Source organism: Pandoraea communis (assembly GCF_902459745.1).
In the GTDB taxonomy this organism is placed as follows: domain Bacteria; phylum Pseudomonadota; class Gammaproteobacteria; order Burkholderiales; family Burkholderiaceae; genus Pandoraea; species Pandoraea communis.
Genome location: NZ_CABPSJ010000008.1, coordinates 113,915 through 229,257 on the forward strand (window position 1 = coordinate 113,915; position 115,343 = coordinate 229,257).

Genomic DNA, 115,343 nt, shown 5'->3' on the forward strand with positions numbered 1-115,343 from the left:
GAGCGGTCGCAGTCCATCGACAATGGCTGCCATATCCACGTTGAGCGGCGCGTTGGTCGTGTTCGCGGCAATGCCCGATTCGATTTGCGCGATGGCGGTGGCGATATCGCCGGACGCGACCAGAAGCAGTCCGTGAACGAACAGGCGTAACGGGTCGTCTGGATCGTCTTCAGACAAGTGCAGCAGCGGTTCCCACGTCGCCGCGGCCATGGGCATGGTGGTCTCGCTGTACTGCATCAGACCCCATTGAAATCGAGCAACGTGGAGATCGGGCGCTCGCAGGAGCGCTTCCCGAAACGCATCGTTGGCGGCGTCTGTATTGCCGTGCTTTGCCCAGACGGCCGCTGCAAGATGGAACGCACGCGCATCGTGGGGCGCTAATTCGGCCGCTTTTACATAGCACTCAAGCGCCTGCTCGTCTGCATTTTGCTCGCTGGCGGCGATGCCGGCGGCGAGCAGTGCTTCTAGCTTTTCGGGGTCTGACAAGGCGTCGAAGTCAGTCATGAAGACGTGCCGGGTGGAAGTGATTGAGAAAGCGCAAAGGCATGCGGACGAATGTAACACAGGGCGTGGCCCACATGCGCCACGCCTGCATGTGCCGCTGGGCCGTCAGTCTCGAATGACAGTGATGGGCGTCTTGACCCCATCCTGAAAGCGAGTGATCGTTGCCACGGGCGTGCGCAAATCGCCGTGCTCGTCGAACGCGATCTGACCCGATACGCCCTGGAACGACAAGCGGTGAAGCGCATCGACAATCTTGCCCGGCTCGACGGAATCGGCAGCCATCACGGCACGATAGACAGCCATCGCGGCGTCGTAGGCATACGGGCCGTACAGATTGACGGGTTCGCCGAAGCGCGCTTCAAATCGTTTCGCGAACGACTTGCCTCCCGGCATCGCAGAAAGCGAAAGACCGGCATCGGCACACACCACATTGCTCACTAGTGTTTTCCCGGCCAGTTTCGGCAGCATGCCAGTGCAAATGCCGTCGCCACCGGCAAACGCCGTATCGATGGAGAGCTTTTTGAGTTGCTTGAGCACGAGACCCGCCTGCGAGTCCATGCCGCCGAAGAAAATGACCTCCGGGGTCGCGCGCTTGATGCGGGTGAGCTGCGGGGTGAACTCGACCGCCAGCTCCTGCGTGTATTCCCGAGCCACGATCTTGGCCCCGGTACTGCGGGCGTTGTCGACAAACACGTCGGCAATGCCCTGGCCATAGGCCGATCGGTCATCCAGGACAGCAATACGCGAAGCTTTCAGGGTGCCGGTGGCGTAGTGGGCAATCGCTTTGCCGAGGAATCCATCGTTCGGCAGCACGCGAAACGCAGTGCGATAGCCCAGACGTGTGAATTCTGGGTTGGTTGCCGAAGGAGTGACCTGAGCGATGTTGGCCGCGGCGTACAGGCGGGCGGTGGCGACCGAGCTCGACGAGCTCTCATGTCCGACCACGGCGATCACGCGATTGTCGATAAAGCGCTGCGCGACCGATGTGGCGAGCCGCGGGTCAGCGGCGTCGTCCTGGGCGTCGAGCCTGAACTCGATCACTTCCCCCTGAACCTTCGGTTGCTGTGCATTAATTTCTTCGAACGCCAGCCGAATGCCCCGCTCGATTTCCTTGCCCAGATGAGACTGTGGCCCGGTCAGGGATCCTGCGTAGCCGATGGTGACGATCTTGGCCGCCAGCGCTGGGGTGCAGACTGGCAGGGCGAGAATGAGAGCGAGAGCGGCGCGTTGCAACATGGCAAATAACGTGGCGTTGGTGAGAAAGGACCGCCATTCTAGCCAGCGCTCAGGGCATCGAACCCTGCGGCGTTGCGCCTTCAATACGAATTTCCGATAAATCGAAAAAAAATTGTGCCAACCCTAAACCGAACAAAAAAAGCATGGATATATGGCTTGCAGGATTCAATGAATCGCCCCGTCCATGTGGTCGGCGCCGGTTCTCTCATACCGAATATTCTGGAGAAACTGATGACGATGCAAAAGATGGTGACGCCGCAACAGGCGCAGCAAGGGACTGAAGAGGACGCTAGCTTGGTGCAGTATCGTCGTCCGCACGACGAAGGCGAGAACTGGAGCCTCGACCGCGCGCCGCTGCGCCGTGGTGTTTCGCGCTCGGTCATCGTGAACCTGGGCTGCTCGAACTGTACGTGCGTGATGGCGGGCTCGCAGATTCTGCTGGCCGACGGCACGACCAAGGCGGTTGAGTCCTTCGTCGGCGGTGAGAAAGTGCAGACGCTGTCGGGCGTTGCGACGTCGACGGGTCTGGAAATCACCCAACTCGGTGCCACGCGCCGCATTATCGAACTCGACGCCGGTGACGGCGATCCGCTGTACGTCAGCGACGAGCACCTGATGTGGACGCGGGACAATGAGGGTGAGCAATGGTGGGGAACGTATAACTTCCATCAATACTGGTTCGAGACTCAACTGGGCACGGGCACACCGCTTGAACGCTCGCCGCGCATGCTGCGCTGGGATCTGAAGAATGAGCATGCTCATATCGAAGGTTGGAAGCGCGTGCGCCCGACGTTCTGCTACCTTGTCCCGGAAACGCCGCTGTACCACGTGCAGGTCGATCGTGGCGGCAGCTACATCGCCAACGGCTTTGTCATCACGTCGCACTGCACCGACGACATGGTGAAGGGCGTGAACTGGCAGGGCATTGACGTGCCGCAGCGCGAGCTGCCGGAATTCAAGCTGCCGGTCAGCGTCTAATTTCAGGCGCAACGCATCCGTCCTGCGGGACGTGAGCGTGCGGCCGGGCAGACGGTAGATGGCGAGCACTCCCGATGGCGGGAGTGCTCGCCGTTTGTCGTTCTCGCTACGTGTTTCTCGCACAAATGACGATGACGATCCTGCTCGTCGTCGGACAAAAATTAACTCGCCTGTATCCCTAAACAATCGCTGAAATCAATTGATAACTTGCCATCAGGGCAAGTTGTGCGTCGATGTCACACGCGCACGAAGCCCGTCCAACAAACACCGATAACAGGCGACGGACTATGGTAGCGATTGTCAGCGGCAATAACCTCGGCTTGGCGCTCAGCTCGCTCGCAACGCTCGGCAAATGGGGCAGCTACGGGGCAGCTACTTCCGGCAAGAGCGGCGAGCAAGCGTACGTCAACGTTGCCAACGGCAATCTTGTTCTTAGCGATCTCGACGAGCGTCTGGCCGGTGTCGGCCTTAACGTCGCAACGCTGCGAACCTACAACAGTCAGGGCACCCTGAGTAACGGCTGGCGTGTCGGCCCCGCACAACAGGTGTCGCTGTCCGGCAGTCTGTTGATGGCTGGGAGTGCCGTGACGCGCACGGGCGCCGACGGCTCGCAATCGACCTATTACTACGACACGACCAACCGCGTCTATGTCGGCACCGATGGTGACGGCGCCTACGACACGATCTCGTACGACTACGTGAACGGCCAGTTCGTCTGGAAGGACGGCACAACTGGCTTGACCGAACGCTACGACGGAGCGGGCAGCGGCAACCTAATCAGCTCGACCGATACGTCGGGCAACAAGATTTCGTACTTCTATAACGCGGATACCTCCATCGCAAGCGTGCAATCGTTAAACGGCGAAGCCACGTATTTCGATTACACGAACGGCGACCTCACCGGCCTCCGCACGGTTACCACTGGGCTGAACGGCACACTCAATACGACGGCTGTTCGTTATCAATACGACACCAGCCATCGTCTGACGTCGGTGATCGTCGACCTGTCGCCGAACGACAACAGCATCGACGACGGTAACGTCTATCGCACCGACTACACGTACGACGGCGCAAGCACGCGGATTGCTACCGTTACGCAAAGCGACGGCTCGAAGCTAACGCTCAGCTATGTGCAGGTGGGCAGCGAGTTCCGCGTCGCGAGCGTGACCGACGGCTTGGGCGCGACGACGTTATACGCTTACGACATGGCCAACGGCCGCACCACGGTCGTGGATCCGATGGGACAGGCTACGGTATATGCCTACGATGCGACGGGCCAACTGCTGTCGGTGACTGGACCGGCCATCGGCGGGGTCTCGTCAGTACGTCAGTTTCAGTACGACAGTGCGGGCGATCTGACACGTGTCATCGACGAAAACGGCAATGCGATCAAGTTTGAATATGACGCTCAGGGCAATCTGACCCGTCAGACAGACTCGCTCGGGAACTTTATTTCCCGGACGTACGATGCCAACAACCAACTGCTGACGGAGGCCACTGCACTTGGCATCGATGCCCAGACCGGATGGGCGACGTCGACGGCGACGACTCGGTATGTCTACGACGGCTCTGGCCGTAATCAGCAGCGCTTCGTCATCTCACCAGACGGCCGTGTGACGGAGTACGTATACGACGCGCGCGGTCAACGTGTGAGCTCGATTCAGTATCTGAGTGCCACGTATCCAATCGGCAGTCTCGCCGCGGAGACGGCAGTCTCAGAGAGCGATGCTGCGCAGTGGGCGGCCAATCAGGACAAGACGCGCATTTTGCGCACCGACATGACGTACGACATGCGCGGCCAGCTTCAGACGCGCACGACATATCAGCGCACCAATGCGAGCGGCGCAGGCCTGGCGGATGGCACACAGTCGACCGAGCAATATGTGTACGACCAGCACGGTCAGTTGCTCAAGACGGTGAATGCCAACAACGGCACGACACTGTTCGCTTTCGACGGATTGGGACGTCTGATTGCGACCACCGATGCCGCAGGCAACACGACAGCGACGAACTACGACGAAGCGCATAACCGCACGGTGGTGACCTCCGCCAATGGCGTGGCCACGATTTCGACTTACGACCGCGCAGGGCATGTGACGAGCATCACGCAGACGTCGGCGAGCGGCACGGTGTTGGGCCAAACGACGTACGCCTATGATGCCGACGGACGCTTGCTGATGACGCAGGACGCTACGGGCATTCGCCATTGGTACACCTACGACGCGTTGGGCCGCAAGACGGCCGACGTCGATGCCAGCGGTAGCCTGACCGAATATCGGTACGACGCAGCAGGGAATTTGGTTCGCACCATCGGCTACGCGACAGCCATTAACGTGGGTTCGCTGGTCGATGCGTCCGGAGCCCCAACTGGGGCGTCGCTCGACAGCATCCGCCCGGCCGCGACGGCAGCAGACACGACGAGCTGGCGCATTTACGATGCTGACGGCCGCCTCGCGCGCACCGTTAGTGCGACCGGCTCGGTGACCGAGATGCGCTACGACGGGGCATCGCGTCTGGTGGCTACGGTGCAGTACGCCAACCGTGTTGACGTTACGACGTTGGGCGATCATCCAACGGCTGCGGCCGCCACGCCGCCGGCCAATACCGCCGACCGGCTCACGCGCAACTTCTACACGTCAGATAACAAGCTCGAGGCGACGATCGACGCCGACGGCTACATGACGTACTACACGTACGACGCTGCAGGCCGTCAGCGCGAGCGCATTCGCTACAGCACGCCGACCAATCCGGCCAACCGTGCGACAGGCACCATCTATCAACTGGTGCCCTCGTCCAAACCGGCCGACCTGTACTCGGCAACGGTCTACGACGCATCGGGCCGTATCACCGGGGAAATATCGGGCGGCTACCTGACTGAGCGCGTGTACGACGCGCGCGGCAACGTCACGAAGGTGATTCGCTACGCCACGCAGGTGTCCGTGTGGATGACGTTCGATAAGACCATCGACGACCTGCGCCCGGCATCGAGCGCATCCGATCAGGTGGTAACGACCAGCTACGATGCGCTGGATCGCATTACCCGTCAGGTCGACCCGGAAGGCACGGTCACGACCAACGCGTACGACGCGCTGGGCAACCTGATCAATAAGACGCGTGCAGTAGGTACGCCGGACGTGGCCACCTCGCTGGCGCGTTACGACGTACTTGGCCGTCTGGTTTCTGCGCTTTCTGCCGAAGGTGCTGCCCAATTAACGGCTGGCATGACGCAAGACCAGATCGACGCCGTGTGGGCGAAGTACTCGGTTAACTACACCTACGATGCCGCCGGTCGTCGCGTTTCGATGACCGATGCCACCGGGAATCGCACTCGCTATTTCTACGATGGCGACGGCAATCTGACGTTCACCATCAATGCATTGGGTGAGATTTCGGCGCGTGATTACAACGCGCTGGGGCAGCTCACGGCGACGACGGTCTACGCGACGCGTGTCCAGAATCTGCCGGCGCAAGGCGGCGTGATTACCGACGATATCAAGGCAATGCTGCTGTCGCTGAGGAATTCGTCGACAGATACGCGCGTGACCTATGCCTACAACACCGACGGCACGCTCGCTACTGAGACGAATGCCAACGGTGGCACGATCACACACACGTATACCGCGTTTGGCGAAGAATATTCGCGCACGGCATCGAACGGTGCGACGTCGAAAACATGGACGTATGCCTACGACCTCGGTGGCCATCTGATCCAGACTTCGATCGATCAGGCGGGCCTGAATATCACCACGCGGACTGAGTACGATCCGTTTGGTCGTATCTCGCGCACCGTGGACGCCAACGGCAACGCCACGTCGTACCAATACGATGCGCTGGGCCGTCAGATTCAGGTGACCGATGCGTCGGGTGCGACGCGCTCGTCGACTTACGACGCTTTCGACCGCACGCTGACGACGACCGACGCCAACGGTTTTGTCACGCGTTACACCTATGACGATGCGCAGCGCAGCATGACCATGACCACGCCGGATGGCGTGAGCGTGGTGACGACGCACAACCGGCTGGGACTCAAGAACACGGTGATCGACGGTCTCGGGCACCAGACGGTGTACGCGTACGACCACGACGGAAACCTGGCTGCCGTCGACAACGACCTGCAACATACGTCGAACCAATACGACGCGGCGGGTCATCTCATCCAGACGCGCGATACCAACGGTAATGTCGTCACGTATTCGTACGACGGCGCTGGCCGTGCCCTGACACGCACGGTCGACCCGGGTGGTCTGAATCTGGTGACGCGCTATGCGTACGACAGCAAGGGGCAGCAAATTACGGTGACGGACCCGAATGGGACCGTTACGCGCACCGATTACGACAATCGCGGACAGGTCGTCGCGCGCGTGGTCGACGTCGGCGGTCTGAACCTGACGACGTCCTACACCTACGACCAGGCCGGGCAACAGGTCACCGTCACGAGCCCCAACGGCACGACGACGCGTTACGACTACGATGCAGCGGGCCGCCGTGTTGCGGAGACGGTGGACCCGGCAGGGCTGGCGATCGTTCGTCGCTTCACGTACGACGCGAACGGCAATGTACTGACGTCCATCGATGCCAGCGGCAACGTTACGCGCTTCTTCTATAACGAGAAGAATCAAGTCGTCTACACGGTCGATCCGCTCGGTGCAGTGGTGGCGAACACGTACGACGGCGAAGGGAACATCGCTCGTGTCGTGCGCTACGCCACGGCATTGAGCAGCGCCTCGGTCGCTACGGCTGGCTCAAGTGCCGCCACGCTCGCAGGCTTGCTGCAAGCGTCCGCATCCGACATTACCGAGCGCCGCAGCTACGACCCGATGGGCCGTCTTGCCTACTCGGTCGATGGCACCGGTGCGGTCGTGAAGTTCACCTACGACGCCGTGGGCAGAGTCACCGAGCGTCTGTCGTATGCCAACCGTATCGATCCGGCAGCGTGGAACGGCACGAACGCGCCCGCGGTTACGGCCGACGCTGCACACGATCAGGCTGTACGTACCGTCTACGACGTTGTAGGCCGCCCGATCTATGTGATAGATGGCGCGAACACCGTCACCGCGTACAAGTATGACGGCAATGGCAACGTGCGCGAGAAGGTCACGTATGCCAAACCGTTGCCCGCAGGAACTGCGCTCAACGCACAGACACTGGCCGCCGTGACGGCCACCCTTGCCGACCCGGCCCATGACGCGTACCTGCAGACCAACTACGACGCAGCCGACCGGCCACTGCAGACGATCGATGGCGACGGGGCGGTGACGAGGCTGAACTACGACGCCAACGGCAACCTCGTGAAGGAGACACACTTTGCCAATCGCGCGGTGAATGGCACAGTGCAGCCGTCGCCGGGTGATCTGGACACTTTCTACACGTACGACAACGCGAATCGGTTGGTCTATCAGGTGGACGCAGCGGGTGGCGTCGTCCATCTGGTGTATGACGCGGAAGGTCACGTCATCGAGCGGCAAGCGTTTGCGCAGCCGATCGCCCTGACCGGTTTGCCCGCGAGTCAATCTGCAATGGCGGTGTTGGCTCGCCCGGATGCGGCCAACGACCGGACGACACGTTATGTTTTCGATGCCGCAGGTCGCAATACCTTCACCATCGACCCGACGGGTGCGGTGAGCGAAGCCACCTACGACGCCGTGGGGCACGTGATTGCCACGCGCGTTTATGCCAACCGCATTGATCTGACCGGCTTCGATACGAGGAGCGGGGCGACCGGTGTGCGGGCACGCTTGACCCCCGACGCGGCGAACGACCGAATCAGCCACACGACATACGACGTTGCCGGTCATCCGACCTACCAAATCGACTCGCTCGGCTTCGTGACGGCCAGCACCTTCGATGTGTTTGGCCGCGTGACCTCGCGCACGCAATACGCACTTGCTATCCCGGCCAATACCACGTGGACGGCTGCGGGTGTGGCAGCCGCGCTGGTGCTGGTGGGCGATGCCGACCGTGTCACCACGATGACGTACGACGCCGACGGGCGTGTGCTCAGCACGCGCGACGCGTTGGGCTACACCGAGTCGTACACGTACGACGGTGTGGGCAACAAGATCACCTTCACGAACAAGAAGGGCGACGTCTGGCATTACGACTATGACGCCGCCGGCCGTCTGGTCACCGAAACGTCGCCGCAAACCACGGTCACGAACCTGACCCGTGACGGCAACGGCAACCTCGTCGTCGACGCCGCCAACACCGGTGTGGCGAACTTGGTGACGCGTACGACTTACGACGCGCTCGGACGCGTTATTGCACGTACCGAGGCCTATGGCCGTCCGGAAGCGCGCACGACGCGCTACGAGTACGACGCCGTCGGGCATCAGACCAAGACGACGTTCCCGCCAGTCGGCGTCTACGACGCGTCGCGCGACAACCTGCTCGTGAACGGCGAAAACGGCTTGGCCGGCCGTGTCGATAACTGGACCGAGCTGTCGACGCAGACGGTCTATGATGCGCTGGGTAACGCGGTGGCGAACCGCGACGTGGCGGGCAACTGGAGCTACAAGACGTACGACCGTCAGGGCAATGTGCTGCACGACGTCGATGCGCTGGGCTTTGTCACGCAATACTCCCGCGATGCCTATGGCCAGGTGACGCAGCTCACGCGTTTCAACAGTCCCATTGCGGTCGCGAACGGTGCGCATGCACCGACGGCAACTGAGGTTCTCGCTGCGCTGGCGGCATTGCCTCCGGCAGGCGCGGCGAATCGCGTCATTACGACCGTCTACGACCAGTTGGGACGCACCGTACGGGTGACCGAGCCGCAGTCGCTGGTCTACGATTCCAGCGCCAGTGGCACGGCCCAGTACTTCATGGGCGGGCGCACCACACAGAACACCTACAACGCTTTCGGCGATCTGGTGCAGAGCGCGACGCTGCGCAATGCGGTGACCAATCAGTGGACGTCGACGTATCAGTATTACGACCGGCGCGGCCAGCAGGTGGCGACAGTCGATGCCCTCGGTTATCTGACGACGCAGAATTTCGATGCCGTCGGCAACATGACCGTGCATACGGAGTACGCGACGGCACTGGCTAACGGCCAGTGGAACCTGACGGCCTTCGCGCGCCCGACGACTTCGAGCGACGACCGTACGGTGGTGACGGATTACGATTCGGGGAACCGCAAGGTCCGCGAAACCCGTGTCGATGTGCAGTACAGCACGACCAGCGATGGCGGATCGACCCGCGGCAATTTGTCGACGCAGTATCGCTATGACGCCGTCGGCAATCTGACCACGACCATCGCTGCCGATGGCGCAACGTCGTACAACTACTACGATTCGCTCGGCCGACTGATGGCGACGACCGGCCCGACGCGGACCAGCACGGTCGCGGGCACGGCGCTCACACAGCTCAACATCTTCTATCGCGACGCTTATGGCAATGCCGTGATGACGGTGGTGCGCGGCAACGGAGCTGCGTCGGCCAACGACACCCGCTATGTCGATGCCGGCGCGAGCGCATCCGATCGTGTGAGTACGGCCGCGTTCGATGCGCATGGCAAAGTGATTCAGATGACCGATGCCGGCGGATCGGCGCACTACACGTCGTACGACGCGGCGGGGCGTGTAGCCAAGGAATGGCAGGTTGTCACCGGCAACGATGGCGTGCCTCACACCATCTTCACGGCCTATCACTATGACACGCTTGGCCGTCAGACACATATCGTCACGCAGGCCTCCACGTCGGTGGTCTCGGGCGGTGTCGTTACCAACGTGTCGCAGTCGGCTGCCGGGCTGGTCGACACGAGTATGGAGTACAACGCCTTTGGCGAGATGACGCGTCGCGGGATTGGCGGCGGGCGTCAGGAGTACTTCGATTACGACAATGCCGGGCGAGTCTGGCGTACCAACAGTGGTGACGGCACCGACAAAATTTCGGTCTATGACTTGAGCGGTCACGTGACGGCTGAAGTGCGCAGTGCCGGGACGGGCGGCGTCAATTACGACTTGAAGTCTTTCGGCAGCGTCGATCAGGCGATTATGCTGAGCGACGGCCGCCGTACCGATTTGGTCTACGACGCGCTGGGCCGCGTGACGTCTCGTGTGGGGCCGTCGCGTGCCGAATCCACCGGCGGCGTGACGGTGCGCAGTATGGCGACGTACTTCACGACATCGCCTGCAATCTACAGCTTTGGCGAAGACGGTCGTGTGATCTGGAATTCGCCGTCCACAGCCAATTTCTCCTGGAGTCTGGCGCAGCTGGGTAGCGGCGACATCCGCGTCGAGTTCGACTACACCACGGCGACGGTCGTGACGACGAGCGAGGGTAATGAGAGCGGCTCCGGCGAGAGCGGCGGCTCGACGTCGACTGTCGTGCTCAACGGTGTCCCGCGTACCCGTAGTCAGATCTTCTCGAACGAGCAAGCCGGTAACGGCGTGTCGATAAGCTGGCGCGATAGCGACGGTGCCGAAGGTGGCATCGATCGTATCAATGCCGTGCGCGTTTACAAGAAGGATATCAACGGCAACTGGCAACTGGTGATTAACCAGAATCCGGCGCTTCAGACGACCAATCAGATTGAAGTGGGTCTGCCGTCGGACACGGCGACGACTGTGGCGTTGCAAGTGCGCCCGGCAGGTAGCCCAGGGGATACAGGCTGGATTACGCCACCGGGAATCAACTTCGGCGGCGCGTTCCGGTTCGACACCTCCAGTCTGGCGGCGGGCAACTACGAATACCGTGTGCTTACGACCAGCACGCAGGGCACCACGCAGGTGACCAGCACGGGAACGATGAGCGTGAACCTGTCTCAACTGGCCAACCTCTCGTTCCCGATCGGGCCGGGCGTGGCGCAGATGGGGCAGTGGCACTCGTCAGCGAAGGACTTCACCTGGCCGGCTGCGCCGTCGAACGTGGGACAGACTTTCCGCTACCGCGTGGCAGGCAGCGGCGGCGAATGGTCCACCATGCCGATTACGCATCCGTACTCGATCTACACCGATTACGACGGCTTCGACATGTCGTCGCTGGGTGCGGGCACGTACGAGTACGAATTGCTGTGGCAGCGTCAGGGCGATTCGGCCCCGTACGCGCACGCTACAGGCAACATGAGCGTGGTCGGTGAGGTGGCGCCCGTGTGGGTGCCGCCGGTGGGGCTGCCGGTTATTGCCAATGTGTGGGTGGCTTACGACACCGTTGGTGGCACGGCGGTCGACAACAATGAAAGCGGTACGACCGAGATCATTGGCGGGTACAAGGCCAACACAATTCGCTGGACCGTGAATGGCCCGGAAACTACGGTTTTCCGTTATCGCGTTGCGGGTGGAGATTGGCAGACGCTGCCGATCAGCACCTACCCGTATTCGTGGGACGAGAACTCCGGTGCGACGGTGCTGCAGGCCGTGGATATCGGCGGCCTGCCGGTGGGAACGTTCGAATTCGAGATTCTGCGCTCGCCGGTCGGGTCGTCGCTGGGTTCGCATTACACCGGCAATCTGACGGTGTCGCCGACGCCTGCCGGGCATTACGATACGCGCACTGTGGCAATTCAGGTGCCGCGTACCGTCACGCCGGCTGACCCGAGCAACTACCTTACGCGCATTCGTTATAGCCCGCCGGTGGTGACCGGCTACAACGAAGATGGCGTCGAGTTGGGCCTTGGTACGGGCTATCAGCACAGCGGCGTTGGCGTGATTGCCGTGCCTTACACCGCATATCGCGACGTTCCCGTGGTAAGTACGGCGTACCCGCCGAATCCTGACAACTACATCGTTAGCTACAAGCGCGCGGTCTACGGCTATCCGATCGTGATAGGTGTCGACGGAAACGGCGTGCAGATACCGAACGCGCACTATCGGTGGTCGGGTAACGTGATCGTGGCCGATCCCTATCAGGTGCCTTATCAGGTGCCGCGGCAGGAGCAATACACCTACTATGTGTCGGTCGGTGTGGACCCGGCTCGCGACGAAGATGGCAATATCAAGCACGACGAAGACGGCAATGTCATCTACACGCGGTACGTCCAGGAGGCGCGAATTGGAACGCGCACGGTGTACGACACGTACTACAACACGGTCGTGCCGGAGGATCCGAACCATTACCTCCAGCGCAACCCGCTTCCGGTCTACGGTTATCCGGTCGGCTATGTCGACGAGTCGGGCGTCCAGCAGCTTTACGCGAACTATCAGTGGCAGGGCGACAAGGTAGTCGGCATTGGCTACCAGGTCACCAATTGGGTGAAGGAAGCCTATACGGTCACGCCGGACGATCCTTCCAAATACATCACTGGCTACGACTACGGCGCGCCTGTCGTCGTGGGAAACAACGAGGACGGATCGCCGATCTACGGTAAGGGCTACGACATGGTCAACGGCAGGGTGGTCGCCGTTCCTTACACCGTGTACGACACCCAGTACGTTGAGGAGCAATATTGGGTGCCGGGTGTTGCGCCAATGCCGACGGTGTCGGGCACCACGCCAGCCTATATCCCGGGGTACTGGATTCCGGGCACGCCGACGCAATACGGCAACAGCGTGACCACGGGCAGCATCACGAATGTGGTGAGTTTGCCGGGGGCGGGCGGTGCAGTATCGGTGTCGCAGACGGTTGGGCTGAATGGCGGGGCGACGGCTGCGCGTCCGACGGTCAGTCAGACGTACGACCGGTGGGGCAATGTGCTGTCGGTGTCGGACCCGCGTTCGCCGTACTGGGTCACTACGTACAAGTACAACGCTAACAATCAGATGATTGAGCAGCGTCAGCCGGATGCGAACGGTAATGCGTCGTCGGCATCACCTGTCACGCGCTACACGTATGACGCGATGGGGCGCGTGGTGTCGGTGGTCGATGCCAACGGTCATGTCAACGGAACGACTTACGACGCGGCAGGCAATGTGACGCAGGAGTTGCACGCCGATGGCGGCGTGGTGCGTCACTACTACGATGCGTTCGGCCAGCAGGTTCGCATGGTCGATGGCAATGGCAACCCGACGGACTACGCCTACGACAAGCTCGGCCATCTCGTGCAGATGACGATGGGGGCGGTGGGTGTGTACTCGATCAGCGGCTCGACGCTGGTCAATCAGGGTTCGCAGGCGCTTACTCAGTCGTATGGCTACGATCAGGCGGGTCGCAAGCTGTGGCAACGCGACGGCTCGGGCGCGTCGATCACGTACGCGTACGATGCTCGCGGCAACGTGGTGAGAACGACGCAGCCGTCGGGGCAGTCGGTGATCGCGGCGTTCGATTCGCAGAATCGCAAGATCGGTGAAACCGATGGCAATGGACTGACGGCGACGTGGACGTACGACTATTTCGGTCTCTTGCTGGGTCGCACGGATATCGGCGGCGCATCGTACAGCTTCACGTACGACAACGCGCGTCAGTTGATTCGTCAGACCAGTACACGTGGGCAGGACATTAGCTACCAGTACGATGGGGCCGGTCAGAACACGGCCATCATCGACAACGCACTGGCGCGTGTATCCACCTATGCGTACGACCTCGCGGGTAACAAGGTGCGCGAGCGTACGACGCAGGGGGGCGCGGTCTATCAGGACAATCATCTGGCGTATGACGCCTTGGGCCGTCTGCGTGATGTGGCCGATGGGCGAGTGCACATCAGCATCGATTACGACGCGGTGGGCAACCGGACGCACATCACGTCGCACGTGATCAATGCGATGGACCAGAGTCAGGACGAGGACCGCTGGTTCAAGTACGACGCGATGAACCGTCAGATCGTGGTGGATGGCATCAACGCCAATGGTGACATTGGCGTGGGGCAGGGCCACAAGATCACGTACGACAAGAACGGCAATCGTGTGAGCGACACGTATTTCGGCGCGCGCGTGCAGGCCGACCGAGTGTTCGATCACACGGAATGGACGTCGGTGTGGGGCGTGACGGGATCGGACGAAGCGGGGAATCCGATTTACGGATACATCTCGCAGCCGTCGGCGGCATATCGCACGCAATACACAGCGGTCAATGGTCTGACAACTGAAGCGTACGACTACGACAGCAATAACCGCCTGTCGCACGTCTCTCGTGATGGTGTGCTGCTTGACACGCGCTTCTACGACGGCGCGAACCGAGTGGTGCAGACGGGGCCTGCTGGGGCGTTGCCGCAGGAGTACGTCACAGCGCTTAACGGGGCTGCGGGTGGTAATGGCAGCGAGACGCGTCAGAGCACGTACGACCAGAATGGGCGCCTGTTGCACCAGAAGGTGACCAAGAGCGACGGTTCGCCGAAGTACGAGGTCGACTACACGCAGTACGACGGCGCGGGCAATTTGGTCAACTACACCATGACCAATCAGGACGGCGACGGGTACACGAATAACTACACGTACCAAACGCTGGTGATCGACGGCTACAAGGAAGGGACGGTCAACGGCACGAGCACGAAGTTCGACTCAGGCACGACGACGAGTGCCTATGACGTGAACAGCAACCTGATCTCGGTGACGGACAGCACGAAGGCGGAGAACAACCGCACGTTCGTGAACGACGCGCAGGGTCATGTGTTGTATGTGAACCAGGGCGGTCACGCGCAACGTCAGCTCGTGGTAGACGGCGAAGTGCTGGGGCGTTACGGGGACATGATCAACCCGGACGCCCCACAGGACCCGAACACGGGCAATCCGAACTTCATCAACAAGGCGGACTTCAGCTTCGGGTTCCAGCCGATCAACGGCAAGTACCCGACGGGAGCGCCGGGTGCAGTGGCGGTACAGGCGGGCGACACGCTCGAGAGCATCGCGCACTCGGCCTATGGCGACTCGAAGCTGTGGTACCTGATCGCGGAAGCGAACGGGCTGTCGGGCAATTCAGACCTGCGCGTGGGCCAGTCGCTGACGATCCCGAACCGCGTCAGCACAATCCACAACGACAGTAAGACGTTCAAGCCGTACGACCCAAGCCAGGTGATCGGGGATACGACGCCGAACTTGCCGATGCCGGCAGCAGCCGATAGTGGTGGGGGGTGTGGCGGGTTGGGCATGATCGTCATGGTCGTTGTCGCTGTTGTAGCGTCCGTATTCACTGCGGGCGTCGCAGCAATGGGCCTCACCGCAGCCATGAACGCATCGTTCGGAACGATCATGGCGAGCGGGGCGTCGGCAATGTTGGGCGGTGCCACCATAACGGGCGCAGCCACCATGACTACGGTTGAAGCAATCGAAGCCGCTGCAATCGGGGGAGCCGCCGGGTCGTTCGCGAGCCAACTGACAGGGGTGGCAATCGGCGCACAAAACGGCATTAATTTTGGCCAGATTGTAATGAGCGGGCTGAGCGCGGGCGTGGGCTCTGGCGTGGGAGCGGCAATTGGCGGTACCGGGGGCGCGGTCGGGGCGTTGCGTGCTGCGGCGACCAATATTACAGCGCAGGGCATCGGCGTCGTTACTGGTCTGCAATCGAGCTTCAGTTGGACATCGGTGGCCGCAAGTGCTGCGGGTGGCGCAGTTGGAGGGGCATTGAATGCGGGTGGGGCTAACTCGATCTCGCAGTCGATTAATAACGAAATTGGCGGTTTGCTTGGGCGCACGGTTTCGGGCGTGCTGGTTGGGACGGCCGCTGCGGCAACCACGTCAATCCTTCGAGGTGGACGAATTGCGATACAGCAGGTCGCCACGGATGCGTTCGGCAATGCGTTGGGGCAGTCGCTCGGGTCATCGCTTATTCCGGAGAAAACTGAATATAGCGCCCGCGCAGTAATGTCCGGGCCAGGATATAACTTGCCGTCGGTGTTAGCTCCTGATGCGTCCCTATTCAACGTCGATGCGGTATCACAGGCACCCTATAGTGGCAATTCCATCCTGTTCGGGGCGGGAGGCGCATCCGGCGAGCTGGGAGCGTTGACGGCTTCCGCAGCGCGGGACGCACTCGTCGCTCGGGCCGCGCCAGAACCCTACAGCGGCGCGGCTATCGCATTTGGTCCGAACTACGGAGGCGCGCCAGATGTAGATAGTTTGGCACGTGGTGGCCGGTTCGCATACCTGCCGATGGGAGTAGTGGACGGACCGGGGCATGGGGCGGTGCTGATGGCTGGTGGCGACGCCGACGTGATGCTTGGGGCTTGGGATATGGCGAAGCAGCGGGCGGGTGAGTTTGGTCACGCGTCCGTTGAGCTTGGCAAGAGTTTCATCAACGGGCTGAACGCCAACGCGAACGGGTTGCTACAACTTGGGCACTCGGTGGTGGCTGCGGGAGAAGGCTTGGGGATTCTGCCGCCGGGGGCTTCGAGCGGTCCTGTTCCCCAGTTTCCCTTGTTTGATGTAACGCCGAATACCCCGAACCAGATTGCAGCGGGGTTGGGGTTCCTTAGTACAATGCGAGTCGGGGGACCGGAAAATTCCGCTCCTGTGGCCGGAAGGGGGAGTGCTGCTATTGCGACGAATGGTGTTGCTACCACGGTAGCGACTGACGCTGCGGCAAGCCATCCGCTCGCAGGCTGGACACCTGCTCAAGTTGTAGAGCAAGCTAATACTCTTGGATTGAATACGCCGAGAGATTCGTTCACGCTATGGTCAGGTTTGGGACGTAACGGCGTCGCGGATGCTCAGGCATTTGTTCGGACAAATGGGGGAGTGACATTGGAAATGACGCCTGGCGGCAGTTGGCTTGACAGCATGAATTTGTTTGGTGAGTCGTCGCCATTCACTCGTGCCGAAGCTGGACAAATTTGGGGCGAAACGTCTCAATTGGCGGCAGAACAAGCCAGCGGTCAGGTGCGTGCTGTACTTGGCTCAGTTCGTCCGACGAGTGTTTATCAGACAATTGAACTGCCTGCGTTGCAGGTGAACCCGAATGTCACCGGCATTGACTCCATCTATTTAAAACCACGATACAAATTTGGAGGCAATTGAAGTGTTTACTTGGCTAAATAAGCAAGGAGTGCAAAGCGACCGTGGATTTGTTGTTCAATTCACTAGTCGCTTCACCGCAGAATACAGAGAGAATGGCAAGACGATCACGCTTGACATAGAAGATGGGATGAGTGGCGGATTGCCGTGCATTAGTGTCAGCCCTAATGCTTTTGAAAGATGGAGAGACGGTACTGCTGTTTCAAAGAATGAGCAAGATCAGTTGTTCCAGAATCTTAAGGAAGCGATTGAGTTTCAAGGATTGAAATTGGTTATTGAAAAAGGTGAGTCGCCACACGGATATTCACGGTAAGCCGGGGGGGGACCTCAAGAGTCAAGTGCCCCGTTGAGCTAATCCGGACGTTTTCAATTCCTCGGCCATCGCTTCCTCGGGTGTGTCCCAGCCGAGCATCTGACGCGGCCGTCCATTGAACAATTTGGCAATGTCGTTGAGTTGGGTCTGGCTGACGCTTGAGAGATCCATACCCTTTGGTAAGAACTGGCGCAGCAAGCCGTTGCTGTTCTCGTTGCTGCCACGCTGCCAGGGCGCGTGCGGATCGGCAAACCAGATATCGAGATTCAATCGCCTGGACAGTTCGACATGACGGGCCTGTCATTAAATTCGTGTTCGAGGCATAACATGTCGTCATGGAGTGACTATGCCTCGCAAACCGAAAGCCCCACCGGCAGAGCTGCCGACGATCTCCGCCGAGCTGCTTGAGTAGTTCAGCCACAGCCCGATGACGGCCGACGCTATCAACGCCGCATCGCTGGCCTTCAAGAAAGCGTTGATCGGGCGCGCGCTGGGCGGCGAGATGAACCACCATCTCGGCTACCAGCCGGGCGTCGCCAAGCCGCCCAGCGTGACGAAGCAGCGCAACGGCAAAGTTGCCAAGACGGTCCTGACAGACGACAGACCGATCCGCATCGAGGTGCAGCGCGACCGCAACGGCAGCTTCGAGCCACTGTTGATTCCCAAACAAGAACGATGCTTCGCGGGCTTTGACGACAAGATCATCGCCATGTATGCGCGTGGCATGACCGTTCGTGAAATTCAGGGCTTCGTACTGGAACAGTGCGGCACGGAAGTCTCGCCCGAGTTCATCAGCTCGGTCACCGACGAGGTGATGAGTGAAGTCACCGCCTAACCGTCCCGGCCGCTCGACCCGATGTATCCGGTCGTGTTCTTTGACGCGCTGCATGTGACGATTCGCGAGGATGCCGTCGTACGCAATAGGTCGGTGTTTTCTACCACGACGCTGCAAACCTGCGTCATCCACCTGATCCTCATCACGCTCGCTAACGCTCCCGTCGGTGGCGAGGGGCGTCGTACAGCTATACGACGGTGTGCTGTTGGACACGCGTTTCTACGACGGTGCGAACCGGGTGGTGCAGACGGGGCCTGCGGGCGCGTTGCCGCAGGAGTACGTGACGGCGTTGAACGGAGCGGCCGGAGGCAACGGCAGCGAGACACGTCAGAGCACGTACGACCAGAACGGCCGTCTGCTGCATCAGAAGGTCACGAAGAGCGACGGCGCCGCGAAGTACGAGGTGAACTACTCGCAATACGACGGCGCGGGCAACGTCGTGAGTTATTCGATGGCCAATCAGGATGGCGATGGGTACACGAATAACTACACGTACACGATGGCGCGCTTCGACGGGTACAAGGAAGCGCGCGTCGATGGCACCAGCGACAAGTTCGATCCGGGGTCGACGACGAGCGATTACGACGTCAATGGCAATCTGACGTCAGTGACGGACAGCACGAAGCCGGAGAACAATCGGACGTTTGTGAACGACGCGCAGGGTCACGTGCTGTATGTGAATCAGGGCGGGCACACGCAGCGCCAGTTGGTGGTCGATGGCGAGGTGCTGGGTCGCTATGGCGACATGATCAACCCGGACGCACCGCAGGACCCGAACACGGGTAATCCGAGCTTCACCAACAAGGCGGACTTCAGCTTTGGGTTCCAGCCGATCAACGGCAAGTACCCGACGGGTGCGCCGGGCGCGATAGCGGTGCAAGCCGGGGATATGCTGGAGAGTATTGCGCACTCGGCTTATGGCGATTCAAAGCTGTGGTACCTGATTGCAGAAGCGAACGGGTTGTCGGGTAATTCGGATCTTCGTGTGGGACAGTCGCTGACGATCCCGAACCGCGTTAGCACGATCCACAACGACAGCAAGACCTTCAAGCCGTATGACCCGAGTCAGGTGATCGGGGATACCACGCCTAATCTGCCGCTACCGCAGGCCGATAGTGGTGGAGGTTGTGGTGGCTTGGGCACGGTCATCATGATCGCAGTGACGGTGATTGTCGCTGTCTACACGGCGGGTGCAGCGGCATACGCGATGGGCGCCGTGCAAGCGGCTGAAGGGGCAACCGCAGCATCGCTTTCGTTTGGAAGTGCCATGTCAGCCGGGGCCTCTGCGATGCTAGGCGGGACGGCAGTCGGCGGACTCACCGTCACGGGTGCAACGATTGGTGGGCTCTCGGCAGCAGTCGGTGCGGCATCCATCGGGGGCATCGCTGGTTCGTTAGCGGGGCAATTGGCTGGCGTGACGATGGGGGCGCAGAACGGGATCAGCTTCAATCAGCTTGCGCTTAGCGGACTGAGTGCAGCTATCGGAGCTGGTGTTGGCTCTCAAATAGCCGGCGCAAGTATCGGCGCCAGCGCTTTGCGTGCGGCAGCAACCAACGTCGCGCTACAGGGAATCGGGGTCGTTACTGGGCTGCAGCATAGCTTCAATTGGACTTCAGTGGCTGCAAGTGCTGCGGGTGGCGCAGTTGGCGGAGCACTGAATGCGGGCGGAGCTAGCTCAATTTCGCAGTCGATTAATAACGAAATTGGTGGCGTCCTTGGGCGAACGGTTACAGGTGTACTCGTTGGGACGGCTGCGGGGCTGACCACGTCAATCCTTCGTGGTGGACGAGTTGCTATGCAGCAGGTTGCAACGGACGCGTTTGGCAATGCGCTGGCGCAAGGATTGGCGGACAAGGACTGGTACTCGACGGAAAGCATGACCGAGCGAGCTACGACCGGGCTAAACGCGACACTTAGCTACCCAACGGGCGGCGCGGGGTTGTTCGGGCCTCGAGGGAACACGGCGGGGATCGTTGGCGATCCAAGCGTCGACGCATCGCAAATGTTCAATTCGGCCAGTGCTGACGACGGTGCAACGACAGGCATGCGCGATGGTGCCTTCTCGTTCGATGCTATTTCTAGTGGTGTACCGAAGTATGGAGTCAGTGCGACTCTGGCTCAAACGGGGTACACGGATGTTGGGCGAGGTGAGGTGGGTGGGTGGAATAGCAATGACGCTCCCCCCCTCACAGTCGAAATCAATGGCACCAACGCAGACATCCCGGAATCAGCGGGCAGAACACACTCTGCCCCCTACATCGGGGAAGACGCGAACGGTCAGGGCGTCTGGGGCTCATTCCCGCCGACAAACGTAGGCTCCTCTCGTAGTCTGGATCCCGAAGCATTCCAAACTTTCAACGACAGAAGAGTCATTGAAGGCACCTACAACAAGTTCAGCGAAATTGCCCGAGCGATAAGCGAACAGCAATACGGGGAGGCGTGGCGGCACCTCAACTATGAGGCGTCGCCTGCTGCTAGGTCTGTCGTGATGGAGCGAGTGTTCCCGACCCCAAGTCCGCTAGAAGCTCGGCTAAATAAGATTCAAGGATCGCCCGTCGGCTCGGGGATGTCCGTTATTGCTCGGTCTTTGGGCGCAAGTCAGCATACTCAGGATGCTCTGTTGGATGCTGGTGGAGCGGTCGAAGGAATCGCAGGCGGGGCAAATGGCCGTTGCGAGTAGAATCAGAGCGCGAGCCAACCCTGAGACAATGGGGGACGTGGCTGGCGACGGGAGGGTAAGGACGAGTTCCCGCCTTCAGTATATGGGGGCAACACCGGACAAGTATTCCCGAACTGGTCAGGCGGTTGTAGAGCGCATGCGCGTGGATGGGCAAATTATAGGTGATGGGCCTCTCTTGCGAGGTAATCCCAATAATCTTCAACTGGTTGGGCCAGGGGGAACCCTGACTCGTATCGACTCAAAGGTTGATATGGCTCACACAGTTGACGCGGTGAGTTGGTGGAACGAGGTTGGTCGCTTCTATGCGCCGAAAGCGCCAGAAGTGCGCCAATTTATGCTTAGCTCGGAAAATTATGTGTTGCAGCCGAGTTCGATAAATCGTTCGGAGGGGGCAAGGCTTGGTCAAACATATCAATCTCCGGCGGTACCGGACTTCACGAAGCTAAAAAGGTAGGGGTGCGATGAGCAATAAATTGGAGCTTGATGTCTCGACTCATGAGGAGATCAAGGCACTGTGCGCGAAAGGCGATCGTCTCGCGGAGGCGAAAAGCTATGAAGCTGCGATTGCCGAGTACAACAAGGCATGGTCGTTAGTGCCTGATCCAAAGAATGAATGGCAGGCCTCAACTTGGATTCTTGCCGCGATAGCTGACGCGTGCTTTCTGGCCGGTTATAAGACCTCTGCACGCGAAGCTCTTGAGTTTGCGATGACTTGCCCTGAGGCCGTTGGCAACCCCTTCTTGCATTTGCGTCTTGGTCAAGTTCTACTTGATGACGGTGAGGAGGATGTTGCTGCTAATGAGCTGATGCGCGCCTATATGGGGGGAGGGGAGGAGATTTTTGCTTCGGAAGACGCCCGTTATCTTGACTTCGTTAATACCAAAGCCAAGCTTTGACCAGTTCATCAAGTTGCCTCATGCCGACGCCCGCCCTGTGCGGGCGTTGTCGTTTCTGGATTATGCCTCTGGTTGCATGATGTTGCTGACGACATGCTCACCCTGGAGATCGAAGCGCACGAACTGCCGGGTGCCATCCAGGAAGCGCTTCTCGACGGTGCCCCTGCGCGTGCCGACGTCATGACGTGGATCGGTTTGCCGCCCTTGTCATCAGCGAATTGCTACATCTATCGGTGCGGATATTAAAAGCGAATTAAGTTTTCACTAGGAAGACTAGTCATCCGGTGAGGTGGTGAAGAAAAGCCACGGAATTTCTCAAGATGGACGACACATCGCCGATATAAAAAGATCATTCATATGAATCGGAAATTGTATGATTTTTTTAAGAATTTTGATCGGTGCTGTACTGATATTGGTGATTCCTTTCGCTGTTAGCTATGTCGTGCGGCGTGTCAAGAAGTTATTCGTCACATTGTTTGTTTTCTTGGCTCGAATTATTAGACGGGTGGTGGAGCGACACCATATTGCGGGGAAACTGAATCGACTATCAATTCAGGTGGCAAAGTTCTTCTCTGTGCCCAGAATTGTCATAGGGCAGATTGCTTTGACGTTGCTTAGCGCATGGGTCCTCGCGAAATATATCTCCGAAATTGACGTTTTTAACGTGCTTTGGCGGTTGACGCTGCTAGGGCTAATGCCGTTGGCCTGGCTCGCTATCGCACTCTGTGGAAGTCAGAGGGTACTTCGAGCCCTTGAGTGCCCATTTTGCGTCGTAATTCGATGGACGCTCTTGCTAATTTTGCTGTGGATCGCTCATGCACACACCGCCGAGGATCTTTCACTCTTATTTGGCCCGGCCGCGTCTCGCTTGCCGGTGGCATCCGGTCTCGGCGCATTTCTTCGAGCGATTGGGTACTTAGCGCTGCCGACAGCATTCTTGATGGCGTCGAGCCAGATTCTCATGTTCATTGCTTTTGGTACGGTGGCAGGTGGAAAACTGCAGATACTTGGACGAAGCAGGTTCATCGCACCAGTCGTCACTGCCGTGCTACTGCTGACGGTAACAGTATGGAATAGCGCTCAGGTCGTGCTGGTCTCAGCTCCGTTGGAGCGATTGCTTGTTGCTCACGTGGCATTCGAAAACGACATGTTGAGCGAGGAAGTCTGCAACGGAAAGAAATCGAACCGACGTGTCGTATATTTTGAAGCAGATCAGTCCCGTGCTTTTGTTTTTTCATCACCGAAGGCGGGCGAAAGGGCGAGACCCAAAGTGGAATCTTTACGGAAACTCAAGGCTGACGAAATAAAGGCAATGATACCAACGTACGAAGGGGTCATTGCATGTCACTGGCCAGTAACGCCGCCCGAATCTTCTGACGTACAAAAGTCTTAATGTGAGCAAAGGGTAGGTGGTCGAGGGCTGTCTCGCTCGACCACCTGTGCATTCGCTAGATGTTAATCAGCTGTACCCCCAGATATTCGTTTCCTTGTTTGATGCGCTTTTGCTTGAACCCGAGGCTGACCATGCGCAGTCTAAATTTCTGAATGGTCATGGGTTCCATGCCATGCCTGCCAGTGAACCTCGAGTATGCATCGAACGCGTCCTGGGCCGCGACCTTGCCTCTCGCAGAGCGTCTGCACTCCGCATCGATCCACATCCGTACGGAATCGGAACGCTTTCGTGCGTCAGATGTCGCGACTTCAACTTCGGCACATTCGGGTAAGCAACCGGCTTGCAGGTAGTCGAACGCGCCGGCGATAAGCCAGTTCAGGATTCCAGATGCCTCGGTTGCGAGTTTGTCATCCAGATCATTGTCACGAGACTTTCCCGAGAATTTCTGTGTGAACGGGATGACCAAGATACGACGCCACAATGCTTCGTTCTCTCGATCCCAATCCGGCATTTCGTTTGTACTCAACAGCAGTTTCCCGCGTGGCCGGAACGATTCTGTTTCCCCGTAATTGTGGCGGCCGCTGACCTGATCACCACCGGTCAGTTGTTTGAAAAACGGTTCGTCGATACCGCGTCGTCGCTCAGATTCTGTGCAGAACAGTATGCGAGGACGCTGCAACGCCATTAGTGCTGGTGTCGGACCATTTGCGCTTCCTTTGTTCGCGCTCTTCAAGAATGATGGCGACATCTGGCCTGAATACAGTGACCCAACGACGTTTTCGACCGCTCGCGTCAGCGTTCCTTTGCCGTTACTTCCACGTCCGAGCATGAAGAACGCCTTCTGCTCTTTGATCGAACCCGTCATCGAATAGCCAAGTGCAGTGCGAAGAAACCTGCGGAGATCCCGGTCGGGAGCAACACTTTGCAGAAACGCGCCGAACTGCGGACACCGCGCATTACGATCAAATGTCGCGTTAATCGTGCACGAGATCATGTCTGTGGGTTGCCCGGCTCGGAACTCCTTTGTCCGAAGGTCAACGACGCCGTTCGGTACGCCGAGTAGATATGGGTCTTGGTCAAAATCGGATGCCTTTGCGTCCAATTCCGGGAACGCCCGCATATCTGCGAGAATCCGCTGGGCGCCTTGATACGAAGTCATGCGTTTGAGGAGTGTCGTTGCCGTTGAGTTTTTGGCCTGCTCCGCACACTGAACGAGTTCCTCGATTTCTGCCAATACGGCTCGGCAAGCTGCGCGCTTGTCGGTGCTCCAACGATGGCCGACGAAGACTCGACACGATTCGTTCTCAACGATCCTCAACGTTTCGCATAGTTTGGTCGTAACGAACTTGGCGACGTCACTGTCGGACGTTGGGAACCACGAGCGTTCCGGGGCACCGTTCATTTTCCCGTACTGGCTTGCGTAGTAATAGAGGGTTCCGATCGTTCGTTGGCCACCACCATCAAATTTATCCCATGTCGGCCGCTGTATAGCTTCATCGTACTTATCTAGACTGGATTTCGACCATTGATCCCAAATTTCGAAACCAGCTTCAGCGTCCCACGAGTGCAGGGCCATGCCGATGTGGAGCCAGACTGTTCGTTCTTTTGCCGGAATCTGGGATAGAAGGTCACGTACTTCATCGGCACGAGGCATGTCACCCGTCGCGACAGTACTTGGCTTACGACTTTCGCGGACGGAACTGGGAACGTCATTGATTGGGATTTGGCCGCCCAGCGCTTCCACGAGCTCGGAGGCCGACATCGCGTCAGTGTTCGTTTCGCACTTTCTGAGCTGGGTTCGCTGGTTGCGTTTCCAGTTGATGGTGCCTGCCAATCGAAATGCGTGAGCGGCATCTGTCGAGCCCGGATCGGACTTGAGGGCTACTGCGAGCGCCATGGAAAGCGGGCGAAACTCTGATAGTGCGCACTTCACCCTGAAGTACGCGTGGAACCGACGTTCAGATGATTCGACGACGATATCAGGTGTGACCGCAAGAGCCTGCAACGACTTCAACGTGTGTCCTGAATCGCAATCGGCGATGAGATACCGAATGCCCTTGATGTTCTTGAGCTTACGGCCTCGACCATCAGTGCGTTGAGGAACAATCGTGATGGCCGCACCACGTTCGTTGAGCTCAGCAAGTTCGATTGCGGTATCTCTGTTCGCCTCGCGAAAGAACGATTGGGGTTTTACGTTTGAGCCTTTGCGCTCGGGAAATGTCTGAACGGATATGTGCCTGGTGCCGTCGGCCGAACGTTGGGCCACGGTTTTCATGTGCTTGACCATGACCTGGATGTTGCACCCGTGTCGCGTCTTGTTTGATTGCATTTTCTTCTACGATTTTCGAAATTTGGATTGGGGTTATGCGGACGTTTGGTGTAGGAGATGTAAGACAAATCGACGGCTTCGGTTCGTCCCCTCTTCTTTCCCTATGGATATAAGGTCAAAAAAGACGTAACGATCTCCGGCACCCACTAATCTCCTGCACCTCCTACACCCCTGCTGCCCGTCGTGGGAAAGGGGCGAAGACGAGCGGTCACCCAGTTACATTCAGATCGTCGATTGATTGCCCTGCGCGATCGACGTATGTGTTGCGATCATGGCCTTCATCCATGCTAGGACCTCGGCTTCGATAGATCGAACCACTCGGGACGAAGATGAGATCGGTCTTTGGCGTTTGCAAACTTGAATCTTGGCGTAGATCAACGATCGCGAAAGACCAGTAATGCGTTCGACGTTGCTGTGTCGAGGAAATACGATCTCGGTCTGCACGTCGTTGCTCGCTGCGTTTTTAGTCATGTTGTGCTCCAACAGGCAATCGGTGCCCGGTCCGGCATCGGGAGTCCCCCGAAGCACAACCTATTTACTGCTCTGCCAAAGTTTGAAATCCCAGCCATCAGGTTGTGCCGGAACGAGCTCACGTGTGCGACATTACTTCGTCATGAGTTCGAATAGCGGACTGTCGTTGGGCGACCGATCATTCGAGAATTCCCCAACGCAGATGAGGTGTGTCCGCGGTAAAGACATGTCAGATCGATTTTGGCTTACTCAGCGGCGATAGTGCCGCGTATGGCGTGCTAGACGTACGTGCACGTTTTTGGCGTTCGAATCTGCAAAGCAGTGGCGCGATATCTATGATCGTTGGCAGGCGGAAAATACTGAGGCGCGCCATGATGTTCGATTGATCGTCTGCATCCGAAGTCGAACTGCTTGGACTAGGGGGTGAGAAGACCAATCACAATTGCGCACGATCCGCGAGCGGGGTGAGCGCAGCATCCGTCGAATGAACGGACAGCTCTGGCGGTGTACTGCTGATGACGTTGTGCGGTGCGACGTCGCTGAACTCAGAATTCTGGAAGTTGCCCTTTGTGATTTCGGCCGACACGTTGCTGCGATCGTCCCAAGGTTGCACGTCGTCACTTTCTGGCAGAGGCGCATCACGGATTCGATGTGGCTGCGATTGCGGTCTTGTATGACCCATATTCGTCTTACGGATCTCGATCCTAGATTGAACCCATTCGAGAATCTCGGATTGCAACCAAGCAACGATTCGACCTGTCAGCGGAACCGATTGTGGGAATTCACCGATCTTCATCATGGCGTAGATCGACGATCGGGAAAGGCCGGTGATGCGTTCGACGTCAGGACGGCGCAGCAACGCGACCTTGGTCAGGTCTTCATGAATTGAAATCTGATTGTTCATCGTGTGCTCCAGCAGGCAATCGTTGCCTGTTCCGGCATCGGGCAAGGGTCCCGAAGCACAACTTATTTACTGACAACGTTGAAGTTCGAATTCGGAGCTCGCGACCGATCTCGGCAGCGGCGTACGAAACGGGGGAAACGGCAATCCTATTCGCCGGGCCGGATGCCGGCCGCGCAATGATTCGGTGCTGACCGAATTGATCGCGGGGCATGCCCCGATCCCGTGATTCGGCGACGTGACGTTACCGATCACGGCATTGTTCTTGGTGTCCCCAAAGTTGGTGATGAACGTACGTAGGCTCCGGGAAACGAATTCTGGTTCATGACGTGCGCGAGCAACCCGAGCGCTTTTCAGAGTCGTCGATGAATTGGCGTGCATCGTTATCGGCCACAGAAAAATACTAAGCACCGGTGCGTGTGTAGACGTTCAATTTGCGCTCGGCGTCCGGCAGCTGATCCGAACATTGCGGGCACGTTATTTACTAGAGACCAAACTGTTTTGAGGCTGGGCCCGATCTTCCGGGATCTGAGATCATGTGAACTGATGTGACTTCACAGAACAACGATCTGTTGGAACTTCGGCAATTGGTTTGCGGTTGACGCAGCGTCCGCGGACGGCGGCGATCGCCATCGAATGACGGGCTACCGAAGATTTCGAATGTGGTTCAACTTTGTGGTCGAACTGGCGACGTCGTTCAGACGCGAATGGATACGTGCGTGATCGGGTTTGTAGGTGCGATTATTTACTAGGGCTGACGACGTTCGTGATCGCTGCTCGGCTTTGAACTATGTTCGAGCCAGTCGAGATTGCTACCAGCGTGCACCCGCACCTTCAGCAATCTATCATCGGAGGTAGGCTTCGCCCTTGAAGATCGAGCGCATTCGGGGCTGTTCCAACGTTTGGATGTGGGCGGCCGATAGCTTCCGTCATTTCCCGAGTCGTCTATCAACTGGGAAATGCGTGTACAACCATGTCAGTAACAGGACTGTTCGTCATCACTTCCGCTGCATTTATTGATCGGAGCCCCTCGGGTACGGTTCGAGCATCGAAGTTCATTGGTCAGAGGTGGATTGGCGCGCTTCCGGTACCGGCCTCTAAAAATGGCTCGGTATCAATCCAATCTGTCCCCAGATTGTTGGTGCACATGAACAAGCAAAGGCCCTGATGGTCCGATGCTCTCGCCCTCTATGCTTCCGGGCCATCGACGATCAAGTCAACCAGAGAAATCTTGTATTCGTAACTGGCGGTCGAACCGGTGCGCACATCCTCGGTTGTTTTGAATCGGGAGCCTATCGCGATCGGTTCTTCCCCGAATGTAGTAGCCATTCGTTCGTTGACGTCACTTCCGTATCCATAATCAAAGACGCGGTCCAAGGGATCAAAAATGAACGGGTATCGAATCTTGCCTTCTTTGCTGAACCCCATCCACTGCCTTACGACAAGGTTCCAGTTGTCGTCCAATCCACAGTGCAAGACGATGGTGGAGTTAGGATCCTCGTCTTTCCCGTTCATCCATAGAGCAACAACACGTACGATTTTCAAAACGGTCTCCTGCGGGCGGCGCAGCTTTAGGCGGTCTAAAGGAAGGGCTCGTGGGATGACACTATTACATGAATTTCTGTACGTGGCAGGTGAGTGACACTCCACCTGCCCACGACGGGCATGTATTCGACGGCGTCATGGTCGCGGAATGAACCAACACTTGCTGACGTACCGGGTCAGAGGGATCAGAGAGCCTTCCGAACACGTTAGATATGGTTCATTTGCGACCTTCAATATTGCCTTCAAACGAGAGGTGGGATCAGCATACGGGATATCGAACGGGGGAGCGGAGACGTCGCGTCAGATTTAATCGATGCAATTGGCGAGGGCACCGCAACTGATTATTCGGTTCTGTAGTCGGGTCTGCACCACGAATCCCAAGCTTCGTCGAGGCTGGCTGCCTCTCGGACGTCACCAGACAAGTTCTTCGCCAACGCGTAAAGGTTGCTCAGGCGATGGCTCTTTTCCTGATCCGACATCGCTTGCCTTCCCCCCGCGGTGATATGGGATTTGACGGCTTCAAATAGATCATTGGGAACGGTGCTGATATCGATAGAAAACGCCACATCTCCGCTAGGGACAACTACCGGGGGGAGTGCCTGAAGGATTACGCTGTTCAGGGCATTGTCGCGAGTGACGACAACGGGTTCTCCCTGGAACTCGTAGCCATGTTGCACCAGAACGCTAGAGGTGTACCAAATAGATAAATCCGCGGCGCGATTGCGCAAGTATGCCAAGTCGCAAAAATCGAGGGCTTCATTTTTCTTTCTCGGTTGATTCGAAAAAAAAGATTCCAGCAACGGATATGCCGGTTTCTCAGAATCATTCAGGCATCTTTTTTGTTGGATCTTCAATTCAAGCGTCAATGCGGCCAACAACTGGCAACCGGAGAAACGAGGAATGTCATGTTGGAAGAGATTTCGCAGCGTTTCCATCGAACGACCTACATCACTCGAATGAACGCGGCTCAGCACCCTCATTATCAGAATGTAAGGAAATAACAGGCTTATCTGAGATTTGATCGTCTTCTGTCCAGCCGAAAGCATTCTTAGCTGCCTGTCGAGGAACTCGTCGTCGAATTTGAGTCCTCCGGCCTTCATCGGCGCGAGAAACATCATTTCTATCTTCTCCGCCGGATTTGCTCGAAATTTCTCGTTCGATAACCACTGCTCGGTCAGCGCTGGCCAAAGGTTCACAGAATAGTTTCCTCGCGCAAACTCGGCAGGTAGTTGCGGTATCCATTCGTGCGTCCGACTGGCCGCGTTGCTATCCAGCAGTAGTTCGTAAGGGCCCGCACCGCGTGGGACGTTAAGAAATGGCCATGTCAGAACAAAACCCCCATCTGTCTTGAAATGACGTTCCCGATAGGGAATTGCTGCGTTGCAAGCGGTAATCATTGCGCGTACGGTCCTATGTATGTCTCGGCGGTGGTGTGCCAAATTGCTGCAGGGCTCATGGAAATTGACTCATTGTCTCCATCCTGGGACGGTGAAAACGGAGAGGGACGGCAACTGGTTGGCGACAATGCCATGCCCCCCATCAAGCATAAAGGTCATATGGCTTAAAGCTCTGAGAGTTCATGCTGGGCTATCAGATGTGATAGGGGGATCCTGAAGCGAATCGCCGCCGCCACGAAATAAATTCGCAAATGAGGTAGCCTATCGGTAATCAGGGGAGGTCCCGCTGCCATAAGCAGTAATTGAGCTGTGCATTGGGCGCCCCAAAAGAACCGCGCTGCTATCAGCGGGCATTGGACCAGTTCAAGAGTCATCGGGGAAGTCACAATGATTAACGGGGATATCGAACCGACGTCTGCGTCGGGTGAGCCGACACGCGAAGTAAAAATCCAAACGACTGTTTCGATTCGGGTCAATCTGGCCGATTATCAGAACGCGGTGCCCGCGGTTCACGAACTTGCCGTGGTCAATGAAACAGAAAGCACGTTTCGTAACCTTCGACTCACCGCGCTATCTGAGCCTTCGTTTCTTAAGCCGAAGACGTGGCATCTTGATCATCTGGCTGCGGGCCAGACCGTTCGTGTGTCGGACTTAGATATCGCGCTGGATGGACCATTACTGGGGCGCCTGACCGAAGCGGAAAAGGCCGTCCTGAAGTTCGAACTCACGACAACTGATGACGCGTTGGCGATTGTATCTACCAGCGAGCACGTCGTTGAGCTCCTCCCGCGAAACCAGTGGGGCGGTCTTTCCTCACTTCCCGATATGGTCGCGGCGTTCGTGCAACCCAACGAGCCCGCGGTAGACCGCGTTCTCAAGGCTGCGGCTGAAATCCTGCGTAAGGCAGGAAAATCCGGTGCGATCAACGGATACGAAGAGGGGCCTAAGCGCGCCTGGGAGATCGCGGCGGCCATTTGGAATGCCATCGGTGCGATGGGGTTGGACTATGCATTGCCGCCGGCCAGCTTCGAGCGCGAGGGACAGAAAGTTCGAGGCCCAAGCCAAGTCACCGAGTCCGGCCTGGGTACGTGTCTGGATCTGACGCTGTTTGTCTGTGCCGCGCTTGAGCAGGCGGGGTTGAACCCTCTCGTAGTATTCCAAAAAGGTCACGCGTTCCCGGGCGTCTGGCTGAACCCTGAAGAGTTTTCGTCCACCGTCGTCGACGACATCACAGCCCTTCGCAAGCGGGTGAAGCTCAAGGAAATGGTGCTCTTTGAGTCGACATTGCTCGTCCAACGCCCGCTCCCCGCCTTCAGCTTCACGGCCGCAAAAGGCGATGAACATATTGCGGAGGGGGAGGAGGAGAAGTTCGAGCTTGCGATCGACATTCGCCGCGCGCGAATGCAGCGCATCAAGCCGCTTGCCAGTGAAAAGGCTGTTGTCCGTGAGGGCAGCATGCCCGAGACGACAAGTTCTGGAGAACCCGAGTGGGAGGACGCTCCAGAGCTGGCGTGGACAGGTGAATCCAAGGTAGAGGTGAATGACGAGCGTCCGGAAGACCGACTCTCGCGATGGCAGCGCAAGTTGTTGGATCTCTCATTAAGAAACAACCTGCTGAGCTTCAAGTCCGGAAAGAAGTCGGTCAAATTCGATGCGCCCGAGCCCGGTGCGTTGGAAGATGTGTTGGCCGAAGGCCATGCGCTCAAGCTGTTGAGCCGTCCAGATTTAATGGATGGTGACGACCCGAGGAACCAAGCAATACACGAATCCCGGGAAAGAGAGCATGTTCGCCGCGAACACGCACTGGATGCTCTGACGCGCAAAGAAGTTTTTGTCAGCCTTACACCGGAGGAACTCGACGCGCGGTTGGTCGAACTCTATCGCAATTCACGGACGACCTTGCAGGAAAGTGGATCCAACACCCTTTTCCTTGCGCTGGGTTTCCTGTCCTGGACACGCGATTCCAAAGAAGGCAAGAAATATCGCGCTCCCTTGATCTTGTTACCTGTTTCACTTGATCGCCGCAGCGCACGCTCAGGGTTCAGCATCAAGCTTCACGACGACGAGGCACGTTTCAATCCGACGCTGATTCAAATGCTCCGTCAGGATTTCGAACTGGAACTTGGCGTTCGGGATACGGAGTTGCCTCAGGACGAGGCAGGCCTCGATGTGGCAGGTATCTGGAAGACAGTGTCACACGCCGTAAAAGACATTGCGGGATGGGAAGTCGTAGAGGATGTGGTACTCGCGTCTTTCTCGTTTGCCAAGTACTTGATGTGGCGCGATCTAACCGAGCGAACCGAGCAACTGATGCAAAATCCGGTCGTTCGCCACCTTATCGATACACCTCGTGACTCCTACCAGAGCACGGTGGAATTTCCCGACGCCCGGCGTTTGGATGCAGAGCTCCCAGTCAAAGAGACCTTTTGCCCGCTTCCCGCCGATTCGTCACAACTTTCGGCCATCGTTGCAGGAAGCAAGGGCAAAGATTACGTGCTGATCGGGCCGCCCGGCACCGGGAAAAGTCAGACGATTTCAAATCTCATTGCTCAGTTTTTGGCGGAACGCAAGCGGGTCTTGTTCGTGTCAGAGAAGATGGCGGCGCTCGATGTCGTGTATCGCAGACTGGCTGAGGTAGGACTGGGCAATTTCTGCCTGGAACTTCACTCTAGCAAGGCGCGCAAGACAGAGGTCCTTGAGCAACTCCGCACGTCGTGGGATGCGACCGCCGCGCTAGGCCCCGACGACTGGGAGGCTGAGGCCGCACGTCTGGAAACGTTACGTTCCCAGCTAAACGGCTACGTTGAACGGCTTCACGCGCGTCACGCGAACGGTCTGAATGTGTATGACGCTATCGGTCGTGTGGTCGGTGGGCATGGCTTTCCGCTACTCCATCTTTCCTGGCCTGGACCTCAATCGCATGACATCGAAGGTTTGCGCGATCTGAGGCAGACCGCAGAGTTGTTAGATGTGAACGCCAAGGCCATAGGCCAAGCGGGTCTGACGCAAAGCCCGTTGTCCCACGTTGCTCAGACCGAATGGTCGCCGCTGTGGGCTGAGCGCCTTGTGAATGTCTCGGACACCATTCCCGATGTGGCGGCCAGCTTTGAAGCAGCCGCGTTGGCCCTTCAGAATGCTATCGGACTGCCGCCTCTAACGTTGGACGTCCGCGTACGAGAGGGAATGGCACGTTTGGCGTTAGTACTGCCCCGGGCTTCTGGGTATGACTGGCGTTTTGTTCTGCGTCCCGATGCCAAGGCGATTGCCGACAACCTTCGGTCAGCAGCACCTTTGGTCGAGCGATACCGGGCATTGCTCGGTGGGCTGTCTTCGCCTGTGGGCAGTCAGGTGCTGGATGATTTGCGTCTTGGTGTGACCCAACTCGAACGAGACACAGAAATCCGCACTAACCTATCCAAGCCATGGAATGCAGCGCTTCGCGAACGTCTAAATGATGCGATAGCACTGTTGCGTACCCGGCAGGACGAGGTCGATCAGCTTTCGCTGACCTATAAGGACGGCATTCCGTCAAAGACGATCGTCGAGTTGCAAGCTGATCTGAAGGAGCTTCGCGACTCGCAGTGGCCGTTAAGCATGTTCCGCAAGCGCAATCTCATAAAGAAATTGAAAGAGTTGGCGACTGGGGCTGGAGATCCCGATTTCGCGGAAGACATCGAGCATCTGGCGCGTGTTGATCACCTCACCTCGCAGCTCAAGAATTTTGACGATTTGTCGCTCCCCACGGCGAATGCGTGGAGCGGTTTGAAGACCGAAATCGATGTTGCCCGGTCGCTGCAGTCATTCCAGGATGCTCTAGAACTGGTAGGCGAGCGCAAGGCGTGGGAGGACGTTGGACTTGATCCGGTCGGCCGCGGCCAATGTGGCGAGTCTGCACGAGATGATCTGAGCCGAATCAGAGAGTTACGACAGATTGATCAGGTGGTGGCTCGAATGGACCGCCTAGGTGGTGGAACCGCCGGCGTTTGGAATGGTTATCAATCTGATGTCGCAACGGTAAAAGCATATCTGGCGTTCCAGGCTGCTCTGGCCGCCGCGCGAAGCGAAAAGCACTGGGAAGACGACGGCTTCGCGACCATAGAAGCAGGGCGCGCAGGTGCTGGTGCAGCCGACGATCTCAAGAGGATGCGTGAGCTCGTGTCGCTTGGCATGCGCATTCAGGAGTTTGGCGATCTCTCGGGTAAGACGAACGGTCTCTGGAACGGCCTTCAAACGAAGCTCGAAGGCATTGAGCCTGCGCTCCAATTCCTGGATGCGCTGGCCAATTCTTTGACAAGTTTGGCCGCGACTCCAGATGCGCTGGCTCAGGTCAAAGCCCCGATTGCCCTTCTGTTAGGTGACGGCAACGTGCTCCTTGAGCCGGCGGGCCCCGTTGTGGGAGCCGGGCGTGCCTATGCAGCGGCACTTCGGACGTTCGACCTTGCAGTTGAAAAATTTGCGGATGCGAGTGGTATTCCCGCTGTGGAACAGTCATCGCTCCTAACCGCGCTTCCCAATGAAATTTCAGAGCGGGCGCGTCTAGTCGCGAAGGAGTCGAATCGTCTTCGGGATTGGTGTGCCTGGCGCAAAGTCCGTCAGCATGCCTTATCCCTTGGTCTCGCGCCGTTGGTTTCCGGAATTGAGGACGGTACCGTCGCCTTGGGTTCGGTCAAGGAGGTGTTCGAGACTGACTACTGCCGATGGTGGCTGAATGCTGTGGTCGATGCAGATGAGGTGCTGCGAACGTTTGCGTCCGCGGAGCATGAAAAGAGAATTCATGACTTCCGCGAATTGGACCGGAAGTTCACCTCGTTGACTCAGCAATGGGTCAGAGCGCAGTTGTCTGCGGGACTCCCATCTCCCACTAAGGTGACGCATGGTTCTGAATGGGGGCTTCTGCGTTATGAGATGCAGAAGAAGACTCGCCACCTACCGTTGCGTGAGCTCATGTCAAAGGCATCCGATGCGATCTTGCGCCTCACGCCGTGCTTGCTCATGAGCCCGCTTTCCATCGCGCAGTATCTCCCGGCAGATACGGCGGACTTCGATGTCGTAGTGTTCGACGAAGCCTCTCAGATACCCGTCTGGGATGCGATTGGGGCGATGGCACGAGCACGCCAGGTGATCATGGTCGGCGACCCGAAACAGTTGCCGCCCACCAGCTTCTTCGAGCGCGCTGAATCCGACATTGATGACACGGATGTCGAAGTGGAACTAGAGAGCATTCTGGAGGAGTGCATCGGGGCGAATCTGCCCACAATGAAACTGTCTTGGCACTATCGCAGTCGCCATGAAAGCCTCATCGCCTTCTCCAACTATCGTTACTACGATGGCGATCTTGTGACGTTCCCCAGTCCTGTGACGAATGATCGTGCCGTTAGCTTCACCCATGTCGCACAAGGCCAATATGAGCGTGGGGGATCCCGCACGAACAAACCGGAGGCGAAGGCTTTAGTTGCTGACCTCGTTGCACGTCTCAAGTCTAAGGAGTTCCGCGACGGCGGCTTGACCGCCGGTGTGGTGACCTTCAACTCAGAGCAGCAGCGCCTGATCGAGGATTTGTTGGACGAAGCGCGTCGACAGGACCCGTCCATCGAAAGTCATTTTTCTGATACCGCGCTGGAACCTGTGTTCGTGAAGAACCTCGAGAGCGTTCAAGGTGACGAGCGGGACGTCATGTACTTCTCGATCACCTACGGTCCGGGCCTTGATGGGATGATGCCGATGAATTTTGGCCCGATGAACCAGCAAGGTGGAGAGCGTCGCCTTAACGTTGCGATTACACGCGCGCGGCAGGAGTTGCGCGTATTCGGTAGCTTTAAACCCGAGAAGATGGATCTTGCGCGCACACAGGCATTGGGCGTACGGGACCTGAAGCATTTCCTCGAGTTTGCGGAGCGAGGCGCGCGGGCGCTGGGCGAATATGTCGCGGGCAGCATCGGCGACTTTGATAGTCCGTTTGAGAAGGCCGTTTGCACGGCACTTGCTGAACGAGGATGGCAAGTCCATCCACAGGTCGGCGTCTCTGCCTTCCGTATCGACCTTGGCGTGGTCGACCCCGATTCTCCGGGCCGTTACTTGGCTGGCGTTGAGTGTGATGGTGCGACGTACCATCGGTCAGCAACTGCCCGGGATCGTGACGAATTACGTGAGCAGGTCCTCAACGGATTGGGTTGGGACATCGTGCGAATCTGGTCAACGGACTGGTGGGTCGATAGACACGGAACCCTGGACAAGGTTGATGCACGACTGCACCAGTTGCTTGAGGCAAAACGTGCCGAGGAAAGTGCCGTATCGGAAAACATGGCTGCGATTGCTGAAGCGGCGATTGCAGCAGCCAAAGCTGGAGACGTCACGTCATCGGCTACACCTCAAACGAGCGATGCTTTGACGCAGGCTGAAGCGCCGGTGGATGAGCTAGCGGCGGAACCCGTCGTCATGTATGCCAACTCCAGCGCCGTGGCTCAGAGTCCGTCAGGAGAGATATTCGTCGAAGTGGATTTGGCGATGACAGAGCACGCCCCCGATCCGGAGCTGTTCTTCGCCAGCAGTTACGACGAGCGACTGCTTGGCATGATTACCTCGGTCGTTAACGGGGAAGGGCCCGTGCGCGCAGAGGTGTTGGGGCGTCGGATCGCCAGAGCGCATGGGTGGGCGAAGACCGGAGGCCGAATTCTCGGCCGCGTAGTCGATCTGGCCTCCAAGCACTTCGAGACCGAATCGGAGAGTGGTGGGATGTTTGTCTGGCCGAAGGCGTTATCGGATAGGTCGACGCTGAAGTTCAGAGTTCCCGGTCCAGGTGCTGCACGTCAAGTTGATGAGGTCTCGCTTGCCGAACTGAGAGTGCTTGCAGATCGCTTCCGCGCTGAAGGCCATGACGAGGATTCAGCGTTGAGCGCAATGAGTCGCGAACTTGGTCTCTTGCGTTTGCGGGCGGCAAGTCGTGAGCGACTCGTGGAAGCATGGCGGACAGTGTGAGGTTTCTTGCGGGACTTTTCGAAGGGCTTGACCGCATGTGCCGCAAGCTCCGAGTTCGACTGCGGTCGTGACGTACCAAGGTAGACGTCAGATCTCTTCGAAACCGCAGCTCAACTCGGTTTTATTGCTGGATTCCATTGTCGAGGCGCCATCGGAATATCGTCGCGATCTTCCGTTGGTTTCCTGCCTGAACAATGAGAACAACATCAAACGCAACAACGAAACCGCGCTAATCGGGGATTTGGAATGGACTCGTTGGGCATTATTTTGATCGTGATTGGCGTGCTCACCTTCTTCGTTGGAGCATCTGGGTTTGCCGACACACGAAAGGTCGATCGACGATATAAAACGGGATATAAGAACAACGCGCCGGACAGCAGAAATTTCCCCCGGGCTAGGCGGAGGGTGCTCTGGGGTGTCGGGATCGTCATTGTCGGCTTGGCCGTGAACAGCGTGAGCAGAACTCATGACGTTGCACCGCAAGCAGAGTCGACGCCAACGACTAATGTGCCTGTACAAGCCGGCAGCAGCGCGATTGCCTCACGGATTACTGAGACGTCTACCCAGCAGGCCGACACAACGCTAATCCATTCAACAAACAGCGAACTGGCCTCTAACGAGCGAATCGTCACTTCGTCGCTTTCCTCGCCCGCGGAGCTACCGCAAGCGCGCTTGGAACGGCAAGGCGTAGTCACGCCGACGCAAAAATTTATCACGAGCTTTGATTGCGCGCGTGCCGTTTCCGATGATGAAACGGCGATCTGTTCGGACCCTGGGCTGTCAGCCATGGACGTCGAGCTTGGGCGGCTTTATGGCGATGCACAAATGTCGGCGGGAGATCCCGCTTCACTCCGGCAATCTCAACTGGAATGGCTTGCGTCTCGCCGCGCATGTGGAAGCGAGCTTATCTGTTTGCGACGCAAATACGGCGAACGAATTGGTCAGTTCAATGGGTCCATGGGTGTTGCACCGCTAGTCTCCACTGCCCCGGCGATTGAGAAGCCGTAATCGGAGTAATGCCAAAGCAACATCCTTGTCAAACGACTGAGTTCGGAGCGTCGCGTTTGCGCGTATAAAAGAGGATCAGTGTTGGACTATTACGAGATTCTGGGCGTTGCCCGCACGGCGACCCAGTCAGAGATCAAGGCGGCTTATCGGCGTGGCGCAATGCGTTGGCATCCCGACCGAAACCCTGGCAATGAAGAGTATGCTGCCCGGCAGTTCAAGGACCTGGCACATGCATACGCTATTCTTGGCGATTCGGACAAGCGCCGAGCCTATGACGAGACCTTCACGGCGCACAGCGGCAAGCAGACGGAGCCTGAGCAGCAGGATGATGACATCTACATGGAAGAGGCGGCTCGAATCTTCCTTGAGGAGATGACTGAGCTCGCAACGACGTTGGCAGCGGGCGGTCACAATCCAGATGTGATTTTCGGTGCCCTGCTGTCACAGGGATGTCCGGAGTCAGTGGCCAGACGGATCGCCCATATGGCCGCCGGTAACCATCGCAGCAATTCGGATGCTCGAACGAAAGCTGATTCGGCCTCGACTTCCAAGTCATCCCTGTCGATCACATCAGTGTTGATGCAGGGTTTTGCAACGGTGAAGCGGTTAGCGCTCCGACTGACAGTGGTGGTCGTTTGCGTCATGGTTGGCAAGTTCATAATCGGTGTCATGAAGGACGAGTCGACTAGGTCCTATAACCCCGCATCGGTAAGTAGCCAGAGTCTCCAGCAACCTGAGCAGGCCGCACCGATGCTGTCGGCCATTCAGCAGCAGATCCCCGGCTACGACGAGACGACACAGAGCGGGACAATCTTCTACTCGGAAGGGCCGGTCAATGCAGATTGGTGGGGCACCGCCAAGAACTACTTGGGAACGCCGTTCACGATTCGGCTTATGCGCAAGGAGGAGGTTCCGCAGAGTCCGTCGAGGACTCTCTACTTCTTCACTTCGACGCCGAACACTTCTGACAAATTCGAATGCCATGTTTGCCGGCCAATCGTCAGTTTGATGATGGTCGCCCGTGACGAGCAGGGCAGAGAGAAAGTGACCATTCCCCTGACGCCTGTAGACGCGATGGGAGGCTTTGGCAACTACACAATGGCCGATCAACCAACGAAATTTGTCGAGATCGGATCGAACGGCAAGCTCGGCATCCCTTTCTTTGATAGCTATATGGGAATGGGGGAGCGGACTAGCTGGTGGACCATCGTTGCCATTGAGTCGAATGCATTCAGATTACTTGGCCATTTGCCGGATGCGTTTGAACATAGTGGCCGCTTTGACTGCTCCGTGCCCGGTAATTGCGCGAAGTGGGGCGCCAATCTTACGTTTCAGAAGACCGGCAACGCGGAATACTATCCGGTACTCGTCACAAAAAGCGGCTTCGAATACGACGATGACTATGAGATACAGCCGGTCGAGGCTCCATTCGTTCTGAGGTTCGATGGCGCGAAGTACGCCCGCATAGAACCGCCCGCTAGACGGACGCGACCAGACTCGGTGGGAATGGAGTTGGGCTGTTCTGAGCCCAACCAGGCGCAAGGGTGCACGTCTGGCCAGGCCTACTTCGAGGGAAACGAGAAGTTCGCCAAGGCGATGCGGTCGGTGATTGTCTCCAATGACTTGGATCCGAGCCTTATGCCCGGCACTTGGGGCGGACTTGTCGGTGTGCGAATCTCGGGCAACGCATATACGGCGTCGTACGTTTGTCCGAAAGGTAGATGCGAGGATAGCCGCCTCGATTTCCTGTACTTGCCATGGTATCACCGCATCGTCGGTATCTATCGAGGCAAATCGGCGACGGGCGAGGACGTTCGATCGATCATCGGCAATCCCACTGATGAGGAGAGACGAATCCTGTTCGAGCTCACCCCAAGGTCTCAAGCCTGATCGAGACGAGAGCTTCATATGAATGGGGCAAGATGTCTGTGTAGTGTTGAACTATCAATGTGAGAGCCAGCTTGAGAAGTAGGCAGGGGCACGCTCTTGCTGCGGTGAAAATTTAACGTAGGGAGCCGGGCGCTGGCGGCAGGGTACAACGGTGAGCGGGCGGCGGCTAGGCGCTACACGGATCCGCCAATCTGCTCAGTGCAACATTGGCCGAGTACGGCCACGAGCGAAAATTCGTTTGGCCGATTCCAATGTCGGTCAACGGCCGGTCTGAGTCGTTCGCGGCAGTAAGCCTGACCAACCGCATCGATCATCGCCGGAAATTACGCTGGCGACTGCTCGCGTGCATGGCGCGCTCGACGGTTGGAGGGGAGCGTTAATTGGGGCCTCGATCCGATCTGAATTGAGCGGCCCCGCGTGCGATGGTCACGCCAGCACCAACATATCAGCGACATGATGCGCAAATACACGTGACTGCCTTATGGGCTGGTACCATCAACAAAAAATGGGCGGACACCGCCAGGAGATGGAAAGTGCCTTCGCCTGTATTCATCAGTGACGTCGAGGACGTTCTTGGTTTGCGGGGTCTCGAGACGCCCGACCTTGCCCTGCTCCAAGCGACGCACCAGAGCTACCGCGCTCTGCTACTTCAACCTTCGGGGCCAATTTACGCGGACACTCAGCGAATAGGCCATCTAAACCTGACCGCCGCGGCGGCTCAAGCGGACAGCTTCCTTGCGCTGGCTGCGAAGCGCGGCGACCAACTTGTGGTCACGCCGGAGTACTTCCTCCCGGTGACCTCACTGGCGAAGGCAGCGCAAGGCGGCCCCTTTCCCGCAGAGGGCGGACTTTGGGTCCTTGGGTGTGAAAGTATGACCCCCGCGAGGCTCGAGAGCTTCAAAGCTGACTGCGCAGGCCATTGCGACGTCATCTACGAGGAGGACCCAAACCCAGCGGTACAGGGCAACTATTTCGACCCCGTTGCGTACTGCTTCGTCACTCGCGACTCAGCGAGGACGCTCAAGCGAGTCGTTTTGTTCCAGTTCAAGACCGCTCCATCCCGAGACGATCATGGCTTTGAAAACAAACAGTTGCGCTGCGGCCGCGCCATCTACCGATTCCGGGGCAAAGACGGGTACATCAAGCTTTCGACCATCGTCTGCTCTGACGCGCTGAATCTTGGCGAGGACGCTGACGCTACCAGGAAGCTGTCAGACAGAACCATTCTGATCCACATCCAGCTGAATCCGAAGCCGAAGCATACCGACTACCGCAGGTATCGGAATGAGGTATTCCGGCGCAGTTCGGTCACAACCGATTGCGACATCGTGTGCTTGAACTGGGCTCACAACGTCATCCAACATGATTCACCCGACAACGCGCCGCACGCCTGGAAAAACGAGAGCGGCTCAGCTTGGTACGTCCCTGAGCGGCGCTGCTCGGTGAAAGATGACGAGGTGGCCAATAATGAAGCAAAAGGTCTTTATTACACTTGGCACGAGAAGAAGCGTCACGTCCTGCACTTCCACTACGACGAGGCTGTTTTCGCGCTAACCGTCCCAAAGGTTCTGCAGGATGGCCCGGCGGTCCACGACGTGCTTATCGGACCGCAACTTGATACTCGGTTCGCTTGGGACGTTGAAGCCGGTACGTGGCAGGAAAGCACAAGCTGCCCGGAGACCGGGTGGAGCGAAATCACCAACTCGAGCCCAGAAGTCACCGCAGCATTCCAAAGCTTGCAGGACCTCAAGAACCGTCTACATATCGAGCGGGCCATCTCACTTTCATGTGGTCCTCGCAGCATGAAAGAGCAGTGGTATCGCGTTGACAATCTAGACGTGTGCCGCATGCCGGAGTCCGAGGTCGTGGCGCGCGCCACTCTTCAACTTGACCGCGACCCCCTCGCATTGCAGGAACGCCAACAGCGCATCAGCCGCGTAACAGTGCTTGGCCACATCCTTCGGACGGTTCCTTTGCCGGCGCAAATCAAAGACCTCAGTGGTGGCGCAGCGATAGCTTGGTCGCCAAACTCTCCAAACACCAACGTCATCAAGACCGGTGCTCGTCCAGCCCTGGTGGCCTATCTCGGCGAAAACCCACCGATGGACATCGTCAAAAGGATTGGCGAAAACGCGTTCGAGCTTCTGCGACGAGAGAACAAGGAATATAAGGATCGCGTGGCCATCTGCTATCGCACGGTCGATGGCGTCACGAAATTCTTCCACATCAAGCAGCAGACTGACATTACATACGATGGAAGCAGCATGGCGTCCATCGCGGGGGAGCAGTGATATGTCTGAGATGCAAACTGCGCGTGAAGCGCTGAGTAATTTTCTCGTTGAACTTCGAGACGTCGATGATTCGGTTGTGCGCGGTGAGAAGAAGCTCGGCGAGCGGACTTACGCCGTTGCCTACGTCGACTTTGCTGATGAGGTCGTGGAGCGCTCACTGCACCTTCGCGATTTCCAAGAACGCGTCCTTGGTGATGATTTCTTCGACGCTCCGGGCGACCTGAGATGGAACAAGTACCTCTACATCGTCGCCGGCCCCAACTCCAAGGCAAATCCTTGCTTCGCAGCAGCCAAAGCCGCAATCGAAGCTGACAAGGACTACGCGCGTAAGCGTGTCATCTCTGAGGACGACCTCAAATCTCTACTGGGAGGGTCGCGGTTGTTCGAAACAGTGGAGCGCGGAAACGCCTACGACGTGCTGACGGATTGGCGGCAACGGCTAACTGCGGGTCAGCTCGAACTCTTACTAGACTGCGTCACGCCTCGCACCGGAGTGGTGGAGAGGATTGCTCAGCGGAAAGCAGGGATAGCTTCGAACGGACAGCAGCGCGTGAAGGAACTGCACGCAGCCGATACGCCGCTGGCGACCTCAAAACTGCTGAGCTTGGATGTTGTGGAGTTCCGCCCCGTACACAACGGCAAGAGTTACAACTTCGGCGACGTCACGTTGATCGTTGGCGCGAATGGCACGGGAAAGACGTCGCTTCTCGAGGCCATCGAGCACTTTTACTGCGGAAACACCCGCAGGAGCAAGTCCAGTGGCCTGGTTCGCCTCAACGGAGAACTGTCGTCAACCGAGGGCGGCAGTACGATCGGACTTACATCGACTTCTGACGGACCTCGCATTAAGTCTCGCTGTCTCGCCTGGTACAACCGCAGGGAGCACAGTGTCGATGCAATTGTTGACAGCTTTTCGTTATACAACTTCCTCGACACAGATGCCGCATTTCGCCTGTCCGCAAATCTGAAGCCGTCTGATGTTGCCTCCGAGTTGAGCCGATTGCTCGTCGGTCCGTCGGCGGCTACGACTTTTGACTACCTGGAGAAAATTCGCGTAGACGTAGACAAGGCATGGGACAAGGCAAATCGCCAGGCTGATGGGTTGCAGGAGGAATTGACTTCTTTTGAGAAACGGTTGAATGAGCTGCAAAGCAAGCCGTCCACGGCTAAGACCCTGACAGATTCCTATCGCGCGGGTCTTGTTTCCCTTGCTTGGAAAAGACCTTCCAAAGTTGGCGTGCCAGCGCCAAGTGAAGGACAGGAACTTCTAGCCGCACTGGCGCTTGTGCAAGCACTCGTGTCCGTAGGGGCCGCCGCTAGGTCTATCAAGGATCTAGAGCATCGGTCAACGCAGTTGCAGGCTGCGGTCGAAACTGCCAAGCCGCTCGATGCGCAGCTTGTGGGCCTGGCGGAGCAAGAGAAGGAACTTGTCGCGAAGATTGAAAGGCTCGAAGCAAACGTCAGGCACCTCGATCGCTGGATTGCCTACGAATCTGCAGGTTTCCACGACGTGCACAAGCGGTACCAATCGGCACGGGACGTCTCGGAGCAACTGGCCACTCGTCTCGGCGGTGTGGTCACGGGCGATCTGCCTCAGATTCCAGTTCAATATGCCTCCCTTCCGCTTCAGGGCGCTGTACGAGCCACTGTGGAAGCGGCAGCGGTTGCCGGAACGAGACTTATACATGCTCGACAAGCGCTCGATGCCCACGGCAACGCGGCGTCGGCACGTGCGACTGCGGCTGCGAGGCTTAAAGTTGCGGCTCAGGAAGCGCTTAAGTCGTCTGAGAATCCCGACATGTGCCCGGTGTGTCGCACGGTACATGCCAGCGGTGCTTTGATGCATCTCATTGAACAACTCACCTCTGGGCCGGAAACGTCTCCAGAACTTCAGAGTCTCGCGGAGTTGTTGCGTCTCGCAGAGCAAGAAGAGAATGAAGCTAAGCGATCGGCTACAGGCGTTGAGTTTTGCCAAAAGGCCGCGGCTCTCATACGGATGGAAGGGGCTACGCCAAATGAGGTGCTTGAAGAGCTCGTTGACCTGCGAGAACGCGCGGGCCAAGCGCAGTTGGAGCTCCAGCGCGTCACCAAGGAAGAACGGGACCTGCACGCCGCGGGGTTCTCAAGCAATGAGGCTGATTTGGTGTGGGGCCGAATTGCCGGGTTGTTCGAGCCGGAGAGCAGTGGTCTCACGCTCAATGTCGTGTCTGGCGAGCGACAGCGTCAATGGGACGCATTGGAAGAGATGCGAAAGGCTCTCGGAGAATACCGTCGCAACATCGACGCTCTGGTTCAATCCATCCTGAGTGTTTCTCAGACCGTGAATCTCGACGGTTGGGTCACTCAAGTCCAGCGCGTCGGGTCGTTAGCGTCGCTTGTAGCGCTGCAAGACGAGTTCACAGCAGCTTTGAGTGATGCGGAGGAACTTCGCTCGTACCTAGAGGTGGGAGGCGACGTTCCGCTCTTTGAAGTGCAAGCACGCATCGCCGCCGTGGTCTCCGCCTTCAAGCAAGCTGATGAAGCGTGCCGCACCGATTCGGAAAGCTCTGCCGAACAGCAAGACTTACCGTCCAAGATTGAAAATAGGAGGCGCGCCCTCGGGAAGGCACGAAGCGAAGAGAACGCGCTGCATGAAGCCGGTAAAGTCTTGGGTGATCTCTTAGAGAACGCTTCGCTTGAGAACGCTACACGGGAGGCGCTTGATGCAATCGGCGACCAAATCAATGAAGTATTTTCGCGCATCCACTCGCCGCGAGAGTATGAATATGTCGGCGGCTCCGACGTTCTTCTTCAAACCACGGGTAGCCATGAGGCTCGCTCGCTGGCTCAAGTCAGCACCGGGCAACGCGCGGCATTTGCACTGTCAATCTTCCTTGCTAGAAATCACACCGCTGCGTCTGCGCCCCCGGTCTTGCTAATTGACGACCCAATTGCGCACATCGACGACCTCAACGCCTTGTCATTCCTTGATTACCTCCGTGACCTTGCAGTGAATTCGAGTCGCCAAATCTTCTTTGCCACCGCGGACACTCGAGTTGCGTCGCTCTTTTCAAAGAAATTCAGTTTCATGGGGGAAGCGTTTAAAACCATCACTTTAGTTCGCGAGCCGAAGCTCGAGGCTGCCCCCCCGCAGGCTTAGCTTGGCGTTGTCCACAGGCCATTTTGGGAACGGCTTGCAGCTCGGTCAGGGCTGCCAGAGCGTGAAGCGCTGAAGACGTACAACGTCGAGCACTGCACTCGGCTGGACGCTTTCGTCCGTACTTGCCTCCGAACTTGTTGGGAAAGCGTTTGAGTTGATGCGGTAGCGCTAGCACGTCGGCGGGTGAGCTGGGCAGATTCGTGTCAGGGACCGCCGAGCCGTTTATATGCCACGATTGACAGCATTCGCCGCAAAAACGAGCGTTGGGGGATGAAATGCGACGGGCCGCAACGGGTCGAGAGTGATCATCTAGCCGACACCCTTGATCGTAGAAAGACTACCGGGCGTTACCGGGCGTATGCTCCAGATAGGTGGCCCAGTCGGACATCATGGACGATCGCTTTTCAAACAGGTCGCCGCGGGCGTATGCTGCTTCGGATTTGTCTTTCAGCAAGTGCGCTAGAGCAGCCTCTGCCACTTCGCGCGGATAGTGCGTAGTTTCGCCAACCCAGTCGCGGAAGGTGGACCGGAATCCATGCGCGGTAAGGTTTGATCGATCCATGCGCTTCAACATCTGAAGGAGCGCCATGTTGGACAGCGGTTTATTCTTGCGCTGGCCCGGAAAAACGAACTCGTTCTGCTTAATGGCCTGCATTTGTTTCAGCAAGGTCACCGCGGGCAGTGATAGCGGGATGCGGTGCTCCTTACCGGCCTTCATGCGCTCCGCGGGGATTCGCCAAATCGCAGCTGTGAGGTCGAACTCGTCCCAACTCGCATCGATGACTTCGCTGGTCCGCGTGGCCGTCAAGATCAGTAGCTCCAACGCCTTCGCGGCCATCGTATCGATGGTCCGAAGCTGCGTCATGAATTTGGGCGCATCTGCATAAGGTAGCGCTGCGTGGTGAACTACTGCTTGAACTTTAGAGCGCTTGGGAAGCAGATGGTCCAAGTGGCCTTTCCACCGAGCCGGATTCTCGCCGACACGATGTCCACGTGCAGTAGCCCAGTCAAGTACGGATTCGATCCGACCACGAACGCGTGAAGCCGTTTCGGTCTTTGAGATCCAAATCGGCTCGAGTGCCTTCATGACAAGGTCCGTGTCGAGTTCGGTGATCGGCAGGGCCCCGAAATGCGGGGAGGCGTAGGTCGCGAGCGTATTGCGCCATTGATCAGCGTGCTTCGCGTTCTTCCAGCCACTCGAATGAGCGTCGATGTAGGCCGCGGAGCATTCGTCAAACGTGGTCGCCTTGACGGCGTTGGCTTTGACCAGCGCTTGCTCTTGTTGCTTCGCATCGAGCGGATCGATTCCCTCGAGAAGCTGCTTGCGGACCTCAAGGGCCTTGATGCGGGCGTCCGACAGACTGACTGTGTGGACCGAACCCAGACCCATGCCGCGCGCTCGGCCGCTCCTCATGTATCGGAACAGCCAAGATTTCACTCCGCCCTTAGTGATCTGCAAGTAAAGGCCGGCCCCGTCGCCGTACAGTCCAGGCTTCGACAGTCGATTGACCTGAAGCGCGCTAAGTTTGTTGATTGCGTTTGCCATGTTGAGAGTTTACCTCGACGACTATCGAAATGACTATCAAATTGTCGCTGGATTCATCTGGAACATGTCGGACGCTAGGGGATGGAAAACCACGGGAATCCCTTTGAAATAAGGGGGTGTTTGGATTTTGTTGGAATTTTTTGGAATGCGGTTAGAAAGACACCCCCTCCGCCAAGCATCTAGCTTTGCAAAGAAGTGCCCGCTAACGTAGCGGGCATTTTTTTCGTCTGTACGCTTCGAATATTAGACATTCGTCTAATATTTTCGGGCCTGTCATTAATTTCGTGTTTGAGGCATAACATGTCGCCAAGGAGTGACTATGCCTCGCAAACCGAAAACCCCACCGGCGGAGCTGCCGACGATCCCCGCCGAGCTGCTTGAGCAGCGGCACGGACGTCTCGACCGAGTTCATCAGCTCGGTCACCGATGAGGTGATGAGTGAAGTCCCCGCCTAGCAGTCCCGGCCACTCGAACCGATGTATCCGGTCGTGTTCTTCGACGCGCTGCGTGTGAAGATTCGCGAGGATGCTGTTGTACGCAACAAGGCGGTATATCTGGCGCAGGGCATTCTGCCCGACGGTACGCGCGACATTCTTGGACTGAGGATTGAAAACGCCGAAGGCGCCAAGTTTTTGATGGCAGCCTGACGTGATACATCATGGCTGATTGGGGCCGCGCAGCCAAGGACTGGAAGACAGCAATGAACCAATTCGCAATCCTTTACGCGGATCGATTCGTTCGACCGTCCCCGTGACGCTCAACCCGCCTCGAATACGGAAATTCTGACCCTCCCTTGACTACTGGGTAGGGAGAAAGCACGACGATGGCGGACGGGAGATTCGCCGAACGTCGCTATAATAGGGCGCATCGCATTGCTCGATCAGGGCTGGCAGATCGCCAGTCCCCTTTCCATCGGTCTGCTCATTGATGCCCACTCGTCGCCTCAAACTCGCGCACGGCTCTCCTGTTCCCCTCTACATCCAAATCAAGGACATGCTGCGCACAGGCGTTCTTGACGGCACATACGCACCTCACAGCCGGATGCCCTCGGAGAGCGAGTTGCAGGCGATGTTCGACGTCAGCCGCATTACCATCCGTCAGGCACTCGGTGATCTGCAAAAGGAAGGCCTGATATTCAAGGTACACGGCAAGGGGGCGTTCGTATCCCAACCAAAAGCCTTCCAGAACGTCACGTCACTCCAGGGGTTCGCCGAGGCCATGTCGCGTCTGGGACACGAGATCGTCAATCGTGTCGTGCACTTTCGCTTCGTACCGGCGCCATCGGAGGTCGCCGAGCGCCTCGGTCTCGCAGAACATTCGACGGTCACTGAGATCCGCCGGGTACGTTTTCTCAACCGAGCCCCCGTTTCCTACGAAATCACTTATCTGCCCGAATCGCTCGGCCGGCAACTCCAGCGCGCCGATCTGGTCACCCGAGACATCTTTCTGATCCTCGAGAACGATTGTGCGGTGCCGCTTGGCGCCGCCGACCTGAGCATCGATGCCGTTGCGGCCGATGCGCCCATCGCGCAAGCGTTGGACATCCAGGACGGCGCTCCATTGCTCCGGATTGTGCGGCTCACACACGATAAGGAAGCACGCCCGATCGATTTCGAATACCTGTTCTTCCGGGGCGACACCTTCCAGTACCGTTTGCGCGTTGACCGAGAACTTCCGTCCGCACGGAAGTGATAGCGTTACTTCATTTTCGCGTCGTCATTTCGCGCGCCTCTGCTCGCCGTACCAAGGGAGTAAGCGCCGAACTCCCAAATCGAACAGGTGATCGGCGGCGAACCCCATTATTCCAAGCAACGTCAGTCCGACGAACATGTTGTCGACGCGAAATATCTGTTGCGACATCTGGATGAGATACCCAATACCGTAATTGGCTCCCGTCAACTCGGCTGCGACAAGCACCACTAGCGAGAGAGAAAGACTCACTCGCACGCCGGCGATGATGAACGGCAACGCCGCCGGCAGGATAAGAAAGATCAGCATTCGCCAGTGCGATGCGCCGAGACTGGCAGCCGCTCGCTCGAGCAGCGGATTGGCGTTGCTCACGCCGAGATAAGTGTTGACCCAGATCGGGAAGAACACGCCCCAAGCTATGAGAAAGACCTTCGAGCCTTCGCCGATACCGAACCAGAAGATAGCTAGGGGCACGAACGCAAGCGATGGGATTGCACGCAGCATTTGCACGAGCGGATTGATAAGGGCATTGAACCAAGGCGTACGGGCCATTGCCACGCCGAGCACAACGCCCGCGCTGCCGCCGATCAGAAATCCGACGCCGGCGCGCCACAGACTGTCCAGCACGTGACGTTGCAGTTCGCCGGTGCCCGCCAGTTGCCACATTGCACGTAAAACCGCCGACGGTGCCGGCACCATCACTGGGTCTACCAGGGCGCTATCGCTAACCCATTCCCAGATGCCGAAAAACAGGATCAGCCCAAGCGCTCCGAGCCATGTGTCGCGAACGCGCGCGCGGCGCACCGAAACGGGGATACGGCTCATTCCGACACCTCGGCTCCGATGGCACGCGAAAGTCGCTCATAGAGTGAGTTGAAGCGCGCAGACGTGCGACGGCGTGGGTGTTCGAAATCCGCTAACGAGATATCGTCCACGATGCGCCCGGGGTGGGGCGACATCACGATGACGCGAGATGCTAGGTAGACGGCCTCGGCAATGTTATGCGTGACGAAGACGACTGTCTTACGTGTGTTCCGGTGGATCTCAAGCAATTGCACCTGAAGGTCGCGACGCGTCATGGCGTCGAGTGCGGCAAAGGGTTCGTCCATCAGGAGGATGCTAGGGTCGGTCGCGAGCGCCCGGGCAATCGCCGCGCGTTGCTTCATGCCGCCGGACAATTCGAATGGATAGCGGCGTGCTGCCTCGTTCAGCCCAACGGCGGCCAGATGCTTCTCGACCCGCGTCTGGCGCTCCGCTGCTCGAACCCCGGCCATCCTTAGCCCAAACGCAACATTACCGGCAAGCGTAAGCCAGGGGAACAACGAATACTCCTGGAAAACGACGCCACGCTCTGGCGACGGACCCCTCACTGGCAAGCCTGCCACACGCAGATATCCTTGGGTAGGGCGAACGAAACCGGCGATCATGTTGAGCAACGTCGTCTTTCCGCAACCGCTGGGGCCGAGCAGGCAGAGGAATTCGCCAGCCTCGATGCGCAGATCGACATTGGCCAACGCCATGCTGATCGTACCGTCGCGTGCCTCATATTGGTGTCCCAGGCCAACGCATTCGATCAGGGCCGTTGCCCGCGCCTCATCTGGCGCGAACGACGCGACCTCCGCGAACGCGGCACTTACATGTATGGGTACACTGGCATTCATCGAATGCTGTCCAGAATGCCGGTCACCACGACCTGATTGAAGTCGGGAATACGGGCGCCGGGCCGTACCAGCTTATTGTCGATTGCCCAACGCGCCTGACTCTCGAGCTCACGCACAACGGACGCCTTGTCGATCCCTAGGCCGAGATTGAGCTTCGGCCAGTACCGGGCGGCCAGCGCGGGATCGAAGTTCACGCGTTGCGCGACGAGAGCGGACGCGCGCGAGGGATCCGCCGCATTAGCCGCGTCAGCAGCACGAACCGCGAGTAGCGCCCGTCGCAGCAGATCCGGGTGTTTGTCGATGGTCGACTGCAACGTGATGACCGCCGAGATGGCGTGATACAGGCCCGGTGTCGCAATCGTATGGAACTTGCCCCGGCCCTGTGTCACCGCCTGGGATATTGCCGGCTCGGTCCAGACGAATGCATCGAGCGACCCGTTCACCAGACTGCTGACGAAATCCCCCGGGGAGAGGCTGACAGCCGTGATGTCAGACCACTTCAGACCCTGCTTTTCGAGCAATTTCGAAAGGTAATAATGGGCATTGGTGCCCTGTGAATAACCGATGCGCTTACCTTTGATATCGGCGGCCGTCCTGATCGACTGATTCGCGACCAACTCGAACGGCTCGTAGGGGGCTCCGTTGCCGTTGTTCGTGGTGGCGACGATCCGCACTGGCACACCGTTGAGCGCAGCGAATACGACAGGCGTTTCCGCAGCGGTGCCAATTAGCACGCGATCGCCAGCAACGGCGTCGAGCACGAGGCGGCCGCTTGCAAAAGTGATTGAGTTCGGAGACAGCCCTTCCTTTTGCCAAAGCTTGTCGGCGTCCGCCACGAAGAATTGAGCCCAGCCAAGCGAAAGCCCTTCGCCAATGGTCACGGCCTGTGCCGCTGCCGAGGGTGTATCTACCGTTGCAAGAATGGAAAAGGCCGCCGCGGCCGCCATGCCGGGTAATCCTGCAAGTCGCATGCGCCGGCGAGGGCGCAAGCCACGATCCGGGCCAGGCAGCGTGCGGGAAAGCAAACGGGGCAGCGGGAAATTCAGGAACGCAGAGAGGCGCATGTGGGTAAGGTGCGAAAGCATCGTCAGAGGTGACCGGGAGCGCTATGAGGCGCGTCGAATCGAAAGCCTTGTTAGGCAATGGGGAGGCGGTGAAGCGGCATGGCGTATGACCTCAGGTCAGACGTCCCGAATTCTTGAAAGCACAGGGAACGGAGAAATCCGTTCGAAAGCGCGAGCCGCGCGCAACACGAGATCGTCACGATGCCGAGGGCCAACAATCTGCAACCCAATTGGCAAGCCATGTGCACTCAGCCCGATTGGCACGGAGGCAGCAGGTTGTTGGGACAGATTGAACGGATATGTGAACGGTGAAATGGCCGCGCCTGTGGCATACCCCTCGGCGGCAGGGTCTGCTACCGGCGCTACCGTGGTGGTGGTCGGTGTAATCAACAGATCCCATTCGTTGCCGACAAACGCCGTGAGACGCTGCGCCAGATGCTCGCGCGCCTGCACGGCAGCAAGATATTGCACCGCTGTGATGCCCATACCACGCTCCGCCGCAGCTCTGAAGCCCGTTTCGGCCAGCGCGTGCCGCTCGGCAGGAATCGACTCGAACAGACGCGCCACGCCAGCGTCAACCAGAACGCGAAGGAACGTCAGCGGGTCGCCGATATCGGGGTCGGCGCGTTGCACTCTCGCCCCAAGCGTCTGAAACAAGGCCGCAGCCTTATCGACGCGGTCGGCAACCTCGGGATCCACGCGAGCGAAGCCCAACGTCGGACTGAACGCAATGCGTAGCCCTTGTATGCCGTCGTCCAGACCAATCAACCAATCGCGCTCGACGTAAGGCGGTGCGTACCAGTCACGTGCGTCTGGACGCGCAATGACGCGCAGCAGACGTGCGGCATCGGCCACAGTGCGCGTCATCGGAGCTATGTGGAACAGCGTACCGGTGTGCGCTGCGGGGTATCCGGGGGCGCGCCCGAAACTGGGCTTGAAGCCGAATACACCCGAGTGCGCTGCGGGTAACCGGGTCGATCCGCCGCCGTCGGTCGCAACATGCAGCGGACCGTAGCCGATCGCGGCTGCGGCTGCCGCACCGCCGCTACTCCCGCCCGGCGTGTGATCCAAATGCCAAGGGTTACGCGTGATGCCTGTAAGAGGACTGTCCGCGAGGGCCTTCCAGCCATACTCCGCCGTCGTGGTTTTGCCAAGAATTACCGCCCCCGCTTCATGCAGCCGCGCAGCCGCAGGCGAGTCTTCGTTCCAGTCCTGATCTGGATCAACCAGGCGACTTCCGCGCAGCGTCGGCCATCCCCTGACGAGAAGCAGATCCTTGATAGTGACTGGCACACCATCGACGCCATGCGCTCCGCCAATCGCATGCCCGTCACGCCACCGCGTCTCAGACGCGCGCGCCGCCGCCAGGGCTTGCTCGCCGTCAAGCCACGCGAAAGCGTTGATGAGTGGTTCGTTAGCTTCGATATGAGCGAGGACGTCGGTGACGACATCCACTGGCGAGAATGCGCCGCTCGCGTATCCCGCAACCATCTGCGCTGCCGTAAGCAGGGCAAGCCGGCCGTGTGCATCGGTAGACGGGGCTGATGGCACCGATGCGCCTGACTCGGCAGCGTGAGGGGGGGCTGCGGACGTTGTCGCGAATGAACTCATGCAAGGCTCCGGATGATGGAAAGCGAGTGATCTGCCATGTCATAACGAGTTAATGGCATTGTCGCGTCTGACTCGATGTCATCCAACCAATCAATCGCGATTTGAATATCGGCGGCGAAGATTACCGATCTGTCACAGCATTGTGGCCGGTGATGTACTGTGGCAGCCCATTCGCCGTTGCACCCAGACGCGTCGAAGTCCGTGCATGTAGCAGATTGGCCAGCGAAGCCAGTCGGCGGTCGGACAGAGCGGGGCCGATCAGACTTAGCCCGAAAGGCAGCCCATCGTCGCGCATGCCTGAAGGCACGCTAATGGCGCACAACCGGAGCGGATTTGCGAAGTAGGTATAACGCCCCATACGCGCATTCGCAACGATCGGGTCGGCAGCGACGGCCTCACAGGTTGGTAGCGTGCCGCATGTCGGCACGACCAGCAGTGGCAGCGTCGCGAAGGTCGCGTCGACGGCGGCGCGATACTCGCGCAAACGATATATCGCATCGAACACATCGGCAGCGGAGTAACGCGAAGCTGAGCACAATGCGTCGAGTACCATCGGATGAATCTGCTCCGGATGCTGCGCTGCGCATTGGCCGTAAGCAATGCCACGCTCGGCGACCAACGCGCTGTTGAAAACGAGATCGCCCGCAGCCAGATACGGCGAAAAGTCGACGCCAACAGGCTCGCCGCCCGCAGCAATGAGGGTATCCAGGGCGCGTGCGTATTGACGCTCCGCATGTCTGTCGCCAAAGAACTCAAGTTGATTGTCGGCCACAACCCCGAAGCGGAAGCGATCGGGAAGGGCTTGCGCCGGAGCCAGCACAGCTTCGCGACTCGAGAACGGGTCGCGAAGGTCGTGGCCAACCAGAATATCGAACACAGCATAGGCATCGTCCACCGTCAACGCGAATACAGGGGCCACGTCAAACGTACGATTGCAATAGACAAACCCGGCCATACCGATCAGCCCCGGCGTCGGCTTTAATCCGACAATGTTGTTACAGGCTGCCGGCACTCGCCCCGAACCGCCGGTATCCGAGCCGATCGAAAACGCGACATGCCCTTTTGCCACGGCCACCGCTGAGCCAGAACTCGAGCCGCCAGGAATATGGGCGCGACTAAAAGCATTGCGGCAATGGCCGGTGAGGTTACGCGTGCCGACCAGTCCTGTCGCGAACTGATCCATATTCTGCTTGCCGATGAACAGCGCACCGGCTGCGTCGAGCCGTTCGATGACCGTGGCGCTCTGCTCGGGAACATAGGCGAACGCGTCACAGCCCGCAGTGGTTGGCACGCCAGCTACGTCGATATTGTCCTTGATGCCGTAGGGCACGCCGAAAAGCGGAAGTCTTTCGCCCGCGGCCCGCCGCTCGATGAGCTTACGTGCGCGCGCATAGGCTGTCTCTCGCGGCACGACGTGCAGCCAGATGAAGGGGTCATCGTCGGCGGCAATCCGCCGATAGACTTCGTCAACGACTTGTAGGGGGGTGACGTCATCGCGCGAATAGGCAAGCCGAAGCGAGGCGAAGTCGAGACTGAGCGAAGGCAGGTTAGGGCGTGGCATGGAAACAGATGCGATAGTCGCCTGTAAGGCGAGGACGTTGGCGACGAAGTCACTGGCGGGCGGTATGCCTCACGAGCGAGTGCCGTGATGGGTGCCGATCTGGGCGATGGCAATACGTGCGGCCTTACGCACTTCCGGATCGCCGTCGTTTAGCGCGACGTCAAGCACGCCGAGGGCACTGCGGTCTCCGATTTCGCCAAGCGCCAGTGCGGCCTCCTTGCGCACGTTGCTCACGGGATAGGCAAGCAGCGCGCAAAGCGGGTGCGTACTGTCCGATTGTTGCAGGCGCCCAAGCGCGCGGGCCGCTTGCAACGCGACTTGCCAATACGAGTCATCGAGTGCGGCCTCCAACGAAGCACGCGCGCTGGTCAGGCGCAGCTTGCCCAATGTGGACGCGGCTTCCTCGCGAACCTGCCATTCGTTGTCACGAAGTGCTACTGTCAATGTCGGCAGCACGTGCTCGCCGGTCGTAAAACCCAGCGCCCCGGTCGCGGCCCGTCGCACATCGGGAGAGTCGTCGCTGCGTGCCAGTGCAGCAATCTCGTCTATCGCCGGTGCGTGGCGCAGCCAGCCGAGGACACCCACCGCTTCGCGGCGAACCAGTGCGGAGGTGTCGGCCAACGCCGTGCGCGCAGGCTCGGCGGATTGGGGCAGACGCAGCTCGCGCAACGCACGCAGCAAGGCCGCGCGCCCAAATGCATCCGCGTCAGCCAGGTGAGCCAGCAGGCGCAATCCCACTTCGGCAACTTTGAGCGCCGAAAGACTTTCGGCGGCAGCGTCACGTGTGCCGACGTCGCTGTCGCGAAGCGCGGCGCACAAGGCATCGACCGCCTCCGGCGTCTCCCAGGCGCTGAGGCGTTCCGCAGCGGTGCGCCGCACGTCGGCATCCACATCGCCTTGCAGCACCGCTACGAGCAACGGGAGATAGACCTCGTCTTCAAGGTCAGCGGCATCGATAACTGCCAGGCGCCGAACCACGGCGTCCGGGGCCAGGAATCGTTCGCGCAGGCCTTCGTCGTCCCGGGTGTCGAACAGCACAGCGTCTTTGGGGGGAAGGGCAAACGTCATAATGCGGAACCTGCGGAAGTGGGGATTCTGATATCGCCCAGCGGGTTGAGCCGGGCAACGGGATGAATCGGTGCGTTGTGGCGCAACAGTGTCAGGCAGTGCTTTTTCAAGGCGACGAACGCGGGCTCGGTCACAAGGTCATGCGCTTCGTCGCGCTCGCGCGGACGGGCGAACGGCACACGAATGTCTTCGATGATTGTGCCCGGCCCGGCACTCATCACAAGAATTCGGTCGGCGAGAAACAGTGCCTCGTCGATGTCGTGCGTCACGAACACGACACTCTGACGATGCTCGCTCCAGACATCGAGCAGCAGCGCCTGCATCATGCCTCGTGTTTGCGCGTCGAGCGCACCGAATGGTTCGTCCATAAGCAGGATGCGCGGACGATTGATCATGGCACGAGCAATTTCCGCACGCTGCTGCATGCCGCCAGACAATTGTGCGGGATACCGGTCGGCAACCCCGGCCAGACCGACGCGTTCGAGCAGCAAGCGGGCACGACGGTGGCGCTCGCGCTTGCTCACACCTTTCATCTTCAGGCCGAATGCAACGTTATCGAGTGTTGTGCGCCACGGCAGTAGTGTGTGGTGCTGAAACACAATGCCCCGATCCGGATGCGGCCCGTCGATATGCTCGCCGTCGAGCGTCGCCCGGCCGGCACTGGGTGCAATATGGCCGGCAAGCACTCCGAGCAAAGTCGATTTGCCGCAACCCGATGGACCGATAATGCAGACAAATTCGCCCGGCTCGATGACGACATCGACCGTGCGTACTGCGTCGATGCGCTGCTCGCCCCGACCGAGTGTGATGCCCAACTGCTCCAGCATGACTCGCCCCGTGTTGGTCGCCGGGGCGGCGACAGGTTCGCGAGCACTCATTGCCGGCCCCCAATGGCGGCGAGCCACGGCGTCAGGCGACGCCCGGTCATTCGCACGAGGCCGCTGCAGCCCATGCCCAGCGCACCAATGAGCAACATGCCCACGACAATGTCGGGATACCGCTGCACGGTATAGGACTCCCACGCGTAATATCCGATGCCGAACTGGCCTGAGATCATTTCGGCCGTGACGAGGCAGAACCACGACGTTCCCATCCCGATGGTCATTCCGGTCACGATACCCGGCGCGGCGCCGGGCAGAATCACTTCGCGCAGGATCGCACCCGGACCGGCGCCGAGACTGCGTGCTGATGCCACTAGCCGTGGATCGACACTCTCCGCGCCGTGTATCGTGCCAAGCAAAATCGGAAAGAAAGCGCCGATGTATGTGATGAAGATCATCGAGAGTTCGGACGATGGGAACATCAGGATCGCCAGTGGAATCCACGAGACCGCTGGGATCGGACGCAGCACTTCAAGCGGCGTGAGCAGGCCAAACCGTGCCCATTGCGAGCGCCCGATCGCCAGACCGATCAACACGCCACTCGCCACCGCACTCAGGTAACCGCTCGCTACCCGTCTTATGCTACTTGTGAGGTGACTCACGAGCTTGGGCGATTGCAGCAGATCCCAGCCCGCAGTGAGCGTCTGAGCAGGCGTGGGCAAGTTTTCGAATGAAATCAGGCCAAGATTAAGTCGATGCGTCGATGCGATGTGCCATAGCAGCACACATAGCGCGAGCGACGCCCATTGCAGTCCCGATCGGACGCCTCGTGCTTGCAGGGGCGTGGCCCGCCCGCCGCTTGTGCTTACCGTCGCCATCGTCGTCGACCTCAGCGAGTCGCCAGCGCAGCGGGTTGGAGGGCGTTGGCAAAGTCGAAGACCTTGGCGCCATGTGCCTGTGCCCACGTCTGTGCACGCTGCTTGAGCAGAAACGCGCTCAGCCGGCCATCGGGTTCGCGGGCGAACCAGGCCTGATTGCCGAGGAGCTTGATGCCCGTTTCGCGATCCTGAGCATAGAAGACACGGATCTCCTTGCCTTGCTCGCGCAGCTTCACGAGTTCGCTAAGCGCCTCTTCGGGGGCGGCATAGCTGCGCAGCGTCGGCTCGCCTCGCACCCAGATCTGGGCTACGCGCTCGAACTTGACGATCGGCTTGCCCGTGATCGCGTCATTGGCCTTGAGCGGCGTTTGCGCGTAGTTCTTCAGTGCTGCATCGTAGTCGAGCTTGTCGGCTTTGAACGCCGCGCGAAGATAGCGATCATCGATGAAATGGGCGACGTCAAGATCACCATCGGTGCGCCCCAGGAGCTTAAGCGTATCAAACGAGGTCTGCAGGGCCTTGCGGTATTCGGGCTTCCAGGTGAGATCGCGTGTTTGCAGACCTAGCGGGCCATGGAAAAGATAGTCGACCTCCGGTTCGATGCCTGTAACCTTGGCAATCAGTTCACTGTACTTCTCTGGCTCCGCAGCGATGAGGCGATTCGCCTCGATCACGGCTCGCAGATAGGCAACGACGATCTCGGGATACTTCTGCGCATATGCTGTCTCGACCAGCGTTCCGTGGAACGTGGCCGAACCGCCTTGTGAACCGTCGTAGATCTTGCGCGCAAAACCGCGATAAGGGAACAATTCGGCGAAAGGCACGAAATCGGCATGCGCATCGATCTTGCGACTTTGCAACGCCGGGCCAGCGACCTCAGGTGCCTGGGTAATGATATTGACGTCGCGATCGGGACTCCATCCTTGTGCGGCGACAGCACGCAGCAACATCCCGTGTGCGGTAGAAGCGAAGGGCACCGAGATCGTCTTGCCCTTAAGGTCAGCAATGGACTGCACTACGGAGTCTGCCGGCACCACAATCCCGTTACCACTGCCTTGCACGCTACCCGAAAGCACGTTGATGAAAATGCTCCCACGGCCGGCTTTCTGGTTGGCGACACCGTTTAGCACACCGGGAAAATCGGCCATGGATCCGAAATCGAGCTTGCCTGCGATCATTTCGTTGGTGATCGGCGCTCCGCTAGTGAAGTTCTTCCACTGGATGTCGTAGACCGCATCCTTATACCTGCCGTCATGTGGCAAGTACCTGTCGAGCAACTTCAGTTCCCGGATCAAGGCGCCGCCGGTTGCAGTATTTATCGTGGTGTCCTGCGTGCCAATGGCGATACGAATGGTCTCGGCGTAAGCGCTGCCGGAGAGCAGAGCGGTGATGGCGGTCAAAGCTGCGGCGAAGCGAAACGTGCGTTTCATGACGCTTTCCTCGGTCTGGGTTGTGTGGGGGAGAACGCAAACAAATGGGGGGCGAAAGGTGCGCAGCCGTATGGCAGCCAGGCCGAAGCTATTCATCATCGCAACAAATATGGAATGGCGACGTGCACTGCGCCGGTCGGGCAATCCTTCTCACACGGCATGCAGTACCAGCATTCGTCGAATTTCATAAAGGCTTTGCCGGTCTCGGGATCGATGGCGAGTAGGTCCATCGGACAAACGTCGATGCAAACGGTGCAGCCCTTGTCGGCGATGCATTTGTCTTCATCGATCGTGACAGGGGCGCTTGTGCGCAGATGCGCCTCGCGGGGAACCAATGCCATTGTGTTATCTCTCTTAATTTTTCTTAGGCAGCTTCGGGTTGTTCGGTGCGGGCCACGCGCAGACGTGAGTACGCGCCGCGCTCGCTCTCGTCGATCGGCACGACATAGGGCTCGACGGGCTTGGTAAATGACGTCATCTCACCATGGGCATCTTTCTTGAGATGCGTATGGCAGAACCAATCGGCATCGTTGCGCTCGGGAAAATCGATGCGATGGTGATATAGCCCCCAGCGACTTTCCTTACGGAATAACGAGGCGCGTGCGGCCATTTCGGCGCAATCGCGGATCGCCATTACCTCGACCGCACGCATCAGTTCGTGTGGGCTGGTCGCTCGCAATTGAGACAGATCCTCGCGAATCTCTTCGAAGCGTTGCAGACCGATTTCCATGCGCCGCGTGACTTTGGGCGGTTGCAGATAGTCGTTGACGAAGCGTCGCAACTTGTACTCGACCTGCGACGGCGGCAGGCCGTGTGAGCGGGTGAGCGGAGCGAAGACCCGTGCGCGTTCCGCCTCGACCTGCGCCGCATTGATGTCCGCCAGTCTGGCGGCCTGAGAGTATTGCGCGGCACTCTCGCCGGCGAACCATCCGTAAGTGAATGCGCCAAGCATGTAGTTGTGAGGGACAGCCGCCATGTCACCGGCCGAGTACAGACCGCGCACGGACGTCGCTGCGTGGTCGTCGACCCAGACACCAGAGGCGCTGTGGCCGCTGCAAAAGCCGATTTCGGAGATGTGCATCTCGATCATGCGCGTACGATAATCGTTGCCGCGGCGCTCGTGGAAACGCCCACGGCTCGGTCGCTCGTTGGTGTGCAGAATGGTCTCGATGGTTTGGATCGTTTCTTCCGCGAGGTGGTCGAGCTTCAGGAAGACAGGGCCGTTGCCGCTCTGGAGTTCCTGATAGAACTCCCACATCATCTGGCCGCTCCAGTAATCACATTCGATGAAACGCTCGCCCTGCCCGTTAGCGGTGTACCCGCCAAGTGGTCCCGTGACGTACGCACAGGCCGGGCCGTTGTAATCCTTGATGAGCGGATTGATCTGAAAGCACTCCAGGTTCGCAAGCTCCGCACCGGCGTGATACGCCATCGCGTAGCCATCGCCGGCGTTTGTGGGATTCTCGTAGGTGCCCATCAGATAACCCGAGGAGGGCAGACCGAGTCGGCCAGCCGCTCCGCAGCACAGGATCACGGCCTTGGCGCGAATTACGTAAAAGTCAGCCGTGCGGCAGTCGAAACCCATGACGCCGGCGATCTCACCCGACGGCCCCGTCAACAAGCGGGTGGCGACGACACGGTTGGTGATCGACACGCGGGCACGTTTGAGCTGACGATAGAGAACCTTCTTCACATCGTGCCCTTCGGGCATCGGCAATACGTAAGCGCCCATGTGATGGACTTTACGTACGGCATAGTCACCGGTTTCGTCCTTTTCGAATTTCACCCCCCAACGATCCAACTCCTCGATTGTTCTGAAGCTGTGCTTCGCGTATGCATAAACCGTCGCCTGGTTGACGATGCCGTCGTTGGCAACGGTGATCTCCTTGGTGTATTGCTCCGGTGTGGCATGCCCCGGAATGACGGCATTGTTCAAACCGTCCATGCCCATGGAAATCGCACCGCTGCGCTTGACGTGCGCCTTGTCAAGCAATAACACGCGCAGATTCGGGTCGCGCTGCTTTGCTTTCACTGCGGCCATCGGGCCGGCAGTGCCACCGCCGATCACGACGATGTCGTATTCGAGTTCGTGAGTTTGCATGGATCTCTGGGGCGTGGCGGCACCGTGATTGTCGGTAAGCTCACCAACTTGTTATAACAAGTAAGGACTAGATTGTAGGAAACAGGACTGCGCGAGGGAATGAATTGTTTTCGATTTGCTTGTGCGGGAAGGAGATAAGTGGGCGGTGGGGGTGACTGGATTTGCCCCTGTCCCTCCAGACACAATCTCACACCAAGGTTGATGAATCGGTCCTGCGCCGGAACTCGCGTGGTGAGCGATACATCAGCGCGCTATGAGGATGCTTCTCGTTGTAATGCTCGAACGCGATGGTCAGGTCGCTTGCGGCAGTCGCCGCATCCGGCTTCGGCATGAAGGTGGGGGCATTACCCTGGAACTTGCCGCTCACCCGCCTGGGACTCGGAATTGGAGAAGCAGGCGGTACACCAGCATCGCAAGTTATGATCTCCTATATATCTGCCAGAAGAACACACCACTGAGCTTGCAGCCCGGTCCTGCGGTCTCAATATCGGCGTTTTTCTGGCGTTCTTCGCCGTTCCTTACTCAAAGCATAAGAAAGCCGCCGCCATGATTGTGTTGAAGAAAAGGGAGATTCACGATGAGCAATAGACTCCGGCACACGTTGTCCGCGCTTGCCGTTCTGGCAGGGATATCTTTTCTGGGATTGGAGGCGATGGGTAGCGCACATGCCGCTAGCAGCCTATCGCACGATGAAGCGCGAGCAATTGCCAGGGAAGCGACGATCTACGGCTTCCCGCTCGTCGACAGCTACCGCATCCAGTACTCGTACTTCGTCGATCGCGACAATCCAGAGTACAAGGCGCCTTGGAATACGCTGAATAATGTGGCGCGCGTCTTTACGCCCGACGACAAGGCGATCCAGACGCCCAACTCGGATACACCGTATTCATTTCTTGGCGCCGATCTCAGGGCCGAGCCCCTCGTTATCACTGTCCCCGCCGTCGAGAAGGACCGCTATTACTCCCTGCAGTTCATCGACATGTATACGCACAATTTTGCCTATGTTGGCAGTCGAGCGACCGGAAACGAGGCGGGAAGCTTTCTGCTCGCCGGTCCACGGTGGAAGGGCGAGGCTCCCAAGGGGCTCAAGGGGGTGATCCGCTCCGAGACCGACTTCGATTTTGTGCTCTATCGAACGCAGCTCAAAAACGCTGCCGACGTCGAGGCCGTGAAAGCCGTTCAGGCAGGCTACAAAGTGCAGACCTTGTCACAGTTCCTCGGCAAGCCATCCAAAACTGTCCCAGACGTTGCCTTCCTGAAGCCGCTCACCGCCGAGGAGCAGCGCACATCGCCCGAGTTCTTCAACCTTCTGAACTTCGTTCTTCAATTCTGTCCGACGCATGCGAGCGAAATCGATCTGATGGCCCGTTTTGCCAAGCTCGGCATCGGCGGCGGCAAGAGGTTTGACTTGCAGGCGCTTTCCCCCGACATCCGTCAGGCTGTCCTGGAGGGAATGGCCGATGCCTGGAGGGACTTTGCCGAGTTCAAGAAGAACGAGATCGACACGGGCAAGAGACCGAGCAGCGACGCTTTCGGCACTCGTGAGTTTTTGAAGAACGACTACATGGTCCGCATGTCCGGAGCCGTTCTCGGCATCTATGGAAACAGTAAAGAGGAGGCGCTCTATCCTGCCTACTTCACAGACGTCAATGGACAACTGCTCGATGCGACTCGTCAGCGCTATACGCTGCGCCTGGCGCCGGGCGAGTTGCCGCCCGCGAACGCATTCTGGTCGGTGACGATGTACGAGCTGCCGTCGAGCCTGCTCAGCGCCAATCCTCTCAACCGGTATCTCATCAACTCGCCGATGCTTCCTCAGCTCAAGAAAGATGCTGACGGCGGCATAACCCTTTACTTGCAGCATGAAACGCCCGGCAAGGACAAGGAAGCGAACTGGCTGCCCGCGCCGAAGGGGCCGTTCTGGACTGTCATGCGCATCTACTGGCCCAAGCCCGAGGCGTTAGACGGGCGGTGGAAATCCCCTGTGCTCGAACTCGCGAAATGACAAACACCAAGGAACTCATGATGACAAAATCTTTGTTGACGCTGATGCTGACTCTCGCGGCTAGCTTCCCGGCCCTGGCTGATACTGGGCCATCATCGCCTTCAGGGGCCATTCAGGTTTCGCCGGACAACTTCATTCGTGCGGAATCGGATCTGTACTTCGCCGGCATCGTCAAGAGCGGTGGTTTCGGCAAGTTCGATCATACGCGTGAGCCAGCGCCGATCGACAAGCAGACTGTCATCCGCCTCAATCGCGATACGCTCTATTCTTCCGCCGTGTTCGATCTCGACGCCGGTCCAGTGACGGTCACGCTGCCCAAAGCCGGTGATCGATTCATGTCGATGCAGGTGTTTGACGAAGACCAATATACCCATGGCGTCCACTACAAGGCCGGCTCATACAGGCTGACGAGAAAAGCGATCGGCACACGCTACGTGGCGGTAGCGGTGCGCACTCTGGTCGACCCTTCCAACCCTGAGGATGTCAAACAGGTTCATGCGCTTCAGGACGCGATCAAAGTTGAGCAAAAGGCTCAGGGACAGTTCGAGATTCCTAACTGGGACCAGGCCAGCCAGAAAAAGGTGCGCGACGCACTGTTGGTTCTTGCGACGACGCTGACTGATACAAAACGCATGTATGGCAGCAAGAATGAGGTCGATCCGGTTCGTTATCTCATCGGCACTGCGATGGGCTGGGGCGCCAATCCGCCGAGTGAGGCGCTCTATCTCAACATCACCCCATCCAAGAACGATGGCACCACGATCTACAAGCTCAATGTCAGGGACGTGCCGGTCGATGGTTTCTGGTCGGTCAGCGTCTACAACGCGCAAGGCTACTATGAGTCCAACGACCTCAATGCTTATTCACTGAACAGCATCACGGCGAAGAAAGGCGGCGACGGCACCGTCGCGATTCAATTCGGTGGTTGCAACGGCAAGATCGCCAACTGCCTTCCGATCATGAAGGGGTGGAACTACATGGTCCGCCTCTATCGGCCGCGCGCGGCGATCCTCAACGGCGCTTGGACGTTTCCCGAAGCCTCGCCGCAGTGAATTGAGCCGGTAGGCATATCACCTGTGTACGGAAGCGTGGCGCTTCACTGTGCTCTTGTGTTTGCCGCATTGGGAAGAGCTCGCTTCACAGAATGGCAACCGCGATATGATCGTTCTGAGTAAAACAGTGTAGATGTAACGCTCATCCTTATCGGTCGTGACTGAGCAAGTAAGAAAAAAGCCCTTGAAATTCAAGGGCTTTTTCGTTTTGTGACTGTCGTCGGCCTCACACTGATCGGTCAGACGAACTGTTCGCGCATCGCCTTCTTGTTCAACTTGCCGACACTGGTCCTTTGCAGCGAGTCGACGAACCTGATGAATTGCGGCACCGCGTATTTTGAGATTTCTCCAGTCGCGACAATCGCAAGCAGGTGCCGCCTGATCTCTTCATCGTCGACGGGGCCCGCGTCCTTCTTCAATACGACCAGCGCGACCGGCCGCTCACCCCACTTCTCGTCCTTGATGCCGAACACCGCCACCTCGGAGACCGCAGGGTGCCGAGAGATCAGGTTTTCGATTTCGAGCGACGACACCCATTCACCGCCCGACTTGATTACGTCCTTGAGTCGATCGGTAATCTGCACGTAGCCAGCCGGGTCGATGCTGGCGATATCCTGAGTATGCAGATACCCGCCCTCCCATAGCTGCTCCGATGCTTCCGGATTGTGAAGGTAACTTTGCGTGAGCCATGGCGCGCGCACCACCACTTCGCCGAAGGCCTTGCCATCGTGCGGGAGGTCTGCCATCGCGTCATCGACAATCCGCAGATCGACCAGAGGAACGGGAAGGCCGGTTTTGCAGCGCAGACGAATCTCCTCGTCCTCATCGAGTGGGCCAAGGTCGGGCTTGATCTGCGCCAGCGTGAGGATCGGGCCGGTTTCCGACATGCCGTAGCCCGTAAAAACATCGATGCCACGCTCGAACGCGGCCCTCGCCAGGCCCTGTGTCAATGCACTTCCGCCAACGATGACTTTCCACCGGCTGAAGTCGACTGTCTTCGCTTCGGGGCAGTTCAGCAGCATGTGCAGGATCGTGCCGACGCAGTGCGAAAAAGTCACGCCCTCGTCACGGATGAGCCCCACAAGCCGGTCGGGCGCATAGCGCCCCGGGTAGATCTGCTTCAGCCCCAAGACCGTTGCGACGTAGGGCATGCCCCACGCATGAACATGGAACATGGGGGTGATCGGCATGTAGACATCACCACGATGAAGCCGTTGACCGGAGGCCGGACTTGCCAACCCGGCCATCACGCTGATCGTGTGAAGTACCAGTTGCCGATGAGAAAAATGCACCCCCTTGGGTTGCCCCGTGGTTCCGGTCGTGTAAAACGTGGTGGCGCGCGTGTTTTCGTCGAAATCCGGGAACGAATAATGCGTATCGCTCGCCGCGAGCATGCGCTCGTACTCCGTCGTGAACGGAATCGTGTGTGTCGTGAGAGCGTCGTCGTCTTCGTCGATGAGAACGAAGGTGTGGACGGATTTCAGTTGATCTTTGATCGCATCGATCACCGGCAGGAAATCGGTATGGACCAGAAGCACTTCGGCGCCGGCGTGATTGATCGTGAACGCGATTTCCGCGTTGGACAGTCGTACATTGACCGTCTGCAGTACCGCTCCCATCATCGGGATAGCAAAATAACATTCCAGATAGCGATGGCTATCCCAGTCCATTACGCCGACGGTACTGCCATGCCGGACGCCTAGCTCGGCAAGGGCGTTAGCGAGTCTGGAGATGCGCTCGTTCATCGTCCGGTACGTCATTCGCTGTTGCCCCCGGTAAACAATCTCCTGCTCCGGGGCGTGAGCTAGCGGCGTATGCAAAAGCTGCTTGATCAGCAAGGGATAGGCGTATGCCGAGGGGGTGCCGTTCGTCAACTCGTCCTGCATCATTGTCTCCTGAATCTGATGTTGGTTTTATCCCATCTCGTCCCAGTCTACCAAGCCAGCGATGATCGATTCGCGCCTGGCTGCCCATTTGGCAAAGGCGTCAGACCTGCCATCGAGCGGGCACCCTCCTGATGCCCGCTCGATATTCAGTCGTAACGATAGACACCCTGACCTGTCTTGCGCCCGAGCCGTCCCGCCGCCACGAACTCGCGCAGCAGCGGCGCCGGCCGATACTTCGGGTCTCCGAAGTCGTTCAGAAACACTTCCATGACGGACAGGCAGACGTCGAGTCCGACCAGATCCGCGAGCGCGAGCGGGCCGATCGGCTGATTCGCGCCAAGCTTCATTCCCGCGTCGATCTCATCGGCGCTCGCAATGCCTTCGGCAAGTACGAAGAAGGCCTCGTTGATCATCGGCACCAGGATACGGTTCACCACGAACCCGGGTGAATTCCTGACGACAATCGGCGTCTTTCCGAGACGCTTTGTCAACTCGCTAATCGCGTCGGCAGTGGCGTCGCTCGTCTGCAGCCCGCGAATGATCTCGACGAGCGGCATCAGCGGCGCCGGGTTGAAGAAGTGCATTCCGATGAAACGCGAAGCGTCGCTCAGACTCGCCGCCAACGCCGTGACCGAGATGGACGAGGTATTCGTCGCAATGATGGCGCCGGGACGCGCCACCGATTCGATCTGCCCCAGAATTCGGTGCTTCAGGGCGACATTTTCCGTTGCGGCTTCGATGACGAGATCGGCATCGGACAGTTGCTGATAGTCCGTCGAGAACCTGACTCGCGCGAGCGCAGCGCTCCGGGCTTCCGAGTCGAGTTTGTCTTTCGCGACGAGCCGATCGAGATTGCTTTTCAGCAGTGCGAGCCCGTTCGTCAAGGCCGCCTCGGCGACATCGATCACGATGACATTCCATCCGGCGGTAGCGGCAGTCTGCGCGATGCCATTGCCCATCGTACCCGCACCGACAATTCCTATCGTCCCAATTTCCATAATTGCTCTCAGTGGCTGGCGTTGCTGTTTCGTGCGCAACTTATTGAAGATTCTCAAAGATTGCGGCGATACCCTGGCCTCCGCCAATACACATCGTGACGAGTGCATAGCGTCCGCTCACGCGCCTGAGTTCATGCAGTGCCTTGACAGTAATCAGCGCGCCCGTCGCGCCGATCGGATGGCCCAGCGAGATGCCCGAGCCGTTCGGATTCACTTTCGCCGGGTCGAACCCAAGCTCCTGTGCCACCGCGCAGGCCTGTGCAGCAAAGGCCTCGTTGGCTTCGATCACGTCGAGATCGCCTACGGTGAGTCCCGCACGCTCGAGCGCGATGCGCGTCGCCGGTACGGGGCCGATGCCCATGTAGAGCGGGTCGACGCCGGCATGCGCGTAGGACACCAGGCGCGCCAGCGGCTTCAGACCTCGCGCCTCCGCCGTCTTGCGCTCCATCAACAGGACGGCGGCAGCGGCGTCGTTGATGCCGGAGGCGTTGCCAGCCGTCACTGTCCCGTTTTCCTTCTGGAATATCGGGCGCAGCTCCGCAAGCTCGGTCTGTTCGACGTCCTGGCGCACGTGTTCATCGGTATCGAATACGACTTCCTTGCCTCGCACGCGTCGGGTCACCGGAACAATCTGCTCCTTGAAGCGGCCCTCGGCGATGGCACGCGAAGCGCGGCGGTGCGATTCGATCGCGAGGGCATCCTGTTGCTCTCGCGTGATGCTGTACTGTCGCGCAACGTTCTCCGCGGTGACTCCCATATGCACCCGTTGGAACGGGTCGTGCAACGCGCCCAACATCATGTCGATCAGTTGCACGTTGCCCATGCGCGCGCCGAAGCGAGTGTCGGGCGTAATGTACGGCGCCCGGCTCATGTTCTCGGCGCCGCCACCGATTGCGATGTCGGCGTCACCCAGCAGAATGGACTGCGCAGCGCAGACGACTGCCTGCAGCCCGGACCCGCAGAGGCGGTTGACATTGAAAGCAGGCGTCGCTTCCGAGATGCCGCCATCGAGTGCCGCGACGCGCGCCAGATACAGGTCTCTCGGCTCAGTGGCGACAACGTTGCCGAACACGACGTGGCCGACGTCGGCGCCCGCCACTTTCGATCGCGCGAGTACCTCGCGCACCACGATCGCACCCAGTTCGGTCGGTGGGAGGTCTTTCAGACTACCGCCGAACTTACCGATAGCCGTGCGAACACCACCGACGACAACGACTTCTCTTTGCATTTCTTGTGTCTCCCAATGGACGCCGGACGTGCCTCACGCTATGAAGCACGCTCGGGGTTCAATTACATGTTGGAATAGTTGGGGCCGCCGCCCCCCTCAGGTGCGACCCAAACGATGTTCTGGCTTGGATCCTTGATGTCGCATGTTTTGCAGTGGAGGCAGTTCTGCGCGTTGATGACGAGTTGCTCGCCACCGCTGTCCTGCTTCACATACTCGTAGACGCCAGCAGGGCAGTAGCGCGATTCGGGCCCCGCATAAGTCCGCCAGTTCACGTTCAGCGCCACCGCCGGATCCTTAAGCGTCAGATGCGCCGGCTGATTTTCTTCGTGATTGGTGTTGGAGATGAACACCGAGGACAATCTGTCGAAGGTGAGCTTGCCGTCAGGTTTCGGGTATTCGATCGGCTTGCACTGCGAGGCCGGTTTCAGCGTTTCGTGATCCGAATGCTGGTGGTGCAGCGTCCACGGGACGTTGCCGCGCAACACCTTTTGCTCGATACCGACCATCAGCGTGCCCAGGTACAGACCTTTGCTCATCCATTGCTTGAAATTTCGGGCGCGGTGCAGCTCGGCGTACAGCCAGGAATTCCTGAACGCCTCGGGATAGGCCGTAAGCTCATCGCCTTTACGCCCCGCCTGCAATGCCTCAAATGCCGCGTCGGCAGCCAACATGCCCGACTTGATCGCTGCATGTGATCCCTTGATACGCGATGCGTTCAGGAAGCCCGCGTCGTCACCGACGAGTGCGCCCCCGGAGAACACCAGCTTCGGCAAGGACATCAGGCCGCCCGCGGTCATCGCGCGCGCGCCGTAAGACAGACGTTTCCCGCCTTCGAGCACCTTGCGGATTTCCGGATGCGTCTTGTACCGCTGGAACTCCTCGAATGGCGACAGATACGGATTCGAATACCCCAGGCCCACGACGAAGCCGACTACCACCTGACAATCGTTCATGTGGTAGAGAAACGAGCCGCCGTACGTGTCGTTCTCGAGTGGCCAGCCGGCCGTGTGCATGACCAGGCCCGGCGTATGCTTCGACGGTTCGATCTCCCACACTTCCTTGATGCCGATGCCATAGACCTGAGGATCTGCGTTATCGCTCAGCTTGAATTTCTCGTTCAGTTGACGGCCCAACTGCCCGCGTGCGCCCTCACAGAAGAGGGTGTATTTCGCGTGTAACTCCATGCCGAGCTGGAAGTTCTCCGTCGGCTTGCCGTCCTTGCCGATGCCCAGATTGCCGGTTGCAACGCCTTTGACTGCCCCGTCGTCATCGAACAGCACTTCGGCGGCCGCAAAGCCGGCGAAGATCTCGACACCGAGCCCTTCCGCCTGTTGCCCCAGCCACCGCGTCACATTGGCTAACGAAACGACATAGTTGCCGTGATTCCTGAAGTTGTCCGGAAGTGCCCAGGCGGGCACCCCCGTCGAACCGGCTTCGGTGAGAAACAGGAACTTGTCCTCGGTGACCTCCACCGATAGCGGCGCCCCTTTCTCCTTCCAGTCGGGGATGAGTTCGGTCATGGCGCGTGGGTCCATGACGGCGCCAGACAGGATGTGAGCCCCGATCTCCGAGCCCTTCTCCAGAACGCACACGGACAACTCGACGCCGTTCTCGGCAGACAACTGCTTGAGGCGGATCGCCGCGGATAGTCCGGCCGGCCCACCGCCGACAATCACGACGTCATAATCCATCGACTCGCGTGCGCCAGCCTGTTCGATCGGGCTTGCTGTGCTGAGCATGTCCAACCCCTGCGTCAGAACTGGTCGTCGGTCAACGCCAACGCACCTTCGTTGCCGTCGTGGGCGCCAACGATGGCGGCTTCCAGTGCAGTTGCGAGCGGCAGGATCTGCGTCGCGAAGCAATGGGCGGTTGCCGCCTTGGCGTCATAGAACGAGGGATCGTCGTTGCGCTTGTCCGTGGCGACGAGCAACGCCCGGGCAAACTGCCATCCGGACAGCACGATGCCGGCCAGCTTCAGATACGCCACGCTGCCGGCAAATACGGCGTTGGGATCATCCTTGGCGTGCGTGAGTACGTAGTCGACCACGTTTGCGAGCGATTCGCGCCCGGCCCCAAGTCGCTTGTGGAGCGTTTGGAACGCCGCGCTCGATTCGTACGACTTGTGCTCCCACAATGCCGCGAGGGTCTCGTCGATTTTTGCGAGCAGCACCTTGACGACAGCACCGCCGTCACGCAACGTCTTCCGGCCGACGAGGTCATTGGCCTGAATCGCCGTTGTGCCTTCATAAATGGCGAGGATTCGCGCGTCGCGAAGATGCTGCGCGGCGCCCGTTTCCTCGATATAGCCCATGCCGCCATGCACCTGCACACCAAGGCTGGCGACCTCGTTTGCCAACTCGGTGCTCCATCCCTTCACCACTGGCACGAGGTATTCATAGATTGCCTGATGGTCGGCCTGCACCGACGCATCGGTATGACGGTGACCGATGTCGCTGTGCGCTGCCGCGACGTAGGCGAGCGCCCGGGCACCTTCCGTGAGCGCACGCATGGTAGCGAGCATCCGGCGCACGTCAGGGTGTTTGATGATGCTCAGCGGCGCTTTCGACGAGCCGTCTACGGCACGCCCTTGCACGCGGTCTTTCGCATAGGCCACGGCCCGCTGATATGCGCGGTCGGCCACGGCAATGCCTTGCACGCCGACACCGAAACGTGCCGCATTCATCATGATGAACATGTATTCGAGGCCGCGGTTGGCTTCCCCGACCAGATAGCCGAGGGCCCCACCGTGATCGCCGAACTGGAGCACCGCCGTCGGACTCGCCTTGATGCCCAGCTTATGCTCGATGGACACGCAATGCACGTCGTTACGGGCACCCAGCGAGCCGTCTTCGTTGACGACGAATTTCGGCACGATGAAAAGCGACAGGCCTTTTACGCCCTCGGGGGCGCCGGGCAGGCGAGCGAGTACGAGATGCACGATGTTGCTGGCCATGTCGTGCTCGCCCCACGAGATGAAGATCTTCGTGCCGAAGATATGGTAGTTGCCGTCGCCGATCGGCTCGGCACGCGTGCGCACCAGCGCGAGGTCCGAACCCGCCTGCGGCTCCGTCAGGTTCATCGTGCCGGTCCATTCGCCCGAAATCAGCTTCGGCACGTAGCGTTCCTTCTGCGCCTGGCTGCCGGCAATGAGCAACGCCTCGATGGCCCCGTCGGTCAGCACCGGGCACAACGCCAGCGACAGGTTCGCGGCATTGAGCATTTCAACGCAGGCGGTCGCGATCAGTTTGGGCAGTCCCTGACCGCCGTACTCGGCCGGGTGGACAACGCCCTGCCAGCCGCCGTTCACGAACTGAGAAAAGGCTTCCTTGAAGCCGGGCGTCGCGGTGACAACGCCGTCCTTGAAACGACTGGGGTTGATATCACCCTCGACGTTCAGCGGCGCGATGACGTTGGCGTTGAAGCGGGCCGCCTCGTCGAGCACGGCCTGGGCGCAATCTGGCCCGGCGTCCTCGAAGCCGGGAAGCGCCGCTACGCGCTCGAGATCGGCCAGTTCCTGCATGGCAAAGAGCATTTCCTTGACGGGTGCGATATAGCTCATTCTGGTGCTTTTCCAGTGGACGGTAGTGAAGAGGCCTGCCATGACACCGGAACGCTGAGATCCTGCACGGCAACTATCGAGCAGATCGTAGCGGCGATCGTCGAGAATCCCGATAACCAAACCGGACCATCTATTGACAATTTCGGCCACGAGTCGACCGGGGAGGGCTCCCCGGCAGGACCGGAATATGGGGTGTAGCCAGCCGTCTCGCCGGCAGTGGCCGTCGATCAGGCCCTGGGCGGGCGGGCCGCAACGGGCCTGTGTGCAGCGTGCCGATACTCGCCCGGCGTGCTGCCGGTCCACTGGCGGAACGCGCGATGGAACGCAGTGGGGTCGTCAAAGCCGACATCGGCGGCGATCGCCGCAATCGCATCCTGAGTTTCGGTGAGACGCCGGATTGCAATATCCCGTCGCAACTCGTTCTTGAGCGTCTGGAACGCCGAGCCTTCGGCGGACAGCCGCCGGCAAAGCGTGCGCACCGAGCAGTTGAGGACTTGAGCAACGTCATCGATGGACGGCATATCGGGAAGTCGCGAGGCAAGACAATCCCTGACCCGATGGCTCGTGAGTTGCTCGTCGAAGGCCACGAATATCCAATCCTCTGGCGCTCGCGCGAGAAACTTGCGCAGGTCGGCCTTGCGCTGACGCACGCGCATATCGAAATAGGAAGCGCTGAAGCGCATGCGTGTCTGTTTGCAGTCGAACTGCGCCGGTCCCGGGAAGAGATAAAGGTAATCGACGGCGTGAGGAGGCCGCTCAAACGCGAATTCCACCTGCAGAAGCGGGATCTTTTGACCGATGAGCCACGAACCCACACCATGCGCGAGCTTCAGCATCAGCTGCTGGCCCAGGGCGCTGACGCCGGCGGGCCCTGCGCGCAACGCAATTTCGGCCACGGGGCCGACGCGAGACGACTCAAATCGAAAGTCGTCGAGAATCAGATGCATGAACTGGCCGAAGCGGTGCATTGCCGTTTCGAGGTTGGGCGCGTCGAGCAGGCTGAGGCACAGATACTTCAGGGTGCCATTACGCAGAGGACGCTCGAAGATACCCGGCATTTCATCGTCGAACTCGATCGCAAGTGCGCGGTAAAGCGTTGAGAATTGCGATTCCGTGACACGCGCCCCGGGCTCGGTCAGCAGGGCGTCGGAGATACCTGCCGCTTCGAGGTATTGCCTGACGACATCCGGCGGCGCGCCGACGCCGTCGAGGAAACCCCGAACGAGTGAGATGGGTACGGTGGCGCTCAGTGAATGCATTGCCGTGATGTGGTTGATGTCGCGTGCGTGCGACGCTCGCCTGAATCGGGCGCAAAGGAAGCCGGCCTGAGTCTCCAGGGGCTCAGGCCGGTTTTCTTGCTGTGAAGCTGCGTTGCGTCAAACCTTGCGCTCAGGGGAGGTGCGCGGCATTCCGGCGGCACTATCTCCGGCAAGATCGATCGCGGATGCAGATTGCACGCGTGCACGCAATTCGTACTTTTGGATCTTCCCTGTCGACGTTTTCGGCAGTTCGCCAAACTCCACCCGTTTCGGCACCTTGAACGCTGCGAGATGCTCTCTGCAGTGCTTGATGATGTCCTCGGTAGTCGCCGTTGCGCCTGCTTTGAGTTCGACGAATGCGCAAGGAACTTCGCCCCACTTTGCATCGGGCATTGCAACGACTGCCGCAACGGAAACGGAAGGGTGGCGGTAAAGCACGTCCTCCACTTCTATGCTGGAAATGTTCTCCCCGCCGGAAATGATGATGTCTTTGCTTCGGTCTCTAATGCGTATATAGCCATCCGGAGACATGACGCCGAGGTCCCCTGTATGAAACCATCCGCCGAAAAAGGCTTCGTCGGTGGCTTTCGGGTTCTTCAGATACCCTTTCATACAGATGTTGCCGCGAAACATGATTTCGCCAATGGTCTCGCCGTCCGGAGGGACGGCTTCCAACGTAGCGGGGTCACGTACCGTAACCGCGGCCTGCAGGTGATACCGTACGCCTTGCCGGGCATTGAGCGCGGCTTGGGCATCGTCATCCAGTGCCGACCACGACGCTTGCTTCGCGCATACCGACGCCGGACCATAGACCTCGGTCAGTCCGTAGACATGGGTCACATCGACCCCGATGTCGTTCAGCTTTGCTATCACCGCGGGTGACGGCGGCGCGCCGGCAACCATCGTCGCTACGCGATGGCCGATACCGTGCCGAAGTTCCGCCGGCGCGTTTGCGAGCGAACTCTGAACGATCGGCGCACCGCAATAGTGGGTCACCTTCTCGCGACGTATCAACTCGAAAACCTGATTTGCATCAAATCTTCTCAAGCAAACGTTGACACCTGCACGTGCAGCGACCGTCCAGGGAAAGCACCAGCCGTTGCAGTGGAACATCGGCAGCGTCCACAGATAGACAGCGTGCTTCGGGAGATCCCATTCGAGGATGTTCGAAACGGCATTCAGATACGCGCCGCGATGGTGGTACACGACGCCTTTGGGATCTCCGGTGGTTCCGGACGTGTAGTTGAGCGCAATCGCGTCCCACTCGTGTGCAGGCGGAGACCAGGCAAAATCCGGGTCGCCCCCGTCCAGGAAAGTCGGGTAGTCGACGGCAGAGGCGAACGCCGAGGGGGCCGCCGGCATGGCATCTGCAACGCTGACGATGCGCAGCGCCGGAAACTCTGCTGCGGCGGCCCGTGCGACTTGCGAGTATTCGGTGTCGACGATCAGAACCTTCGCCTCGCCGTGTCGCAACATGAACAGGATGGTTTGCACATCCAGCCGGGTGTTCAGCGTATTCAGCACCGCTCCTGCCATCGGCACGCCGAAATGGGCTTCGACCATCTCGGGAATATTGGGGAGGAGAACCGCCACCGTATCGCCGGTTCCGATCCCTGCGCGCCGCAGTGCACTGGCGAGGCGTCGCGTCCGTGCATACGTTTCGGCCCACGTGCGACGAGTGTCGCCATACACCACGGCGAGCCTGTCACCGTACACGTCAGCGGCTCTGGCGATGAAATCAATCGGAGTCAGGGGGACGTAGTTTGCTTCCCGGCGCTCAAGGCCCGCGTCGTACATCATTTCCATTCGGTGTCTTCTCCACTGGTATCAGTGCCCGCCAGGCAGGCGTGATCGTTGCGTTTTCTTGTGCTGGATTCGCTGGGCTTGAGCGTAGCACATGAGACATATGGGTTGCCACGCGATGGATTGGCGATTTTCGGGATTGCCCGATTTCTGCCTGGGCGACGGCTAGATGTGCTGGTTACGAGGGGAGCGAGTGCTGGAGATACTTGGAGCCGTCTGCGGTGTGGCGATCATCTCAACCCTCGAAACAAGCAGTCTTCCAACGTGGCTATCGCCATTCGTTTCCCTGTCAACATTAATCCCAATATGTGGGATATATAGTCATATATTGACATTTTCGCCTTGCGGCTTCTATTATGCGTCCACTGAAAAATTGTGACCGTGAGCGCAGACGTTGCGGAACAAGGTTGTTCAGTGCCTAGGCAGTCGAGTTAAAGAGCATCGGTACGGACTCGACGATCAAGGATGCACACAATAGAAAGAAATCGGATGTGGCGGTGGTTATGGTAATCACTACGGAATCCGAATTAATTGAGCGCGCCGTCTCCCTTTGTGTGGCCCACGCATTCTGGCGAACCTGGCTCAGAGACTCTGTGCGCGCTCATACAAAAAAATCAGGAGTCAATTCAAATGGCAGTACTTGTCATTGTCGCCGTTCTGGCCTTTCTTGTTTTCATGGCCTACCGTGGACATAGCGTCATTATTTTTGCGCCGATCGCGGCGCTCATCGCTGTTTTGCTGACAGAACCCCAGGCGGTTGGGCCGGCTTTCTCCGGCATATTTCTGGCGAAAGTGTCCACATTCATCAAGCTATTTTTCCCTGTCTTCCTGCTAGGCGCCCTGTTTGGCAAAGTCATTGAGCTTTCGGGGAACGCCCGTGCCATCAGCGCCTCGATTGTGCGTCTCGTAGGTGGCCATCGGGCGATGCTCGTGATCGTTCTTGTTTGCGCGCTCCTAACTTACGGCGGCGTATCCCTGAACGTAGTGGTGTTCGCTGTTTACCCATTCGCCGCCGAGCTTTTCCGTCAAGGGGGAATCCCGAAGCGCCTGATGCCGGGCACGATCGCGTTGGGGGCATTTACGTTCACGATGGACTCCCTGCCTGGTAGTCCGCAGGTGCAGAACATCATTCCCATTTCGTTTTTTCATACAACCACTTGGGCCGCTCCGCGCCTGGGAACGCTTGGCGGCGTGTTGATCTTCATCACCGGCATGCTCTATCTCGAGTACCGTCGACGCGCGGCGGCCAAAGCCGGGGAAGGGTATGGCGCTGGACATATCAATGAGCCTGAACCGACCCAGACCGGGGAAGAACTGCCGAACGTCTGGTTGGCGTTATTGCCGCTTGTGCTGGTGTGCACCCTCAATTTCGCATTCTCGAAGCTGATTCCGTTGGCGTACTCGGATGGACACTATTCGCTCAGCCTCGCCGGGCTGCCCCAGGCGCTTCCGATTGACGTGCGTGCCGAGTCCGCACTGTGGGCCGTCGAGGGCGCTCTGGTCGTGGGTATTCTCACCGTACTAGCCACTGGCTGGCGCAAGATTGTTCCTCAGTTCATGGTGCGCTCGCAGCAGGCCATCAATGGGGCGCTGCTTGCCGCGATGAACAGTGCGTCGGAGTTCGGCTTCGGCGCAATCATGGCGGCGTTACCCGGTTTCGTTGTTGCCGCGAAGGCACTTCAGACGATCCCCAGCCCGCTTTTTAACCTGGGCATCTCGGTGACCGTACTCGCAGCGCTTACCGGGTCGGCTATCGCGGGCTTAAGTATCGCGCTTGGCGCGATGGCGGATACGTTCGTGCAGTTGGCACACTCATCGGGGATTCCATTGGAAGTGTTCCATCGGATCGCATCCATGGCGAGCGGGGGAATGGATACGTTACCGCACAACGGTGCCGTTATCACGCTGCTCACTGTGTGCGGACTCTCGCATCGCCAGTCGTATCGGGACATCTTTGCCATTACTCTGATTAAGACGATGGCAGCTTGCGCGGCGATTCTGATCTTCTACACGACAGGGCTCGTGTGATCGTGTGAGCCTGGTGGAGGGCTCTCACGTTCGCCTGAGTGGAGGCCTTCGCTGGCCCGGGTCTCGTGAGGCTTGGGCCGACGCGGCGCCCAGGAGCTTTTTCAGTTCCCGGGCCCGTCTTGCTTTTCGCCGTCACTTCGCCCACGGGAACCGCGATTCCTATCCTGCTTTGAGCCCATAAGCCCGTTTGAATGCGACCCAACACAGCCGACATGGGAGTCGGTTTTAACTTGGGGGGGCGTGGCCAGCCGTGCCAAAACTTAGGAGGAAATTTTGAACAAACTGAAAAATCAGTCAGGAAGTGTTGCGCCGGTCGATCTGCCGGGAACGCTGAGCGATGCCGCCGAGATTGAAAAGTACTGCACCGACTGGAGTGGTCTGCGCGGCGGCCGCCCTGCAATCGTGTACCGGCCGCGCAGCAGTCTGGATGTCGCGCGTATCGTGCAACACCACAGTGGTGACTTGCAGCGCATCACGATTCAGGGCGGGCTTACTGGTCTGGCCGGGGGCGCTGTGCCCGACGACGGGGATATCGTCATCTCTATGGAGCGCTTGGATCAGATCGAGGAGTTCGACGCCATCGGCGGTACGGTTACGGTTCAGGCTGGCGTTGTCCTCTCGCGTCTCGCGGAGACAGTCGAGGCGCAGGACTGGTACTTCCCGCTCGATATTGGCGCCAGGGGAAGCTGCCAGATCGGCGGCAACATCGCGACCAATGCGGGCGGCAATCGTGTGCTTCGCTACGGTCCGATGCGCGACCTCGTTCTCGGCGTCGAGGTTGTGTTGGCCGACGGCAGGGTTGTTTCGATGATGAACCGTCTGCTTAAGAACAATACGGGGCCGGATCTGAAGCACTTGTTCATTGGCACCGAAGGCACGTTTGGCATTGTCACTAGAGCGGTTCTGCGCCTCTTCCCTAAGCCGGAGGTGCGGCGCAGCGCCTTATGTGCGCTATCGTCATTTGTGCAGGTTACGGCGCTTCTAAAGGCTGCGCGAGGACGCTTGCCGGGGCTGTCATCCTTCGAAGTCATGTGGGACGACTTTTTGCGGGCTTCAACGCGGGAGCTTGGGCGCTCGATGCCGTTCGCGGATGATCACAACGTCTACGTGCTCGTCGAGGCGGAAGGTGGCACGGCACCTCAGATGCAGGAACTCTTCGAGGGGTTCTTTGGTGAAATGATCGAGGAAAGCGTTGTTTCCGATGTCATCGTGGCACAGAGTCAGGCACAGTCCAATGCACTGTGGGAGATCCGTGACGGAATCGGAGAGTTGCTCAAGTCGCTCTCCCCATTCGTGTCCTTCGATGTCGGTATTCCTCTACGGGTGACGGGTGAGTATGTGGAGCGTGTACGCAATCTGTTAGAGACGGCCTTTCCCGCAGCCTCCCATCTATTCTTCGGTCATCTGGGCGACGGCAACCTGCATATCGTGACTGGACCGCATGTGAGCGAAGCTGATCAGTTGCGGGCGGATGAGATCGTGTACCGGCTTGTCGAGGAGGTGGGCGGCAGCATTTCTGCGGAGCACGGCATCGGCCGCATAAAGAAGCCCTTTCTCCACATTAGTCGAAGCGGCATCGAACGAGAGTTAATGGCGAAACTGAAAGCGACGCTTGACCCCGCGCAAGTCCTCAATGCAGGGCGCATTCTCTAAAGGAACTCAGCAGGGGGCGAGTCCGTCTTGTGCCGGTGGGTTGGGCAGCTTCAGCTCGAACATCGGGGGCGCGATCACAAGCGCGTTTGTCGTGAGCGCCGGGAGACCGGGCTGACGGCGCGGCGGCGTCGCCTGCGCCATGGCGTAATGATCAAGCACGAACCGCTGGCTTTGCCTCGTGCACCCAACGAGGTTTAGTCAAGCGATTTCGTGACGTACGCCATATTGCCTCCGACGCCATTTACATCATCTTCGACACCGACACCGACATAGCGTGGCGTACGAAGGACGTGCAGGGATTGGGATTGGCACTGGCGTCGCGAAATACGCACCTGGCGCATAGGTGGCGGACAAGCAAGAAATTCGGAAATCGGGCGCGCGTTACAGAGACCGAGAAGATCGACGCTGTATCGACAAACGTCGGACTTGGTGTTCGGTTCCCTACCTATGCGCGTCTTTCCCCACGCCGCGAAACACATCGCTTCGAGCGATATCGGCGCATCGTCAGGCCGATTTCGTCCACGCTGGTGCCTGGGCGCACCCCTTTCGTGTTGCTTCCGAAAAGCGGAAGTAACCGAATTCTCTTCTGAATTGTTCCTGGATTTTTAGACTTCTACAGTCGGTTTACCGGGATGCGCCAACGCTGCGCTACCGAGACGACATCAAAAACTCCAAAGACAGGCCATACGCATGCTCCCCACAATAGGTCGCGTGGCCTTGCGCGAACACCACGCGCAGGCAAGCCTGGAATGACGGAACTGGCCAATACCTGATTTCCGGCCTCGCCGTAGGCTGCATCTACGGCCTCGTCGCGATTGGATTTACCGCCGTCTACAACGCGACCCACATATTCAACTTCGCGCAAGGCGAGACGGCGATGCTCGCCGCCGCCGGCCTCATTGCGGCAGGCGTGCCACTCATTGTCGCGCAGCTGCTCGCCGTCGCGTTCGCCGCCCTCGTCGACGCCGGTATCGAGCGAGTCGCTATCCGCCCTATCGGCAACGATGTGACGCGCGGTATCATCATCACGAATTGCGACCGCGACTGAGCGGGCGTGCCGCAACGCGACATTTCCGGCCAACCAGGGAAATACATCATGAACCGACAAGCGCAGCGCTCATCCTCCGACTGGGTGAGGCGTGCCGAGCCGATAGAAGGCGTCGAGCGGATCGAGGCGTGGTTTCATGGCAAGGCGTACGCCATGCATCGCCATGACACCTATGCGATTGGCCGCACGCTCGCGGGTGTCCAGAGTTTCAGCTACCGGCGCAGCGGGCGAAACAGCTTGCCCGGCAACACGATGGTATTGCACCCCGACGAGGCTCACGATGGCCAGGCGGGCACCGACGAAGGGTTCCGGTACCGGATGATCTACGTTGAACCCGCGCTCTTTCAGGACGTGCTCGGTGGACGTGCGCTGCCGTTCGTCGAGGGCGGCGTGACAACCGATCCGCGCCTTGCGGCGGCGACGGCAACGTTGCTGCAGCACGTCGGCTTTACGCTCGAGCCGCTCGAACAGAGCGATGCGCTCGCCGAACTGGCGCACGCGCTTGTCGCTATTGCCGGCATGCCCGCACGACGCCCGAAAGGCGACTTCCTTGCGGCGCGGCGCGCACGCGACTATCTGCACACGAACTGCGCGCGCGTCGTCACGCTCGACGAACTCGAAATGGCGACGGGCCGCGACCGCTGGAGCCTGTCGCACGATTTTCGCGCGTTCTACGGCACGAGCCCATACCGTTATCTGACGATGCGGCGCCTCGATGCGGTGCGCCGCATGCTGCTCGGCGGCGCTTCGCTCGCTCATGCCGCTGTGGCTGCGGGTTTTGCCGATCAGAGTCACATGACGCGGCATTTCGCGAGGACATTCGGGCTGACGCCGGGACGCTGGCTCCACATTGCGGGCGGCGTCAAGCGTCGCTGAACACCCACGATCGTTCAATACGGCCGCAATTTGCATGCGTATCGTTCGGGGCATCAACCCCTGAACGGAGAGAACGATGTCCCAATCCCCGAACCACACCGCCGTGCCGGCCGAGCGAGGCCAAGGCCAGACCATCGACCTGATCGGCAAGCTTGCGCAGATCTACGGTCACTGGCAACCGCGCGTTGTCGCTGAAATGAACGACTATCAGTTCAAGGTCGTGAAGGTCGAGGGCGATTTTCTGTGGCACCGGCACGCCGACACCGACGAAACCTTCATCGTGCTCGAAGGCGAATTGCGCATCGATTTTCGCGCATGGCCTTCGGGCGACAGTTCCATCGTGCTGCGTGCCGGTCAGATGGCGGTGGTGCCAAAAGATGTCGAACACAGGACTTGTGCAGACGCAGAAGCGAAGCTGCTGCTGGTCGAACCGCGAGGTGTGGTGAACACGGGAGACGGTCCAACGGGCGGGCGTACCGTCGAGAACGACCAGTGGATTTAAAGCAGGTTTTGTTGCCTGAGCGCCGCCCTCGATACAATTCACCTCCATCAGCGCAAAGAGGTGGGGAGCGATGGATAGTGTAGAAAACGTGCGAGCCTTCCTCGCCGTGGTCGAGATGGGCAGCTTTACGGCGGCGGCGCGCCGGCTCGACGTCTCGGCGCCGGTGGTGACAAAGCGGGTCAGTGCGCTGGAAAAGGAACTCGATGTTCTGCTCTTCCAACGCACCACGCGCAGCCTGACGCTCACGTCCTCCGGACGCGACATGCTGGGTAGCGCCCGCGACTTCCTGAGCGCCTACGAACGCCTGGCCGAGCGCGCCGCGGTCGATGACCGCTCGCTCGGCGGCCGTTTGCGCGTCAAGGCTCCGGCATCGTTCACTAACCACTTCCTCGGCAAGCTCCTCAACGAGTTTTTCCTCTCCCATCCCAAGGCCAGCATCGAACTTCAACTGACGAACCGTGCCGTCGACCCGGTGCTGGAGAACTTCGACTTCGTGATCACCGGCCTGCCCGTCACCTACGATGGTGTCGAGGAATTTCCGTTGTGTCCGTTCAAGCGCCATGTCTACGCGTCACCCGGCTATCTGGCGCAGCACGGCACGCCCGGGCACCCGTCAGACTTGCCGGGGCATCGGTGTTTGCTCTATTCGTATCAAAGCACCGTGCGCACATGGACGTTTACCGATGCCCGTGCGGGCGACATTCAGGTGAGCGTCGACGGGGGCTTTGCGACCAACGATATCGACGCCATGCACAACGCCTGCCTGGACGGCATGGGCGTGGCGATTCTCCCGCGCTATCGGGCCAACGACAGCGTGCAGGCAGGACGCCTCGTGCAGCTACTTCCCGGGTTCGGACTGCCTGACTACTGGATCAAGGTGCTGCGTCCGGCCAACCATCACAACCCCAAGCTGTTTCACGCGCTGCTGGATTTCCTCGTTACCGGACTCGCCAGACTCGAACAGCAGGGCACTTACCTGTGACTTGCACGTCGGCGGTTTCGATTGTCGAACCGTCGCCAACGTTAGGCGCCGAAAATTCGCGATTATTTCCGAATCGCGTGTTCTGAACTTCCACTTCGCCTCTATATCGCTGGGCCGCGTTCGCCCATTATTCTCGCCAGCCGATGCGCGGTATGCCAGACGCCCGGCACCAAGGAGAGACCGCCCGCCGCGTCAATGCACAGGACAGACGCGCCGGGCGCGAACGAACAAAAAACAAGAGAGATACAGGAGACAACCGTGAAGCACTGGATCGCCTGCCTGCCGCTTGCGGCATGCTCGCTGAGCGCGTTCGCGCAAAGCAACGTGACTATCTACGGCGCCGTCGACGCCGCCATGACCTACGTGAACAACAGCGGCGGAAAGTCGGCCTGGCAGGCTGCCAGCGGCGGGCGCGCAGGCGACAAGTTCGGGTTTAGCGGTGTGGAGGATCTCGGTGGCGGGGTGTCCGCGATCTTCACGCTCGAAGCCGGCTTCAACATCATGAACGGCGTTGCACAACCGGCGAACACGCTGTTCGGCCGGCAGGCGTTCGTCGGCCTGTCTGACAAACGGCTGGGCACGCTTACGATTGGCCATCAGTATTCGATGACCAACGACTACTTCGTGCCGCTGTCGACCTCGTTCATGTTTGCGGGGGGACTCGGCGCGACGTTGGGCGACATCGACGGTTCGTGGAATTACAACAAGATCAACAACGTCATCAAGTACGAGAGCCAGACCTATGGTGGGTTGAAGTTCAGTACGATGTTCTCGTTCGGCAACGTCGCAGGCAACTTCGCGAAAGACCGGACTTACGGCGTTGGCGCCTCGTACACGAGCGGCGGGCTGCAAATCGCCGGCGCCTACATGAATATGCGTACCCCAGGCACATCGATCTTCGGCGCAGCAACCGCAGCGCAGCCGGGGGCAGCCTATTCGAACCCGGTCACCAACCCGATCTTCCAGAACTACGTCACGGCCACGAGCCAGCAGGTCGTCGGTGGCGGCGCGAAATACACGTGGGGTAACTCGCAGGTATCGGCCATGTATGAGAACGTGCGTTTTCTCGATATCGTGCGCACGGCAGCCAACCCGCTGGCGCCGCCCAACGCCGTCTTCAACAACTACCAGATCAACTACGGATACTCGTTCTCCCCCCGCACGATGGCGGGTGTCGGATACCAATACAGCTTCGCGCCGGGCGGACACTATCAGTCCGTCGAAGGCGGGGCTGCCTACAATTTCTCAAAGACGACGTACCTCTACGGCATTCTCGTCTGGCAACACGCGAGCGGGCGCGACTCGACGGGCAATGTGGCCGTGGCCGACATCTTTGGCCTGACGGCGTCCACTACCCCCAACCAGTTGGCCGTGCGCGTGGGTTTGCGCAAGGTGTTCTGAGCCTCATCGACACATCGACGGAATCTGAACTCGCATGCCAAACACCCTCGCATCTCCGAATGCTCCAGCGTCGCTGGATCTGCAATCCTTTCTCGACGGGCGCCGAATGTCGGGCCTGCAGTGGCGCGTCGTCGTGCTGTGCTTTCTGATCGTTGCCATTGACGGCATCGACATCGGGCTGGCGGCATATATTGCGCCCGCCGTACGCCGCGAGTGGGGCCTGTCGGTCGCGGAACTCTCGCCGATTTTCGTCTCTGCGCTGCTGGGCATGATGGCCGGCTCGCTCCTGTTCGGACCGCTGGCCGACCGGCGCGGACGCCGCTTCGTGTTGCTGGCGTCGGTTGCCACGTTCGGTCTCGCGACACTCGCTACCCTGTTCGCGACCAACGTCACCGAACTCTCCATCCTGCGCTTTATCGCCGGTGCGGGTATCGGCGGCGCTTCGCCGGCGTCCGTCACACTCACGGCCGAGTACGCGTCGGGCAAGCGCAAGCTGTCCATCATCACGCTGATGATGTGCGGCAATTCGATGGGCTCCGCCTTCGGTGGCGTCGTCGCCTCGCAGATCATCGAACGGCACGGCTGGCACGCCATGGTGCTCGTGGGCGGGGTGCTGCCACTGCTGCTGTTGCCTGTCCTGTGGATGGCGTTGCCCGAGTCGATGCGTTTTCTTGCGCTACGCCGTCCTCATGAGCAGAACCGCCTGCGCGCACTGGGGCGCCAGATCGCCCCGGATGTCGTCACATCGCAGACCACGTTCGTCGCACGTGAGACGAAGCAAAGCCGCTCGCCCGTACGCGAGTTGATGGTGGCACCCTACGCACGCGGTACCTTGCTGCTGTGGGCGGCCTTCTTCATGGGGCTTTCGGTGCTGTACCTGATGGCCAGTTGGCTGCCGACCATCATTACGAATTCCGGCGGCTCGATGCGCAACGCGGCACTCATTACTGCGCTATGGTCCATTGGCGGCACGACGGGCGGTCTGCTGCTGGGGCGCGTGATGGACAGCGCGCGACCGGCATGGGTGCTGGGCGCGGCATACGCCGTGGCCTTCGTGACCGTGCTCTGTATTGGCCGCGCCTTCGGCAACGCCGCTGTGCTGGCGCCGCTCGTGTACATCGCCGGTGTATGCATCAGCGGCACGCAGGTCGGTCTGAATGGTCTGGCGGCGACGTACTACCCCACGGCGAATCGGGCCACGGGCGTGGCGTGGGCGACCGGCATCGGCCGCTTCGGCTCGATACTTGGCTCCAGCCTCGGTGGTGTACTGCTCGGCTCGGGCATGGCCTATCCGGTACTGTTTCTGATCGTGGGCGTGCCCGCGTTGCTTGCTGCCTTGTGCATGTTCGCGATGCCCGCGTCCCGGCGCGAACCGGCATCGGCGTTGACGCCTGGAAACCCCGGTACCCGCTGATCGATCCTTTCTCGACTACTGGATAAACGACTCATGGCATTTCCCGGACCGGCGTTTCTCGCGCTCTGGAATGACGTCACGCCGCAGCATGCGAAGGAATATAACCGCTGGCATACGCGCGAACATGTGCCGGAGCGCGTCGGCATCGACGGCTTCATTGAAGGGCGCCGCTATCGGCATGCCCGGCCGGGGCAGCGGGAGTATTTCACGGCTTACGGCGCGGTGTCGCCCGAAGTGTTCCGTTCGCTGGCCTATCTGAACGTGATCGACGCGCCGACGCCGTGGTCTGCCAATATGCGCTCGACGTTGACCCATGTGCTGCGCGCCCCGTGCCGGACGCTGGCGTCGACGGGAGGCGGCACGGGCGGTGCACTCGCGTGCGTGCGAATCCATGCGTCGGCTGCCGCAGCGGTTGCGGCATTGCCGTTAGTTCAAGCGTGTGCTGCGCTTGACGGGGCCGTCGCTGCCCATTTGGGCGAAGTCTTCGAGGCGCAGCCGAGCGCATTTGCGCGCTGGAAGGCATCGGATATGCCCACGCATGTGCTGCTCGTCGAGACGGAGGACATTGCGGCAGCAGGGGCGCTGAGCGAGCGCATCGCATCGCTCGTTGTCGATGCCCTGCCGGTCTCGTCGCCACCCGGTGTCGACGTGTATTCACTGATCTTCGCGATCCGTCACGACGACGTCGACATCTCGCTGCGCCGCACACAATAACCGCGCACCCCGACGCAACAACACAAGATTACCGGAGCCCCCTGATGAAAGCGCTTCAGAAAACCACCGCTGCCTTCGGCCTCGAATGGCGCGATGTCCCCGAACCGGGACAACCCGGCGCGCACGATGTGATCGTGGAAGTGACTGCCGCCGGCATTTGTGGCAGCGACGTGCATATCTACGACTGGTCGGGCGGCTACGACTTCTTGCGAGCGGCGTTCCCGGTGACGCTGGGCCACGAATTTGCGGGTCGTGTCGCAACGCTTGGCGCTGAGGTCAGCACGCTCCAGCGCGGCGACGCCGTCGTCGTCATCCCCTCGGTCGAGTGCGGTGTGTGCGAGTACTGCGTTTCCGGGCGCGTCGATGAGTGCCGCGAGCGCCGGGGCATCGGCATGATGCGCGACGGCGCATTTGCCAGCCGTGTGCGCGTGCCTGCCCGCAATTGCCTGACGTTGCCGCCCGGCATGGACGCGGGTGTCGCGTCGCTGGCGGAGCCGCTGTCCATCGGTATGTCCGCCGTCAAGACGGCAGAAGTGCACGCAGGAGATCGCGTACTGGTGATGGGGCCGGGCACGATCGGTCAGGCCATTGCGGTGCTGGCGAAGGCACGCGGCGCCCGGGTGGCGCTGGTCGGGCACGACGATGCCGAGCGTCTCGCGACGGCGCGCGCACTGGGTATCGAAGCCACGCTGGATCTCGACGGTGCTCCGGAAGGGGCCATGCGCACGCTACTGGGCGAGAACGAATACGACATCGTCATTGAAGCGACGGGTGTCGGCGCGGCGGTTCAAGCCGGGCTCGACGTGCTGCGTCCTTCAGGCGTGTTCGTGGTGTGCGGCATTCACGGCAAGCCCATCAGTTTCGATGGTGCGAAGCTCGTGCGCTTGCGGCACCAGATTCGCGGCACCTACCGCGCAACACGCGCGACGTGGCAGGAAGTGCGTGATTTTCTGGTGGAGAATCACGCGGCGCTCGGGCCGATGGTCACGCACCGGTTGCCGCTCGCACAGGCCATCGAGGGCTTCGAGATGGCACGCAACAAGATCGGATCGAAGATCGTGCTGGTTCCGTGACAGCGCATGACCGAAGCCGACGACCAGCAGACCGGTCGTCGCGGCGGCGCTCAGGAACGTCACGATAACTGCGGCAGGCGGATCGCGGTTCGATTCCTCGGACAGACGAGCGTCGATCGGGCCTTGCGGGGCCAAGCACTTTGCCGATCAGTGCTGGCTACCGGGCACCATCCGCGCCATGATCTGTTCTCGCACACGAATCAAATGCTCGCGCATCGCCGTTTCCGCGAGGTCGGGGGCGCGATGCCGGATGGCTTGCGCAATCGCCTGATGTTCCTGATCACGCTGCCGGATGCGTTCCGGGCAGTGGGGGAGGGGTTGCGGCACGTGTAAGCGGATGTCCGAGCCGACTCGCCGGATGATCTGATAGATATCGGCGGCAAGTGCATTGCCCGACGCGGCAGCGACTGCACGGTGAAAGGCGAGGTCGGTCGAGCCTCGGTCGGCACCGGGCGACGTCGTTGCTGCGCGCTCGATGCGCGTAATCTCGACCGGTGTTGCCCTGACCGCTGCCAGACGGGCAAGGAACGGCTCCAGCGCCAGCCGAAGTTCGATCACCTCCAGCACATTCGTGTGCCCGGCCAATATCTCACCGTTGCGCCTGGATTGCCCCTCGCTGCGTCCGCGCGGGGTCTCCAATTCGCCCTCGTCGCGCAGCACCTTCAATGCATTGCGCAACTGATGGCGCTTCACGCCCAGTTCGTCTGCCAATTGCCGCTCTGCCGGCAAAGCGTCGCCGTTGGCAAGACGGCTTCGCAAACTCTCAACCAAGTCGACCATAACTTCTCTCTCCCTGCCGCAACCAAGGTATTTGGTTGCGTGCCGAAAACACATCGAGGCAGCATGATAGCGGAATTTGCAACCATCGGCTAACTCGATGGATGCTTTGCTAATTCTTCATTAGGCTTTGTATTCAGCATTATTTGAGACCCCTGTGCCTTTCTTAGTTGTAATCTGGTTCAACCAAAAACTCAACCAAAATATATCAACCATATCGACCAAATACATTTTTGGTTGACATGAAAAATTTGTCTTGATCTACTCATTTGCATCAGCGGTTCGTGAAACCCCACTCGGAGGTAGCGCAGCATGATGCAAGCCACGCAGGACGCCGCAGTTCGCTCCAGCGAACAAGAGACTCGGCAGATGTATGAGGAGATCGGCAACGCGCATCTGTTCCCGTTCTGGGCCAGAAGCTCGGATGTCGAGCACGATGAGATCAAGCAACTGATGCAGGGCCAGCGCGCAGTGCCCTATATCTGGCGTTACAAGGAAGTGCTTGAGCCGCTGTTGCAGCAGTCCGCTCGCCTCATTTCCACCGCCGACTCCGATCGTCGCTCACTGATCCTGACCAACCCTGGACTCAAGCCGAGGCGGGCCACGGTGACCACCATGTATACGGCGTACCGGCTCAACGATCCAAACGAGATCATGCCGCCGCATCGTCATACCGCGAGTGCCATCCGGCTCGGTTTGACCGGCTCGCAGAACTTCACCGGCGTGGAGGGCGAGGACGTCGTGTTCGGACCGGGCGACATGGTGCTTACGCCGCGCGACACCTGGCATAACCACGGCAATGTGGGCAACGAGCCGGCCATCAACCTTTCGGTGCTCGATTACCCGCTGGTCGAGACGCTCAACGCGCTCTCGTTCGATCACGACTACAGCGAAGGCGGCGCCGTCATGCGCAAGCAATCCGCGCGCTTCCCTGCCGATTACTCTGCGATCACTTACGGGGCAGGTGGCCTGATGCCTCGTTTTGTCGACCATCGACGCGGCGCCAACGGCTCGTCGCCGATGTTCATCTATCGCTACGAAGCCGTGCGCGAACTGCTGGAAAAGCACCGCGAGTGGGCTGAAAACCCGTACGAGGGACTACGTATCGAGTACGTCGATCCGCTGCGAGGCGGCCCGGTCTACAAGACGATGACGTTCTTCATGCAGATGCTGCGCCCCGGCGAGCGCACGCTGCCGATGAAGCAGACGGCAAGTCTGCTGGTATCGCCGCTGGAGGGCGCGGTGCGGGCCGTTCTCGATGGCGAAACCTTCGAGACGAAGCAATTCGATACGCTCGCCGTACCTGGCGGGACGTGGGCCGAATACGAGAACACCAGCGCCACGCAGCCGGCCATCGTATTCATTGCGAGCGATGAGCCGGCACTTCGTGCGTTCGGATTGCTGCAACGCTGGGGCAAGACCGCTGGCGGCGACGTCATGCTTCTCGACTAAGGGGCGCCTCCATGGCCAAGGCATGGAATACGCGGCTCGTGAGCCACATCGACTGCCCCGGCGGCGGACAGGTGTGGGTCGATCGCAACATCCTGTATGTCTCGCACATGCGTCCGCCAGCCGGCACGTCGATTTACGACGTCTCCGACCCCAAGCATCCGCGCTTGCTGGCGACGCTCGAAGTGCCGATGGGCTGGCATTCGCACAAGGTTCGCGTGCAGGACGGCGTGATGCTGGTGAACTACGAGAAATTTCGTGAGGGCGCGCCGGACTTTGGCGGCGGTCTTGGCATATTCGACATCACTCGCCCGTCCGAGCCGCGATTGATCTCGCGCTGGTATTCCGGCGGCGAGGCCGGTGGGGTGCACCGCTATGACTTCGACGGCCGCTTCGCGTACATCTCGCCAACGGCCGAAGGTTTCGTCGGGAACATCGTCAAGATTCTCGATCTGGCGCAACCCGAGCGGCCCGAGGAAGTCGGTCGCTGGTGGATTCCCGGGCAGAACATCGGTGCGGGAGAGGAATACCCGTGGGACGACTATGTCCGCCCGCGATGCCATCACCCGCTGCGCATGGGCGATCGTCTTTACGTGTCCTATTGGCACCACGGCTTTTTCATTCTCGATATCTCGGACATGTCGTCGCCGAAGCTGATCTCGGGTATCAACAGCGGTCCGGCGCATCCGCACCCGACGCACACCGCCTTGCCGATCCCCGGCCTTGTCAAAGGGCGTCGCGTCATGGTGGTGGCCGACGAAGATGTCGCGAAACTGCGGCCGTCGCCGCCGTCGTTTGCCTGGGTGTACGACATCACCGACGAACGCCAGCCGATGCCGATATCGACGTTTCAGGTCGCCGGTGTCGACCCCGACGGATCGCCGAGAGAACCGATGTCGGGCTGTCATCAGCCATCGGAGCGCTTTGTGGGAACGACGTTGCCGTTCGCCTGGTTCGCCAAGGGCATGCGGCTTGTCGATCTCTCCGATCCGTTTGCGCCCAGGGAGATCGCTTTCTACGAGCCAGATGCCCCCGCCGGCTGTGAGCGCGCGTCGTCCAACGACGTCACGATCGACGACCGGGGGCTCGTGTACCTGCTCGACCGGCAACAGGGGATCGACATCATCGAATGTTTCCCGGGATGACATTTCGACGCCAACGACGACAAAGAGGATGGCAATGACGATTTCGGTACATGGCAAGAAGAACCCCAACCTGCCGTTTCATCCGGCCGTTCGTGCGGGGGACTACGTGTTCGTCTCGGGCCAGGTTGCCAAAGACGAAGACGGGCGGATGGTCAGCGGCACGATCGAGGACGAAACACGCGCCACGATCCTCGCCGTGCAGCGTGCACTACGCGAGGCGGGGTGCGATCTGGCCGACGTGGTGAAGGCGACGGTCTACCTCGAAGACGCCCGCGACTTCGGCCGTTACAACGGCGTATTCAAGGAATTCTTCCCGGATGGCCGGCTCGCGCGGACCACGGTCGAGGCACGCGCGGTGATTACGACGCGCATCGAGATCGAATGCATCGCTTACCGGCCGCTGTGAATCGCTTGCGTCGGCCAAGACATTGAACATCACCTGAGGACATCGACATGCTGAAGCTCTACGGACGTGCCACATCCGGCAACGTGCAGAAAGTCATCTTCCTTCTCGAAGAACTGGGCAAGTCCTACGAGCGGCTCGACTATGGCCGCCAGTTTGGCAACACCGGCACCCCGGAATACCTCGCGATGAACCCGACCAACAAGGTGCCCACGCTGACGGATGGCGACCTCGTCATCTGGGAATCGCACACGATCCTGCGCTACCTCGCCAGCCGGCAGGGCACGTCGTTGTATCCCGACGATCTCGCGCAGCGCACATTTGTCGAGCGCTGGATGGACTGGGCACTGGCATCGCTCAACCCCGTCTACCTCGCGGGATTCAAGGACGCGAAGAAGCCGAAGGACGAACAGTCCGCCGATACGGGGCCAAACCTCGCCGCCGAACTGACGATTCTGGACACCCACCTGCGTGAGGTTCCGTGGTGCGCCGGTCAGTCGTTCAGTCTCGCGGACGTGGCGTTGGCGCCGCTGGTCAAGCGCTGTGTGAACTTCCCGTTCGCGTTGCCCGAATTTCGTGGCATTGCAGCGTGGCTGGCTCGCATCGAGGCGCGCCCGGCATTCGCGAAGGCCACGAGTGCGGGTTGACCGTGACCGGACATTGAGGCAGACGTGCTCGCCGCGCGCTCGCTGAGACGCGGCGATATTCCAAAAACCGCAAGACTGGAGCACCCCTATGGCAAGTCTCGATCGGCCGGATATGCGGCAGATGGCCGTCTCGACGGCGACGACATCGTCTGAGCCGTACATCAGCGTCAGCGGTCTTTGCGTCGATTTCGAGACGCATGGCCGTATCAATCGCGTGCTGAACGACATTCATCTGTCGGTCGAACGCGGCGGATTCACCTCGCTGGTGGGGCCGTCCGGTTGTGGCAAAAGCACGTTGCTCAAGGTGCTCGCGGGATTGCAGGCACCCACGCAGGGACGAGTGAGCGTGGGCGGTATGACGCCGTCCGAGGCGGTTCGGCAGCGCCGCATCGGCCTGGTGTTTCAGGAGGCGGCGCTCATGCCGTGGAAGAGCGCGCTCGATAACGTGTGTCTGTTGATGGAGCTGGTCGGCACGCTGCGCGACAAGGACGCCATTCGCACGCGTGCGCTTGAGTTGCTGAACATCGTCGGCCTCGGGCATGCAGTGGACCGCAAGCCGTCGCAGTTGTCCGGCGGAATGCGTCAGCGCGTCTCGATCGCGCGTGCTTTGGCGCTCGATCCGGAGGTGCTGATGATGGACGAACCGTTCGGTGCGCTCGACGCCATCACCCGCGAAGAGATGAGCGACTTTCTGCTCGAACTCTGGCAGCGCACGGGCAAGACGATCGTATTCGTGACGCATTCGATCGACGAAGCCGTGTTCCTGTCGCGCGAAGTCACTGTCATGGCGACCGGACCCGCACGCATTCTCGAATGCCTGACGGTTCCGTTGGCGTATCCCCGCAACGAGGATAGCTACGCCACGCAGGCGTTTGCCCAGACGGCTTCGCATCTGCGAAAGCGTCTCAAAGAAGGCCATCGGGCCGGGAGGACATCATGAGTGCATCGCCTACCGACGTCGTGCCGGCCGGCGCGCGCGGGCGCGCCGCCCCGAAACCGTTTCGCGGTCTGTGGCGTGCAGGGCCCGGTGTGGCGCTGACGATTGTGCTGCTGGTGCTGTGGGAGGCAGGGCTACGCCTGTTCGACGTGCCGGCATTCGTGTTGCCGACGCCGGCACAGATCGCCGGGGCATTGGTGGCGAAGCAGCCGGAACTCGCCGCCGCGGCGTGGGTGACCGCTCGCGAGGTTCTGTACGGATTCGTGCTGTCCTCGGTGGTGGGCGCCGCACTTGCCATTTGCATCGCGCGTTTCGAGCGATTGGGCAGCGCGGTCTATCCGCTGATGGTGGTCTTCCAGAACGTGCCCAAGATCGCACTCGCCCCGATATTCGTGCTCTGGTTCGGTTACGACCTGATGCCCAAGATTCTCCTCATCGTCGTGATGGCATTTTTCCCGGTGGCCCTGAACATGCTGGTGGGTCTGCGCTCGGCCGATCCGAATCTGGTGGCGCTGCTCAAGTCGGTGGGCGCCACACGAAGCCAGATTCTGATGCGGGTACAGATTCCGCACTCGTTGCCGGCGTTGATGGCGGGTATCAAGGTGGCGATCACGCTGAGTGTTATCGGCGCCATCGTCGGTGAGTTTGCCGGTGCCTCGGCCGGGCTGGGCTACGTGATTCAGTTTGCCTCGACGCAAATGCAGATGCCGCTTGTCTTTGCGGCACTCGTCGAGGTCTCGCTGCTCGGTGTGCTTTTCTACTACGCCGTCGAGTGGTTCGAATACCGCTTCATCACCTGGGGAGGCGAAGCGCGTCACTGAACGCCATTTAGCTATTTCGCTATTTCGCCGGGTTGTCGTCGTGTCCTCTCTCTTAGTGTTTCTTCTTGCAGGAGTACCAGCGTGAGCAGATTGAGCAAACTGTTTTCGGTTCTTCTCGTGTCGATGTCGTTGCTGGGCGCCGCAGCGCCGGCGTCGGCAGCCGACGACGTCGTCGTCCAACTCGACTGGGTCGTGCGAGGCAACCACGCGATGTTTTTCGTGGCGCGCGACAAGGGCATGTTCGCGAAGCAGGGGATCAACGTGACGGCGATTCGCAAGGGCACCGGCTCGGTCGATGCGCTGCGGATGGTGGCCAATGGCAGCGCGCAGTTCGGCTTCGGAGACCTCTCGACGCTGTTGGTCGCCCGCACGCAGGGCGCGTCGAATACCGCGCTGGTGGCCGTGAATCAGAAGAGCCCGCTGGCGATGGTGTCGGTCAAGGCGCGCAAGCCGCTCAATTCGGCCAAGGATCTCAAGGGCATGAATGTCGGCGTGCATCCCGCCGGTTCGACCTATGTGTTCCTGAAAGCCTTCCTCAGCAAGAACGGCATGTCGCTCGCCGACATCAAGCAAAGCACGGTGGCGCCGCCCTATGAGAATTACCTCGTGATGGGGCGCGTCGATGCCGTACCGGGTTACATCGACGCCGAGGTGCCGCTGCTCGAAGAGAAGACGGGCGGTCCGGGGTCGCTTTCGATACTCCAGGCCGCCGATCACGGGCTGAACGTCTACGGCTCGGGCATGTTCGCTTCGGACAAGATGATCGCCGCGAATCCGCAACTCGTTCAGCGCTTCGTGAACGCGTACACGGAGGCGTTCGCTTATGTCGTCGCCCATCCCGACGAGGCGGTTGCCGCCATCGTGAAGGCTAACCCCGAGTACAAGGGCCAGGAAAAGATCCTCGCCGAGCAACTCGACGCGGACTTCAAACACACGATGTACTCGGGCGATACCGCAACCCATGGCATTGGATGGATCGACGGCAAGCGCTGGGGCGAAATGTTCGATGTCCTCCAGAAAGAGGGTTCGATTGACGCGAGCGCAAAGGCGAGCGGCGGCTTCGATATGAAATTCCTGGCGGCGGCCAAGCCGCTGCGCAAGTGAGGAGGTCGAGATGAGTGCCATCCTGTCCGAAAACTCGAGCGCTTCCGAGTCATCCCCACGGCAAGGCTGCGGTGCCGGACTGACCTTGCCTGCTCAAGATGGCTTGTACTACGGCGGCGCGTGGCATGCCCCGCGCTCGGGCCGTTATGCCGATGTCTACAGCCCCGGTGACGGATCTCGGATCGGCCGGGCTGCCGTGGGCGATGCGAGCGACGTTGATGCCGCCGTCGCTGCTGCCCGGCAGGGGTTTGCCGTGTGGCGCGATACGCCGCCGCTCGAGCGGGCACGGATTCTCAGGGCCGCCGCCGTCGAGATGCGCAAGCATGCCGCCGATCTGGCCTTGCTGGATGCTGCCGACTGCGGCAATCCGGTGGCTGAAATGACGGGGGACGTGATGGTTGCAGCAGCGCTGTTCGAGTTCTTCGCGGGGCTGGTCACGGAAATGAAAGGGGCCTCGATTCCGATGGGCCCCGAAGCGATCAACTTCACCGTGCGCGAGCCCGTGGGCGTAGTCGCCAGAATCGTGGCGTTCAACCATCCCTTCATGTTCGCGGCAGGCAAGATGGCGGCACCGCTTGCGGCAGGTAACGCGGTCATCGTCAAACCGCCCGAGCAGGCCCCGTTGTCGTCGTTACGGCTCGCGGAGATCGTCGGTGGCTTGTTCCCGCCGGGTGTCGTGTCGATTCTCAATGGCGGGCGCGATGTCGGGGAGTCGCTCGTGTCGCATCCCGACGTCGCAATGCTGGGATTGGTGGGCAGCGTTCCGACCGGACGTGCGGTGGCGCGTGGTGCCGCAGAGCGCATCAAGCCGATGCTGTTGGAGCTGGGCGGCAAAAACGCCCTGATTGCCTATCCCGACGTCGACCCCGACGCGCTGGCGGCCGGTGCGGTTGCCGGCATGAACTTCACATGGTGCGGCCAGTCGTGCGGTTCCACCAGCCGCCTGTTCCTGCATGCGAGCATGTACGACGCCGTGATCGAGCGTATTGCCGAGCGATGCAAAGCCTTCGTGCCCGGCTTGCCGACGGATCCGAAAACCAGCATGGGCGCCGTCATCAGTCAGGCGCAGCATGCGCGAGTCCTCGCGTTCATCGCCTCGGCGCATGAAGAGGGGGCGAGGCTCGTGTATGGCGGCAAGGTGCCCGACGATCCGGCGCTGGCAAACGGCTACTACATCGAGCCGACCGTGTTTGCCGATGTTCAGCCACAGATGCGTATCGCGCAGGAGGAGATCTTCGGCCCCGTGCTGTCGATCATCAAATGGCACGACGAGGCGCAGATGCTGGCCGATGTGAATGCACTCGACTACGGGTTGACGTGTGCCATCTGGACGAACGATCTTGAGAAGGGCATGCGCACGGCGTCTCGGGTCAATGCGGGGTTCGTATGGATCAACGAGGTCGGCAAACATTTCCTTGGGGCGCCGTTCGGCGGGATGAAGCAGTCGGGCATGGGCCGGGAAGAGTGTCTCGGCGAGATGCTGTCGTTCACGCAGGAAAAGAACATTCATGTGAGCCTGCGCCGCGTTGCCACGCAGCGCTGACCCGTCAACCGATCGCAGGACCCAGGCATGCAAACCACTTTTGATTACATCATCGTTGGCGCGGGCTCGGCGGGCTGTACGCTCGCCAATCGTCTGACCGAGGACCGCGACGTCCGGGTTCTTGTGCTGGAGGCCGGGGGGTGGGATCGCGACCCCTGGATTCACATCCCGCTCGGCTGGGGCAAGATCCTCACCAAGCGGCTGCATGACTGGATGTACGACTGCGAGCCGGAAGAGAATGTTGGCGGACGAAGTGTGGAATGTGCACGCGGCAAGGTGATCGGCGGTTCGTCGTCGGTCAACGCCATGGCGCATGTGCGCGGCAATCGCGCCGATTTCGAGCGATGGGTGCGCGATTACGGGCTGCGCGACTGGTCCTACGATGCCGTGCTGCCGTACTTCCAGAAGCAGGAGCGTTGGGAGGAGGGCGGAGGTGCCTTTCGCGGAGCCGACGGGCCGCTGAACGTGCAGCGATGCCGCTATGAAGACTCGTTGCTCGGTGCTTTCGCCGACGCATCGACGTCCGCCGGGCATCGTTGGGTCGACGACTATAACGGTGCGACGCAGGCGGGTTTCAGCCGTCTTCAGATGACGATTCGCAACGGACGCCGTTGCAGCGCCGCAAGCGCTTATCTGCACCCGGCGCGTGCTCGCGCAGGCCTGCGGGTCGAGGTGAATGCGCTCGCGTCTCGCGTGCTGCTCGAAGGCGACAAGGCAGTCGGGGTCGAGTACTGGCAGAACGGCGTGAAACATGTGGCGATGGCCAGTCGCGAAGTCTTGCTGTCGGGTGGGGTGATCAATACCCCCCAGTTGCTCATGCTCTCGGGCATTGGCGATCCGCAGCGGCTGTCGCAGATCGGCGTGCCGGCGTTGGTGGCGAGCGCGGGCGTCGGCCGAAATCTCCAGGACCATCCCTCGGTGATCGTGATGTATCGCCGGGCAACGCCGGGGCCGTTCCACCGGATGATGCGCCTTGACCGTATTGGCGTTCAACTGATTCGCGCGTATCTGACCGGAAAAGGGTTCGCGTCGGATGTGCCGGGCGGCGTGGTCGGTTTCATGCACAGCGGCGAAGCCCCCGATTCGAGCGGGGCCCCCGATTTGCAACTGCTGCTGACGGCGGCCCCGCTGGGGGCCTGGCCGTATTTCAAGCCATTCAAACAACCCTTCAACGACGGCTTTGCGTGCCGCACCGTCTTGCTGCATCCGGAGAGCCGCGGCGAAGTCCGGCTCACTTCGGGCAATCCGTCCGAGAAAGCGCGCATCCATCAGAATTTCCTGTCTACGCCTTACGACTGGGCGGCGTTGCGCTCGTCGGTGCGGATCGTGCGCGAGTTGGCCGCGCAACCGAGTCTGGCGCCATATATCGGTGCCGAGATTGCGCCGGGGCCGTCGAGTTCGTCGGATGCGCAAATCGATGCTTTTATCCGGAAGACGGCGATTACGGTTCACCACCCGGCGGGCACGTGCCGGATGGGAACCAACGACGACCCGATGGCTGTGGTCGACAGCGAACTGCGTGTCAAGGGGGTGCGTGGGCTGCGGGTGGTCGACGCATCGGTCATGCCCGACCTGACGTCGGGCAACATCAACGCGCCGGTCATCATGATTGCCGAGCGCGCCGCAGATATGATTCGCGGGCGTGTTCCGATGCATGCGGCTGCGCCGGCGCACGCCGGCGCCGAAGCGGTGGCGGTATGAAGCTCGCCCTTGCGGGGCTGCGCCGGCATCGCGTGGTTGTCACGCAGCCGCTGGACGATGCGGCCATCGAGCGCCTCGACCGATTTTTCGACGTGGCGTTGTGCAGCCATGACGGGCAGATGACGCGTGACGCGCTGATCGAGCAGCTTCGCCCGGCGGCGGCGGCGCTTGTGGGCGAGGGTGACATCATCGATGCGCAGATGCTCGATGGTCTCGATGTGCTGCAAGCCGTGTGCTGCCTCACGCCGAGCGAACCGCACATGGATATCGAGGCGATGACTCGCGCGGGAGTGCGCGCGATGTCGTCGCCCGATGCCGGGCGCGCCGTCGAGAATCTGGTTGCCGCCTTTGGCTTCGGCAGACTCGGTGGGCACCCGCCCGATCTCCTTAATCCGGAACTGCTTTGCGACTGTTGCAGTTTCTAACGCGTCTGCGTGGCGTTACGCGCTAAAGGGACTGTAAGTGTCTACGAAAACGAAGGCAGGTCAACATCAGCCCTCGCCGTCGGTTAGACGCGAATCGTGTGTTCCCAACGCCTCGCTGGCATCTTAATTCGGTGCCACAACCTCAAGATCCAGCAACGCTGAACTCAGCGATTTGCCGTGCGCGTCCAATGCGAGCGAGCGTGTCACGCCACCCCCCAGCGCCTTGCCCAATACGAAGTTGAAAGCCGCCAGATGGGGAAGCTCGTAGCGCACGACATCTCCGAGCACGACATCTGCCAGGAATGCCTTGACCCGATCGGCCGTGACTTCGGCGCGAAGATGCTCGTAATGTTGTGCGTCGTAACAGATGAGCGAGACATTGAGCGTGTTGCCTTTGTCTCCCGTGCGCGAATGCGCGAGTTCTCGCAGCTTCATCTCAAATCTCCACAAGGGTGAACGCGGGTCTCGCGTGCTCGCGCGGCAACAGCACTGACTGAACCGCCAGCACTTCGCGCACCGATTTCGTCGCGCCGCCGCCGCCGGCCGGGCCATTCGTGTACAACGTCTCAACTTCGTTGCCGATGCGCACGGCCTGTTCGGCGGATGTCGTACGTCCTGCCACGCGCACGCGAACCTCGTGCGGCTCTGCATTCAGTGAATCCAATGTCTTGCCGTACAGTGAATCCACGCCGATCACGTCGAAACGCAGTTCGCCTGTCTGCACGCCGGTCAAGGCAAGGCGTTCACGCACGATCTCGATAGCAAGCCGTGCGCGCGCAACCGCGCCGGGGCCGCCATAGGAGATCTGTCCTTCCCCGATGAATCCGTCGACATATCCGACGGACACCTTGAGCGTGTCGGTACGGGGCGTCCCGCGTCCCCCCGTGACTCGGACCCGGTCGGGCGCTTCCTCCGCCACGCGGACTTCAGAGAAATCGGCGACGACGTCCGGCTGAAGGTATCGCCGGGGATCGTGAATTTCGTACAGCAATTGCTCTTTGCAAGTGGCTTGCGTGACACGCCCCCCGGCTTGCGGGACTTTCGTGATGACGACCGAGCCGTCGGCCGACACTTCTCCAATCGGAAAGCCGAGCTTTGCGAGATCAGGCACGTCCTTGTAGCCGGGATCGGCGAAATAGCCGCCCGTGACCTGTCCCGCACACTCCAACAGATGCCCGACGACAGTGGCTTGACCCAGCCTGTCCCAGTCGTCCATGCGCCAGCCGAACTCGTGGATCAGCGGCGCGGCAAACAGTGAGGGGTCTGCTACGCGCCCGGTCAATACGATCTGCGCCCCCGCAGCCAATGCGTCGACGATGGCGGTTGCCCCGAGATACGCGTTCGCCGACACGATCCGCTTTCGGTAGGACGCTACGCTCTCGCCGGTTTCCTCGAACTTCGCATCGCTTTGCAGCACGACGTCGAGCACGTCGTCGCCGGTGACGGCGGCGATTTTCACGTCGCCTAGTCCCAGCTTGCGAGCGATCTCGGCCGTTTTGCGTGCCGCCGCAAGCGGATTCGCAGCACCCATGTTCGAGACGATCCGTACGCCATTGCGCATCGCGGCCGGCAGGACGGCAGTCATCCGTGCTTCGAGCAGTGGGTCGTAGCCGGCTTGCGGGTCTTTGCGGCGTGCCTGTTGCGCGATGGCAATCGTGCGCTCGGCGAGGCATTCGAAAACCAGGTAATCGAGTGCCCCGTGCGCCGCGAGTTCGACCGCGGGTTCGATACGGTCGCCGGAATACCCGGCGCCCGCACCGATTCGAATGCGTCGCGGGGCCGGGTGGATTGGCTTGCCTGTCATGCGGGTCGAGTCCGTTCGGTAAGGCTTAAAGAGGGAAGACGCCGAGCGCGGCGGCCGCGATCGTCATGACGATCGACGCGCCGAAGAGCAACGGAAACGTGAATTTCTGGTGATCGGCCAGATCGATGCGGCACAGACCGATCACGAGGAAGGTGGCCGGTGTGAGCGGGCTCACTGGGAAGCCCGTGGTCATTTGGCCCAGCAACGCGGCTTGACCGACTTGCACCGCCGGTACACCCAGTTGTCCGGCCACTTCGGCAATGACCGGCAGAACGCCGAAATAGAACGAATCGGGATCGAAGAGCATGCTAAGCGGCATCGACACCAACCCGAGAGCGACCGGAATGTGGCTCGCCATGCCTTGCGGCACGAAGCCCACGGCACCTTGCGCCATCGCCTTGAGCATCCCGCTGCCTTGCATCACCCCGGTGAACACACCCGCGGCAAGCAGAATGCCCGCCATCATCAACGCGGCACGCGCATGTGCGTCGATGCGTTTGCGCTGCATGTCGACGTTCGGATAATTCACCATCAACGCTACGCACAGACCCACCATGAACATGATCGCGGGCGGAATCTTCTCGCCCATCACGACCATGGTGCCCAGCACGATCAGCGTGAGCACGATGTTGAACCAGAAGAGTTTCGGGCGGCGCAGCGCCTGCTCTTCCGGCGACAACTCGCGTTTCGGCATGGGGACTGCGCCACCGGCGGCGGTCAGTCCGAGACGCTTCTCTTCGCGACGACCCAGCCAGTAAGCCATGCCGAACACGAAGACCAGTCCGATGGCCTGCACCGGAATCAGCGGATTGAACAGACTCGACACGGGCAAGTGCAGCGACGCCGAGGCCCGGATCATCGGCCCGGTCCACGGCAGGAAGTTGATGCCTGCGGCCATCGATACGGCAGCCGCGAGCACTCGACGGTCCATGCCGAGGCGATCGTAGAGCGGCAGCATTGCGGGAATCGTGACGAGGAAGCAAACCGCGCCGGAGCCGTCGAGATGGATGAGCAACGCCAGCAACGTTGTGCCTACGACGATACGTGTCGGCCGTGTACCGACCGCTTTCAGAATGCGGTCGATGATCGGATCGAGCGTGCCTGCATCGGTAATGGTGCCGAAGTAGAGGATCGCGAAGACGAACATGCCAACGACCGGCGCAAGACTCTTCAGCCCGTCGATCACGAATTTGCTCGTTTGGAAGCCAAACCCGCCGATCAACGACGCCGCAATCGGCACGATGATGAGCGCCACCAGTGGCGACATGCGTTTTGACAGAATCGCGCCGAGCAGCACGACGATGGTGGCCAGCCCCAGCAATGGCAGCATGTGCTTGTCTCCAATATTGTCTTTTAGTGCGTTGGAGCGTAAGTTCCGGGGATTGATAAATCAATTGAAATGATTTGATTGCAGTAATCAAAAAACATAATGGATCTGAATCTACGAGACATTCGCGCATTCCTTGCGGTGGCGCAGAGCGGTAGCTTTACGCGTGCCGCAGGGGGGCTGCATCTGTCGCAACCGGCGTTGACCGTGCAGATTCGGCGGCTGGAGGAGACAGTCGGCGTGCGATTATTCGATCGCAACAGCCGCAACGTGGCGTTGACCCCGGCAGGGCGCGCGCTGTTGCCGTTGCTGCAAAAGTCGCTGCACGACATGGAGCAAGTGCTGATCGACGCACGCGCCTTGGGCGACGGGTCGAGCGGCGTGGTGCGCATCGCCTGCCTGCCAACGTTTGCGGCGAGCGTATTACCGGAGTTGATTCAGCAGATGAAGACCCGCGTGCCGCGCGCGGGCTTTCATGTACGCGACGCCGTGGCCGGGGTGGTCGACTCGCTGGTGCGCAGTGAGGAGGTCGACATCGGACTGACGGGCGGGGAGACGACTGGCGCCGAGTTCGACGTGCTGTATTCGGGCGGCGATCACCTGGTGGCGGTGCTACCTGCGCGTCACAAGCTCGCACGGCGCAAACACCTTGGCCTCGCGGATCTCGCCAGCGTGCCGTTGGTGCTGACGGCGCAGAACACCAGTGTCCGGGCGGTCGTGGACGGCGCTTTTGCGCGTGGCGGCTACACGCCGGAGATTGCGTGCGAGCCGACCTACATGATGACGGCCGTCGCCATGGTCAGGGCGGGACTCGGTGTGACGATCCTGCCCGAATCTGCCCGGGAGGTCAGGGCAGAACCGGAGTTGCTGATTCGCCCGGTGGATCATGAGGCGTTCTTGCGCCCCATCGCCTTGATCAAGAAGCGAGGGCGGACGCTACCTCCCATTACGCAAACGTTCGTGTCGATGCTGCTGGAAAGACTGGCTCCCGAATGACGGATGGGGATGGGGGCAATGCCTGGGTACGTGCGGCACAGCCCCGCGTGCGCGACGTGGCGCCGCGATAGCGCTAAGGTTCGATCCGTTGGATCGCAACGATCCCGGAACTCGCCACCGTGCCGGTGACCCGCAGTCCAGGGTCAAGCCAGTCCGTCATTGCCCATACCCCGTGGGCGACACGCCGCTGCCATGCGCGAAGCGGCACCTCGCTCATGGGCAGACCGGACATGTCGACGCGGTTCATCGTGTCCAGCGTTGTCTCACCGACCTTGACGAGGCTTTCCTTGCGCGTCCACAGCCGCAACCAGGCGAGTGCGCGCGGCGATGGCGCGAAATGCGTGTGCGCGACGCTTGCGAACGCAGCCAGACGCATACGCTCGCGCTCGTTCAGTCCAGGCAAATCCGGATCGGCGGCTATCGCCTGATCCCAATGTTCGATGTCGATCCCAATGGGGGCGATCGCACACGCTGCCGCCACGGTGCCACGGGTGTGACTCAGGCTGACGTGCAGTCCGGGGTGCGCCGGCAAATGCGGGCGCCCGTGGGCACCGCCACAGCGTTCGCAGCGCTGCATGAGCCCATAGGTGCGGGCTTCCGGGCCCGGGATGTCCGAGGTGCCGATGACGCGCGCAGCAGCAACACGCGCCAGGATGTGCGCCGCAACATAATCCTCCCGATCGGCCGGTCGGGAAAACGCGTCGGCGCGCTTCCATTCCTCCGTGCTCAGATGGGCGGTCCACTGCCCGAATCTTGTCAGTACTCCACGAGATTCGCCATACAGCGCAAGCCCCGTCCCCGTCAGTCCAACGTTATTGGCGTGCGTCATGGTGAGTCGTGCGCCTGGCTCGGCACGGCGTCATAGGAATAAAAGGAATCCAAGCAATTTAAGTGCCACCGCCATAAGACGGCGAGAGACGCGACAACGAGATCGCGGACAGGTGTCGCAGCGTGCGACAGGTGTCGCAACTTCATACACCTGTCGATCGCCACACGTTGTGATCTGACCAGCGGCGGGGCGATGCGAAGGCGGCGCGGCAGACGATCCCCTTCGTCGTGACATCGTGTAGGCACGCGGCGCGGGCGAGCCTGCCGCAGCGGAAGCAAGGGAGGTGAGGGCCAAACCGAAAATGAATCGAGGGCATTGGTTCGAAACTTGCATCGTGACTGCGAAGTGTCGGCCGGCATTTTCCGCTGGCGGACACGCCTTTCACACCACAGAGGAGCGGCTTGATGCGAACACGACGATTGGGAACGCAAGGGCTGGAAGTCCCCGCGCTGGGATTGGGCTGCATGGGGATGAGTTACGCCTACGGGCCGTCCGACGATGCGGAGTCGGCTCGCGTATTGGAACGGGCACTGGCATTGGGATGCAATTTCTTCGATACGGCAGAGGTCTACGGACCGTTCGAAAACGAGCGCTTGCTCGGGCGCGTGCTGAAGGGCCGCCGCGACAAGGCGATCATTGCGACAAAGTTCGGATTCCGTCTCGAAAACGGCACGGTCACCGGCGCGAACAGCCGGCCGTCGCATATTCGCGAGGTGGTCGACGCCAGCCTCGCGCGGCTCGGTACCGACTACATCGATCTGCTCTACCAGCACCGCGTCGATCCCGACGTGCCGATCGAAGACGTGGCAGGCACCGTCGGCGATCTCGTCAAGGCGGGCAAAGTGCGTTATTTCGGACTGTCCGAAGCTGGCGAGCGCACGATCCGGCGTGCTCACGCCGTGCATCCCGTGAGCGTGCTGCAAAGCGAATACTCGTTGTGGCACCGCGACATAGAAGCGGCGATCCTGCCGTGCCTGCGCGAACTTGGTGTGGGACTCGTGCCGTTCGCGCCGCTCGGTCGCGGCTTCCTGACGGGCACGGCGCGTCGCGCCGAGGCGTTCCCCGAAGGCGACTCGCGCCGGACGTCGGATCCGCGTGTGCAAGGCGAGAATTTCGACGCGAACATGCGCCTCGCCAACACCCTGGCCGTCTACGCCGGTAAAGCGCGTGTGACGCCCGCGCAATTGGCGCTCGTCTGGCTGCTATGGCGTGGCGACGATATCGTGCCAATTCCCGGAACGCGTCGCATCAGCCGTCTGGAGGAGAACCTCGGGGCTGCCGATGCCCACGTCGAGCATGAGATTCTGGAAGCACTCGACGCGCACTTTGCCGCAGGCTCGACAACCGGCCCGCGCTACAAGGAGTCGGCGATGATGGCGTTGCTTGCGGATCGCACATAAGCGTTACGGCAAGCGGATGCAGACGGACCTAAGCCCGTTCGCATCCGCCATCCGCCATCTGCCGTTCGTGCGACAAGTGCCTGGCGATCAGCGCTGCGGTCCGCGCAGGACGTCGCTACCCATGTCGCGCACATGGGGAATATGCAGTTCGCGCAGCTTGCGATAAAGCGACGTTCGGCAGATGCCCAGTTCGCGCGATGCGGCCGAAATGTTCCACCGGCGCGACGAGAGCACGCGGATGATGATCTCGCGCTCGCCGTGGGCGATGGGTGAGAGCGAATCGAGCGGCGCTGCCGCTACGGCCACCGGCATGGGCGCGATGGCGGTCGTGGCCGACGTGGCGCTGTGCACCAGATTCGCGGGCAGGTCGCGCAACCGGATCGTATCGTCGGACTTGACGGCGCAGGCGTACTGGACGGCGGCGCGCATCTGACGCAGGTTTCCAGGCCAGGCGTAGGTCAGCAGTAACTCGCGCGTTTCGCTGTCGAGCGAGTCGAGGGTCGCATTACCTTGGGACTCCGTAATGAACATGCTGTTGAGCAACCAGGCGCGATCCTGTCGTAGTCGTAGCGGGGGAAGATTCACGATCCCCACGGCAATCCGGTAGTAAAGGTCTTCGCGAAACGATCCCGCCTGCACGCGCGCTTCGAGGTTCTGGTGCGTCGCACAAATGAGTTGCAGATCGACGGCGACGGGATGTGTCGCGCCGATGGGCGTGACTTCCCGCTCGGACAATACCCGAAGAAGACGCGTTTGCTGGGCCGCCGGCATGTCGCCGATTTCGTCGAGAAAGAGTGTGCCGCCGTCGGCCTGTTCGACCTTGCCCTTCATGCCGGAATTCAGCGCGCCCGAGAACGCGCCACGTCGATAGCCGAACAGCTCGCTTTCGATGAGATTCTCCGGAATCGAGCTGCAGTTGACCGAGATCATGCTGGCGCGTCTGCGCGTGCTGTAGTCATGCAATGCTCTTGAGAGGTATTCCTTGCCAGTGCCGGTTTCTCCAAGAATCAGGATGGGAAGTTGACGATCGATGAGCATGCGGGCGCGGGAGAGGGTGGCCAACATGACGGGGTCGTCACCGCAGAGTTGGTTGAGGGATGGACGTAAGGAGGACTGAAAGTTTGCGTTTGAACGGTCCAGCGGATCGTGGGCGTACATAGCGTCTCTCATTGACTTTATAGGATTGGGCGAGCGCTGCGTTTGGCTGCGCAATATCGCATGATCGCGATTGCCGTGTCTGGGGGTGCTCCATAAAGCAAGAGCAAGGATAGTTCGATTCGTCTGAGGTCTCCAATACCATATGATGCGACGACTGATACTAGTTCGCTATGAATAGAAACCGATGTTCTCTAAAGGGGCTGGCTCCATGGAACTGAGGCAACTTCGCTATTTCGTAGTACTGGCTGAAACGCTCCACTTCGGGCGCGCAGCGAATCTCCTGCATATTTCGCAGCCTCCGCTGTCGCGTCAGATCGCGATGCTTGAAGAGGAGTTGGGTGTCGTACTGTTCGAGCGAACGCAGCGCAGCGTTCGACTCACCGCTGCGGGGCAGCGCTTCAATCGAGATGCACGCTCAGTGCTGGCCACGCTCGATCAGGCGCGCTCCCACGCCCGCGCAGCGGAGGTGGGGGAGACAGGCGTGCTTTGCGCAGGCTTCATGTTCGCTGTGGCTTGCAGTGTGCTGCCCGTGCTCACGCGAGCTTTCGCGGCCGCCTTCCCGCATATCGAAGTGAAACTCAAGGAGACGATTCCCACCGACCTTGCGGACCAACTACGTTGCGGCAGGCTCGACGTGGGCATCATGTATTCGTCCGACGCCACCGGCGAGCTATGTACCGAGACCATTTTTCGCGAGCCGCTCGTCGCGGCGCTGCCCGCCGGCCACCGGCTGGCAGCGCGATCCGCGATCTCGATCGGCGAACTTCGGGACGATCCGTTCATCATTTCGCCACGCGACGCCTCGCCGTTCATCCACAACACGATTACCGATCACTGCCGTCAGGCCGGATTCCTGCCAAGAGTCCGGCTCGAGACGAATTTCCAGCAAACCATCGTCAACCTTGTCGGACAACGCCTCGGCGTGGCGCTTGTACACAGCTCCATGCGCAGTACGCGCGCGGAGAATGTGCTGTTCGTGCCGCTGCTGCACGCCCCGCATATCGATGTCGCACTCGTGTGGAATGCGGCATCGAGCAATCCCTGCGTGCCTCGCTTCGTGCAGACGGCGCAACACATCGGACTGTTCGAGTCGTTGGCGGCAGGGATACAGGCGTGCGCATAGCGTTCAACATGGCGCTCGCCACGATGCTCGCTACGCGCACGGCTACCGGTCTCAGGAGACGGCGAGGCAGGGCGCCGTCTTGCGAAGGCGAGCCTTGATGGCTTGCGCCAGGCGGGCCACACCCGTCTCGATCTGGACGGGGGTGGCGGTCGTAAACGTCAGGCGCATCGTGTTGGCTTTCGGTGTTAGCGCATGAAATGACGCGCCGGGGATAAACGCTACGCCGCAGGCAAGCGCGTCCTCGAACAGCGTGGCGCTGTCGATCGCCGGCGGCAAGGTAACCCACAGGAACATGCCTCCGGCGGGGCGCGTCCATGCCACGCCGTCTGGCATGTGTTCGGCCAGACACTTGAGCATGAGAGCACACTGCGCGCGATAGCGCAGGCGCACTGCTTCGAGATGGACATCGTATTGACCGTCGGTCAGCAGGGCGTGTGCGATCCGCTGCGTGATGCCGGTCGTGTGCAGGTCGCTGGCCTGCTTGGCTTGCAGCAACTTGATCATGAGTTCTTCGGGGGCGACGAGGTAGCCCACCCGCAGGCCCGGCGCGATGACCTTCGAGAACGAGCCGATGTGGACTACATCGTCAGGGGCCATCGAGAGCAGCGACGCGGGCGTGACACCGCTGTAGACGAGTTCGCCGTATGGGTCGTCTTCGACGAGCAGCAGGCCGTGGCGTTTTGCCCGGGAGAGCAGTGCAATCCGGCGATCCAGCGGCAGCGTGCGGCCCGTGGGGTTCTGGAAGTTCGGCTGGACGTACAGCAGCCGGGCGTCGCGCATCGACGCCTCTTCGAGGCATTCCGGGATGAGACCGCCGGCATCGGACGGGGCTTCTTCAAAGACAGGTTCGTACTGCGCCAGCGCCTGAACCGCGCCGAGATACGTGGGCGTTTCGATCAGCACGCGGCTGCCGGGGTCGATGAGCACGCGCGCAACGAGATCAAGCGCCTGCTGCGATCCCGTGGTGACGAGCACCTGCGCCGGACTCACCGTGGCGCCGCTGCGCGACAGACGTGCCGCGATGGCTTCGCGCAGTGGGGTGTAGCCCTCCGACGGACCGTATTGCAGCGCACCGGTGGCGTCGCGTTGCAGAATCTGGCCGACTGCGGCGCTAAGCCGCTCGACAGGCAGCGCGTAGGGAGAGGGAAGGCCGCCGGCGAACGAGATGATGTCCGGCCTTTCGGCCACCTTGAGCAGCTCGCGCAACGAAGAGGGCGTCATGCGTTGTGCGCGCGCGGCGAGTTGCCAGCGTCCGGCGGGCGGGATGTGTCTGTCCATGGGGCGGTCCCTGACGAAGCGAACAGGAGAGGGACGCCTCGTTCCCGAAGCGGGGGGCGAGGGAACGAGGCGGTGAACGACCAAAGGCGCGAAGGCCCGATGCGGCGAAATTCCGCTCAGTCGTTGAACATCTTGCGAAGGTTGTCCATCGCCATCTTCAGGAAGCCGACCGCGAAGTCGTCGAACGCTGGCTGATCCTTCGGATTGCCGGAGCGCGCTTCGCCGACGATGCGGTAGGTTGCGGTACAGGCTTTGTCGCCGCGGGGCACGACTTCCATGGATGCCCACATGTTGCCGATGTCGAACGTGGTGTAGATCAGCGTCCAGCTCATGGTCATGCCGGCATCGTCGCGGGTGTTGAGTTGCTCCACGACCAGGTCGCCGCCCGTGAAATGCTTGTGGCGCAGTGAGCGAGGGCCGGTGGCGGTGCCCGTCATCTGGATGTACTCGAGACCGGTCACGAAGCGGTTGTAACCATCGAAACGGCCGACCACATCCCATACCTTGCGCGCAGGAGCGTTCAGTTCCGCGACACCGGCATGCACGGTGGTCGTCAGGTTGTGGATCAGCGTGTCGGGTTGCAGTTCGGTGCGGGTTTTTTGCAGCATGATGAACTCCTTGGTAAATGAAGGGACTGCACGAAAACAGCAAAGTTGCGATGCATGACGATCACGCCACTGACGCCGTGTCCGTCTCGCATTCAGTACGCCGTGCGCCGTTGCCGGCGGGCGCGGGCAAGAAACCGCTCTCTATCAGATAGCCAAAGTGACTGGCGAGCAGCCGGCCATCCTTGCGCGGGTAAGCCACGCCCAGTTTTGCGAGTGCGCCGGCAGTGCGTTGACAGGCAATGCGCGACATATCGCCGATGTCTTCCTGACTGTCGTCGAGGTAGAACGCCACGACGTCGTATAACGCGTTGCTTTCGTCGATCGACGTCAACCGTTGACGCCAGTCCGCCGGCTCCTCAAGCGCCAGTGCGTAGCCGCACTGCGCCAGCGCGCCGAGGTAGTCTTCCCACGTCAGCGGTTGCGGGTTCTGGAGGTGGAAGACTCGCAGTTCGCGCTGCGCATCGGTGGTGCAGCGAACCATGGCACGGGCCAGAAAATCGACCGGGGCAAAGTCGAATTCGGTGTCGCCCGCAGGCGCGGCGCCGAGTTGGAGCGAGCCTTTGACAAGCAGAAGCACCCGGTTCCGTGTTGGCTGGCAAAGGCCCGTGTCGGCAACACCGGTGATGTTGCCCGGTCGGAGGATCGTCGCGTCCACGCCGCGCTCGGCGGCTTCCCACACCAGATGTTCGGCCACCCATTTGGTCACGTTGTAGCCGTTGTTGACGAACGCGGGCGCGTTGCGTGCCGGCCCCTGCTCGAGCACATGGCCGGTCTCGTCCATCGCACTCGCGGCGGACAACGTCGAGACGAAGTGCAGCGACTTGTTGCGGAACTCGCAGGCCAGTCGCAGCAGTTCGAGTGTTGCGCCGACGTTGGCGTCGTAGAGATACGGATAGTCGTAGACGTGGTTGACGTGCGCGCCGTTGTGATAGATCGCGTCGATGTCGCGTGCCAGCGTGCGCCATGCGGCGGGCGCGAGGCCGAGTCGCGGCTTGACGAGATCGCCGAGAATCACCTTCAGGCGGGGGTGCCCGGCGAGCGCACCGAGACCGTTCGCCTGCAACGCCTGGGCAAGCCGGGCTTCGCCTTCGTGCTGGCTGGCGGCGCGCACCATGCAATGCACGACAGCGGAGGTCTGGGCAATCAGCTCGGCGGCGATGAACGTGCCGAGGAAGCCGTTCGCACCGGTGAGCAGGATCGCGCGAGCCCCGTCGGGCGCCGGACGCAGTCCATCGACCGGACGGATGTCGTCGGGCAGTGCCATGTCGTCGAACACGCGTTGCGGAATCCGCCCCCCCTTGTCGACATCGTCGTTCGCCAGCAATGAGGCAAGCGCGGCAATGGTGGGTTGCTCCATGAACCGCGCAAGCGGGGCGTTGCCGCTGAACTCCTTCTTCACGGCGAGCATCAGCTTCGAGACAAGCAACGAGTGGCCGCCGAGATTGAAGAACGAATCGTCCTTACCGATTTCGAAAGGCTCCAGGTCGAGAAGCCGTGCCCAGAGTGCGCGCAATTGCGTCTGTGTTTCGGTGAGCGGTGTGTCTTGCGTCTGCGAGTCGAGGGGGCCCGAGCGTCGATCGGGAATGCGTGCCAGCGCACTGCGGTCGATCTTGCCGTTGTTGGTGGCCGGCAAGGCGTCGAGCATCACGATCTCGTAGGGCACCATGTAGTCGGGCAGGCGGGCGAGGAGCGTGGTGCGAAGCCCATCGCCGTTCGCATGGCCATCGAGCGGTCTGGCGACAAAGCACCGGATGCGCTTCCGATCGTCCACCACACACGCGCATTGACCGAACATTCCCGTCGCCAGTGCCGCCTGCTCGATTTCACCGAGTTCGACGCGGAAGCCGCGAATCTTGACCTGCGCATCGCGTCGGCCGACGAAGTGCAACAGGCCGTTTTCGTCCCATTGCACGACATCGCCCGTGCGATACAGCCTCTCGTTATGTGCCGATGGCCACTGGCCGTTCGTTTCGGCGTATGGATTCGGCACAAAGACGCGCTCGGTCAGATCGGGGCGATACAGATAGCCATCGGCCACACCGGCGCCAGCGACGCACAGCTCGCCTGGCTCGCCGGTACGCGCAGGCTCCCCGGCGTCGTTGAGCACGTAGCAGCGAACATTGGCGATCGGTCGCCCGATCAGGCGATTGCTGTCACCCGTTTGCAGGCGCGCAATGGTGACCAAAACCGTGCATTCCGCCGGGCCGAAAATATTGTGGAATTCCCGCCCCTGACTCCAGCGCGCGATGGTCTCCGGAAAACAGACGTCGCCCCCCGTGAGCAGATGGCGCAGGGCAGGCCAACCGGCGTCGGGCATGACGCCCAGCAACGCGGGAGGCAGGAAGGCGTGCGTGAGCGCCTCGCGCTCGATGAGATCGCTCAACTCGTCGAGCGCGTGCCGCTGCGCTTCGGTCGGAATGACGAGTGTGGCCCCGGACAGGAACGTCGGGAAGATGTCGAGCAGCGAGACATCGAACGCTACCGTGCAGAACTGCAGCACACGCGAACGCTCGCTCAGATGAACGTAGTCGCGGTACCAGTGGCAGAAGTGCACGATGTTGCGGTGCGTGAGCATGACGCCTTTGGGCGTACCGGTCGAGCCGGAAGTGAAGATTGTGATCGCACAACGGCTTTGACGATCCGCGTAGCGTTCCACCGGCCAGGCCGTCGCGTCGATATCCACGCCGTTCGCATCGATCGAGCGCAGGCGGACGACGTCGATGTTCAGTTCCGAGAGTGCGCTCGCATCGAAGTCGTCGTCGGTGATGAGGCAGGTGGCACGGCTTTGCTCAAGGATCTGCCGCACGCGATCGGGCGGGAACGATGGATCGAGGGGGGCATACGCGGCGCCGGCGCCGATAACACCGAGGATGGCCGTGTAAAGCAGCCGAGACTTGGGCAAGCGAACGGCAATGACGCGCGGTGTCTGGTCGCCGGATTCGGCCGGGGCAGCCATCGCTGCTGCGAGTTGCGCGGCCAGTTTCATCGAGGCGCCCACGAACGTGCGGTAGTCGACGTCACCCTGCGCATCGCGCAGTGCGATGGCCGATGGCGTTGCCACGGCACGGCGCGATACCATCTCGGGCAGCGACGGTTCGAGCGATACCGGTCGCTGCGTTTCGTTGCTGGCGTGCCATCCGGACAGGCGATGGAGGTCGAGCGTCACGCCGCCCGGTGAGGGCGTTGCCGGCGCGCGCGTACTCAGCATTTGAGGGGTCAATATGTCGCGCCCGAGCTGACTCACGATAGTCACGAGCAGGGCTTCCGCTTCCACCTCGATCTGGGCGACAAGATCGGCGCCGCAAACCGGTCTGCCGAATTCGCTCGTGCTGGAGGCAACATCGACGACGCCGACAGGGCCCTGCCATTGCCAGGACAGTTCGGCGCTGGCCGGCGGGAATGCCGGGGCGCAGGCAGAAAACGCCAATATCTGGTCTGGGCGGCAAGCGAAGCGCGGATCGGCGTCGCCGCATTCGACAAGCCACTCGGCCTTGAGCGGGGCAGCGTGCGCGTTCGGCAAGGTCCCTCCGAGCTGCGTGGCCATCGCACCCAGCGGCCCGGACGCGTCGCAAAGCGGCGTCACGTTGTGGCCCATATCGTGCAGGGCCGCGAATACGCGAGCACCCAGGCGGTTGTTGCCGGCGACGGCGAAGGAAATCGCTCTCATGGCACGTTCCTCACAGGTATTGTGCGATGGCGGCGCGTGTCGGCTCGTGATCGAGCAACCCCGCCATCTTCAGGAATTTGCGAATGTTCACGATCATCGGATGCTGATTCGTGATCGGATACGCGCCCACCATGTCGTTGGCGATCTGGTCGCGTGTGGCAGAGGGAAGATCGAGCGTGCCGACAAGGCGCCGGTCGAATTCCAGTTGCAGCTCGTTGGTCAGATATTCGCGCAGGAAGAAAGGCAGGCCGCGACCGAGTTCGATGCGTGCCGTCTCGTCGATCTCGCGCCAATACAGCTTGACAAGATTGATCCAAAACACCGAGTGCCGGCCTTCATCGGCGAGGTGATCGGCCATCACCCCCTTCACCGAGCGCTTGAGCGTGGTGTCGCGCGAGAACGCAGCGACTTCTGCCGTGACGGTGTTTTCCGAGATCGCAACGCCAAGGAGTTCCATGCCTGCCGCATATTGCGGCGGTACGTATTCCATCGCACGAGGGATGGCACGCGAGAGTTCGATTTCACGGTTCTGCTCGATGGGGCCGATACCTGTGCTGCGCTCGACCTGATCGAGATAGTCCATCGCCACGTAGGCGTGGTAGTTCTCGTCGATCACGACCGACATGGCGTCGCTGCGGCAGGCGAACGGAAATTCGAACGGAAAACGCGATTTGGCGATGGCGAGCGCCGTGCGGTTGACGATTTCCGTCTCGAAGATGATGACGTCGTTGATGTACTTGTAAAAGCTCTGCAACAGGATGTAATCCTGCACTTCCCGGCCTGCGTCGACGACGGCCGGATGCGCGTAAAGCGGCTGGCGCTCGACAGGGTAGTAGCTCAGGTCATCGTCTTCGACGATGCGGCGCGGACGGGAACGAATGGTCGCGCGTTGCTCCCATTGTTCAGCGTGGCTGACGTAACTGTGCAATGACATGGCGTTGCCTCGGAGTAAGGTGCCGGGTAGATCGATGAGGGCGCCGCAAGAGGCGCCTGAAGCGGCGCCGTCAGGGGCGCAGATATCGCGGGGAAGTGTGGCGGGACCTGCACGTGAGACGGTGCGACCCGCCGGGCTTCAGGCGGCGACGGCTTCTTTCTGCGTTGCCACGATGTGTTCGTGAAGTCCGTCCCAGAGGCGCAAGCGCTCGTCGATCGCACGCAGTCCGGCCTCCAGCGCTTCGGCAAGCAGGCGTTCGTCGTTGCGTGCAGACTCGGCAATCATTGCGCGCGCGGCCGGGCCGTGTTCGCCGGAGTCGACTTCGATGTGGCGATCGAGATAGAACGTGAGCAGCGGTACGCTTTTCGGATCGATTTTCCATCCGTCGAGCAGCGTGCGGAACATGTCGGGAATCACGTTCTCGCGGCCATAGAAGAAGTTGCCGAGCACCTGATGCGTGGCGCCTTCGTAGCAGGTGGCGAACGTCGAGTTGACGAAACGCACCACCGGCGGCGGGGCTTCGACAGCGACGAGTGCGGCGCTCACGCTATGGCCTTTGACGAGCAGGTCGATGAGCTTCTCGATCTGCCGCGTGTCGGCGCCGACATCGCGCATGGCGGCGAGGTAAAGATCGAAATGACTCATCGGGCCTTGCGGCGTCTCGTCGCATTCTTCGCCGAGAACGATCTCGTTGATCAGACGCGCGGCATGAATGTTGCGCGGCGCGATCCACGGCAGCGTGATGGTCGTCAGATCTGCCTGAAGCCGCTTGACCAGCGACATGAAGTCCCAGACAGCGAAGACGTGCCACTCCATGAACGTCTGCAAGCCCTGCATCGATTCGATGGAATGGAACACCGGATGGTTTGCCAGCGTCGCGTGATGTTCGTTGATCTGCCGTTCGAGATGTTCGATCTTGTCCACGATATGCATCCTTGAGGTAGTGATGTTGAGTTCAACCTTGGCGATGGGAGTGCGGCGCGACTTGCTCGTCGTCGCCTGCAGACATCAGCAAATTCGGTGCCAACATCTCGAATCGCAAGTATTCAGAGGATCGAGCGATGTTTGACGCGATTTCGCAGGGGGGGACGCGGCGTGACACCTGTACAACTTGTGGACAGGTGTGCGCGCGGGTGTCGCGGGAATTTGCCTGGCGCCGATGGCTGCGTTCGGCTTTGCGCCGCCCAAGATCGCGTTGATCCCGGTGTTCACGGTATGGCTGGGGATGGCGACCCCATCGATGAGGTCATGTGGCAGAACACAGCTCTCATAGAGAGGAGGCGGCGGTCTTGCCATCGATCGGCGAGCAGGCGATGCGGATGCGGGGCGCAATGCCGGAGTTTGCGGGCGTCCTCTGATCCCGGAGGACGTGCTGGCTGCCGAGGCGCTCGAGTGGCTTCGAGTGGCTTTACGAGCGAGCGCCGTTAGCCATGCTTGCGCACAACGACGCTGCCGATCCCGTTTTCATGTGCGCGAACAAGGCCGCGCAGTGACGTTTGGGATACGACTGGGCCGAGTCCCGGACGCGCGATATCTGAGGCTCAGGGCGCGACCGCTGCGCCCGAAATATGATGGCGACGCAAGGCGTCGGCCACGAATCCCGACGCCTTCATGGCGTCGACGAATGCCGCGAGAAACGCATCGGCTTGCGTGCCACGGCCGATCGCCAGCCCCATCGCCTGACGAATCACCATGAAGCGCTCGTCCAGGAGCCGGTAGCCGGCCGTGCCGGCAATTTCGGCCTCAAGCTGCTGCTTCACGCCCGCTGCGACTTCGTAACCGCCATCGAGGAACATCTTCACGACGGCCGGCGACGTCGGTGCCCGCACGATCTCCGCGTGTTGCAATTCACGTGTGAGGAAGAGGTCGTACGCGCTGCCTTTGCCGACCACGACGCGCGTACCGGCCTGGTCGACGTCTGCGTTCGTCTTCACCGCCGATGCTTCCGGCACCAGGTAATACCCTTCAATCAGCACATACGGCGCTGTGAAGGTAATGGTCGCGGCACGTCGCGGGTCTACGGCGAAAAAACCGACGTCGGCGTCGCCGGCCGACACGACGTCGACCGATTTCCCCGCGGCATCGACCGTGATGAGTTCGAGCGGCACCCCCAGCCGCTGCGCCAGCGCCGTCGCCAGATCGACCGAGATGCCGCAGGGTTTGGACTGCGCGTCCAGCCCGGCGAGGATGGGGTTACCCAGATTGATACAGGCACGCAGCACGCCGGTCGGCGCGATGGCGGCAACGAGAGAAGGATCGAGTGTCATGGCAATGAGAACCGGTCGTGTCGTGCCGCAGCGCGGCGGGGGAAGTCAGGACTCAGGGTCGGGCAATCGGGGCCATCTTACCGATGGTGTTGCGTGCGATGTATTGAGGTATGCCAATGGCTCGGCAGATGACAGCGTCAACTCACCGACTCGATCGTGATTTCAGGGTGTTTGCGGAATTCCGCAAGCGCGTCGTTGTCGGTGCGCGCTTCGGTGACGAGCGTCCAGGCGCGCTCCAGCGGTGTCCAATGCTGCTGGCTCGCCCGGTCGAGCTTGTTGGCCGTGACCAGCACGTACACGCTGGCCGACTGACGGATAATGCACTCCTTGAGCCAGGCTTGTTCGGCCGAGGCTTCGCACAAGCCGCGGCCGGCAACGACGCCATCCGCACCCAGGAATGCCTTGTCGACGGACACCCGCGAGAGCGCCAGTTGCGCCAACGGCCCGAGTACGCTCATGCTCGACGGTCGGACATCCCCCCCGATCAGC

Annotated in this window: 78 protein-coding genes and 4 pseudogenes (2 of these 82 running past the window's edge); 41 read left to right on the top strand and 41 right to left on the bottom strand. The window is 60.1% G+C overall.

Going from position 1 to position 115,343, the window contains the following annotated elements; genetic code table 11:
- A protein-coding gene (locus PCO31110_RS23510) for a tetratricopeptide repeat protein (RefSeq protein WP_150691563.1) crosses the window boundary here: on the bottom strand, window positions 1-504 show its 5' portion. It extends 108 nt beyond the left edge of the window; only the first 504 of its 612 coding nucleotides appear in the window; its start codon is at window positions 502-504; its stop codon lies beyond the left edge, outside the window.
- A gap of 105 nt (window positions 505-609) precedes the next feature.
- Window positions 610-1,740: a branched-chain amino acid ABC transporter substrate-binding protein gene (locus PCO31110_RS23515; protein ID WP_150691564.1), complete on the bottom strand. Its 1,131-nt coding sequence runs from the start codon at window positions 1,738-1,740 to the stop codon at window positions 610-612.
- Window positions 1,741-1,971: 231 nt separating this feature from the next.
- Between PCO31110_RS23515 and PCO31110_RS23520 the strand changes: the two genes are divergently transcribed.
- The 3 genes from PCO31110_RS23520 to PCO31110_RS23530 all read left to right on the top strand — a co-directional run bounded on the left by PCO31110_RS23520 (window position 1,972) and on the right by PCO31110_RS23530 (window position 17,850).
- A complete protein-coding gene (locus PCO31110_RS23520; protein ID WP_150691565.1) occupies window positions 1,972-2,718 on the top strand; it encodes a hypothetical protein in 747 nt (248 codons plus the stop codon).
- A 287-nt stretch (window positions 2,719-3,005) separates the two neighbouring features.
- Complete coding sequence (locus PCO31110_RS23525; protein WP_174979736.1) at window positions 3,006-17,540, top strand: LysM peptidoglycan-binding domain-containing protein; 14,535 nt, start codon at window positions 3,006-3,008, stop codon at window positions 17,538-17,540.
- Window positions 17,527-17,850: a hypothetical protein gene (locus PCO31110_RS23530; protein WP_150691567.1), complete on the top strand. Its 324-nt coding sequence runs from the start codon at window positions 17,527-17,529 to the stop codon at window positions 17,848-17,850. The genes PCO31110_RS23525 and PCO31110_RS23530 overlap by 14 nt, the downstream gene beginning before the upstream one ends.
- 21 nt (window positions 17,851-17,871) lie before the next feature.
- Here the strand turns inward: PCO31110_RS23530 and PCO31110_RS23535 are convergent.
- Window positions 17,872-18,141 (bottom strand): annotated as a pseudogene (locus PCO31110_RS23535) (IS30 family transposase); the annotation flags it as partial.
- Window positions 18,142-18,196: 55 nt separating this feature from the next.
- Between PCO31110_RS23535 and PCO31110_RS23540 the strand changes: the two are divergent.
- The 5 genes and pseudogenes from PCO31110_RS23540 to PCO31110_RS23560 form a co-directional block, all read left to right on the top strand.
- Window positions 18,197-18,784: pseudogene (locus PCO31110_RS23540) on the top strand (transposase); the annotation flags it as partial.
- A gap of 106 nt (window positions 18,785-18,890) precedes the next feature.
- On the top strand, window positions 18,891-21,365 hold the full coding sequence (locus PCO31110_RS23545; RefSeq protein WP_246189959.1) for a LysM peptidoglycan-binding domain-containing protein: 2,475 nt from the start codon (window positions 18,891-18,893) through the stop codon (window positions 21,363-21,365).
- Between the two features lie 461 nt (window positions 21,366-21,826).
- A complete protein-coding gene (locus PCO31110_RS23555; RefSeq protein WP_150691570.1) occupies window positions 21,827-22,261 on the top strand; it encodes a tetratricopeptide repeat protein in 435 nt (144 codons plus the stop codon).
- Between the two features lie 93 nt (window positions 22,262-22,354).
- On the top strand, window positions 22,355-22,507 hold the full coding sequence (locus PCO31110_RS25820; protein WP_174979741.1) for a hypothetical protein: 153 nt from the start codon (window positions 22,355-22,357) through the stop codon (window positions 22,505-22,507).
- Between the two features lie 127 nt (window positions 22,508-22,634).
- On the top strand, window positions 22,635-23,654 hold the full coding sequence (locus PCO31110_RS23560; protein WP_150691571.1) for a hypothetical protein: 1,020 nt from the start codon (window positions 22,635-22,637) through the stop codon (window positions 23,652-23,654).
- Between the two features lie 55 nt (window positions 23,655-23,709).
- On the opposite strand, the gene PCO31110_RS23565 is transcribed toward PCO31110_RS23560, so the two are convergent.
- The 5 genes from PCO31110_RS23565 to PCO31110_RS23585 form a co-directional block, all read right to left on the bottom strand.
- Window positions 23,710-25,929 carry a phage/plasmid primase, P4 family gene (locus PCO31110_RS23565; protein ID WP_174979743.1) on the bottom strand — a complete coding sequence of 740 codons (2,220 nt, stop codon included), beginning with the start codon at window positions 25,927-25,929 and terminating at the stop codon, window positions 23,710-23,712.
- Between the two features lie 276 nt (window positions 25,930-26,205).
- Window positions 26,206-26,454 (bottom strand): AlpA family phage regulatory protein, encoded by a 249-nt coding sequence (locus PCO31110_RS23570; RefSeq protein WP_150691573.1) that lies wholly within the window; start codon window positions 26,452-26,454, stop codon window positions 26,206-26,208.
- Between the two features lie 436 nt (window positions 26,455-26,890).
- Window positions 26,891-27,358, bottom strand: a complete 468-nt coding sequence (locus PCO31110_RS23575; RefSeq protein ID WP_150691574.1) for a helix-turn-helix transcriptional regulator — start codon at window positions 27,356-27,358, stop codon at window positions 26,891-26,893.
- A 1,185-nt stretch (window positions 27,359-28,543) separates the two neighbouring features.
- Window positions 28,544-28,900, bottom strand: coding sequence for a hypothetical protein (locus tag PCO31110_RS23580; RefSeq protein ID WP_150691575.1), 357 nt, complete (start codon window positions 28,898-28,900; stop codon window positions 28,544-28,546).
- 341 nt (window positions 28,901-29,241) lie between these two features.
- Window positions 29,242-30,297, bottom strand: a complete 1,056-nt coding sequence (locus tag PCO31110_RS23585; RefSeq protein ID WP_150691576.1) for a hypothetical protein — start codon at window positions 30,295-30,297, stop codon at window positions 29,242-29,244.
- 387 nt (window positions 30,298-30,684) lie between these two features.
- Between PCO31110_RS23585 and proA the strand changes: the two genes are divergently transcribed.
- The 5 genes from proA to PCO31110_RS23610 all read left to right on the top strand — a co-directional run bounded on the left by proA (window position 30,685) and on the right by PCO31110_RS23610 (window position 45,600).
- Window positions 30,685-37,272, top strand: coding sequence for an anti-phage protein ProA (gene proA, locus PCO31110_RS23590; RefSeq protein ID WP_150691577.1), 6,588 nt, complete (start codon window positions 30,685-30,687; stop codon window positions 37,270-37,272).
- A 246-nt stretch (window positions 37,273-37,518) separates the two neighbouring features.
- Window positions 37,519-38,280, top strand: coding sequence for a lysozyme inhibitor LprI family protein (locus PCO31110_RS23595; protein ID WP_150691578.1), 762 nt, complete (start codon window positions 37,519-37,521; stop codon window positions 38,278-38,280).
- 81 nt (window positions 38,281-38,361) lie between these two features.
- Entirely contained in the window at window positions 38,362-40,170 is a 1,809-nt protein-coding gene (locus PCO31110_RS23600; RefSeq protein ID WP_174979746.1) for a J domain-containing protein, read from the top strand.
- Window positions 40,171-40,703: 533 nt separating this feature from the next.
- Entirely contained in the window at window positions 40,704-42,461 is a 1,758-nt protein-coding gene (locus PCO31110_RS23605; protein ID WP_150691580.1) for a hypothetical protein, read from the top strand.
- A gap of 1 nt (window position 42,462) precedes the next feature.
- Window positions 42,463-45,600: an AAA family ATPase gene (locus tag PCO31110_RS23610; RefSeq protein WP_174979749.1), complete on the top strand. Its 3,138-nt coding sequence runs from the start codon at window positions 42,463-42,465 to the stop codon at window positions 45,598-45,600.
- Window positions 45,601-45,937: 337 nt separating this feature from the next.
- On the opposite strand, the gene PCO31110_RS23615 is transcribed toward PCO31110_RS23610, so the two are convergent.
- Window positions 45,938-47,146, bottom strand: coding sequence for a tyrosine-type recombinase/integrase (locus tag PCO31110_RS23615; protein ID WP_150691582.1), 1,209 nt, complete (start codon window positions 47,144-47,146; stop codon window positions 45,938-45,940).
- Between the two features lie 386 nt (window positions 47,147-47,532).
- On the opposite strand from PCO31110_RS23615, the pseudogene PCO31110_RS23620 reads away from it, so the two are divergent.
- A pseudogene (locus PCO31110_RS23620) lies at window positions 47,533-47,784 on the top strand (transposase); the annotation flags it as partial.
- 289 nt (window positions 47,785-48,073) lie between these two features.
- Window positions 48,074-48,838: a GntR family transcriptional regulator gene (locus PCO31110_RS23625; protein WP_036661915.1), complete on the top strand. Its 765-nt coding sequence runs from the start codon at window positions 48,074-48,076 to the stop codon at window positions 48,836-48,838.
- Between the two features lie 24 nt (window positions 48,839-48,862).
- On the opposite strand, the gene PCO31110_RS23630 is transcribed toward PCO31110_RS23625, so the two are convergent.
- From PCO31110_RS23630 to PCO31110_RS23685, 12 genes and pseudogenes are all read right to left on the bottom strand, one after another.
- Window positions 48,863-49,660, bottom strand: coding sequence for an ABC transporter permease (locus PCO31110_RS23630; protein ID WP_010805421.1), 798 nt, complete (start codon window positions 49,658-49,660; stop codon window positions 48,863-48,865).
- On the bottom strand, window positions 49,657-50,496 hold the full coding sequence (locus PCO31110_RS23635; protein ID WP_150691583.1) for an ABC transporter ATP-binding protein: 840 nt from the start codon (window positions 50,494-50,496) through the stop codon (window positions 49,657-49,659). Before PCO31110_RS23635 ends, PCO31110_RS23630 begins: the two co-directional genes overlap by 4 nt.
- Window positions 50,493-51,443, bottom strand: a complete 951-nt coding sequence (locus PCO31110_RS23640) for an ABC transporter substrate-binding protein (protein WP_217427300.1) — start codon at window positions 51,441-51,443, stop codon at window positions 50,493-50,495. Before PCO31110_RS23640 ends, PCO31110_RS23635 begins: the two co-directional genes overlap by 4 nt.
- A gap of 234 nt (window positions 51,444-51,677) precedes the next feature.
- A complete protein-coding gene (locus PCO31110_RS23645) occupies window positions 51,678-53,171 on the bottom strand; it encodes an amidase (protein ID WP_150691584.1) in 1,494 nt (497 codons plus the stop codon).
- 121 nt (window positions 53,172-53,292) lie between these two features.
- Entirely contained in the window at window positions 53,293-54,732 is a 1,440-nt protein-coding gene (locus PCO31110_RS23650) for an allophanate hydrolase (protein ID WP_150691585.1), read from the bottom strand.
- Between the two features lie 69 nt (window positions 54,733-54,801).
- On the bottom strand, window positions 54,802-55,800 hold the full coding sequence (locus PCO31110_RS23655; protein ID WP_150691586.1) for a HEAT repeat domain-containing protein: 999 nt from the start codon (window positions 55,798-55,800) through the stop codon (window positions 54,802-54,804).
- The gene (locus PCO31110_RS23660; protein ID WP_036661913.1) at window positions 55,797-56,678 is read right to left on the bottom strand and encodes an ABC transporter ATP-binding protein; all 882 of its coding nucleotides are present in this window, start codon (window positions 56,676-56,678) and stop codon (window positions 55,797-55,799) included. Before PCO31110_RS23660 ends, PCO31110_RS23655 begins: the two co-directional genes overlap by 4 nt.
- Complete coding sequence (locus PCO31110_RS23665; RefSeq protein ID WP_010805414.1) at window positions 56,675-57,499, bottom strand: ABC transporter permease; 825 nt, start codon at window positions 57,497-57,499, stop codon at window positions 56,675-56,677. Before PCO31110_RS23665 ends, PCO31110_RS23660 begins: the two co-directional genes overlap by 4 nt.
- 11 nt (window positions 57,500-57,510) lie before the next feature.
- Complete coding sequence (locus PCO31110_RS23670) at window positions 57,511-58,929, bottom strand: ABC transporter substrate-binding protein (protein ID WP_010805413.1); 1,419 nt, start codon at window positions 58,927-58,929, stop codon at window positions 57,511-57,513.
- A 95-nt stretch (window positions 58,930-59,024) separates the two neighbouring features.
- Window positions 59,025-59,270 carry a 4Fe-4S dicluster domain-containing protein gene (locus PCO31110_RS23675; RefSeq protein WP_010805412.1) on the bottom strand — a complete coding sequence of 82 codons (246 nt, stop codon included), beginning with the start codon at window positions 59,268-59,270 and terminating at the stop codon, window positions 59,025-59,027.
- Between the two features lie 23 nt (window positions 59,271-59,293).
- Window positions 59,294-61,030 carry a fumarate reductase/succinate dehydrogenase flavoprotein subunit gene (locus PCO31110_RS23680; RefSeq protein ID WP_150691587.1) on the bottom strand — a complete coding sequence of 579 codons (1,737 nt, stop codon included), beginning with the start codon at window positions 61,028-61,030 and terminating at the stop codon, window positions 59,294-59,296.
- Between the two features lie 187 nt (window positions 61,031-61,217).
- Window positions 61,218-61,364, bottom strand: a pseudogene (locus PCO31110_RS23685) (integrase core domain-containing protein); the annotation flags it as partial.
- Window positions 61,365-61,607: 243 nt separating this feature from the next.
- On the opposite strand from PCO31110_RS23685, the gene PCO31110_RS23690 reads away from it, so the two are divergent.
- Complete coding sequence (locus tag PCO31110_RS23690; protein ID WP_150691588.1) at window positions 61,608-63,035, top strand: DUF1254 domain-containing protein; 1,428 nt, start codon at window positions 61,608-61,610, stop codon at window positions 63,033-63,035.
- Window positions 63,032-64,087: a DUF1254 domain-containing protein gene (locus PCO31110_RS23695; RefSeq protein WP_246189960.1), complete on the top strand. Its 1,056-nt coding sequence runs from the start codon at window positions 63,032-63,034 to the stop codon at window positions 64,085-64,087. The genes PCO31110_RS23690 and PCO31110_RS23695 overlap by 4 nt, the downstream gene beginning before the upstream one ends.
- 239 nt (window positions 64,088-64,326) lie before the next feature.
- Here PCO31110_RS23695 and PCO31110_RS23700 read toward each other — a convergent pair whose 3' ends face one another.
- The 7 genes from PCO31110_RS23700 to PCO31110_RS23730 all read right to left on the bottom strand — a co-directional run bounded on the left by PCO31110_RS23700 (window position 64,327) and on the right by PCO31110_RS23730 (window position 74,823).
- Complete coding sequence (locus PCO31110_RS23700; protein ID WP_150691613.1) at window positions 64,327-65,973, bottom strand: fatty acid--CoA ligase; 1,647 nt, start codon at window positions 65,971-65,973, stop codon at window positions 64,327-64,329.
- A gap of 146 nt (window positions 65,974-66,119) precedes the next feature.
- Window positions 66,120-66,971, bottom strand: coding sequence for a 3-hydroxybutyryl-CoA dehydrogenase (locus PCO31110_RS23705; RefSeq protein WP_150691589.1), 852 nt, complete (start codon window positions 66,969-66,971; stop codon window positions 66,120-66,122).
- Window positions 66,972-67,011: 40 nt separating this feature from the next.
- Window positions 67,012-68,199 (bottom strand): beta-ketothiolase BktB, encoded by a 1,188-nt coding sequence (bktB, locus tag PCO31110_RS23710; RefSeq protein WP_010805405.1) that lies wholly within the window; start codon window positions 68,197-68,199, stop codon window positions 67,012-67,014.
- A 62-nt stretch (window positions 68,200-68,261) separates the two neighbouring features.
- On the bottom strand, window positions 68,262-69,938 hold the full coding sequence (locus PCO31110_RS23715; RefSeq protein WP_174979751.1) for an electron transfer flavoprotein-ubiquinone oxidoreductase: 1,677 nt from the start codon (window positions 69,936-69,938) through the stop codon (window positions 68,262-68,264).
- Window positions 69,939-69,952: 14 nt separating this feature from the next.
- Entirely contained in the window at window positions 69,953-71,758 is a 1,806-nt protein-coding gene (locus PCO31110_RS23720; RefSeq protein WP_010805403.1) for an acyl-CoA dehydrogenase, read from the bottom strand.
- A 227-nt stretch (window positions 71,759-71,985) separates the two neighbouring features.
- Entirely contained in the window at window positions 71,986-73,017 is a 1,032-nt protein-coding gene (locus tag PCO31110_RS23725) for an AraC family transcriptional regulator (protein WP_150585113.1), read from the bottom strand.
- 117 nt (window positions 73,018-73,134) lie between these two features.
- Window positions 73,135-74,823, bottom strand: coding sequence for an acyl-CoA synthetase (locus PCO31110_RS23730; protein ID WP_150691590.1), 1,689 nt, complete (start codon window positions 74,821-74,823; stop codon window positions 73,135-73,137).
- Between the two features lie 627 nt (window positions 74,824-75,450).
- Between PCO31110_RS23730 and PCO31110_RS23735 the strand changes: the two genes are divergently transcribed.
- The 10 genes from PCO31110_RS23735 (at window position 75,451) to PCO31110_RS23780 (ending at window position 86,511) form a co-directional block, all read left to right on the top strand.
- Window positions 75,451-76,848, top strand: a complete 1,398-nt coding sequence (locus PCO31110_RS23735) for a GntP family permease (RefSeq protein ID WP_010805400.1) — start codon at window positions 75,451-75,453, stop codon at window positions 76,846-76,848.
- Between the two features lie 273 nt (window positions 76,849-77,121).
- Window positions 77,122-78,501 (top strand): FAD-binding oxidoreductase, encoded by a 1,380-nt coding sequence (locus PCO31110_RS23740; protein WP_246189961.1) that lies wholly within the window; start codon window positions 77,122-77,124, stop codon window positions 78,499-78,501.
- A gap of 772 nt (window positions 78,502-79,273) precedes the next feature.
- Window positions 79,274-79,549: an ABC transporter permease subunit gene (locus PCO31110_RS23745; RefSeq protein ID WP_256380698.1), complete on the top strand. Its 276-nt coding sequence runs from the start codon at window positions 79,274-79,276 to the stop codon at window positions 79,547-79,549.
- Between the two features lie 48 nt (window positions 79,550-79,597).
- The gene (locus tag PCO31110_RS23750) at window positions 79,598-80,425 is read left to right on the top strand and encodes an AraC family transcriptional regulator (RefSeq protein WP_010805397.1); all 828 of its coding nucleotides are present in this window, start codon (window positions 79,598-79,600) and stop codon (window positions 80,423-80,425) included.
- Window positions 80,426-80,501: 76 nt separating this feature from the next.
- Entirely contained in the window at window positions 80,502-80,927 is a 426-nt protein-coding gene (locus PCO31110_RS23755) for a cupin domain-containing protein (RefSeq protein WP_150691591.1), read from the top strand.
- A gap of 70 nt (window positions 80,928-80,997) precedes the next feature.
- On the top strand, window positions 80,998-81,909 hold the full coding sequence (locus PCO31110_RS23760; protein ID WP_010805395.1) for a LysR family transcriptional regulator: 912 nt from the start codon (window positions 80,998-81,000) through the stop codon (window positions 81,907-81,909).
- 258 nt (window positions 81,910-82,167) lie between these two features.
- Window positions 82,168-83,310: a porin gene (locus tag PCO31110_RS23765; protein ID WP_010805394.1), complete on the top strand. Its 1,143-nt coding sequence runs from the start codon at window positions 82,168-82,170 to the stop codon at window positions 83,308-83,310.
- Between the two features lie 34 nt (window positions 83,311-83,344).
- A complete protein-coding gene (locus tag PCO31110_RS23770) occupies window positions 83,345-84,724 on the top strand; it encodes an MFS transporter (protein WP_150691592.1) in 1,380 nt (459 codons plus the stop codon).
- Between the two features lie 33 nt (window positions 84,725-84,757).
- Complete coding sequence (locus tag PCO31110_RS23775) at window positions 84,758-85,438, top strand: DUF4286 family protein (RefSeq protein WP_010805392.1); 681 nt, start codon at window positions 84,758-84,760, stop codon at window positions 85,436-85,438.
- Between the two features lie 44 nt (window positions 85,439-85,482).
- Window positions 85,483-86,511, top strand: coding sequence for an NAD(P)-dependent sugar dehydrogenase (locus PCO31110_RS23780; RefSeq protein ID WP_010805391.1), 1,029 nt, complete (start codon window positions 85,483-85,485; stop codon window positions 86,509-86,511).
- A gap of 147 nt (window positions 86,512-86,658) precedes the next feature.
- Here PCO31110_RS23780 and PCO31110_RS23785 read toward each other — a convergent pair whose 3' ends face one another.
- Complete coding sequence (locus PCO31110_RS23785; RefSeq protein WP_174979754.1) at window positions 86,659-87,291, bottom strand: FadR/GntR family transcriptional regulator; 633 nt, start codon at window positions 87,289-87,291, stop codon at window positions 86,659-86,661.
- 309 nt (window positions 87,292-87,600) lie between these two features.
- On the opposite strand from PCO31110_RS23785, the gene PCO31110_RS23790 reads away from it, so the two are divergent.
- The 10 genes from PCO31110_RS23790 (at window position 87,601) to PCO31110_RS23835 (ending at window position 97,463) form a co-directional block, all read left to right on the top strand.
- Entirely contained in the window at window positions 87,601-88,740 is a 1,140-nt protein-coding gene (locus tag PCO31110_RS23790; RefSeq protein WP_010805389.1) for a cupin domain-containing protein, read from the top strand.
- 11 nt (window positions 88,741-88,751) lie between these two features.
- Window positions 88,752-89,882 (top strand): LVIVD repeat-containing protein, encoded by a 1,131-nt coding sequence (locus PCO31110_RS23795; protein ID WP_150691594.1) that lies wholly within the window; start codon window positions 88,752-88,754, stop codon window positions 89,880-89,882.
- Window positions 89,883-89,916: 34 nt separating this feature from the next.
- Complete coding sequence (locus tag PCO31110_RS23800) at window positions 89,917-90,288, top strand: RidA family protein (protein ID WP_036661961.1); 372 nt, start codon at window positions 89,917-89,919, stop codon at window positions 90,286-90,288.
- A gap of 47 nt (window positions 90,289-90,335) precedes the next feature.
- The gene (locus PCO31110_RS23805; protein ID WP_150691595.1) at window positions 90,336-90,932 is read left to right on the top strand and encodes a glutathione S-transferase family protein; all 597 of its coding nucleotides are present in this window, start codon (window positions 90,336-90,338) and stop codon (window positions 90,930-90,932) included.
- Window positions 90,933-91,020: 88 nt separating this feature from the next.
- A complete protein-coding gene (locus tag PCO31110_RS23810) occupies window positions 91,021-91,872 on the top strand; it encodes an ABC transporter ATP-binding protein (protein ID WP_246189962.1) in 852 nt (283 codons plus the stop codon).
- Window positions 91,869-92,690 carry an ABC transporter permease gene (locus PCO31110_RS23815; RefSeq protein ID WP_010805384.1) on the top strand — a complete coding sequence of 274 codons (822 nt, stop codon included), beginning with the start codon at window positions 91,869-91,871 and terminating at the stop codon, window positions 92,688-92,690. The genes PCO31110_RS23810 and PCO31110_RS23815 overlap by 4 nt, the downstream gene beginning before the upstream one ends.
- Before the next feature lie 81 nt (window positions 92,691-92,771).
- Window positions 92,772-93,794 carry an ABC transporter substrate-binding protein gene (locus PCO31110_RS23820; protein WP_246189963.1) on the top strand — a complete coding sequence of 341 codons (1,023 nt, stop codon included), beginning with the start codon at window positions 92,772-92,774 and terminating at the stop codon, window positions 93,792-93,794.
- A 10-nt stretch (window positions 93,795-93,804) separates the two neighbouring features.
- Complete coding sequence (locus tag PCO31110_RS23825) at window positions 93,805-95,337, top strand: aldehyde dehydrogenase family protein (protein ID WP_010805382.1); 1,533 nt, start codon at window positions 93,805-93,807, stop codon at window positions 95,335-95,337.
- Between the two features lie 27 nt (window positions 95,338-95,364).
- Entirely contained in the window at window positions 95,365-97,038 is a 1,674-nt protein-coding gene (locus PCO31110_RS23830; protein WP_010805381.1) for a GMC family oxidoreductase, read from the top strand.
- Window positions 97,035-97,463: a Rossmann-fold NAD(P)-binding domain-containing protein gene (locus tag PCO31110_RS23835; RefSeq protein ID WP_010805380.1), complete on the top strand. Its 429-nt coding sequence runs from the start codon at window positions 97,035-97,037 to the stop codon at window positions 97,461-97,463. The genes PCO31110_RS23830 and PCO31110_RS23835 overlap by 4 nt, the downstream gene beginning before the upstream one ends.
- Before the next feature lie 123 nt (window positions 97,464-97,586).
- Here the strand turns inward: PCO31110_RS23835 and PCO31110_RS23840 are convergent, their stop codons facing one another.
- From PCO31110_RS23840 to PCO31110_RS23850, 3 genes are read right to left on the bottom strand one after another with little or no spacing between them, the layout of a single operon-like run.
- Entirely contained in the window at window positions 97,587-97,898 is a 312-nt protein-coding gene (locus PCO31110_RS23840) for an AtuA-related protein (protein ID WP_150585096.1), read from the bottom strand.
- 1 nt (window position 97,899) lies between these two features.
- On the bottom strand, window positions 97,900-99,267 hold the full coding sequence (locus tag PCO31110_RS23845; protein ID WP_150691596.1) for an acyclic terpene utilization AtuA family protein: 1,368 nt from the start codon (window positions 99,265-99,267) through the stop codon (window positions 97,900-97,902).
- Window positions 99,268-99,292: 25 nt separating this feature from the next.
- Entirely contained in the window at window positions 99,293-100,597 is a 1,305-nt protein-coding gene (locus tag PCO31110_RS23850) for a CitMHS family transporter (protein ID WP_150691597.1), read from the bottom strand.
- A 99-nt stretch (window positions 100,598-100,696) separates the two neighbouring features.
- Here PCO31110_RS23850 and PCO31110_RS23855 point away from each other — a divergent pair, with 99 nt between their 5' ends.
- Entirely contained in the window at window positions 100,697-101,590 is an 894-nt protein-coding gene (locus tag PCO31110_RS23855; protein WP_150691598.1) for a LysR family transcriptional regulator, read from the top strand.
- A gap of 73 nt (window positions 101,591-101,663) precedes the next feature.
- Here PCO31110_RS23855 and PCO31110_RS23860 read toward each other — a convergent pair whose 3' ends face one another.
- Window positions 101,664-102,419: a 4'-phosphopantetheinyl transferase family protein gene (locus PCO31110_RS23860; RefSeq protein WP_010805361.1), complete on the bottom strand. Its 756-nt coding sequence runs from the start codon at window positions 102,417-102,419 to the stop codon at window positions 101,664-101,666.
- Between the two features lie 404 nt (window positions 102,420-102,823).
- Between PCO31110_RS23860 and PCO31110_RS23865 the strand changes: the two genes are divergently transcribed.
- A complete protein-coding gene (locus tag PCO31110_RS23865) occupies window positions 102,824-103,819 on the top strand; it encodes an aldo/keto reductase (RefSeq protein ID WP_150691599.1) in 996 nt (331 codons plus the stop codon).
- A gap of 87 nt (window positions 103,820-103,906) precedes the next feature.
- On the opposite strand, the gene PCO31110_RS23870 is transcribed toward PCO31110_RS23865, so the two are convergent.
- Window positions 103,907-104,884, bottom strand: a complete 978-nt coding sequence (locus PCO31110_RS23870) for a sigma-54-dependent Fis family transcriptional regulator (protein ID WP_246189964.1) — start codon at window positions 104,882-104,884, stop codon at window positions 103,907-103,909.
- Window positions 104,885-105,185: 301 nt separating this feature from the next.
- Here PCO31110_RS23870 and PCO31110_RS23875 point away from each other — a divergent pair, with 301 nt between their 5' ends.
- Window positions 105,186-106,100: a LysR family transcriptional regulator gene (locus PCO31110_RS23875; protein WP_010805358.1), complete on the top strand. Its 915-nt coding sequence runs from the start codon at window positions 105,186-105,188 to the stop codon at window positions 106,098-106,100.
- Between the two features lie 51 nt (window positions 106,101-106,151).
- Here the strand turns inward: PCO31110_RS23875 and PCO31110_RS23880 are convergent, their stop codons facing one another.
- The 5 genes from PCO31110_RS23880 to PCO31110_RS23900 form a co-directional block, all read right to left on the bottom strand.
- Entirely contained in the window at window positions 106,152-107,378 is a 1,227-nt protein-coding gene (locus PCO31110_RS23880) for an aminotransferase-like domain-containing protein (protein WP_010805357.1), read from the bottom strand.
- Between the two features lie 116 nt (window positions 107,379-107,494).
- On the bottom strand, window positions 107,495-107,986 hold the full coding sequence (locus tag PCO31110_RS23885; protein ID WP_010805356.1) for an SRPBCC family protein: 492 nt from the start codon (window positions 107,984-107,986) through the stop codon (window positions 107,495-107,497).
- A 61-nt stretch (window positions 107,987-108,047) separates the two neighbouring features.
- Complete coding sequence (locus PCO31110_RS23890; RefSeq protein WP_150691601.1) at window positions 108,048-111,653, bottom strand: amino acid adenylation domain-containing protein; 3,606 nt, start codon at window positions 111,651-111,653, stop codon at window positions 108,048-108,050.
- Window positions 111,654-111,663: 10 nt separating this feature from the next.
- Entirely contained in the window at window positions 111,664-112,587 is a 924-nt protein-coding gene (locus PCO31110_RS23895; protein WP_010805354.1) for a diiron oxygenase, read from the bottom strand.
- Window positions 112,588-112,725: 138 nt separating this feature from the next.
- Window positions 112,726-113,511 (bottom strand): DUF3050 domain-containing protein, encoded by a 786-nt coding sequence (locus tag PCO31110_RS23900; protein WP_036661937.1) that lies wholly within the window; start codon window positions 113,509-113,511, stop codon window positions 112,726-112,728.
- Between the two features lie 452 nt (window positions 113,512-113,963).
- Here PCO31110_RS23900 and PCO31110_RS26315 point away from each other — a divergent pair, with 452 nt between their 5' ends.
- Entirely contained in the window at window positions 113,964-114,080 is a 117-nt protein-coding gene (locus PCO31110_RS26315; protein ID WP_144265738.1) for an MEKHLA domain-containing protein, read from the top strand.
- A 48-nt stretch (window positions 114,081-114,128) separates the two neighbouring features.
- Here the strand turns inward: PCO31110_RS26315 and PCO31110_RS23910 are convergent, their stop codons facing one another.
- Both PCO31110_RS23910 and PCO31110_RS23915 read right to left on the bottom strand, forming a co-directional pair.
- Window positions 114,129-114,854, bottom strand: a complete 726-nt coding sequence (locus tag PCO31110_RS23910; protein ID WP_010805352.1) for an ABC transporter substrate-binding protein — start codon at window positions 114,852-114,854, stop codon at window positions 114,129-114,131.
- Window positions 114,855-114,991: 137 nt separating this feature from the next.
- On the bottom strand, window positions 114,992-115,343 hold the 3' portion of the coding sequence (locus PCO31110_RS23915; protein ID WP_150691602.1) for a DeoR/GlpR family DNA-binding transcription regulator. 413 nt of this gene lie beyond the right edge of the window; only the last 352 of its 765 coding nucleotides appear in the window; the start codon falls outside the window, past its right edge; the stop codon is at window positions 114,992-114,994.

What these genes read in the sequence shown, in the direction of transcription:
- PCO31110_RS23515 (WP_150691564.1), bottom strand. Translation starts at nt 1,740, where the DNA reads ATGTTGCAACGCGCCGCTCTCGCTCTCATTCTCGCCCTGCCAGTCTGC.
- PCO31110_RS23520 (WP_150691565.1), top strand. Translation starts at nt 1,972, where the DNA reads ATGACGATGCAAAAGATGGTGACGCCGCAACAGGCGCAGCAAGGGACT.
- PCO31110_RS23525 (WP_174979736.1), top strand. Translation starts at nt 3,006, where the DNA reads ATGGTAGCGATTGTCAGCGGCAATAACCTCGGCTTGGCGCTCAGCTCG.
- PCO31110_RS23555 (WP_150691570.1), top strand. Translation starts at nt 21,827, where the DNA reads ATGAGCAATAAATTGGAGCTTGATGTCTCGACTCATGAGGAGATCAAG.
- PCO31110_RS25820 (WP_174979741.1), top strand. Translation starts at nt 22,355, where the DNA reads ATGCTCACCCTGGAGATCGAAGCGCACGAACTGCCGGGTGCCATCCAG.
- PCO31110_RS23560 (WP_150691571.1), top strand. Translation starts at nt 22,635, where the DNA reads ATGATTTTTTTAAGAATTTTGATCGGTGCTGTACTGATATTGGTGATT.
- PCO31110_RS23565 (WP_174979743.1), bottom strand. Translation starts at nt 25,929, where the DNA reads ATGAAAACCGTGGCCCAACGTTCGGCCGACGGCACCAGGCACATATCC.
- PCO31110_RS23570 (WP_150691573.1), bottom strand. Translation starts at nt 26,454, where the DNA reads ATGACTAAAAACGCAGCGAGCAACGACGTGCAGACCGAGATCGTATTT.
- PCO31110_RS23575 (WP_150691574.1), bottom strand. Translation starts at nt 27,358, where the DNA reads ATGAACAATCAGATTTCAATTCATGAAGACCTGACCAAGGTCGCGTTG.
- PCO31110_RS23585 (WP_150691576.1), bottom strand. Translation starts at nt 30,297, where the DNA reads ATGATTACCGCTTGCAACGCAGCAATTCCCTATCGGGAACGTCATTTC.
- proA (WP_150691577.1), top strand. Translation starts at nt 30,685, where the DNA reads ATGATTAACGGGGATATCGAACCGACGTCTGCGTCGGGTGAGCCGACA.
- PCO31110_RS23595 (WP_150691578.1), top strand. Translation starts at nt 37,519, where the DNA reads ATGGACTCGTTGGGCATTATTTTGATCGTGATTGGCGTGCTCACCTTC.
- PCO31110_RS23610 (WP_174979749.1), top strand. Translation starts at nt 42,463, where the DNA reads ATGTCTGAGATGCAAACTGCGCGTGAAGCGCTGAGTAATTTTCTCGTT.
- PCO31110_RS23615 (WP_150691582.1), bottom strand. Translation starts at nt 47,146, where the DNA reads ATGGCAAACGCAATCAACAAACTTAGCGCGCTTCAGGTCAATCGACTG.
- PCO31110_RS23625 (WP_036661915.1), top strand. Translation starts at nt 48,074, where the DNA reads ATGCCCACTCGTCGCCTCAAACTCGCGCACGGCTCTCCTGTTCCCCTC.
- PCO31110_RS23630 (WP_010805421.1), bottom strand. Translation starts at nt 49,660, where the DNA reads ATGAGCCGTATCCCCGTTTCGGTGCGCCGCGCGCGCGTTCGCGACACA.
- PCO31110_RS23635 (WP_150691583.1), bottom strand. Translation starts at nt 50,496, where the DNA reads ATGAATGCCAGTGTACCCATACATGTAAGTGCCGCGTTCGCGGAGGTC.
- PCO31110_RS23640 (WP_217427300.1), bottom strand. Translation starts at nt 51,443, where the DNA reads ATGGCGGCCGCGGCGGCCTTTTCCATTCTTGCAACGGTAGATACACCC.
- PCO31110_RS23645 (WP_150691584.1), bottom strand. Translation starts at nt 53,171, where the DNA reads ATGAGTTCATTCGCGACAACGTCCGCAGCCCCCCCTCACGCTGCCGAG.
- PCO31110_RS23650 (WP_150691585.1), bottom strand. Translation starts at nt 54,732, where the DNA reads ATGCCACGCCCTAACCTGCCTTCGCTCAGTCTCGACTTCGCCTCGCTT.
- PCO31110_RS23655 (WP_150691586.1), bottom strand. Translation starts at nt 55,800, where the DNA reads ATGACGTTTGCCCTTCCCCCCAAAGACGCTGTGCTGTTCGACACCCGG.
- PCO31110_RS23660 (WP_036661913.1), bottom strand. Translation starts at nt 56,678, where the DNA reads ATGAGTGCTCGCGAACCTGTCGCCGCCCCGGCGACCAACACGGGGCGA.
- PCO31110_RS23665 (WP_010805414.1), bottom strand. Translation starts at nt 57,499, where the DNA reads ATGGCGACGGTAAGCACAAGCGGCGGGCGGGCCACGCCCCTGCAAGCA.
- PCO31110_RS23670 (WP_010805413.1), bottom strand. Translation starts at nt 58,929, where the DNA reads ATGAAACGCACGTTTCGCTTCGCCGCAGCTTTGACCGCCATCACCGCT.
- PCO31110_RS23675 (WP_010805412.1), bottom strand. Translation starts at nt 59,270, where the DNA reads ATGGCATTGGTTCCCCGCGAGGCGCATCTGCGCACAAGCGCCCCTGTC.
- PCO31110_RS23680 (WP_150691587.1), bottom strand. Translation starts at nt 61,030, where the DNA reads ATGCAAACTCACGAACTCGAATACGACATCGTCGTGATCGGCGGTGGC.
- PCO31110_RS23690 (WP_150691588.1), top strand. Translation starts at nt 61,608, where the DNA reads ATGAGCAATAGACTCCGGCACACGTTGTCCGCGCTTGCCGTTCTGGCA.
- PCO31110_RS23695 (WP_246189960.1), top strand. Translation starts at nt 63,032, where the DNA reads ATGACAAACACCAAGGAACTCATGATGACAAAATCTTTGTTGACGCTG.
- PCO31110_RS23700 (WP_150691613.1), bottom strand. Translation starts at nt 65,973, where the DNA reads ATGCAGGACGAGTTGACGAACGGCACCCCCTCGGCATACGCCTATCCC.
- PCO31110_RS23705 (WP_150691589.1), bottom strand. Translation starts at nt 66,971, where the DNA reads ATGGAAATTGGGACGATAGGAATTGTCGGTGCGGGTACGATGGGCAAT.
- bktB (WP_010805405.1), bottom strand. Translation starts at nt 68,199, where the DNA reads ATGCAAAGAGAAGTCGTTGTCGTCGGTGGTGTTCGCACGGCTATCGGT.
- PCO31110_RS23715 (WP_174979751.1), bottom strand. Translation starts at nt 69,938, where the DNA reads ATGCTCAGCACAGCAAGCCCGATCGAACAGGCTGGCGCACGCGAGTCG.
- PCO31110_RS23720 (WP_010805403.1), bottom strand. Translation starts at nt 71,758, where the DNA reads ATGAGCTATATCGCACCCGTCAAGGAAATGCTCTTTGCCATGCAGGAA.
- PCO31110_RS23725 (WP_150585113.1), bottom strand. Translation starts at nt 73,017, where the DNA reads ATGCATTCACTGAGCGCCACCGTACCCATCTCACTCGTTCGGGGTTTC.
- PCO31110_RS23730 (WP_150691590.1), bottom strand. Translation starts at nt 74,823, where the DNA reads ATGGAAATGATGTACGACGCGGGCCTTGAGCGCCGGGAAGCAAACTAC.
- PCO31110_RS23735 (WP_010805400.1), top strand. Translation starts at nt 75,451, where the DNA reads ATGGCAGTACTTGTCATTGTCGCCGTTCTGGCCTTTCTTGTTTTCATG.
- PCO31110_RS23750 (WP_010805397.1), top strand. Translation starts at nt 79,598, where the DNA reads ATGAACCGACAAGCGCAGCGCTCATCCTCCGACTGGGTGAGGCGTGCC.
- PCO31110_RS23755 (WP_150691591.1), top strand. Translation starts at nt 80,502, where the DNA reads ATGTCCCAATCCCCGAACCACACCGCCGTGCCGGCCGAGCGAGGCCAA.
- PCO31110_RS23760 (WP_010805395.1), top strand. Translation starts at nt 80,998, where the DNA reads ATGGATAGTGTAGAAAACGTGCGAGCCTTCCTCGCCGTGGTCGAGATG.
- PCO31110_RS23770 (WP_150691592.1), top strand. Translation starts at nt 83,345, where the DNA reads ATGCCAAACACCCTCGCATCTCCGAATGCTCCAGCGTCGCTGGATCTG.
- PCO31110_RS23775 (WP_010805392.1), top strand. Translation starts at nt 84,758, where the DNA reads ATGGCATTTCCCGGACCGGCGTTTCTCGCGCTCTGGAATGACGTCACG.
- PCO31110_RS23780 (WP_010805391.1), top strand. Translation starts at nt 85,483, where the DNA reads ATGAAAGCGCTTCAGAAAACCACCGCTGCCTTCGGCCTCGAATGGCGC.
- PCO31110_RS23785 (WP_174979754.1), bottom strand. Translation starts at nt 87,291, where the DNA reads ATGGTCGACTTGGTTGAGAGTTTGCGAAGCCGTCTTGCCAACGGCGAC.
- PCO31110_RS23790 (WP_010805389.1), top strand. Translation starts at nt 87,601, where the DNA reads ATGATGCAAGCCACGCAGGACGCCGCAGTTCGCTCCAGCGAACAAGAG.
- PCO31110_RS23795 (WP_150691594.1), top strand. Translation starts at nt 88,752, where the DNA reads ATGGCCAAGGCATGGAATACGCGGCTCGTGAGCCACATCGACTGCCCC.
- PCO31110_RS23800 (WP_036661961.1), top strand. Translation starts at nt 89,917, where the DNA reads ATGACGATTTCGGTACATGGCAAGAAGAACCCCAACCTGCCGTTTCAT.
- PCO31110_RS23805 (WP_150691595.1), top strand. Translation starts at nt 90,336, where the DNA reads ATGCTGAAGCTCTACGGACGTGCCACATCCGGCAACGTGCAGAAAGTC.
- PCO31110_RS23810 (WP_246189962.1), top strand. Translation starts at nt 91,021, where the DNA reads ATGGCAAGTCTCGATCGGCCGGATATGCGGCAGATGGCCGTCTCGACG.
- PCO31110_RS23815 (WP_010805384.1), top strand. Translation starts at nt 91,869, where the DNA reads ATGAGTGCATCGCCTACCGACGTCGTGCCGGCCGGCGCGCGCGGGCGC.
- PCO31110_RS23825 (WP_010805382.1), top strand. Translation starts at nt 93,805, where the DNA reads ATGAGTGCCATCCTGTCCGAAAACTCGAGCGCTTCCGAGTCATCCCCA.
- PCO31110_RS23830 (WP_010805381.1), top strand. Translation starts at nt 95,365, where the DNA reads ATGCAAACCACTTTTGATTACATCATCGTTGGCGCGGGCTCGGCGGGC.
- PCO31110_RS23835 (WP_010805380.1), top strand. Translation starts at nt 97,035, where the DNA reads ATGAAGCTCGCCCTTGCGGGGCTGCGCCGGCATCGCGTGGTTGTCACG.
- PCO31110_RS23840 (WP_150585096.1), bottom strand. Translation starts at nt 97,898, where the DNA reads ATGAAGCTGCGAGAACTCGCGCATTCGCGCACGGGAGACAAAGGCAAC.
- PCO31110_RS23845 (WP_150691596.1), bottom strand. Translation starts at nt 99,267, where the DNA reads ATGACAGGCAAGCCAATCCACCCGGCCCCGCGACGCATTCGAATCGGT.
- PCO31110_RS23850 (WP_150691597.1), bottom strand. Translation starts at nt 100,597, where the DNA reads ATGCTGCCATTGCTGGGGCTGGCCACCATCGTCGTGCTGCTCGGCGCG.
- PCO31110_RS23855 (WP_150691598.1), top strand. Translation starts at nt 100,697, where the DNA reads ATGGATCTGAATCTACGAGACATTCGCGCATTCCTTGCGGTGGCGCAG.
- PCO31110_RS23860 (WP_010805361.1), bottom strand. Translation starts at nt 102,419, where the DNA reads ATGACGCACGCCAATAACGTTGGACTGACGGGGACGGGGCTTGCGCTG.
- PCO31110_RS23865 (WP_150691599.1), top strand. Translation starts at nt 102,824, where the DNA reads ATGCGAACACGACGATTGGGAACGCAAGGGCTGGAAGTCCCCGCGCTG.
- PCO31110_RS23870 (WP_246189964.1), bottom strand. Translation starts at nt 104,884, where the DNA reads ATGTTGGCCACCCTCTCCCGCGCCCGCATGCTCATCGATCGTCAACTT.
- PCO31110_RS23875 (WP_010805358.1), top strand. Translation starts at nt 105,186, where the DNA reads ATGGAACTGAGGCAACTTCGCTATTTCGTAGTACTGGCTGAAACGCTC.
- PCO31110_RS23880 (WP_010805357.1), bottom strand. Translation starts at nt 107,378, where the DNA reads ATGGACAGACACATCCCGCCCGCCGGACGCTGGCAACTCGCCGCGCGC.
- PCO31110_RS23885 (WP_010805356.1), bottom strand. Translation starts at nt 107,986, where the DNA reads ATGCTGCAAAAAACCCGCACCGAACTGCAACCCGACACGCTGATCCAC.
- PCO31110_RS23890 (WP_150691601.1), bottom strand. Translation starts at nt 111,653, where the DNA reads ATGAGAGCGATTTCCTTCGCCGTCGCCGGCAACAACCGCCTGGGTGCT.
- PCO31110_RS23895 (WP_010805354.1), bottom strand. Translation starts at nt 112,587, where the DNA reads ATGTCATTGCACAGTTACGTCAGCCACGCTGAACAATGGGAGCAACGC.
- PCO31110_RS23910 (WP_010805352.1), bottom strand. Translation starts at nt 114,854, where the DNA reads ATGACACTCGATCCTTCTCTCGTTGCCGCCATCGCGCCGACCGGCGTG.